We start from the raw sequence: 115343 nt of genomic DNA on the forward strand, positions 1-115343 counted from the left end.
CGTGCAGGCTGACGGCGGTGCCGGCCTGCTGGGCGATACTGCCCAACTGGCTGACCGCACGGCCCGAACCGCGGGCCACCGCCAGCGACAGACGCCGGTCGGCGAACATCGCCCAGCCGGCGGCGTGGTTGACGCTCTCGACCAGCGACACCGCACCCGCCGGCAGGCCGGCATCGGCCAGCGCCGGGTTCAGGGCGTGGGTGACGATGGCTTGCGCGGTGCCCAACGCATCACTGCCAATGCGCAGTACGGCGGTGTTGCCGGTGCGCAGTACGCCAGCGGCATCGGCGAAGACGTTTGGTCGACCTTCAAAGACGAACGCGACGATGCCCAGCGGCGACACCACCTGCTCGACCTTCCAGCCGTCATGCTCGACACTGCTGATCACTTTGCCACGGGTGGCCGGCGCGTCACGCCAGGCGCGCAGGCCGGCGATCATGTCGCGGCGCATGCGCTCATCGGCGAGCAAACGGGTGGTGGACCGACCGCGTGCCTTGGCCCGTTCGATGTCGGCCAGGTTGGCGGTTTCGATCAACGCCCAGGCGTCCGGATTTTCCAGGCGTTGAGCGAACAGGTCGAAGAAACGGCTGATCGCTTCATCCGGCACCGTAGACAACGCAGTAAACGCCGCCGCTGCACGTTCGATCGCCACCGAAGCGGCCTGCTGATCCACCACTGGAATCAGCAACAACTCGCCACTCACCTGCTCCACCAACAGGTGGTCGCCGGGTCGGAAACGCTCGGCCAGTTCGGGGCTGACCACGGTGACGCGGTTACCAGCGAAAGGGATAGGCGTGCCAGCGACGAGACGTTCGAGCGCGAGAGACATGAAGCAGATTCACCATATTGAGGGCGGCCGGAAAATGTATAGCTTGCCCACCCTCAAAGCAACACAGGCTCAGAACACCGACCAGCCAATCCGCGAGCTGAGCATTTCCAACGCTGCCATGCCCGCCAGCGAGTTGCCCGCCGCATTGAGTTCCGGCGACCACACGCACACCGTGAATTGCCCCGGCACTACCGCAACGATGCCGCCACCGACACCGCTCTTGCCCGGCAAACCGACGCGGTAAGCGAAGTTGCCGGCCTCGTCGTACAGGCCGCTGGTGGCCATGATCGAGTTGACTTGCTGGGTCTGGCGGCGGGTGAGGATCTGTTCGCCGCTGTGTTTGCAATAGCCGTCGTTGGCCAGGAAGCAGAACGCCCGGGCCAGGTCGATGCAGCTCATACGCAACGCGCAGTGACTGAAGTAGCTGCGCAGCACCGCTTCAACGTCGTTGTGGAAATTGCCGAAAGATTGCATCAGGTAGGCCATCGCCGCGTTGCGTGCGCGGTGCTGGTATTCGGAATCGGCGACCTTGCCGTCGACCATCACCTGGGGATTGCCCGACAGCCGTCGCACGAAATCACGCATCGACAAGGCCGGCGCCGCGAAGCGCGACTGGTTGATGTCGCAGATCACCAGTGCCCCGGCATTGATGAACGGATTGCGCGGGCGACCGCGTTCGAACTCCAGCTGCACCAGCGAGTTGAACGGCTGGCCGGACGGCTCGTGGCCCAGGCGTTCCCAGATCGCCTCGCCGGAGTGTTCGATGGCCTGCACCAGGCTGAACACCTTGGAAATACTCTGCACCGAGAACAGCGTCTCGGCATCGCCGGCGCAATACATCTCGCCGTCGTTGCCGTACACCGCAATGCCCAGTTGATCGGGCGGCACGGTGCCGAGGGCGGGAATGTAGTCAGCCACTTTGCCCTGCCCGATCAGGGGCCGGACAGCGTCAAGGATCTCGTTCAACAGCGCTTGCATGCCGGGTCTCGAAGTCTCGCCCCATGGGATTGCGGGGACACCGTGGCTAGACGCTGCGCCCGCCGGCCGAATCACACCGCGTTCGTGTATCGCACTGTATACGACGCGGCGACAGACACACCACGAGCACAAATCCCCCCATTCGCGACACATCACCGATACAGCCCGACGTTCAAATGAACCTGTCGATCGGCAACCCCGATCAATCCTTTGAACTCACTTATCGCATCGGAGAATCACCATGACCAAACTCTCGAAAACCTCCCTGACGCTCGGCCTGCTGCTTGCCGGTGGCCTGGCCCTGTCCAACGCGGCGTCGGCTTCCGAGGCGTTCAGCGTCAAGCAACTGGATCACGGCTACAGCCAGGCCCAGGCCGACACCCCGGAAAAAACCTCGGAAGGCAAATGCGGCGAAGGCAAGTGCGGTTCCGGCGAATAACCCTCTCCACGGGGCACGCCGGTGTCCCGTTTTCCCTTGATTGAACGGAGCCATCCCATGACCACTGCTCTCTCGACGGCCGTCAAAGGCCTGCACCTGAATCTCGACCGTGCCGGCCAGTGGCTGGCGCCGTTAACCCTGCGCCTGTTCATCGCCTGGGAGTTTTTTGAATCGGGATTGGAGAAATTCAACGGCCAGAACTGGTTCGAAGACATTCAGGACCGCTTCCCGTTTCCCTTCGATCACTTGCCGGCGACGCTGAACTGGGAGCTGTCGATGTGGGCCGAGCTGATCTGCGCACTGGCGATCCTGATCGGACTCGGCACACGGATCTCGGCGATTTCGTTGATTGTCGTGACCGTGGTCGCGACCGCCGCAGTGCACTGGCCGGCAGACTGGTCGTCGTTGAGCGAACTGGCCCAGGGTTATGCGATCACCAATAAAGGCTTCGGCAACTTCAAGCTGCCGGCGATTTACCTGGCTGCGCTGGTGCCGCTGGTGTTTGCCGGGGCCGGCAAGTTGAGCGTGGATGCGTGGCTGGCGCGTTTTTTCTGGAAACACGCCAGCCGTTGAGGATCAATGCGCCCGGTCAAGGCCCGCGAGCAACGCGCTGTCACGGCTGTAGATGTCCGGCGCATAAAGTACGCGGCCCTGCCCGTCGACTTGTGCCGTCCAGTAAGTCATGAGGATCGGCACCGGGTTGCTCAGGCGAAACTCATGGGTGGTGCCGGTGGCGAGCAAGGTGTCGGTGCGGGCTATTTCCGCCGGACTGAGCAGGAAGTCGCGCAGCTTCATCGGGTGCTCGACCCGCACACAACCGGAACTGAACGCCCGCGGCCCCTTGTCGAACAGCGCCTTACTCGGCGTGTCGTGCAGGTACACCGAGAACGGGTTCGGGAAGCGGATGACCATTTGCCCCAGCGGATTGCGCGGCCCGGCATCCTGACGCAGAAGGATGTTGCCGGGGTTGTCCCAGTCGATGTCGGCGGCGGCCAGTGGCTGGCCGTTGGCGTCGAGTACTTGCAGGTTCTGACGGCTGAGGAAGGTCTGGTCCTTGCGGATTTCCGGCAGCTTGTCTTCTTTCCAGATGGTCGGTGGCACGGTCCAGGTCGGGTTCAGGGTCAGGCGCGTGACCCGGGATTTGAGCAGCGGCGTCTGGCGCTCGGCGCGACCGACCTGAGTACGGGTCTGCCACACCGGCTGACCGCCCTGGTACAGGGTCAGCTCGGCGGCGGCAACGTTGACCAGCAAACCATCGGGCTCCATGTCCTGGGCCAGCCAGCGGAAACGCTCAAGGTTGACCCGCAGTTGCTCGCGACGGGTCAGCGGGCTGATGTTCATCTCGGCGATCGTCCCCGGCCCGACCACACCGTCGGCCTGCAACGAATGGTTGGCCTGGAAGCTTTTCACGGCTTCGACCAAAACACCGTGATAAGCGTTGTCCGGCGTGCCGACCACACTGCTCAGATAACCTTCGCTGTACAGCCGCCGCGCCAGCTCCGGCACGCGTTTGTCTTCCATGTCCGGGCGCAGCAACGGCCCGTTGCCCACCGATTGCCAGTGCGGCAAGGCCTGCAGACGTTGTGCGGCATAGAGATGACGCAGGTTCTGGTATTGCGCCAGGCGCGGGCGCGCCAGATCGAAGGCGGCAGCAACGTCATGCATGCCCGGCACGGCGATGGCGAGCAGCTCCGCCTGACGATCGCGGGGCGTATCGTCGGAATGCCACAACGGTTCGAAATGCGACTGCAGCAGACGACCGTAATGCAGATCTTGCAAGGCTTGCAGGTAATTGCGACTGATGTCGATGTCGGCGCACAGTTCGCCATCCTGCGGGGCCGTGTCGGCGACCGGATAGCGTTTCGGATTGAGGCCATCGTCGGCCAGCAGCTGCAATTGCGCGTGCAAAGCCGGCAATTGCCCCGCCGCTGCCCACACCGGCATCCAGTCCTGCTGCCGGTAGAACGCCTGCAACTGTTCCAGGGCCGGGCCACTGAGACGGGCGGCAATCGCCGGGCAAGCCTGCGGTAGACCGATAAGCACGGCCTGCAACGGACTTTGCGGCTCCACGGGCACCTCCGCCGCCAGTGTCGGGAGCGCCGGCAACGGCTCTTCGGCACAAACGACAAACGGCGCAGCGAGCAGACAAATGCTCAAGTAGCATGCGTACTTTTTGAACAACTGCTTTACTCCAATCCATGGCCGTCTTGATTGACGGTCAACCTTACATCAGGTGCGGTGATACAGTCAGGTCCGATTCGCGGGCCTGCCGGGGACGACTGGACGTCAGGAGCCAAAGTGCCAAACAAGTAGCCAGTGAGGATTCACTTTAAATGTTGACGTTTTTGCGCCGACTTCTGCTGACTGCCACTGCCATCGGGCTGGTGACCAGTCAGGTTTTTGCCGCCGGCACCTCGCAGCCGGTTCTCTACAACAGCCTCGCCCACGCCGCTCCGGAACTCAATCCCCAGGCGCTGAAAGGTGCCTTGAACGCCATGCAATGCGCAATCAACAACGGCGCGAAGCAGTCCCGTCACCTGGCGATCATCGATTATTCGCAACCGTCTACCGAGCGACGCCTGTGGATCTTCGACCTGACGAAGAAAAAACTGATCCTGCGCGACCTGGTCGCCCACGGCTCGAAATCCGGGGACAACTTCGCCACCCGGTTCTCTAACCGCGAAGGCAGTTTTCAGTCCAGCCTTGGACTGTTTCGCACCCAGGAAAGTTACGAAGGCACTCACGGTTATTCGTTGCGCATGGACGGTCTGGAACCGGGCGTCAATGACATGGCCCGTGACCGCGCCATTGTGATCCACGCCGCCGACTACGTGAATCTGTTCTGGAGCAAACGTACGGGCCGGCTGGGCCGCAGCCAGGGTTGCCCGGCGGTGCGGCCGCAAGTCGCCAGACGCGTAATCGACAGCCTGAAGGACGGCCAGTACATGTTTTCCTGGTACCCGGACCAGCACTGGCTGAAGTCCTCGCCGTACCTCAACTGCCAGCCACAACAGATTGCGAGCATTCTCAGTACCCACGGCAGTTGAAAACAGCCGCTGTCAAAACAATCCCCTGCTCTCACAGGGGATTTGTGTTTTCAGGGTTTCATTACAACTTTGTCATTGAGTTGTCGGTTTGCCGAGCGGATCGCTCGGTAGCCTGAAGTTGTTCCGGCACCACTGCCGATCCACTTCACCGACCCGAGTGACTCATCATGAAAACCCTGATCCTTGCCTTCACCGCCCTCCTCTCCACCGGCACCGTGTTCGCCGCCGAAATGCCGGACAACACGGTCATTCACGACACCAACGGCTTCTATGTGCACCTGGATGTCGACAAAGTCCTTTCCAGCACCGATATTTCCCAGGCCTGCGGCGTCATTCCCGCACGACTCAACTACCTCGACCACCAGGGCCGCGAACATGTGCTGGACTATCAAGTGCAAGGCAGCGGCTGCACCAACGACCATTGAGGCACAGTGCCCATGAATATCCTTGTTGTCGAAGACGAACCCAAGGCCGGCAATTACTTGCTCAACGGCTTGCAGGAACTGGGTTACAACGTGAGCCTGGCACGGGACGGCGCGGACGGTCTGCACCTGGCGCTGGAGCACGACTTCGACGTGATCGTGCTGGATGTGATGATGCCGAAAATGGATGGCTGGGAGGTTCTGCGCCGGCTGCGCAAGGAAGCCGACACGCCGGTGCTGTTCCTCACCGCCCGCGACGACATCGCGGATCGGGTCAAAGGCCTGGAGCTGGGCGCCGACGACTACCTGATCAAGCCGTTTTCCTTCGCCGAGTTGGTGGCGCGCCTGCGCACTCTGACCCGGCGCGGGCCGATCCATGAAGAAGAACAGTTGCAGGTGGCCGATCTGCAGATCGATGTGCTCAAGCGCCGGGTCACCCGCGCCGGCAGCCGGGTCACCCTGACCAACAAGGAATTTGCCTTGCTGCAACTGTTCGCCACCCACACCGGGCAGGTGCTATCGCGTTCACTGATCGCCTCGCAGGTGTGGGACATGAATTTCGACAGCGACACCAATGTGGTCGATGTCGCCGTGCGCCGCCTGCGGGCGAAGATCGACGATCCGTTCCCGCTCAAGCTGATCCACAGCGTGCGCGGTATCGGCTACCGCTTCGATACCCAGCCATGAAAGTCACCGGCACTTACTCCCTGACCTTGCGTCTGGCGCTGGTATTCGCGGTGCTCGCCTTTGCTGCACTGGCAGGCCTGGGCGCGGCGCTTTACAACCAGCTGGAGGAGCAACTGACCCGCCGCGATGACATCCAGTTGGTCAGCCGCATCGATCAGTTGCGCACCATCCTCAACGACAGCAACACCCTGGAGCTGATCAAGAACAAACCGGCGCTGTTCCAGAACATGCTGGGCAATCGCGAAGCGCTGTTGACCATCGGTGCGCCGGGGCAACCGCCCTTGTTCGTGGTCAACCCCAGCGAACTGGCACTACCGAGTGTGCCCGCCGTGCCGGTCGACCATGTAATGGCACTGAACGACGTGCAGCATCTGCCGAGCATCAACGGCGTGCCGTTCTCGGCGGTGGCGGCCAGTATCGATTCCGGCGACCAAGGCAATCTGCAGGTGCTGATCGGCAAGGTGATGAGCGAACGCACGGCGATGCTCACCAATTACCGGCTTAGCGTGTATGGCCTGGCGTCACTGGCGGCGATTGTCCTGGCGCTGGTCGGCTGCCTGCTGGTGTATCGCGGCTTGCTGCCGCTGCGGCGGATTGCCCGGCATGCCCACGGGATCGGTATCGCCAACCTCGGCGAACGTCTCGATCGCCACGGCACGCCTCGGGAATTGCAGCCGATGATCGAAGCCTTTAATGCGATGCTGGACCGGCTCGATCGAGGGGTTGCGCAACTCAGTCAGGTTTCCACCGACATGGCCCACGAACTGCGCACGCCGATCAACAACCTGCTCGGAGAAACCCAGGTCGCCCTGCAACAGCACCGCAGCGTCGACGCCTATCAACAGCTGCTCGCCTCCAACGTCGAAGAACTCGAACGGCTGGCGCGGATGCTCGACAACATGCTGTTTCTCGCCCGCACCGACCCGGCCAGTGCCTTGAGCCAGCGTCAGGAACTGGACGCCCGCGACGAGATGCAACGCATCGCCGATTATTTCGAAGGCCTGGCTGCCGATGTCGGCGTCACCATCGAGGCCCGTGGCAGCGGCGTGATCTGGGCTGAGCCGATGCTGCTGCGTCGGGCCCTGGCCAATCTGTGCGCCAACGCGATCAAGTACGGCGCAGCGGATTCGACGATGCAGGTTGAGGCCATTGCCAAACCGGATGGCAGTTACCTGCGGGTGCGTAATCACGGGGAGACCATTCCCCCGGAGCATCTGTCACGGCTGTTCGAACGTTTCTACCGCGCCGACCCGTCCCGCGAACGTTCGGCCCAGTCCAACGGACTGGGCCTGTCGATCGTGGCGACCATCATGCAATTGCATCAGGGCCGCTACAGCGTCAGCAGCGTTGACGGCATCACCTGCTTTGAGCTGTTCTTTCCTGCACGGGAGACGCGAGACGCAAGTGTGTGAAGGCACCGAGCGCAAACGCCGCGAACATTAGCGCCGTAGCAACGCCGAAGGTCATGTGCAATCCGCCGGCGATAACCGCCGCTGACGCCTGAGTCGGGTCGTCCGTGGCCATGGCAAACACTGCACCCATCGCCGCTGCCCCGGTGATCAACCCCAGATTGCGTGACAACCCGAGCATGGCCGAGACCACCCCGCGCTGATCCTGCCCGACACCCGCCATCAGCCCGGTATTGTTGGCGGCCTGGAACAGCGCATAACTCAATGCAACCACTGTTATCGGCAACACATAGGCAAGCAGTCCGAGGCTCACCGGCAACAGCGCCAGCAAAGCGCAACCGCAGGCCAGTCCGAGCAACGCACCCGGCACCATCCGCCGCGCACCGAAACGATCCACCAGACGCCCCGCCGGTACGCCGCTGAATGCTGCCAACAACGGCCCGATCGACAACACCAGTCCGACCTGAGTGCTGGAAAGACCCAAGCCTCGGCTCAGGTAAAACGGCCCGACCACCAGCGTGGTCATCATCACCGTTGTGACCAGCAAGGTCAGCGCCAAACTGCTGCTGATTCGCGTGTCGGCAAACAATGACAAGTGAATCAGCGGCGCCTTGCTCTTCCTCTCGACCAGGATGAACAACCCCACGCCCAACAGACTGATCAGCAACAACGTCTGGGTGAACCCTTCGATCGTCATCGCCAGCGCATAGGCCGCCAGCGTCAGCATCAGCACCGCGGTGCCAGGATAATCAAACGCAACAGGCGAGCGTGCGGTTCGATCCTTCGACAGATAGCGATACACCAGCCATGCATTGAGCAGCCCCAACGGCACGTTGATCACAAAAATCGACTCCCAGCCGACATGCGCCATCAACAGTCCACCGAGCGAAGGCCCGAGGGTCGTGCCGGTGGCCGACATCGTGGCCAGCAACCCCATCGCGCTGCCGGCCCGGGATTTGGGCACCGCATCGGCAACCAGTGCCACGGTCAACGCAAACATGATCGCCGCGCCCAGGCCTTGCACCGCTCGCGCTCCGATCAGCCAGGCAAGGCTCGGCGCCAGTGCACAAGCCAGCGATGCGGTGGTAAAAATACCGATACCGATCAACAGCAAGCGCCGCCGACCGAAGCCGTCACCCAGCCGCCCGACGCTGACAATCAGCGTGGTGATAGCCAGCAGGTAGGCCAGGACGATCCACTGCACTTGTTGAAACGTCGCATCGAATGCTGCCGCCAGGGTCGGCAGTCCGGCGTTGGCGATGCTGGTGTCCAGCGACGGCATCAGCATCGACAGCGCCAGACTGGTCAGCGCCCAGCGGGCTGAAGGGCTCAGGGGTTCTCGGTGCATGGGGGGCTCACAGGGCAGAAGTCATGGGACATAGCCTGAGCCTCGACAACACAAGGCGCAAGACGCATGCTTTGCACTTGATACCTGCATGGAACGCCATGTCATGAATGCGCCGGACCTGAACCTGTTGATCACCCTCGACGTGCTGCTGAGCGAAGGCAGCGTCGCTCGCGCCGCTCAGCGTCTGCGTCTGAGCCCGTCAGCCATGAGCCGGTCGCTGGCCCGTCTGCGCGAAACCACCGGGGATCCGCTGCTGGTGCGCGCCGGTCGCGGACTGGTGCCGACCCCACGGGCGCTGGAACTGCGCGACCGGGTCAGTTATCTGGTGCAGGAAGCCGAGGCGGTTTTGCGCCCGGCAGAAGTGCTCGATCCCGGCCAATTGCGGCGCACGTTCACCCTGCGCAACACCGACGGTTTTGTCGAAACCTTTGCCGCCGCGCTGCTCGCCCGCATCGCCGAAGAGGCGCCCGACGTGCGCCTGCGCTTTGTACAAAAGGCCGACAAGGACAGCACGCTGCTGCGCGAAGGTCGGGTGGATCTGGAAACCGGCGTGGTCGACGACAGCACCGACCCGACGCTGCACAGCCGCATCCTGTTCCGCGATCAGTGGATCGGTGTGGTGCGTGAGGGGCATCCATTGAGCAGCGGCAAGGTCAGCGCCAAACGCTTCGCTTCGGGCCAGCACATTCTGGTGTCACGTCGCGGGCGCAGCAGCGGTCCGGTGGACGAAGCGCTGCTCGCCTTCGGCCTGACACGGGACATCGTCACTTCGTTCGGCGGGTTTTCCGCGGCGCTGACGCTGGTCCGAGAATCCGACCTGATCGCCACCGTCCCGGAACGTCACACCAGCAAACTGCGAACGGGTCTGCACAGTTTCGCCCTGCCATTCCGGATGCCGGACATCAGCGTGTCGATGCTCTGGCATCCGCGCATGGACGCCGACCCGGCGCACCGCTGGCTGCGCAATTGTGTGCGGGAAGTCTGCGCCTAGCGCGCCTCCCCGTCCTTGGGTTTATAAAACAGGAATTTCCCGGTCTCGGCGGTCTTGGTGTACTTCTTCGCCCAGCTCGGGTCGACGTTGTGATCGTGGAAGTACAAAGCGCCGTGGGTGCGATCGGGGAGCTGACGGTTCAGGGCCTTGCCGGCGATTTCCTTGGCCAGCGCATATTCGGCGTCTTCCTTGACCTGATCGGACTTGCCGTCGCACCACCAGGAAAACTGGCAGCTCTTGGTTTCCGAGCCCTGCTTGACCACCTCGCACACAGTGCCCGGAAAACCGTCGTGACCGAGGCGGTTCATCACCACGCTGGCCACGGCCTCCATTTCCGCCGTGTCCTTGCCCTTGGCTTCCCAATAGATACTGCGAGCCAGACAGGTGATGGGATCGTCCAGCGGCGCGGTGCCGGCCGGGTCGACGGCTTGCACCTCTTTCGGGGTGATGGCTTCGGACTTCGGCGCAGGAGGCGCGTCGGGTTTGTCGGCAGCCTTCTCTTCCAGTACCTCGGCTTTCGCTTCGGCCTTTTCCTTGATCGGTGCCTGATCCGTCGCCAGCACCGCGCCGCTCAGCAGGGTCAACACAAGACAACAGATCAGCCCGTGCAATTTCATGATCGATTCTTCCGGCAGCGCCCGTCGCGGGCAAAGTGTTACGTGGCTGAGACGCCCGGTTTCCGGGGATTTCGCAGAGTGTAGACGGCAGAATTCGGCGCAACGTTCCGTGCTGAAAACCACACAATGAAGAAAAAAGACATTGCACGACCCCGGGGCGTTTCGCGCATCATGGACGCACTCAGCCCAAGGGAGATTTCCATGCGCTTCATGCCATCCGTTCTGCGATTCGCCGCGTTGTCCACGGGCCTGGCGCTGGCCGCTTCGGCCATGGCCAGCGACGAGTCGCAATTGATCGAGTCGATCAACAGCTACCGCAGCCAGCCGCAGCGCTGCGGCACGCAGGCGTCCAGTGAATTGCCGCCGCTGTCGGCCGACCCGCGCCTGCATCTGCCGGCCAGTGGTGTCGTCGATCTGCAACAGGCCATGGCCAGCGCCAGTTACCCGATGGTCAATGTACAGGCGATCACCCTCAACGGCCCTCGGGATGCGGCTGCGGCGATGAAGGCGATTCAGGAGAGTTTCTGTCAGGTGGTGCTGGACCCGCAGTTCGTCGATATCGGCGTCAGCCGCGCCGACCGTGACTGGCGCATCACGCTGGCGCGACCGCTGCTGTCGGCACGCCTGGGCGACGGACAAGCCGAAGGCCAGAAATTGCTGACGCAACTCAACGCCGCCCGCAGCCAGCCGCGCCAGTGCGGCGGCCAGTCGTTCTCCGCGGCGGCGCCACTGGCGTGGAACGCAGTGCTCGGCGGTGTCGCCCAGGATCACAGCCGCGAGATGGCCAACAACAACTATTTCGACCACAAGGACCGCAACGGCGGCACCCCCGGCGACCGCGCCGAACTGGCCGGCTACAGCGGCCAGCAGGTCGGCGAGAACATTGCTGCCGGGCAGGACACCGTGCAGAAAGTGGTTGCCGGCTGGCTCGCCAGCCCCGGCCATTGCGCCAACCTGATGAACCCGCAGTACCGCGAACTGGGCGCGGCCTATGCAGTCGATCCGAAGAGCAGCGCCGGCATCTACTGGACCGCGATGTTTGGCGGGGAATAATTCTCAAGGCACCCTCCCATCAGAAGGATGCAAAAAACCGGAGCCAGGCTCCGGTTTTTTATGGGTCAGTGGGTCCTCATCCCCGCCGCATACATCGCCAGTTTCAGCAGACTCGCCACCACCGCCAGCGAAAGCACGCTGCCGGACCAGATCAGTAGTAGCCAGCCGAGTCGTTTGTACCAGCGACTTTTCAATTCACGCATCTCAATGGTAGCCATCGCCGATCCTCACTTTGCCGCGGAACACGTAGTAGTTCCAGAAGGTGTACATCAGGATCACCGGCAGGATGAACAGCGCGCCGATCAGGGCGAACAACTGGCTGGTAGCCGGTGATGCCGCCGCCCACAGGCTGACCGACGGCGGAATGATGTTCGGCCAGATGCTCAGCGCCAGCCCGATATAACCCAGGAACATCAGCACCAGGGTGAACACGAACGGCCAGTGGGTGTGTCGCTGACGCAACGAGCGCAACAACCCGAACAGCGCCACTGCCGCCAGTACCACCAGCCCGGCGAACACGGTCAGGTGCGCATGGTTGAACCAGCGGGTGGCCAGTTCCGGATGCAGTTGCAGCGTCCACACGCCGATCACTACCACCATCACCAGCAACAGCCAGGCCAGCGGACGGCTGTAGTGACGCATCCGCGACTCGAGCATGCCTTCGGTTTTCACCAGCAGCCAAGTGCTGCCCAGCAAGGCGTAAGCGATCACCAGACCGACGCCGCAGACCAGCGGGAACGGTGCCAGCCAGTCGAGACCGCCACCGGCAAACTGCCGATCCACCACCGGAATCCCGGCCACATACGCGCCGATCACCACGCCCTGGGAGAACGTCGCCAGCAGCGAGCCGCCAATGAACGCCCAGTCCCACAGATGACGTTTTTCAGCCGGCGCCTTGAAACGAAACTCGAACGCCACACCACGGAAAATCAGCCCCGCGAGCATGAAGATCAGCGGCAGATACAACGCCTCCAGAATCACTCCGTAAGCCAGCGGAAACGCGCCGTACAGCGCCGCGCCGCCTAGCACCAACCAGGTTTCGTTGCCGTCCCAAACGGGTGCGACGGTGTTCATCATCACGTCGCGTTCCTGCTCGTCGCTGATCATCGGGAACAGGATCCCGAGGCCCAGATCGAAGCCGTCCATGATCACGTACATCATCACCCCGAAGGCAATGATCACGCCCCAGATCAACGAGAGATCGATACCTTGAATACCCATGACTCAACGCTCCTTTATCAGTGGATCCGGGTCGCGGATTCGAGGTTGTCGGTAACCGCCGAGAGTGGCCGGCGCGGGGTCTGTATCTGGGTGCCTCCAGGCGGGTGTTCGTGGTGTGGCTGCGGGCCTTTGCTCACCAGTTTCATCATGTAGCCGATGCCAACGGTGAACACCGAGCAGTAGATGACAACGAACAGCGCCAGCGAAGTGCTCATCTGCGCCACCGAGTGATGGGACGCGGCGTCATGGGTACGCATCAGGCCGTACACCACCCACGGCTGACGCCCGACTTCGGTGGTGATCCAACCCGCCAGCAACGCGACCAGACCGCTCGGCCCCATCAACAGCACCAGACGCTGGAAGCCACGATGACGGTAGACCTTGCCATTGCGCCGCAGCGCCAACCCCAGAATGCCGACCAGAATCATCAACATGCCGAGCCCGGCCATCACGCGGAAGCTCCAGAAAATCACGGTCGAGTTCGGCCGGTCTTCTTTCGGGAAGCTTTTGAGCGCCGGAATCTGCTTGTCGAGGCTGTGGGTGAGGATCAGGCTGCCGAGGTACGGAATCTCGATGGCGTATTTGGTTTTCTCCGCCTGCATGTCCGGGATGCCGAACAGCACCAGCGGGGTCGGTCCGTTGTCGGCGTTTTCCCAGTGGCCTTCGATGGCGGCGATTTTTGCCGGTTGATGCTCCAGGGTGTTCAAGCCATGGGCGTCACCGACCACCGCTTGAATCGGCGCGACGATCAGCGCCATCCACAGCGCCATGGAAAACATCTTGCGCACCGGTTGGGTGTCATTGCCGCGCAGCAAATGCCAAGCCGCCGAAGCGCCGACGAAGAACGCCGTGGCGACGAACGCGGCAATCGCCATGTGCGCCAGACGGAACGGGAATGACGGGTTGAAAACAATGGCCAGCCAATCCAGCGGCATCACCCGGCCGTCGACGATTTCGAAGCCTTGCGGGGTCTGCATCCAGCTGTTGGAGGCGAGAATCCAGAAGGTCGAGATCAGCGTACCGATGGCGACCATCACCGTGGCAAAGAAGTGCAAGCCACGGCCCACGCGATTCCAGCCAAACAGCATCACCCCAAGGAACCCCGCCTCAAGGAAGAACGCGGTCAGCACTTCATAGGTCAGCAACGGCCCGGTGATGCTGCCGGCGAAGTCGGAAAACCCGCTCCAGTTGGTGCCGAACTGGTACGCCATGACCAGACCCGACACCACGCCCATGCCGAAGTTGACGGCGAAGATCTTCGACCAGAAATGGTAGAGATCGCGGTAAGTGTCGTTGTGGGTTTTCAGCCACAGGCCTTCGAGCACCGCGAGAAAACTCGCAAGACCAATGGTGATCGCCGGGAAAATGATGTGGAACGAAACCGTGAACGCGAATTGAATTCGCGCCAGGTCCAGTGCCTCCAGGTTGAACATGATGATGTCCTCATCAAGGCTGAAAAAGCGGCAACACACGGCCGGGCCACCGCCAGGCGCGAACGCCTGCAGCCAGTCAATGCAAAAGGGTTGGATCGCGTGGGTCGGCTACGCGACCGACGACGGGATCAGGTTGCTCGCCTCGGCGGCTTCGAGACGGATCGCCACGAATTTGGAGGTCGGTGTATAGGTGCGATCACCGTAGCTTTCCAGCGGCACCAGCGGGTTGGTTTCCGGGTAGTACGCGGCAGCCTGACCCGCTGGAATGTCATAGGCGATCAATGTGAAACCGCTGACCCGACGCTCACGTTCGTCGCCCCACAGCGCCACCAGATCGACCTTCTGCCCCGGTTCGAAACCGAGCCGGCGGATGTCCTGCTCGTTGGCGAACACCACGTCGCGCATGCCGTAGACCCCGCGATAACGGTCGTCGAGGCCGTACAGCGTGGTGTTGTACTGATCGTGGGACCGCATGGTTTGCAGAATCAGATGCGGTTTGACCGGCAGGTTGCGCACGCCTTCGCTGATCAGATGTTCCGGCAGCACGCACGGGGTGAACTGGGCTTTACCGGATTCGGTGTTCCAGACACGCTCGGAGGCGTCGTTGCCGAGGTGGAACCCCCCGGGGATCAGCAGCTTCTCGTTGAAATTCTCGAAGCCCGGTATCACGTCGGCAATCAGGTTGCGGATGCGCCCGTAGTCGCCCACCGCCCACTCCCAGTCGATCGGGTGTTTGCCCAGGGTCGCAGCGGCGATCCCGGCAATGATCGCCGGCTCGGACTTCAGATGGGCCGACTTCGGTTTCAACTGGCCGAACGACAAATGCACCATGCTGAAGGTATCTTCCACGGTCACGCCTTGCGGGCCTTCGGCCTGTACGTCGATGTCGGTGCGGCCCAGGCACGGCAAGATCAGCGCGTCGCGCCCGGTCACCAGATGGCTGCGATTGAGTTTGGTCGAGATGTGCACGGTCAGGTCGAGTTTGCGCATCGCCGCGTGGGTGCGCGGAGTGTCCGGCGTGGCTTGAGCAAAGTTGCCGCCCAACCCGATAAACACCTTGGCTTCGCCACGTTCCATAGCGCCGATTGCCATTACCGTGTTGTGGCCATGCATGCGCGGGACCTTGAAGTTGAAGCGCTTTTCCAGGGCGTCCATCAGCGCTTTCGGCGCCAGTTCGTTGATGCCCATCGTGCGGTCGCCCTGCACGTTGCTGTGGCCACGCACCGGTGACAGCCCGGCACCCGGACGGCCAACGTTGCCGCGCAGCAGTTGCAGGTTGATGACTTCCTGCAGGGTCGGCACCGAGTGCACGTGCTGGGTCAGGCCCATGGCCCAGCACATGATCACGCTCTTGGCGCGGGCATACATGCGCGCGGCCAGTTCGATGTCATGCAACGGCACGCCGGACTGCTCGACGATGTGCTCCCAACTTGTGGCATCGACTTCGGCCAGATAGCTGTCGAGACCCGACGTGTGTTCGGCAATGAATGCGTGATCGAACACCGGTTCGCCGCCGGTGGCCTGGGCTTCACGCTCCCACTCCAGCAGGAACTTGGCCATGCCGCGAATCATCGCCATGTCACCGCCCAAGGCTGGACGGAAGTACGCAGTATTGGTCGCTTCCCAGCCGTTACTCAGCATCTCGATCGGGTTTTGCGGGTTCTGGAAACGCTCCAGCCCACGCTCCTTGAGCGGGTTGATGCACACCACTTGCGCGCCGCGCTTCACCGCTTCACGCAGCGGTTCGAGCATGCGCGGGTGGTTGGTGCCGGGGTTCTGACCGATGACGAAAATCGCGTCGGCGTGGTGCAAGTCTTCATAGACCACCGTGCCTTTGCCGACACCGAGGCTCTCGCCCATGCTCACCGCACTGGCTTCGTGGCACATGTTCGAGCAGTCAGGGAAGTTGTTGGTGCCGTAGGCGCGGACGAACAACTGATAGAGAAACGCCGCTTCGTTGCTGGCACGACCCGAGGTGTAGAACTCGGCCTCGTGGGGGGATTTCAGGCCTTTGAGATGCTTGGCGATCAGTGCGAACGCCTCATCCCAAGTGGTTTCGACATAGCGATCGACCCGGGCGTCGTAACGCATCGGATGGGTGATCCGGCCCTGATATTCAAGCCAGTAATCGCTTTGCTCGGCCAGCGTCGACACCGTGTACTTGTTGAAGAACGCCGGATCGACCAGGCGGCCGGTGGCTTCCCAGTTCACCGCTTTGGCGCCGTTCTCGCAGAACTTCAGCATGCTCGCGCCGGGTGCTTCACCCCAGGCGCAACCGGGGCAGTCGAAGCCGCCGTTCTGGTTGGTCTTGAGCATGGCGCGGATGTTTTTCAGGGCGTTTTCACTGCCCAGCCAGTTCTTGGTGAGGCTGATCACAGCGCCCCAACCCGCAGCGGCGCCCTTGTAGGGTTTGTAACGGTCGACTTGTGACATGGGACTTCTCCATGACGATGCACACAGGCAAAAACCTGATCGGATTTAAACAGCGACGACTGACTTTCAAGTTCAAAAGCCGTCGTTTCGTTTGACGGGGCCAAGGATATGAACCGCTGCAAAAACTTGTCTAATCGCTATTAATGACTGCGTTATCGAAAGCGTCTATCACGGCTTTAAAACCTTTAAATCCAGGCACTTGCAAAACTAAGAAGCGCAAGAACCCGAATAATTATTTCATCATCGACAGCATCAATCGGCCGGTCATTAATAGTGATTGGACGCTGTCATAAGTTGCTCATAACCTGCGCCGACCCCATCCCTTCAATAGCGGATTTCACCCAAGCGAGGCTGTCATGTCAGAGCGCGTCTTGATCGATGGTTACAACCGCCGCGTCGACTACCTGCGCATGTCGGTCACCGACCGCTGCGACTTTCGCTGCGTGTATTGCATGGCCGAAGACATGCAGTTCCTGCCGCGCCAACGGGTGCTGACGCTGGAGGAGATCTATCAACTGGCGCAGAGCTTCGTTGCGCTGGGCACCCGCAAGATCCGCCTGACCGGGGGCGAGCCGTTGATTCGTCCCGGCGTCGTCGGGTTGTGCAAGCAAATTGCTGCCCTGCCCGGCCTGCGCGAACTGTGCCTGACCACCAACGGCTCGCAGCTCGGCAAACTCGCCGGCCCGCTGTTCGACGCCGGGGTCAAACGCCTCAACGTCAGTCTCGACAGCCTCGATGCCGAACGCTTCAAGCAGATGACCCGCACCGGCGACCTGGCACAAGTGATCAACGGCATCGATGCCGCCCGCGAGGCCGGATTTACCCACACTAAACTCAACTGCGTGGTGATGCAGGGCCGCAACGATCACGAGATCAACGACCTGGTGCAGTTCGCCATCGAGCGGGATCTGGACATTTCCTTTATCGAGGAAATGCCGCTGGGCATCATCAGCGAACACAGCCGCGCCGAGTCGTTTTTCTCAAGCACTCAGGTGCGCGAGCGGATCGCCGAGCGCTACACGCTGATCGACTCTGCCGAGTCGACCCAGGGCCCGTCGCGCTACTGGCGGCTGGCAGAAGCGCCGCACATTCGGCTGGGGTTCATCTCGCCCCACAGCCATAACTTCTGCGGTACCTGCAACCGGGTGCGGCTGACGGTCGAGGGGCGTTTGCTAATGTGTCTGGGTAACGAACATTCTATGGATCTGAAAGCGGTACTGCGTGCCCACCCCGGCCAACCGGAGCGACTGGAGAAAGCGATCATCGACGCGATGAAGCTCAAGCCTTACCGGCACAACTTTGAAGTGAACGACGACGTGCAAGTGGTGCGTTTCATGAACATGACCGGCGGCTGAACCGCCACGTTTTCAAGGCAAAAAAAGCATGATCATCCGGCCCAAGATCAATCAGTTCGCCGTCCTGTTTACCCTCAAGGGTTCGATTGCCAAGCGCATCGCCCTGCGCACCCTGATGGTCACGCTGCTGGCGTCGGCCATCGTGCTGGTGGAAATGCTCCACCCGAGCAACTTCACCAAGGTCAACGCCACGCCGTTCACCTTGCTTGGCCTGTCGCTGTCGATCTTCATGAACTTTCGCAACAACGCCTGTTACGACCGCTGGTACGAAGCGCGCAAGGCCTGGGGCGAAGTGATCGTGCATGTGCGCTCGGTAATTCGCGAAACCCATGTGATCCGCGAATCGGCACAGCGTCGCCTGTTGCTGCTCAACCTGTGCGGTTTTGCTCACGCGCTGAATGCGCGACTGCGCCGGGAAGACGAAGCCGCCGCCAGCGCCGAGTGGACCACCCCGCGACACGACGCACAGGTGCCGGACTACAGCGGGCGCATCCTGCAAACCGTCGGCCAGCAATGTTCCGATCTGCATGAAGCGGGCGATCTCAGCGAATGGCGCTACATGCTGCTGGCCAACCACCTGACCAGCCTGACCCAGGCACAAGCAGTGTGCGAGCGGATCAAGAACACCCCCCTGCCCTTCCCTTACACCCTGCTGCTGCACCGCACGATTTACCTGTTCTGTATCCTGCTGCCGTTCGCCATGGCCGAACCGCTGGGCTGGCTGACGCCGCTGTTCACGGCGATTGTCAGCTACACCTTCTTCGGCCTGGATGCGATTGCCGATGAGCTGGAAGACCCGTTCGGCCGGGATGAAAACGATTTGCCGACCGATGCGCTGGTGCGGGGTATCGAGCGGGATATTCTGGCGGAGCTGGGGACTGAGCCTTTGCCACCGGCGCTGAAACCGGTGGACTACGTCCTCAGTTAATCGACTGCCTTCCCCTTTGGGGAAGGAAAGTCATCAATCCAGATGCGCCCAGGTCATGCGAAACGAAGCGCCGCCCCACGGTGAATCGCCGACCTCGACCTGCCCACCATGGGACTGCGACACCCGCCGCACCAGCGCCAGACCGAGGCCGAAGCCGCCCGTGCGGCGGTCGCGGCTGGCGTCCAGGCGCGAGAACGGTTCGAAGATTTTTTCCCGTCCTTCCAGCGGCACGCCCGGCCCGTCGTCGTTGACCTGCACTTCGTACTGATCGCCGATGCGCACCAGCGACACCTCGACCCGCTGTTCAGCATAACGAATGGCGTTGCGCAGCAGATTGATCACCGCCCGCGCCATGAAGCGAGGCTCGATCCGCACCTCTTCGACCCGGCATTCGCCTATCAACAGTTGCACCCCGGCCGCCTCGGCTTCCAGGGCCACACTGCCCACCACACTGTCGAGCCAGTTGGCGGCCTGAATGTTTTCGCGAGTGATGACCGTCGCGCCGCGCTCAAGGCTGGCGTAAGTCAGCAGTTCGGAGACCATTTCTTCCAGTTCGCCAAGGTCGGCGTACATGTCGGCGATCAGTTCGCGGTTCTGGCTGGCGTCCGGCTGTTGCTTGAGCTGGTCGAGTTCGAACGACAACCGGGCAATCGGCGTGCGCAGTTCATGAGACACGGCGTTGGTCAGTTCACGCTGATTGGCGATCAGGCCTTCGATGCGCGCCGCCATCAGGTTGAAGTGGCCGGCCAGGTCGCGGATGTTCGAACGTTTGGACAGCTGGATCCGTACCGAGAGGTCGTTGTCGCCGAAGCGCTCGGCGGCCAGTCGCAGTTTTTCCAGATCGCGCCAGTGCGGACGGACCCAGAAGTACAGGACGATGCCGAGCAGCACCGCCAGCATCAGATAGGCCGCAGCGATGTAGAACGGCATCAGGCTCGGCTCGGGCGGCAACTTGATGCTGAGCAGTTGCGAACCACCGTCGATGTTGCTGATGAACTGGGTGTAGTCGTGACGGATCACCAGCAGGCCCTGGGCCAGTTCGGCTTTTTCCTCATCGTTGAGGTTCAGTTGATCGGCCTCGACCAGACTCAGCGTCAACCCGTAGTGCGGGCGCAGCGCCTCCAGTTGCGCCTCGCGCGCCGCACCTTGCTGGTCACGCATGTGCTCGATCAGCGACCAGGCCTGGCCCCGCACCGCCTCGCGGTTGTAGGCCTGCATCTGGTTGTCGAGCAACGCGTTGAAGGTGTGTTCGACGGTTTGCAGTGCCGCCACCAGCCCGACTGTCATCACCAGAAACAGCCCCAGAAATAACCGCAGCATCTACAACTCCCACGCGAACGGATTGAACAGATAGCCCTTGCCCCACACGGTCTTGATGCACACCGGTTCGCGGGGATTGTCCTTGAGTTTGTTGCGCAACTTGCTGATGTACACGTCGACGCTGCGATTGAGACCGTCGAAAGCGATGCCGCGCATGCGGTTGAGAATGTCATCGCGCGACAGGATATTGCCGGCGGCGCTGGCCAGCAGCCACAGCAATTCGAATTCCATGGTGGTCAGCTCGATCAGTTCGCCCGCCAGACGCACTTCGCGGCAACTGCGATCGATGATCAGATTGCCGAACTCCAGAGAGCTGACCACGCCACTGTCCGGCACCTGCCGGCGTTGCAGGGCACGCAGTCGCGCCAGCAGCACCGGCGGCTTGATCGGTTTGATCACGTAATCGTCGGCCCCGGACTCCAGGCCCAGAATATGGTCGAGGTCGTCTTCCTTGGCCGTCAGGATGACAATCGGCGTGTCCGACACGCTGCGGACTTCCCGGCATACATGCAGGCCGCTTTGCCCCGGCAACATCAGGTCGAGCACCACGACTTTGGGCTTGAATTCGAGAAACGCGGCCACGGCCAGATCGCCCCGATGCACAGTGCGTACCTCGTAGCCATGTTGTTCGAGAAAGTGTGCGATCAGCGCGGCCAGGCGCTCATCGTCTTCCACCAGCAGGACTCTGCCAAAACCCAGGTTATCCATAACAACCGTCGCCAACCCTCAGTGAAGTGGGCGCCATTATGGCGGCATTCGCGGGCGAGACGTTTGTCGCGGGCAGCAAAAACCGGCCACTTGGGCCGGTTTTCGTTGATGTTTCATACTCTTAAGAGTTTTTAACAATTCATGCCGCGACAGGCACGCCGCTGTGGAAACGGAATTCCTCGTCCGGCGATTCGATCAGGTCCTGCTCGGCGGCGCGGACTCTCTCGATCACCTGGGCAATGTCCTTGGCGTCGCCGTACTGATAGGCGAGTTTCAGGTAACCCTGGAAATGCCGGGCCTCGCTTTTCAGCAGGCCGAAATAGAACTTACCGAGTTCTTCGTCCAGATGCGGCACCAGTGCTTCGAAACGTTCACAACTGCGGGCTTCGATGAAGGCGCCGACCACCAGGGTATCGACCAGTTTTACCGGTTCGTGGCTGCGCACCACTTTGCGCAGGCTCGAGGCATAACGGCCGGCGTGGAGCTGGCGCAGTTCGATCTTGCGCCGTTTCATGATGCGCATGACCTGTTCGTGGTGCACCAGTTCTTCCCGGGCCAGACGCGACATCATGTTGATCAGATCGACATGGGAATGGTACTTGGCGATCAGGCTCAACGCGGTGCTGGCGGCCTTGAACTCGCAGTTCTTGTGGTCGATCAGCAGGGTTTCCTGATCGGCCAGCGCGGCCTGCACCCAGGCGTCTGGCGTGCGGCAGCCAAGGAATTCGTGGATTTCGGGAAGGATCATGGGGCTCACGGTCAAAGGTGTTCGAGCGAAGGGCGCCGATTATACCGGCCTGCCCGCAGACCACCAGCGCCAGCCCTTGATATGCATCAAGTCGCGGACGGATGCGCAGCAACTATAGTTGTGCAACGCCGTGCCTTTTCATTGCTGGAGACTCACTCATGCAAGCCATTCGCAGCATTCTGGTGGTCATCGAACCCGAACACGCGGAAAGTCTGGCGCTCAAGCGCGCCAAGCTGATCGCCGGGGTGACCCAGGCCCATTTGCACCTGCTGGTCTGCGACAAGAAGCACGATCACGCCGGTATGCTCAGCGTGCTCAAGGCCGCGCTTTTGGCGGACGGCTATAGCGTCACCACTGAACAGGCGTGGAACGAGAGCCTGCACGAAACCATCATCGACGTGCAGCAGGCCGAAGGCTGCGGGCTGGTGATCAAGCAGCATTTCCCCGACAGTTCGCTGAAAAAGGCCCTGCTGACCCCGGCGGACTGGAAACTGCTGCGCCACTGCCCGACCCCGGTGCTGCTGGTGAAAACCTCCGCCTCCTGGAAGGACCGAGTGATTCTGGCCGCTGTCGATGTGGGTAATGCCGATGGCGAACACCGCCACCTGCACACCACCATCATCGACCACGGCTATGACATCGCCAGTCTGGCCAAAGGGCATCTGCACGTGATTACCGCCCATCCGTCACCGATGCTCTCGGCGGCGGATCCGACCTTCCAGCTCAAGGAAACCATCGAGGCACGCTATCGCGAGCAATGCCGGGCATTCCAGGCTGAATTCGATGTCGATGACGAGCATTTGCATGTCGAGGAAGGCCCGGCGGACGTGCTGATTCCGTTCATGGCGCACAAGCTGCAGGCCGCCGTGACGGTGATTGGCACCGTGGCGCGAACCGGGCTTTCAGGGGCATTGATCGGCAATACCGCCGAAGTAGTGCTGGATGCGCTGGAAAGTGATGTGCTGGTGCTCAAGCCGCAGGAGGTTGAAGACCATTTGGTGGAATTGGCGGTGAAGCATTAAGCATCGCGGGTCATCCTGTGGCGAGCTCACTCGCCACAGGTAACGCTCACTCGCCGAGCGCATCCTTGAGGAAACCGGGCGCGATGTAGCGCTGATAATGCGCTTCCGACAGCAGGAAAAATTCCCGATCAATGGCATCGCGCAGTTCCGGCAGGTTCCAGTCGCGAAACTCCGGCAGCAGCACCATCCCGTAGGCTTCCAGATTAATGATCACCCGCGCGCCTCGCGCGATCAGCTGATACGCCCAGCAATATTCCGACTGATGCGGCACGAAGCGGATCTTGCGCTGTTCAAGCTGCTGGCGCAGGCGCGCCGGGTCGAAGACCTCGACCTTGCTGGCCATCACTTGTGACAGCAATTGCTCAAGACGCAGCCATACCGCACGTTTTTCCTCTTCGTTGTAACCGTTCCAGTGGATCACTTCGTGGTGGAAACGCTTGCAGCCACGGCACACCAGATCACCGTAAACAGTGGAGCAGAGGCCGACGCAGGGGGTCTTGATGGTCTGATTGGGCATAGAATGGGCAAAACACTTGAAACGCGGAACAGGTCGGCATGTTAGCCCTTTGTCCGGTATTCATCACCCCTCAAACGTCAGGGACAAGGGCTGGATCAAGGTTTGCCCCACCCGTGCACAACGCAACCAAAGTCCAATAGAGCGCGACTTACCTTTAAATTTTTTTTGCCGTAGAATCAGCCAGCCTTTTTAGGCGCCAATGTCCGTTAGAAGCTGTTTTCAAAGCGTCACGAGCACAGTCGTTCCTTCAGAGCGGTGTTGGCGATGGGTTTTTCCAGCGGGGAAAAGCCCAACGCCAACCCTCATCAGCTCCCCGTTCTGCAGGCGTAAAACTTTGAAAGCAGCTTCTGTAAGGAATTGCCGGTAATTCTGGCCGAACGACCCACAACGTCGTGAGGAGCATGAGTACGGCAATTTCGGGATGAGCGTCCCGGACACCCATTTGGGACCACTGATGAGGGTAATAACTGTGCTTGAAGCCTACCGCAAACATATCGAAGAGCGTGCAGCCCTGGGTATCGTTCCCCAGCCGCTTAACGCCGAACAAACTGCAGGCCTGGTCGAGCTGCTGAAGAATCCTCCGGCTGGCGAAGAAGCTTTCCTCGTTGACCTGATCACCAATCGCGTACCACCAGGAGTGGACGAAGCCGCCTACGTCAAGGCCGGTTTCCTCTCAGCACTGGCCAAGGGCGAAGTCTCCTCCCCTCTGCTGGACAAAAAGCGCGCTGTAGAACTGCTCGGCACCATGCAGGGCGGCTACAACATCGTGACCCTGGTCGAACTGCTGGACAACGCCGAGCTGGCGCCAGTGGCCGCCGAAGAACTCAAGCACACCCTGCTGATGTTCGATGCCTTCCACGACGTGGCTGAAAAAGCCAAGAACGGCAACGTTCACGCCAAGGCCGTGCTGCAATCCTGGGCTGACGGCGAGTGGTTCAAGAAGCGCCCTGTGCTGGCCGACAAGATCAGCCTGCGCGTCTTCAAGGTGACCGGCGAAACCAACACCGACGACCTGTCCCCTGCTCCTGACGCCTGGTCGCGTCCAGACATCCCGCTGCACGCCCTGGCCATGCTGAAAATGGCCCGTGACGGCATCGTTCCGGACGAGCAAGGCAAGACCGGCCCGATGAAGCAGATCGAAGAAATGCGCGGCCAGGGCTTCCCTATCGCCTACGTCGGTGACGTGGTCGGTACCGGTTCCTCGCGTAAATCGGCGACCAACTCGGTTCTGTGGTTCTTCGGCGACGACATCCCTTACGTGCCGAACAAGCGCGCTGGCGGTTTCTGCTTCGGCAGCAAAATCGCTCCGATCTTCTACAACACCATGGAAGATGCCGGCGCACTGCCAATCGAGTTCGACGTATCGAACATGAACATGGGCGACGTGATCGACCTGTACCCGCACGCTGGCAAAGTCTGCAAGCACGGTACCGACGAAGTCATCACCACCTTCGAAATGAAGACCCCGGTCCTGCTGGACGAAGTCCGCGCCGGCGGCCGTATCCCGCTGATCATCGGCCGTGGCCTGACCGAGAAGGCTCGCGCCGAGCTGGGTCTGCCTGCGTTCGACCTGTTCAAGAAGCCTGAAGCACCGGCCGAAAGCACCAAGGGTTACACCCTGGCGCAGAAAATGGTCGGCAAGGCCTGCGGTCTGGCAGAAGGCAAAGGCATCCGTCCTGGCACCTACTGCGAACCGAAGATGACCACCGTAGGTTCTCAGGACACCACCGGTCCAATGACCCGTGACGAACTGAAAGACCTGGCGTGCCTGGGCTTCTCCGCTGATCTGGTGATGCAGTCCTTCTGCCATACCGCGGCTTATCCAAAGCCGATCGACGTGACCACTCACCACACCCTGCCTGACTTCATCATGACCCGCGGCGGCGTTTCCCTGCGGCCGGGCGACGGCATCATCCACTCGTGGCTGAACCGCATGCTGCTGCCGGACACCGTAGGTACCGGTGGCGACTCGCACACCCGTTTCCCGATGGGCATCTCGTTCCCGGCCGGTTCCGGTCTGGTCGCGTTCGCCGCAGCCACCGGCGTCATGCCGCTGGACATGCCGGAATCGATCCTGGTGCGCTTCAAAGGCAAAATGAAACCTGGCATCACCCTGCGTGACCTGGTTCATGCCATTCCTTACTTCGCTATCCAGAACGGTCTGCTGACCGTCGAGAAGAAAGGCAAGAAAAACGCCTTCTCCGGCCGCATCCTGGAAATCGAAGGCCTGGAAGGTCTGACCCTGGAACAGGCGTTCGAACTGTCCGACGCCTCGGCCGAACGTTCGGCTGCCGGTTGCACCATCAAGCTGTCGAAAGAGTCGATCACCGAGTACCTGCAGTCCAACATCACCCTGCTGCGCTGGATGATCGGCGAAGGCTACGGCGATGCGCGTACCCTGGAACGTCGTGCTCAAGCGATGGAAGCCTGGATCGCCAACCCGCAACTGATGGAAGCCGATGCCGACGCCGAATACGCCGAAGTCATCGAAATCGATCTGGCCGACATCAATGAGCCTGTACTGTGCGCGCCGAACGACCCGGACGATGCCCGTCTGCTGTCCAGCGTTGCTGGCGAGAAGATCGACGAAGTGTTCATCGGTTCGTGCATGACCAACATCGGTCACTTCCGCGCTGCCGGTAAACTGCTGGATCAGGTCAAGGGTCAGCTGCCAACCCGTCTGTGGCTGTCGCCGCCGACCAAGATGGACGCTCACCAACTGACCGAGGAAGGCTACTACGGCATCTACGGCAAGGCCGGCGCACGCATGGAAATGCCAGGCTGCTCGCTGTGCATGGGTAACCAGGCACGCGTTGAGCCGAACAGCACCGTGGTGTCGACTTCGACCCGTAACTTCCCGAACCGTCTGGGCGACGGCGCGAACGTCTACCTGGCTTCGGCTGAGCTGGCGTCCGTTGCTTCGATCCTGGGTCGCCTGCCGACCGTCGAGGAGTACATGGAATACGCTGGCAAGATCGACAGCATGGCGGCCGATGTTTACCGCTACCTGTCCTTCGACCAGATTGCCGAGTTCCGTGAAGCTGCTGCGAACGCCAAGATTCCGGTCGTTCAAGCCTAACGCTGCAACGCAATGAAAAACGCCGCTCATCTCGCGATGGGCGGCGTTTTTTTATGCCTGTGAAAACTCATGCATTCAGCTTGAGCGCTTGCTGAACCGCCTCATCCACACTCAATCCGCTCAACAGCACCTGCTCGAGCTCCAGCGCTGGCAGTTGTGACAGTACGGTCTGCGCCTCATGCTTGAGACGCGCCAGAATCAACAGCTTGTCTTCGGCCCGCACCTGCAGGAAGAACGCTTCCAGCGCTTCGATGCTGGTGCCGTCCAGATCCGGCGACTCTTCCAGACTCAGGATGATCGTGTGCACCGCCGTCGGCGCATGACGGGCCAGCCGCAGCGCGCCGCCGAGAATCCGTTCCACGTTAGCGAAAAACAGTGCCTCGCTCGGACGCACGATCAGCACACCGGGGATTTCCCGGGCATCCGGATGGCGCTGCACGTCGACATAGTCGTGACCACCGCCCATTTGCCCCAGCACCTGGATATCCGCCGATGACATCTGCTTGAGCATCAGCACCACGCTGATCGCCACCGCCAGCAGCAAACCATCGAGCACGCCCAGCACCAGCACCGCCGCCACCGCGCAAATCACCAGCAAGCGATCACGTCGCCAGATGAAGTAGCGACCCAGCGGTTGCAGGCTCAGCGCCCGTCCCAAGGCGTGAACCACAATCGCGGCCAGTACCGGCTCCGGGGTCAGGGCGATGTAAGGCAGCACAGTCAAAACGATCAGCAACACCACTGCCGCCGCGACAACTCCCGCCAACCGTGATGTAGCGCCCGCCGCCTCATTGGCCGACGTTGCCGAATACCCGGCCCCGGCGGGCATGCCGTGAAACAGGCCCGACACCAGATTGGACGCGCCAAGAGCCAGCAGATCGCGATTCGAGGACACACGGTCGCCATGCTTCAGGGCAAACGAGCTGATCGAGCCATAGGATTCGGCATACAGAATCATCACCATGGCAAACGCCAGTTCACCCAGACGCAGCCAGTCGGCAAACGGCATGTTCGGCAACTGCGGCATCTCCAGCGCCAGATCGATAACCCCGATCAGCTTCACCCCGTAGGCCGGCAGGTTCAGCCATTGGCTGGCGGTAATGCCCAGTGCCACGACGATCAGCCCGCCCGGCACCCGGCGAAAACGGGCACAGGCCATCAGCACCAGCAACGCCACCAGCGCTACACCGGCACCTGCCAGATTCCATTTCGGCCACTGCTCGATCAACTGCGGCAGAAAGCGAACCAGGTTGCTCTCAGTCAGGTGGACATCAACGACGCTCGCCACCTGCTTGAGGATGATTGTCACTGCCAATCCCAGTGCGAAACCACGCAACACCGGTTTGGCGATGAAGGACGTTACACTGCCGAGCTTGAACAGCCCCGCCAGCAGAAACAGCACACCGGTCATCATCACCAGACCGACCGCCAGACTCAGACGCAATGCCGGATCGCCGCCAGCCAGCGAAGCCGTGGCAGCCGCCAGCACTGCCGCCGATGACGACGTGGCCGAGACCACAGCAAAGCGGCTGGTGCCCATCAATGCGTAACACAGCAGCCCGGCGAACAACGCGATCACCCCGGCCTGGGGCGGCAACGCGGCAATGCTGGAATACGCCACGGCCTCGGGCAGCAACAGACCGGCAATCGACAACCCGGCCAGCAGGTCCTGACTGCGACTTTGTACTTCGGGTCGGGAGGAAGCGTTTAGGGATTCAGTTGACAATCGGACCCACCCACCCTGGCAGATACCGAGCGTCCTGACTGCGGGCCAAATTCATGGCTTTCGTCTGCAATTTGGGACTGAGGTCACGGATCTGATCACTGGCAATGCGGCTGCGAAAGAAATCCGCCCAGAGAAACTCGCTGTAGGGCGTGGCGTCCTTGGCGTAGCCACCAGCCCGGCGCAGGCGTCCGGCGAGGCTGCGATAAGGGTCGTCCTGCAGATCGGCAATGGATTTGGGAATGGCTTCAAAGGTGCGCCGGACACCGCGCCCGTCGTAAGGATGTGCCCACTGATTGAAGTTCATCACGTTCCAGAAGGTAACCGTGTCGACAAATGAAAGGTCTTTGAGCACTAGCAAGGAGGCCTTCTTGACCTCTTCTTCGATCAGCGCGAGACCAAAGTGATGGTGATCGACGATGTAATAGACACCTTCAGGCCCGAGCACACTGGGAAACCAGTGATTGTCCAGCGCTGCCGCCCGCTCCTTGCGTTTGAGCTTTTTCCATTCCTGGCGCTTGTCGGCGACTTCGGCGAGGCCGACCGTAAGCTGCGTGGGATGGAGTTTTTCCAGTTTGGCGCTGATCAATTGGGGTCGGGCACGGGGCATAAGGCATCTCCGGGAAAAGTGCCTTTCAAGCGTAGCCGTTTATGCCTGGGGATGTGTGCTCTGGATCAGGCACTGAGAGGGTCTTGCAAAAGCGGGGGCGAATGGCTCGCCCCCGTCTGGAGCTGCTGGCCTGGAATCAAGCGGCCAGCGAGTAGATCAACGCCGAAATTGCCACCAGGCCTACCGCGGTGACAAACACGTTCGACGCCTGGCCGCGATAACGTGCCATCGCTGGCACTTTGCGGATCGCGTACATCGGCATCAGGAACAGGATCGCCGCGATGACCGGGCCTCCGATGGTTTCGATCATGCCGAGGATGCTCGGGTTCAGGGTCGCCACGATCCAGCACACCACCAGCATGAACGCTGCAACAATGCGATCCAGTGCCTTGGCACCCGGGCGCTTGCCGCTTTTCACGATCAAGCCCTTGAGGCCTTCGCTGGCACCGATGTAGTGACCGAGGAACGACTTGGAGATGGCCACGAACGCGATCAACGGCGCCGCGAACGCAATGGTCGGGTTGCTGAAGTGGTTGGCCAGGTACGACAGGATCGACAGGTTCTGCGCCTTGGCTTCAGCCAGTTGCTCCGGCGACAGGGTCAGTACGCAACTGAAGACGAAGAACAGCACCATCACCACCATCAGCAGGTGGGCACGCGACAGGATCTGCGAACTGCGCTCGTCGGCGTGAACACCGTAACGACGCTTCTGGTCCACCGCGAACGCCGAGATGATCGGCGAGTGGTTGAACGAAAACACCATCACCGGAATCGCCAGCCACAGCGTGTGCAGCAGCGCCGACGGCGCCGGCACCTGCGAAGCGGTGCTCAGGATGCCGCCGTTCCAGTGCGGAATCAGGTACACGGCGAGGAACAGCAGCGCAACGATGAACGGATACACCATCAGGCTCATTGCCCTGACGATCACTTGTTCGCCGCAACGCACCACGGCCAGCAGGCCGAGGATCAGCACGAACGACAGCAACGCGCGCGGTGGCGGCGTGATGTGTAGTTGGTGTTCGAGGAAGCTGGCGACGGTGTTGGTCAGGCCAACGCTGTAGATCAGCAGGATCGGGAAGATTGCGAAGAAGTACAGCAAGGTGATCAGCGCGCCGGCCTTGATGCCGAAATGCTGTTCCACCACCTCAGTGATGTCGGCGCCTTCACGACCGGAGAGCACGAAGCGGGTCAGACCGCGGTGTGCGAAGAAAGTCATCGGGAATGCCAGCAGCGCGAGGATCACCAGCGGCCAGAAGCCACCCAGACCTGCGTTGATCGGCAAAAACAGGGTACCGGCGCCGATGGCCGTCCCGAACAGTCCCAACATCCAGGTAGTGTCATGGCGATTCCAGCTCGACAATTGGGCTGGTGCTGCCGTTTCAAAGCGTTGTTCGACGCTATTGGCCTGATCATTCATCCGGTCGGATCTCCGCATTCCGGTCACTTGCCACTCGGTCAGGACGCGTCGGAAAAAACCGACAGACATGCTCCGGCCGAAACAGGGGCGCGATTCTCCGCGATAAATGTGCGGAAGCAAAGACTTAGCTGAGGAATGGTTGTACGGAGCAGATTGGAGGATTGTCGTTTTTTGGAAAAACCCTGTCGATGCCAGATACGTCTGATGTCGTTTTCTGACATGTTCCGGCGCCGAATGCGTCATGGGGAAAACCCGATCAAATCGATCGGGCCAACATGAAGCCAAGGGACATGCAAAAGATGCCCAGACCCAGCAAGCCCCAGATCGGGCGCATTTCTTTCCTGTTTTTGATCCGTATTTTTTCGGCCCACTCATCGTGTTCCCTTTCCAATTGTTCCATTCTGGCTTTGGCGTCATAGCTACTCATGTTGATTTCCTTTTGGGTCATGTGTCTGAAGATTGCGAAAGCCAACGCTCAAAACCTGAAAAAGACGCCCGCCAATGCCGCGCTTGCCGTTAACACGCCGGCCACTACCGCGACTGGATAAAAATACGTCTCCCACTTCAGCTTCTTTTCTTCCGCCAGAAGCTTCTGCCTTTCAGCCACAAGTTTTCGCGTTTCGTTATGCAGCCTGTCGAGTTCCAGGTTTTCACGGTTGTTCTGAAGCATTGGCCTTCCTTGGCTGATGGCAATTTCGGTCCAGGCCGCCGTTCCATCCTGAAGAGCGCGTCCTGTCCTGCTCTCTATGGTTTCGTGCTTCACATCTCGCCGTATAGCGGATAAATCCGGCAGCACTCGTAGGCAACATCCGTAAATCCCGCAGGACGGGGCATCCGTTTCCTAACGTTTTTAAACAAACTCACCGATTGGCATTTTCGGCTATACCCAATGGCGAAGCGACTGACAGCCCTTTCCAACCCCCTGCCCCATGGAGCCTTCCCATGCCCCTCGTCCGCGTCGAACTCAAGAAACGCCCCGACCCGACCTTCGCCAAACGCGTCGGTGAGCAGATCTACGCCGCCATGCGCAGCACGATCAATGTGCCGGAGCACGACAACTTCCAGATCCTGGCCGAGCACGACGGCGAGCATTTCGTCTTCGATACTCAATACCTGGGGATCCAGCGCAGCGACCAGTTGGTGATCATCCAGATCACCCTCAATGAGGGCCGAACGCTGGAGCAGAAAAAGGCGCTGTACCAGACCATCGCCCAGAACCTGAACACGCACCTGTCGATCCGTCTGGAAGATGTGTTCATCAACCTGGTCGAAGTAAAGAAAGAGAACTGGTCTTTCGGCAACGGCATCGCCCAGTACGCGAGTTGATGCACCTGCTCGCGATCCGCCGGCGCGGCGTCCGCGAGTTGTTCGGCACCGCCAACATCGACTTCTGACGAAGCGCCCGCGCGCGCCCCGTATCAGCTCCTACACTGGCTGGTGCGGGGCAATGCCGGCCATTGCCAAACCGCTCTGCAATCAGCACTCTGACACGACTTTCGCGACCGACACGCCGACGATCACAGGAGCCGAGCAATGCCCGCCACCGTTCTGGTACTGGTTGAAACCATCAATGACTATCTGCCCATTCTTGAACGACAGGGCTTTCACCTGATTCTTGCCCCGACTCCCGCCGAACGCGCCCAGGCCATTGCCACTCACGGTGCTCGTATCGATGCGGTGCTGACCCGTGGTCCGCTGGGGTTGTACGCCGAAGAAATCGCCGCATTGCCCACGCTGAAAATCATCTGCGTGATCGGTGCCGGCTACGAACAAGTGGACCTGCAAGCCGCCAGCAACCGGGGCCTGACCGTCACCAACGGCGCCGGCGTCAACGCCTCGTCGGTGGCCGACCATGCCATGGCATTGCTGCTGTCGCTGGTACGCGACATTCCGCGCTGCGATGCCGCCGTGCGCCGTGGCGAATGGCCAAAGATCATGCGCCCCTCCCTGGCGGGCAAGCGGCTGGGGATTCTTGGTCTCGGCGCAGTGGGCATGGCCATCGCCAAACGCGCGAATCTGGGTTTCGACATGGAGATCAGCTACCACAACCGCCAGGTGCGCAACGACGTGCCCTACGCCTTTTGCTCGACCCCCACCGAGCTGGCGCGAGCCTCTGACTTTCTTGTGGTTGCGACACCCGGCGGTATTGGCAGTCAGCATCTGGTGACCCGTCCCGTGCTCGATGCCCTGGGGCCGAAAGGCTTCATCGTCAATATCGCTCGAGCCAGTGTCATAAACACCGCGGACCTGATCACTGCCCTCGAACAACGGCGGATTGCTGGCGCTGCACTGGATGTATTCGATCACGAACCGCAGGTGCCGGATGCGCTGAAAACCTTGAGCAACGTGATTCTCACCCCGCACGTCGCCGGACTGTCACCTGAAGCCACCCAAGGCACCGTGGATCTGGTGGGGAAAAACCTGGTGGCGTTCTTTGCCGGGGAGCCGGTACTGACACCCCTTACGCTGCCGCCGAAGCAGAACAACCAGCGCGTGCACTAAAGTACGCCGAGCAACGTCCATAGCCTTCGCGATTCGGCGTCGGCCGAGATCAGCTCGCCGAGCAGTTCACTCAACGGCTTGTTGCCCCACTCCACCCCGCGCCGGATCAGGTATGGCACTGGGCTGTGGGGTTCGGTGCGGGCCAGGTATTCGGCGATCAGCAGCAATTGCCGATAGGCCTCTTCACGGCTCGCCGGCTCACGAAAGACCTGCGCCACAACGGGGACTTCCTCGACCGGTTGCGCCTCTACCACGGGGGCTTCGACGGGGGCGACCGGCGCCGGTTTTTGTGGGTGCATGGCGATGAACTCCTGAACCAGTTTCAGCAGCGCTTGAATGATGTCCTGCAAGGGCTGCAGACCCGGCCCCTGATCACCGAGGTACGTATCGCTCCAGGCGTTCAAACGTTGCAGGTGTTGCTGGCTCAGAAGCAGATTGCCCTGTTGGCGCAGCCAGAACGCCAGCGGCGTGGCGCGCACCTGTTCGCTGAGCTTCTTCTGTTCATTGCGTGCGGTCTCCGCTGAAGCCTTGGCATTCTTGCTGTCGTTGACCTGCACCTGTTGCACCTGCAAGCGGCGCCAGGTTTCCAGGTTGTACGCCTCGAAATCGCTGTTGTGCGAACCGAACAGCGGCACCCGGGTCAGCAGCACCTCACTGTACCGACGCACCAGCCATTCCAGCGGAATCACCCGCCATGACTGATCACCCTCCTCGGCCTGCGGGTGCAGTTGTTCGGGATAGCGCTCACACAATCCGGCGATCAGCGCCAGGCTACCGGGCAATCCATCCAGCCCCTGAAGATGCAGCCAGGCCTCGCCGAGCCAGGCGCTGAGCATCAGGTCCTTGCTGCGCTCGATCAGCAGCGTGGTGGTGAGTGTTTCCACTGCCGGCCAGTTCGCCTGTTTCAGCGTCGATTGCCAGACCCCGGTCGGCAGGCTCGCATCGTCTTCACGGCGCAGGTCGCGCAATTGATCGAACTCGCGTTCGTAACGCAGATCCGCACCACAAGGCGCATCAGGGCTGATCGGTGCAAGCAACTGATCGATCAGGTCGGGCAAGGTTGCAGATGGCAGGCTCACAGGCCCTCCTCACGGGATTCAATGGCGGCAGTAGTGCCGGTTGCCTGGAACGGTGAACGCGGCGCCCGGGTCGGCAACGGTGGAATCGACAGCGGCAGCTTCGAACCCTGACTCATCAACGACAGTCGCACGAACATCCGGGTGAATTCGCTGGTGACACTGTCATTGAGCGCGGTGACCGGCAGGCGCAGGGTCAGCGGAAAGTCCGTGTAATCCATGCTCGGCTGGCGCTGAACCGAGAAGTGCGCGCGCATCAGCCGCAGCAGCGACCATGGCCCGCCGTACTCCCAGCCCGCCTCCATATCCCGCACCACCAGGTTCGGTTGCAGCGGGTCATTGACGGGGCGTTCGCGACCGTTGCGCGCCCAGCGCAGGGTCAGGCGGATCGGCTGGCCGACCATCCAGCGCAGGTTCGGCTGCTCGGCGGCGGGATAGCTGATCTGCTGATTGCCGGCCAGCAAGCCCCCGGCGATCACCTGATCGGCACCGCGCTCATCGTCGCGGTCGGTGCGCCAGCGCACGTCCATCTCGACACCGAGAAGGCCGCTCTTGTCGCGCACGAACAGCGGGGTCAGCCAGAGGCTCGCCTGCTTCAAACGGTTGAGAAAGTCTTCCGCCGCCAGCCGTTCCGGGGTCTGACTCAGCACCAGTCCGGCCTGGGCCACCGGCAGGCGTTTGTCGATGACTTCCAGAAAATGCTGGACCCGCGCCGGGTCGGCATCCTGCGCCTGCAAACCGTTGGCAAACGGAAAGCGGTCAGCCAGGTACTGATTGAAATAGTTGGCCAGTTCATTCCACGCCGCCGCAGCCTGCTGTTGTTGCAGGTACTGGCAACGCTGCATGGCCGACTGTTGCAACTCCACCGCACGCATCGCCAGAGTGCCGCGCCCGCCCGCCAGATTGGCGGTCTGCAACACCTGCACGCAGGAACCGGTGTCCATCTCGATGAAATCACGGCTGACCAGTTGCTCGATCTGCGCCGGCGAGCTGGCCGGGTTGGACTCCTTGAACTTAAGCAGTTCGTCGTTGAGCGCGCTGAACTGGGTCACCCGTTCGTAATCCAGCGCCGAGAGATTGCCCTGTTGAGTCATCAGCCACTGCAGCGCCGAAGTGCGCCGCTCGGTGATGCCGAGCATGGTGTTGAATTGCTGCTTGAGGCTCAGTTTCAAATCCTGCACATCGCTGGCGCCGTACAGTTGCAGGCCGAGGTTTTTCGAGCCGTCCCACTGACTGATTTCAGTCCGGCCGCCGAACAGCGGTTGCGCGGTGATTTCATCCAGACCGTTGACGATCTGCGCCATGGCCCGGCGATTCAGTGCGCCTTGCAGACGCGCCGCCAGATCACTGCGATGGACTTCGACAAAGGCCTTCTGCAAAGCCATTGCCTGCTCGGCCTGCACGTTGAACACCGCGTAAGGATGCGTCTGGTCGTTGTGATCCTTCAGGCTCAGCCACATGGCCTGTGCCGCCGCACCTTCTGCCGCTTGCAGCAACGCCTCACGATAAACCGGCGGAATGCGCGGCAGTTCTTCGGCGACGTAACTCTTGTAGCTGGCGAAGTAGTTGAGCGAGGTATTGAGGTCGTCACCATCGACGGTCTGACCTTGCAAGTTGACGTTGTCTTCGGTGGCGCGCATCGCGATGGACACGAAGTCTCGTTTGAACAGCGCCTGCACCGCGTTATTGAGCTTCACCACCTGATCCTGCAACGCCAGTTGCCCGCTGCCTTGTTGCACCAGCAAGTTGCCGCGCGAACCGATCTGGGCGATCCACTGGTCACGGAAACTCTGCTGCAACTTGCCCGCCTGGGCATCGAGTTGTTGCTCGACCGCAGGCCCGAGCAGCGTGCTCTTGCGCACCTTGTCGAGAAATTCGCGGTAGCCCGGCACCAGCTCCTGCCCCTTGCCGCGGCCCCAGGTCGAGTTGGTCAGGGCAATCGCGGCTTGCAGGTCGTCGATCAGCGCACGCAGGTCCTCGAGTTCGCTGAGGCTGTTGCCACTCCCGGCCTCGAGCTGCTCCAGATGCAACTTGAGATAGCCGGCACTGCTGACAAAGTTGTCGGCCAGGAAATACTGATCGAGCCAGCGTTCCATCAGTCCGTTGAAATTGCTGACGATCAACGGCCGCTCGACACTCAAGTCCAGCGCCTGCAAATCACCGCTGTCCCCCGCCGCCAGCAGCCGGTTGTAATAAGCGGCGTGAGGTAACGTCGCTGCGTTGAGGTTGAGCGACAGCGCGTTGTTGCTCAGTTGCACCAGATCGTCCAGCGGTGCCCGCTGATTGTTCTGCACCTCAGCGAACAACTGGTTCTGTTGCTCCAGGCGCAACGCCCGGTCCACCAGGTCCGTGGCTTTCTGGTAGTTCTGCCACTGGGCCGGGTCTTCGCTTTCGACGCTGTTGCGCCGATCGGTCGTGCGGATCGCCTTGAGCTTCGCAAGCTCCGCCACCAGCAACGCATGCAGCGGCTGAACCATATGACCCTGGGCAGCCTGGAACACCGCCCGTTCGATCTTCACGTCCACGGAAGAAATCCACGAAGACGGAAACGCCAGCGACACGTAGTGCCAGTGAGGTGCCTTTTCCAGCACCCGCCAGAAGCTCTGCACGTTGCGCCGGGTCGGCTCGACGCGGTGCGCCTCATCGGTGACCGTAACGTAGCTCTTGTGCGCGCGCTGCATCAGCCGCGCCAGTTCATGGGCATCCTTGACCGACTGGTTCCACACCCAGAACATCGCCAGCGCCCAGACGACCCCGACCACCAGCGCCACGCCGGCCGTCAGCCGTTGCCAGCGCTGACGCAGGCGCAACAGTCGCGGCACCCCCTGTGCCAGACCACGCTCGCCCACCAGACGCTGGCGCCACAGCTGACGCATGAACACGCTGCGCTGCAGACCACTGTCATCGGCACTGAAGCCGTCCAGTGCGTCGTCGGCCGGTTGGTTGGCGCTGAAATACACGCCGCGAAAACAGGGTGCCTCGCCCTGAGCGTTGCCCTGGAACACCGGTTCCAGCACGTTCTGCAGACCCCGTCGCAGGGTTTCGAGACGCTCGGGCAAGGCGTACAGGTCCGCAGTCAACTGCCCGGACAACGTACCGAGTTCAATCACCGCTTCGGCGACGGCGCGGTGCAGGCGATCCAGCGCCTGATCGCTCCACTGCCCCTGCCACACCGCATCTCGCGCAAACGGCGATGACCAGCCCAGGGTACGTTCGCGTGCCTCATCCGGCAGCGCGCTGATCAGGTCCTGAAATCCCGGCAGTTCCTCAAGACCGGTGACGATCACGTACACCGGCACGCTCAAACCAAAACGTTGCAACAGGTCGATGAAGCGTCGGCGCGCCGCAAGACCCAACTGCGTCGCCTGCTCCAGATTGCCCAGGCGACTGACCGGCACGGTCCAGATCACCCCGTCGAGCGGACGCTTGCTGCGCAGGCGCAGGATCAGTCCAAGCAACCGCCACCAGCCACCCCGTTGCAAATGCATGCCGTCTTCCGGCAGAAACAGGCCTTGGGGCACCACCAGCACCGCCCCTTCAGGGTCCGACCACCAACGGCCGAACCAGGCCGGTTTGTCGGTGGGTTGCAGGCGCCATTCGGTCACCAGTTGCGTGCCCTGGACCTCATCGCCGAGCATCAGCAGCCATGGCAACTGATAGCGATCGTGAGTGCCCTGCTCTTGCTCCATGTGCCGCACAGCGAGATAGAAACTGCGGATCGCCGCGCCGCTTCGAGTGCGCAGCCACCACACCGCCACCCCGACGATCACCAGCAGCAACAGCACCGCCACCACCCACGCGACGATCGTCAAGGTACTCATGAGTCTTGCTCCGGCACCGCTATCGAGTCGGTGGTTTGCAGCACCGGCTCCAGTTCGGAACGAATGTCACTCCACAAGAACTGGCCAACCCCGGTCAGCAACAGCACCATCGCCAGAATCCCCAGTGCCAGACGAAAACCGTCCGGCAACGCCGTGCGCACCGGCAATTGCAGCGGCGCAACCAGCGAAGGTTGTACCAGGCGCTGGCTGACATCGTCGTAACTGGCCTCGTCCTGCCAGGCGAAGGTGAACAACGCCAGCCGCCACTTTTGCAATTGCGCCTGGCTGTGCTCGCCGCGCAGACGTCCGTGGAAACCGAGAATCAGACATTGCAGATAGACGTTGGCGAGATCGCGGGTGGTGGGTTGCTGCTCATCGAGAAGAGTCTGGATCGCCGCCGGCAACTGCTCACCCGCCTGACGACTGGAATACAGGCGTGACTCCAAAGGTTTTTCCTGCCAGGCACTCTGGCCCGGCCATGGGCTGAACAGCAGCGTTTCATCGACCAGCGCAACGAAGGCGTACACCAGTGCCTTGACCTGTTCGGTCGCCGAGTCGCCAACCCGTGAAAACGCCGTGCGCCACAGCCGTTGTGAAGCCTGGGTGGACAGCTCGACCACGGTTTCGACCAGCGCCGCATCGTCCTCGATGTCCTTGGGCAATTGAGTCCAGTCCAGTTGCCATTGCTGCCACGTCTGCCGGAACGCGCTGCTCAACGGTGCGTCCTGCAACCCAAGGCTTGCGGCACTTCCTTGCGACATACGGCGTTCCTTGTGTGATCAGGCACTTTCACTGTTCTGGGCGACAAACAGCACCACTTGCCACGGACTGCTGGTCAACCGGGTGGCCGGCGCGGCGATCACCAACGGCAATTGCGCGTCGAACCAGTTACCTTCGGCTGTCACCACAAACAGTCGGGTGTCGTCGCCGACGCTGTAGGCCACTTGTTCGTTGCGATTCATGGCCTGGTGCGTCAGGCCGCTCATGCGCTGGCGGCTGAGCAAAGCGATGTGCGGCGCCGAGGCAATGATCGCGCCGCGCAACCACTCGCCGGCCGCCTGCTCGCTGGCGCCGTTGGGCATGCGCAGGCCGATGACCAGCCGCTGGCTCGGCTGCTCGTCCGGCAACTGAATGGAAAAGCTGTGTTCGCTGCGCTCGAAAGCGATGCTGCGATAACCGGCACGAATCAGTTCCAGCGTGGTTTCCAGCCAATCGAGCAGCGGCTCGTAACCGCGCTGCAACTCGAAAAAATCCAGCGGCGCAAATGACGGCACGCCCGCCAACGGATCCAGCGCCGACCACGCGCCGGCCAACCCCAGCAACTGCACGTACAAACCCTGCGGATGAGCAATGCGACTGTTCAGCGAACCTTCGACTTCCGGCAGCCGCGTCCATAACGCGGTCAGTTGGCGACGGATCTCCAGCGCGTCGTCCTGATTGCCGGACTGTTGTGCCTGACGCAGACGCCCGCCCAGGAACAGGCATTTCTCCCGGGCCCGCGCGCAGAGCCCGGCAATTCGCCGACCCAGCGGCGACTCCGGCAAAAGGACCGGCGTCGGCGGCGTATAGGGCAACGGCAGAAAACCGCCGCCCTCCTTGCGGATTTTCAGCAGCGGCAGGCAGATTGAATCAGCCTTGTTCAACTGTGTGCACAGACGCGGGTTGGGTCGCCACACGGTAATCGATTCGGGGAACTCGCCGCTGGTGAGATCCGGCAGAGCCTCGCCGACCACCGACTGCAATCGCCCCTTGAGCGGCAGCAATTGACCGGCGCGCCACAGCGGACTGATCGCCAGGTACACGGTGACGGTCGCATCGTCGGTTTCGTTGATCGAGGGGCCGACATCCAGCTCCAGCACAGGCCCGACACCCGCCTGCAGATTGACCGGCAACCCGTCGGGCATCGTCCCTTGCAATGACACCACGCGTACCACCCCGGCACTCATCGCCGAAGGGTCGAAATCCATGTGGCTGACCCCAAAGAACCACGGATTGCACGCCTGCGCCAGATGCGCGCCGAGCGCTTCGGCCCGCAGACCCTGCAACTGAAAATGCTGTGGCAGCAATTGCATGCCTTCATGCCAGCAGACCGCATCAGGTAGCAGACTCATACGACTCCCTTCGACTGCGCCGCGAACCGGCGGCGGACGGTTTTTTTTCAGTTTTCCTTGCTGACCAGGGTCATTTCGCGGCTGTCGAACTTGAGCCATGCATCGCTCTGATCGTCCAGCCGCAAGCGGTGCGCTCCGGGTGTGTTATAGCTGGCGAAGACCAAAAGTCCAGCCGCCCGCTTGCCCCCCAGCGGGAAGGGTTGGCGGTCGATGAATTGCCCCGGCACCAGCTCCAGTCCCCACACGCTCATCAGCTGACGATAGTCGCGCTGGTACTGCTCGCGCCCGGCGAACCACTGCTGGGCGCTGATGCCTGACAGTTGCTTGAGCAGGTCAGGGTCATTGACCGCGATGAAATCCACGGCGATCGGTGTGTCGTCATTGGCCTTGGGCGCGACGTCGAGGGTCAGGCTGTCGAGGTCGACTTTCGGCCCGAAGAACGAACAGCCCGCGAGCAGCGCAAACCCGATTGTTAGAAAAAGTCGTGAAGACAAAATGAATTTTCCTTTTCGCGAGACAGTCCAAGAATGTTTTTCGCTTGCATTTTTATAGACCTGTTCTAGCGTCTTGGGTAGTTCGGTTCCTACAGCCGAATGTGGAAGGTTTGTCAAAGGAACGACAGGTCATCTGCCTCCCTTTCTAACCTGTGGTCCAGCAAGGGAAAGCGATGAACGGGCCTCCCCGATGCATTGCGCCCGCTCATCGCATCGGAGTCCGCCGACATGGCAGAAAGTACTCAGCACAAGCTCGACCGGGTGCGTCCACCCAGAGTGCAAATCACCTACGACGTCGAAATCGGTAATGCCATCGAGAAAAAGGAATTGCCGCTGGTGGTCGGGATTCTTGCCGACCTCTCGGGCAAGCCGCTCGAACCACTGGCAAAACTGACTGAACGCCGTTTCACCGAAATCGACCGCGACAACTTCAACGACGTCCTCGCCTCCATCGCTCCCCGTGCCACCCTGCAAGTCAACAACACCCTCAGCGGCGACGACAGCAAGCTGAACATCGAACTCAACTTCAAGCACATCGACGATTTCGACCCGGTCAAGGTGGTGGAGCAAGTCACCCCGCTGCGTCGTCTGTTCGAAGCCCGTCAGCGCCTGCGCGATCTGCTGACCAAACTCGACGGCAACGACGATCTCGACAAACTGTTGCGCGATGTCATTGCCAACACCGAAGGCTTGCAAGAGATCAAATCGGCTCGCCCGGACACCGCTACCCCGGCAGTTGATGCCGAGGCCCCGGCCGAACCGCAAGCCTGATCGTCCACCTGACCGAGGAAGAATTCGCCATGCCCGCCGCCGCCCAGAATCAAGCCAGCGAAAATGCTGCCGCCGAAACTTTATCCCTGCTTGACCGGATCATTGCCGAGGGCCGCATGGCCCATGACGACAGCCAGCAGGACTATGCCCGCGACATGCTCGCGGAGTTCGCCACCCAGGTACTCGACGAAGGCATGGCCATCGACAAGGACACCGTGGCGATGATCAACGACCGCATCAGCAAGATCGATGAGCTGATCAGCGCCCAGCTCAATGAAGTGCTGCACCACCCGGACCTGCAAAAACTCGAAGCGTCCTGGCGCGGCCTGCACATGCTGGTGCAGAACACCGAAACCAGCACCCGGTTGAAGCTGCGCCTGCTCAACGTGACCCAGAAAGAGCTGCAGAACGACCTGGAAAAAGCCGTGGAATTCGACCAGAGCGCGCTGTTCAAAAAGATCTACGAAGAGGAATACGGCACCTTCGGTGGCCACCCGTTCAGCCTTTTGGTCGGTGACTACACCTTCGGCCGTCACCCACAGGACATCGGCCTGCTGGAAAAACTCTCGAACGTCGCCGCCGCTGCGCACGCGCCATTCATTGCCGCCGCCAGCCCGCGACTGTTCGACATGAACAGCTTCACTGAACTGGCCGTGCCCCGTGACCTGTCGAAAGTGTTCGAGAGCCAGGAACTGATCAAGTGGCGCTCGTTCCGTGAAAGCGAAGACTCGCGCTACGTCTCGCTGGTGCTGCCACACTTCCTGCTGCGCCTGCCTTACGGCCCGGACACTTCGCCTGTGGAAGGCATCAACTACGTCGAAGACACCAACGGCACCGACCACAGCAAATACCTGTGGGGCAACGCCGCATGGGCGCTGTCGCAACGCATCACCGAAGCCTTTGCCAAGTACGGCTGGTGCGCGGCGATCCGTGGCGCTGAAGGTGGCGGCGCAGTCGAAGGCCTGCCGGCGCACACCTTCCGTACCAGCTCCGGCGACCTGTCGCTCAAATGCCCGACCGAAGTGGCGATCACCGACCGCCGGGAAAAAGAGCTCAACGACCTCGGCTTCATCGCCCTGTGCCACAAGAAGAACAGCGACATCGCGGTGTTCTTCGGCGGCCAGACCACCAACAAGTCCAAGGTCTACAACACCAACGAGGCCAACGCCAACGCACGGATCTCGGCGATGTTGCCGTACGTGCTCGCGGCCTCGCGTTTCGCTCATTACCTGAAGGTGATCATGCGCGACAAGGTCGGCAGTTTCATGACCCGCGACAACGTGCAGACCTACCTCAACAACTGGATCGCCGACTACGTGCTGATCAACGACAACGCGCCGCAGGAAATCAAGGCGCAATACCCGCTGCGTGAAGCGCGGGTGGACGTCACCGAAGTCGCCGGCAAGCCCGGTGCCTACCGCGCGACCGTGTTCCTGCGGCCGCACTTCCAGCTCGAAGAACTGACGGCATCGATCCGACTGGTCGCGACCCTGCCGCCTCCGGTGGCAGCCTGACCTGCCTGCGCCCGCAGGATTTCCCTGCGGGCGCTCCCCCGTTTGTCTAGCGCTACAACCTTCAGGAGTTTCAAGCGATGGATGCAATCATTCTCGACCTCGGCGGCGACATCAAAGGCGACAGCCTGCTCGAGGGCTACAAGGACAAGATCGAAGTCATGTCCTACAGCCACAACGTGGCGATGCAGGTGACCAACGACGTCAGCAACTCGGAACGTACCTCCGGCCGGCCGCACATCGGTGAATTTACCCTGACCAAATTCATCGACAGCTCGACCCCTTCGCTTAACGAGTACTGCTGTGCCGGCAAGCCGATCCCGGAAGCCAAGATAACCATCGGTCGCAACGCCGCCGAAGGCAGCGGGCAGATCATGCCGTTCATCATCTACACCCTGACCAACGTGGTGATCTCCAACGTCAGCGTCAGCGGCGGCACCGGGGGCAAACCGGTGGAAACCCTGTCCCTGAACTTCACCAAGATCAAATGGGAACTCACCGCGCAGAAAGACGACGGCACCAAGGAAGGCACCGCCGGCACGGTCTGGGACCTGGCGGCCAACAAGGCGAGCAAGTAACCGGACGCCCTCGCCATGGCTGGCACCGACATACGCGCACCGCTGTTCGAACGTCTCGCCTGGAGCGAGGCCGACGAGCCGCCGGTGTTCGATCGGCAGGACTTGCTCGACTCGGTGCACACCGAGCTCGGGCGCCTGTTCAACACCCGCCGTGGCCCGCGCGCACTGACGACGCCCCCGAGCGTGATCGACTACGGCATCGCCGACTGGAGCGCCCTGCAACAACAGCGCAGCGATGACCGCCGTCGCCTGGCGCGGGACATTCGCGAGGCCATCAGCCACTTCGAACCGCGCCTGCTGCTGGGCGAGGTTCAGGTCAATCCCCTCCCCGAACAGCCGCAGCGATTGAGCATCCGCCTGCTCGGCGAATTGCGCAGCAGCTCGCTGCACTGGCCGGTGGCCTTTGTCATCGAGCCCGGCAACGCAGGGCTGGAGGTGCGCCATGAGCGACTCGATTGACCCGCAACTGCTCGACTACTACCAACGTGAACTGACTTGGTTGCGCCACGCCGGCAGCCAGTTTGCCGAACGCTATCCGAAAGTCGCGCGGCGATTGGAGCTGTCTCCCGGTGAATGCCCGGATCCGCACGTCGAGCGTTTGCTCGAAGGCTTCGCCCTGCTCGCGGCGCGTCTGCAACGGCGTCTGGATGATGACTACGCCGAGTTCAGCGATGCCTTGCTTGAGCAGCTCTATCCCTTGGCCGTGCGCCCGTTGCCGTCCTGCGCCATCGTGCAATTCGAACCGGACCCGAGCAAAGGCAAACTCGACGGCGGCTATCCCCTGCCCCGGGATACACCGCTGTTCGTCACCACCAACAAGGGCGAAAGCATTCACTTTCGCACCAGCGCCGCCGTGCGGCTGTGGCCCATCGAAGTGGCCGAAGCGCTGTTGCTCGGCAGTGACGAAGCCCAGGCGCTGACCGGCGTGGCGCAGTCCCGTTCGGCCTTGCGCCTGAGCCTGCGCTGCCTGGGCGAAAGCCAATGGTCCGAACTGGAAATCGACAGTTTACGCATTCACCTGGCCGCCTCGCCCGTGATCAACGCCGGCCTCTATGACCTGCTCGGTGCCCACGCGGTGCAAGTACTTGCAGGCTCGCCGGGGAGCATTCCCGCCAAGGTGAAGGGACTGCCGCAGATCGTCGGGTTCGCCGACGGTGAAGTACTGCTGCCGGACGAGGACGGCGTACATCCAGGCATGCGTCTGTTGGCGGAATATTTTGCCTTCCCGGAGAAATTCCATTTCTTCGACCTGCCACTCGGCAGTGTTTCCAGCGACAGCCAGACGCTCTACCTCTACATCGTTTTCGACCGTGCGCCGGCCGGCCGATTGCACTTGCAGGCCAGCGACATCGCCCTCGGCTGTGCACCGGTAATCAATCTGTTCCCACGCACCTCCGAGCCGCTGCGCCCCGACGGTACCCGCAGCGAATACCGCTTGATTGCCGACAGCCACCGGGAAAACAGCGTCGAGATCCACAGCATCCGCGCGATGCGCTCCAGCTCCAGCGCCGGCGTGCAACGCCTGCCCGCCTATTACGGCAGCCAGCACAGCGGCGGCGATCAACAGCGTTACTGGCATGCGCGGCGAGTCAGCGGCCAGGCACCGAACCGGCTCGGCAGTGATCTTCTGGTCAGCGTCGTCGATACCCGTTTTGAACCGCAAACCGACCTGCCCGACTACAGCCTCACGGCCGAACTGCTGTGCACCAACCGACACCTCGCCCAGAGCCTGCCGGCCGGCACGCCACTGGGGTTCGAGCGGCCCGGGCCGGTGGCGTGGGCACGCCTGCGCAATCCGCCGAGCTCGCAGAGCCAGCCGCGACTGGACGGCGACTCACGCTGGCGGCTGGTGTCGCAACTGACCCTCAATCATTTGTCGCTGGTCGAAGGACCGCAGGCGCTGGATGCGCTTAAGGAGATTCTGCATCTGCATAACCTGCGCGATGAAGCCAGCGCCCTGCGTCAGATCGATGGCTTGCTGAGCCTGGCTTGCGAACGGGTGATCGGCCACGTCGGTGCCGATGCCTGGCGCGGCTGGCGCAACGGACTTGAAGTGCAATTGCAGCTCGATCCGCAGCATTTCGTCGGCAGCAGCGCGGTGCTGTTCTCGGCGGTGCTAGCGCAATTCTTTTCGGTGTACGCCACGGCCAATCGCTTTGTGCGCACGGTGCTCATGCAGGCAGACAAGGAGGTCAAGGCATGGCAACCCCAAGCCGGCATGCCCCTGTCGCTCTGACACTGGGCCAGCGACTGCGCCGCGATCCGCAGGCGTTCGAATGGTTGCAGGCGTTGCTGTTGCTGGAGCGCGAACAGCCGCAGGCCGACTCCCTTGGCTCAGGCACGTCGCCGCAGGCCGAAGCGCTCAAATTGCGCGGGCCGTTGACGCCCGTGTTCGCCGCCAGCCAGATCGAAAGCCTTGAGGAAAAATCCGGTGAACCGCTGACCCTCAACTCGCCGATGTTCGGCCTCGGCGGCCCCGACGGTCCGTTGCCCTACGCCTATCAGGAATGGCTGCAACAACGGGCCAGGGCCAAGGATCACGCGCCCGCCGAATTCCTCGATCTGTTCCAGCATCGGCTGCTGAGCCTGCTGTACAAGGTGATGCGCAAACACCGGATCGCCCTCGGCTTTACCACGCCCGGCGCTTCGCCGGTGCAGGCGCAATTGCGGGCGCTGACCGGGTTGATGCCCAAATCGTTGCAGGAGCGCCAGGCGATTCCCGACTGCGCCGTTCTGGCCTGCACCGCGTTGTACGCCGATGGCCGCCGGTCGTTGGCGGGGTTCGCAGCGATTGTCCGCGAGCAATTTTCAGTACCGGTGGAGCTGAGCGCCTATGAAGGTGCGTGGCGTGAGATTCCGGCCGCCAGCCGCAGCGTCATGAAGGCTGGCGGGCGCAATCTGCAACTCGGTCGCACAGCCGTAGCCGGCACGCGGGTCTGGGATGAGCATGCCGGGATTCGCCTGACGCTCGGCCCATTGTCCTCGGCGCAGGCCGCGCGTTTTTTGCCGGACGGTGAGGCGCACCCGGCACTGGCCAGTCTGGCAGCGCTGTATTTCGGCCCCGATCTGGACGTGAAACTGGTGATTCTGGTGCGCGGTGCCGGGCCGCTGAAGCTCAGTCGCCAAGCCCCGGCACTGTTGAGCTGGAACGGCGGTTTGCAACGTCAGGCCAGCGTCACCGTGCAACGGATCGAAACCCGTCTTCGTCAGCTGGAGATCACCTGAAATGGAACTGGCCAGCCTGATCGGACGCCTCAACCCGGACAACCGCCGCGCCCTCGAACGCGCCGCCCAACGCTGTCTGCAGCGCGGGCATCACTTTGTCGAGATCGAGCATCTGTTGCTGGAATTGCTCGACATCGACGGCGGCGACTTTGCTTTCCTGCTGCCGCGTTTCGGGCTGGAACGGGATGCGCTGACGGCTGAAATCAACAAGGCACTGGACCTGTTCAAGGCGGGTAGTACCCGCACCCCGGCACTGTCCTCGCATACGCTGGGATTGTTGGAAGACGCCGTGGTGCAGGCCAGTGTGCTGGGGATCGACAGCATTCGTTCCGGGCTTTTGCTACTCGCATTGATTGATCGTGACGAGCGCCGAAGTCTGTTGCTCAACAGTGCGTCGTCATTGCTGCGGATTCCCAGGGAAGCCTTGCGCGCGAATCTGCTGGAGTGGACGGAGAACTCCCGCGAGCACGCAGGCCCGCGTTCTGTGTCTTCTGGAAATCCGGCGCCACGTCAGGACTCGGTGCTCGATCAATACACCCAGGACCTGACCGCTGACGCTCATGCCGGGCGCATCGATCCCATCGTTGGTCGCGACGGCGAGATTCGTCAGTGCATCGACATTCTTTTGAGACGCCGGCAAAACAACCCGATTCTGGTCGGCGCACCGGGCGTGGGCAAAACCGCCGTGGTCGAAGGCCTGGCGCTGCGCATTGCTGCCGGAGATGTGCCGCCGTCGTTGCAGGAAGTCAGTCTGCGAGTGCTTGACCTTGGTCTGTTGCAGGCTGGTGCCGGGGTCAAAGGTGAATTCGAACAACGACTCAAAGGCGTGATCGACGCCGTTCGCAGCGCCGACAAGCCAATCATCCTGTTCATCGACGAAGCCCACACTCTGATCGGGGCAGGCGGCGCCGAAGGTGGCAGCGATGCGGCCAACTTGCTCAAACCTGCGCTGGCCCGTGGTGAGTTACGTACGTTGGCCGCCACGACCTGGATGGAATACAAAAAATACTTCGAGAAAGACCCGGCCCTCGCCCGCCGCTTCCAGCTGGTGCAGGTCGAAGAACCGGATGAGATCACCGCCGTGGAAATGCTCCGTGGTGTGGCCGCCAAACTCGAACAACACCACGGCGTGCAAGTGCTGGACGCGGCGATCCACGAAGCGGTGAAACTCTCGCACCGCTACATCTCCGGCCGCCAGTTGCCGGACAAGGCCATCAGCGTCCTCGACACCGCGTGCGCCCGGGTCGCCCTCGGCCAGCACGACGTGCCGCCACCGCTGGAAAGCCTGCGCCACCGGCAAAACAGCCTCAAGGATGAAGTCGAGCGCCTGCGCCGGGAGCAGGCCACCGGGCTGGACCATCGTGAACGCATCACCCTGCTGGAGGGTGAATCGAACACCAATGTGCAAGCGATCCGCGAACTGGAAACACGTTGGAGCGAAGAGCGCGTGGCCGTGCGTGAACTGCTCGAGACCCGCCGCGAATTGCTGGCGTTGAGCGAAAGCGCCGACAGCGACAAGCCCGACGAAGCCACCGACAGCCGCATCGATCATCTGGCCGCCGAACTGCTGCGCCTGGAGGCGGGACTGGATGCGATCCGCCAGGACGATCCGCTGGTACCGGAACAGGTCGACAGCAAAACCGTCGCTGCCGTGATCGCCGGCTGGACCGGCATCCCCGTCGGCAAAATGCTTGCCGACGAAGCCCATGCCGTGCGCACCCTCGGCACCCGCATGGGCCAGCGCGTCATGGGCCAGAGCATTGCGCTCAACACCATCGCCCAGCGTTTGCAGGCCTATCGAGCGGGGCTCACCGATCCACAAAAACCGGTCGGCGTGTTCCTGCTGGTCGGCCCCACGGGCGTTGGCAAAACCGAAACCGCCTATGCGTTAGCCGATGCGTTGTACGGCGGCGAACGCAATCTGATCAGCATCAACCTTTCCGAATATCAGGAAGCCCATACCGTCAGCCAGCTCAAGGGCGCCCCTCCGGGTTACGTCGGTTACGGCAGCGGTGGCGTGCTGACGGAAGCTGTTCGACGCAAACCGTATTCGGTGGTGTTGCTGGATGAGATCGAGAAGGCGCATCCGGATGTGCTGGAAGCGTTTTACAACGTGTTCGACAAAGGCTTGATGGAGGACGGCACTGGGCTGGTGGTGGACTTCAAGAACACCGTGATGCTCGCCACCAGCAACGTCGGTGCTGAGTTGCTGCTCGATACGCCCGTGTCACAGATCGGCTCCGAGCCCTTCAACGAGGTGCTGCACAAAGTCCTGCTGCAAGCCTTCCGACCGGCATTTCTGGCGCGCATGACGGTGGTTGCGTATCGGCCGCTGGATGAGCAGACGCTGGAAGGGATTGTGCTGGCGAAGCTGGAGAAATTGCGTGGGCGCTACAAGGCTGCGACCGGCAAGCAGTTCGAATTTGATTCGGGAATTGTGAAAGCGGTACTCGCCAAGTGCAGCGCGGCGGGTGCACGGGATGTCGAGAATGTGTTGATGACGCAGGTGACGGGGAAGTTGGCGGAGTGGGTGTTGGAATAAAGCGTACCCAAGGTTCATACGGAAACAAAACGACGGGACGAAAACATGGGGAATATACATTTCAACTTGAACAACTCTGCGCACCTTGGAGGATTGGCGCCGCCCCCCTTGGCCGCTGGAGGTTTTGGAAACGCGCTTTTGCCAGGTGGAATGTATGGCATGGCGGGGACGTACATCATTGTCAACTCCAACTCCAACAACCGCTACATCGGTATCGCCAACGATATAGGCACACGCTTCAACACCCGCTTGGCGACGATTACAGAGACCGGTTTTTTGCCGGCCGAAATGGCCAGAATCGGCGTCACCTGGGGAACAACCACTTGCCAGAATACCGCTCCGGTCTTTGGCGTCGCTCCCGCTCCCGTGCTTGCAGTACCCGCCCCTCCGGCTGCATTCAATGCATTGATCGATGGTGTCGCGGTAAACCTGGAGCGCTTGCTGATTCGCTTTGTCATCACTCAACTGGGTGCCGGCGGTACCGTTTCCAACAACGCCATGGCCGTAGCCCCGTATGCCAATCCGACTGCAAATCCCATTACCGTCCGCTTGACCTGGGGGGCCATGGGCGGCCTGTACCTGGCCGGGTTTCATCAGGCGATATGGAATGTGGGAATGATCAACGCATGGTGAAAAACGCCAGCGCCCGGGCCTGTAAGGAAAAACAAGGACATTGAAATCAAAGGGGACAGATTTATTTATGAAACAAATAAATTCGTCCCCTTTTTTACACTCGACAAAATATGTTCGGCGGATTTTTCATACATCATCAAGCCATCCGTCACTGACTGACGGGAAACAGCAAAGGAAACAGAAAATTAGATGAAATACGGACATAAGCAGGTTTTTCGCTGCCATTTCAATGAAGACTAACCGCCCTCATGCAACTGAAGAACAGGGCATTTGATAAACACAACAAAGGATTGTAAACATCATGCCAGATCACCTCGTTACGTCCGACCAGATGAATTTATTGAGAGTGGGCGAGCGCGTCATAACCGATGTAAAAAACTTATTAATCAACGGAAGCGGAAATCAAACACACTCAAACGTTACGGGACTAAATCATCTCGCAACAGCGTTAAGCTACAACTACGGAAATGCGTTCGGCCCTTTCAGACCCCGAAGGATCATTGCCATAGCACAGCAAACAGGCGGAGGGAACTGCGATCAGACGGGAGCCATTTCATATGCATATTGCCGTGACCTGCTCGACAACCTTCACGAATCCGCCTGGGCTTATGTACCTGGGCATACATTTGCTTTGATTGGTTTAACCGGCACAAACACCGACGAATGGATTGCTGTTGACCCTTGGGTGGAGCACGCAGTACCGACGCTTTACAAACATCATTTCTCTCACGGCAACAACTTACAGTTTTATTCAAAAAAAACTGGAACCGGCAAAAACGCTTACACTTCGACCAAAGTGCTTAACCAGATACAGACTATTATCCAGGCCACGTTACCTGCCCAAATATTTTTAAACTCCACTGTCATCTACAACCAATACAGCCATGGAACACCCTGGAAGAATGGCATTTCGTACAAATACATTGAACAAATAGTACTTGATTAGATGTGGAGAAACAGACGCTCCTCACGGCTTTAAATATAAGTGAGACTCCTATGCCTCGTTCCACCGACAACAACACCACCCTCTCCCTCACTGCCACCTCGCTCTCGGCGCTTTACCCTGAGTCATTTTCCGGGGAGGAAACGCTCAACGTATTGAGCTTGCAAATCATCAACGGCCTCAACGACGGCACCTCCCTCACCCTGACCAGCGCCATCGCCAGCCACGTCACCACCACCCTGCACAACGACGCGCAACTGCGCCCGTTCGACGCCTTGGTCGCGGAGATCCGTCAACTCCCCGCCGACGCCACCGCCGAGCGCTATCAGCTGGTTCTAAGGCCATGGCTCTGGTGGCTGACCCTGGCCAGCAACAACCGCGTATTCCAGAACCTCGCCACTTCGGACATCGTGACCACGATCTTCAAGGCCCACGGCTTCACCGATTTCAAACTCTCGCTGACCGGCAGCTACACCCCCCGCGAATACTGCGTGCAATACGGCGAAACCGACTTCGCCTTCGTCTCACGGCTACTGGAGGAGGAAGGCATCTTCTGGTTTTTCACCCACGACGAGGGCAAGCACACGCTGGTGCTGGGCGACAGCAATGACGCCTTCGTGCAGATCCCCAACGGCCCGAAGGTCAAGTATCTGGCTCAACAAATGGGCGAGCGCGAGTTGCATGGCATCCGCTCGGGTCAAGTGTGCCTGCAAGCTGTGGCCGGGGTGTACAAGGCAACGGATTACGAGTTCACCACGCCGACCACGTCACTCTTCGGCCAGGCCGAGGCGGTTGCCGGGCCGCGTTCCTTCTATGAGCATCCGGGTGGTTACAACGCCAAGGCTCGGGGCGACGCATTGACCAAACAACGGGTCGACGGGCTGCGCAGTGAAGAGAAACGTTTTGTTGGCGAGAGCGACTGCCGCTGGTTGATCCCCGGCCATTGGTTCACTCTCGACGGCCACGAAGACGCGAGTCTGAACATCGATTGGGTCGTCACGCGAGTCACCCACGACGCCAGCCACGAAAGCTATCGCAACCGCTTCGAAGCCATCCCCAAAGCCACGCCGTTTCGCCCGCCCCGCACCACACCGAAACCGCGCATGCATCCACAGACCGCGATCGTCGTAGGCAAGTCCGGCGAGGAAATCTGGACCGACGAGTACGGCCGGATCAAGTTGCAGTTCCCCTGGGATCGCGACGGCAAGAACGATGAAGCCAGTTCCTGCTGGGTGCGTGTGGTGTTGCCGTGGAGCGGCAAGGGTTTCGGCATGCAGTTCGTGCCGCGTATCGGCCAGGAAGTCATCGTGACCTTCATCGACGGCGATCCGGACCGGCCGCTGGTCACCGGTTGCGTGTACAACGGCGACAACGCCCTGCCCTACACCTTGCCGGCGAACCAGACCCAATCGGGGATCAAGACCCAATCGTCCAAGGGTGGCGGCGGCTTCAACGAGCTGCGTTTCGAGGACAAGAAGGATGCCGAAGAGGTGTTCCTGCAGGCGCAGAAAGACTTGAAGATCAACGTGCTCAACGACACCACCGCAACGGTCGGCCACGACGAAACCCTGACGGTGCAGAACGCCCGCACCCGCACGGTCAAGGACGGCGACGAGACCGTCACGCTGGAAAAAGGCAAACGCAGCGTGACGATTCAGACCGGCAGCGACAGCCTCGATGTGAAAGACAGCCGCACCGTGAAAGTCGGCGCCGATCAGAACCACAGCACCGGCGGCAATTACACCGACAAGGTCACGGGCGATTACAGCCTGACGGTGGACGGCAACCTGACGATCAAGGTCAGCGGCACCCTCACGCTGCAAAGCGGTGGCAGTTTCACGATCAAGAGCGGCGCGGATCTGGCGACTTCGGCCAGCACCTCGATCACTCAGAAGGCCGGGACCGCCATGACCAATCAGGCCGGTACTTCGCTGGACAACAAGGCCGGAACCACGCTGACCAACGACGCCGGCATCAGCCTGACCAACAAGGGCGCGGCCTCACAGACCGTGGACGGCGGCGGCATGCTGACCATCAAGGGCGGGCTGGTACAGGTCAACTGACAAGGAGAAGCCATGGCGATCACACCGCTGGATCTGCAGCAGAACGACAAACACCTCAAGGGGCGATTGCAGGACGGCCAGCTCGACGGCCCGCTGAACATCAAGGAAGACGGTCGCCAACAGGCAGACCTGAATTACAGCCAGGGAGAATTACAGGGCACATCCCTGCTCTACCACCCCAACGGCAGGGTCTCGGCGCAGATGCCGTTCGTGCGCGACAAGCTGCAAGGCGTCGCCAGTTTCTACGCGCCCGAAGGCTGGCTGCAGCGCAAGGCAACCTATCGGCGCGGTTTGTTGCATGGCGAGGCGTTCAACTACTTTCCCGACGGGCAAGTGGCAGAGGCCGAGTTTTATCGCGACGGCGTGCGTGAGGGGCGTTATCAACGCTTTCATCCCAACGGCAAACCGGCGGTGGATGCACGTTATCTGAATGGGCAGTTGATGGAACCCGAACAGGGATTTGCCGAGGATGGGCGACCGCTGGATGCCGATGGCAAGCCGATTTCCCGGGTGCGCTGGTGGTTTCGCAAATGGACGGATCCGCAGCAGGCCTGACTCAGGGAATCAACATCTGCATCTGCCCCGGCATCACGATCTTGATCACCCCCGCCCAGTTGCACATCAACGTGCTGTTGGCATCGATCGCCGGCATCCCGCCCAGCAGCAGGGTCGGCGCACCGCCGGGAATCCACGGAGAGGCGGTGGCGGGAATGCACGGCATCGGCGTTAACACCCCCAGCGCAGCAGCCGTGGCAGCGGCGACCATCGGGTTGGCCATGCTCATGCACATGCCGAACGTGGTGACGTTGACCAGCGGAATGTGATCCATGATGTTCGCCGCCGGCATCCCGCCGGTCAGCGTGCGGTTGACCGGCAGCACGTTGAGCACCGCCGGCGCAGCACCGAAACTGCATTGCAGGGTGGCGCTGGCACAGACTTGCGGGCAGCCCATTTCAAAGCTCCTTCCTGGACACGGCATACCCGCTAAACCTTAGTCGCCAGCGGCCCGCCGCGCACATTCCCAAAGGTGATTATCGTGCAACACGCTAACCTATAAGACCGAACCGCGCTTGTGACCGCCCGAGCGCGCCATTAGATTAGCCAATGATGTCTGGCCTCCAAAATAAGCAGAAGGGATAAGCATGGCGCTTACTGACCAGTCCACCCGTATCCGCTCTGGCGAAGAACTCGATGCCAGCCTGATCGATCCGTACCTCAAGGCGCACATTCCGGGCCTGACCGGCACGCCGCAGATCAGCCAGTTTCCCGGCGGCGCGTCGAACCTGACCTACCTGCTGGAATACCCGGACCAGGAATTCGTCCTGCGCCGTCCGCCGTTCGGCCACAAGGCCAAGTCCGCCCACGACATGGGCCGCGAATTCCGCATCCTCAACCAGTTGCGCGACGGCTTCCCGTATTGCCCGAAAGCCTACGTGCATTGCACCGATGAATCGGTGATCGGCGCCGAGTTCTATGTGATGGAGCGGGTCAAGGGCATCATCCTGCGCTCGGACCTGCCGCCGGAACTGGGCCTGGACGCAGCGAAAACCGAAGCCCTGTGCAAGAGCTTCATCGACCGCTTCGTCGAACTGCACCGGGTCGATTACAACGCCTGCGGCCTCGGCGATCTGGGCAAACCGGAAGGCTACGTCGCCCGCCAGATCAAAGGCTGGAGCGAACGCTACGAAAAAGCCCTGACCCCGGACGCGCCGCACTGGGAACAGGTCAAAGCCTGGCTCAACGACAAGATGCCGGCCGACCACCCGACCTCCAGCATCGTGCACAACGACTACCGCTTCGACAACGTCATCCTCGACCCGAATAACCCGATGCAGATCATCGGCGTGCTCGACTGGGAACTGACCACCCTCGGCGATCCATTGATGGACCTGGGCAACACCCTCGCCTACTGGATCCAGGCCGACGACCCGGCACCGGTGCAACTGATGCGCCGCCAGCCGAGCCACGCCCCGGGCATGCTGACCCGCCGCGAATTCGTCGACTACTACGCCGAGCGCTCGGGCATCCAGATCGACAATTTCGACTTCTACTACACCTATGGCCTGTTCCGCCTGGCCGGGATCGTGCAGCAGATCTACTACCGCTTCTTCCATGGCCAGACCCAGGACAAACGCTTCGCGCAGTTCATTCACATGAACAAACTGCTGGAGCAGATGAGCCTGCAGGTCATTGCCAAATCCAGCCTCTGATGACGGCGTTATAACAAGGCTTACTACAAGGGAATCCCATGTCCAAGACTCAGTTGTTCGACCTCGACGGCAAGATCGCTTTCGTCTCCGGCGCCAGCCGTGGCATCGGTGAAGCCATCGCCAAACTGCTGGCCCAGCAAGGTGCCCATGTGATCGTTTCGAGCCGCAAACTCGAAGGCTGCCAACACGTAGCCGATGCCATCATCGCCGCCGGCGGCAAGGCCACCGCCGTCGCCTGCCACATCGGTGAAATGGAACAGATCAGCCAGGTCTTCGCCGGGATCAAGGAACAGTTCGGCCGCCTGGACATCCTGGTCAACAACGCCGCGACCAACCCGCAATTCTGCAACGTGCTGGACACCGACCTCGGCGCCTTCCAGAAAACCGTCGACGTGAACATCCGCGGCTACTTCTTCATGTCGGTGGAGGCCGGCAAGCTGATGCGTGAGAACGGTGGCGGCAGCATCATCAACGTGGCGTCGATCAACGGCATCTCGCCGGGAATCTTCCAGGGCATCTACTCGGTGACCAAGGCTGCCGTGATCAACATGACCAAAGTCTTCGCCAAGGAATGCGCGCAATTCGGCATCCGCTGCAACGCCCTGCTACCGGGCCTGACCGACACCAAGTTCGCCTCGGCCCTGGTCAAGAACGACGCAATCCTGAAACAGGCCCTGACACAAATCCCGCTCAAGCGCGTGGCCGACCCAAGCGAAATGGCCGGCGCCGTGCTGTACCTGGCGAGCGACGCCTCAAGCTACACCACCGGCGTTTCGCTGAACGTGGACGGCGGCTTCCTGTCCTGATCCGCCGCTGAAGCAAACGAAAAGGCAGCCCAAGGGCTGCCTTTTTCATGCCTCCAGAATCTTCGGCAACTGCCAGCCGAAATGCACCGACAACAAGCGCAATAACAAACACGCCGCCCCTGCCAGCAACGCAGCCGCCACCGGCGAAACGCCCAGTCTGCGCCCGATGATCAACACCGCCGCGCCGACAAATGCCGAACTGGCATACAAATCCGCCTGCAACACCACCGGCACCCGCGCCAGCACAATGTCCCGCAGCACCCCGCCACCGACGCCGGTAATCGTGCCCATCAGCATGGCCACAAACGGCGAAATGCCGAAATTCAACGCCTTCTGCGCCCCGGCCACGGCAAACAGCGCCAGCCCCGCCGCATCCAGCACGATCAAGGTCGAACCGGACCAGCCCAGCACCCGCTCATGAAAAACAAATGCCACCCCGCCCATGGCAAACGCCAGCGCCGGATAACGCCAGTCAGCCACGGCCTTGGGCGGCGTAGCGCCGATCAACAGATCACGCGTCACCCCGCCACCGAGCGCAACGATGAACGCAATCACCATCACGCCCAGCAGATCGAGTTGAGCGTGCATCGCCGCAATGGCGCCTTCAACGGCAAACACCGCGGTGCCGACCAGATCGGCCACCAGCACAATCCACTCGACCCGCGCCTTCGACGGCGCGTGCGTTATTGAGTGACGCAACGCGTCTTGGTGATGTGTCGGGTTACCTGTCCGTCGGCATACATGTCACCGGCGACCTCGGTGTTTTCCATCACCTGACAGGTGCGTTCAGGTGGCGGAGGCGGCGCTGCCGGCGGAGGGGGTGGAGGACTGGCACAACCACTGAGCAGCACCAGACCTAAAGCCGACAACAACGAAAAACACACGCGTTTCCCAGGATTGTTCATAGGATGACCCGCGATAAATGGAAGAAAAACTCCCGTCGCCGAGCGTGCAAATACCCGGTTATGGAAACCGAACCACTCATTCCTTATAGACCAGTGGACTGCAAGTGCCAGTGAAATGGCTCGAACTGGCAGGATTTGCTGTCGATTTTCGGGATGAGTCGACTGATCCATCGCCACCGCCGACAAGCCATCCCCCACAGTTGAACGTCGGATTGAGACGCAGAGCGTCCCGGGCTGCATTCCCACGCCGAGCGTGGGAACGATCAACTCGACTTACGCGTTTGCTTTTGCTTCCCACCACTCAACACGATGAGCGTTAGCTCGAGTACCGCTTTTGATCGCAGGGCCCGTCGGCAGGCTGAGTGAAGGGATTGATCCGGGGGTGGGAGCGCAGCGACCGTTTGGCGAAGCCAAACACATCGAGAGGAGGTGCAGCGAAGCAAACCGTAGGCGATGCCCCCCGGATCAATCCCGGAGCGAAGGAACCCGAGCCACAGCGAGGGCCGTACGTCAGGGTAAAGCCTTTTGGGTTACCTTTTCGGCGTTTGGAAAAGGTGACTCGCCGTAAGGGCGAAACCCTAAGAAGCCGTTACCACAGCAACGGATATTCACATCCCCCCCTGAGCTGGTCGGCCCAAAGGCCGCCAAGTTCACCCGGACGAGCGCAAAGAATTACTCTCAAGCTCATACCGCAATTCATCAATCAAGGCATCCACCGCTTCCGGCGTGCGCAAGGCATCCAGACTCAACCCACTGATCACCAGATCAACCTGCCCGGAAGCCGGGTGATACAACTTCACCGTAAGCGAATGATCCCCATCCACCACACACTCACAAGCCAACGGCGAAAAACTACGCTCAAGCCGAGCCCGCAACTGCGCCAGATAAATCATTGCGCCAGCTCCACACAACCAGACTCAACAACAAACAACACATTCATAAAGGGCTGATCCATTAGCAGGTTCCAAAAAGGCACGATCACGATAAAAACGCATCGCACCCCACCAGACTAAGAACAGCCCGCCCGATCAAACACCCGAATTTGCACCCCATGAACTAGTGCATTTGCACCTTACCGCTGCCCCCGGCCGCCCCCCGAAAACAACCCACGCTCCCGCGCCCAGACAATCGCCTCACTGCGACTGTGCACATCGAGCTTCGAATACACCGTCGCCACATGATTGCGCACCGTGTTCGGCGCCAGTTTCAAGCGCGCAGCAATCTCCTTGTCCGCCAACCCCTCACAGATCAACCCCAGCACATCACGCTCGCGAGCCGTCAGGTCGGTAAACGACACACTTGGAAGTTGCGGCGAATTGACCTTCTTCACATTGGCCAGTTTTTCGATCAGCGTACGGCTGAACCACGACGCATCCTTCATCACCTCTTCAATCGCCGCCACCAGTTCGAGCTCGGTACGCTTGCGCTCGGTGATATCCATCAGCACCAGCAGATAGCACACAGTGTCCTGAATGTTGACGGTGTCAGCGGATACCGCGCACTCCAGCAATTCGGCGTCTTTCCTGCGGATCCGCATATCGACGCGATCGATCCGGCCGCTCTTCTCCAACGCTGCCAGCAACCGGGCGCGTTCCGCCGGTTCATCGATGAAATCCAGTTGCGCGACGGTCTTGCCAAGCACGTCGTCGCTCTCGTAAGCCAGGGTATCGAGAAAGGCCTGATTGACGTCGATCAGCCGCTGCTCGTCGGCGCTGCAAATCAGGATCGGCACCGGGGTCAGGCGAAAGGCCTTGGCGAACCGTTCCTCACTCTGACGCAGGGCGACCTCGGCCTTGTGCCGCAGCTCCATGTCGACGAACGAAAACAGCATGCAGTCTTCGTCGTTGAGCACCAGCGGCTGGCCGGCGACGATCACCTGTTTGCTGCCACCGTCCGGCAAGCGCAACTCAGCCTGCATCTGCGGAATGGTCGCGACATCGCGCAGGCGCTGGATGGCCAGGTCCTTGCGCTCGGCCTGTTCGAGAATATCCAGTTCATAGGTCGAGGCGCCGATCACCTGATCGCGGGTGTAGCCGGTCATCTCCAGAAACCCCGGATTGACCTTGATGTAACGCAGATCGCTGAGGCGGCAGATCACCGCCGGCGCGGGGTTGGCGTTGAAGGTTTTTTCGAAGCGCTGCTCGGCGTTGGCCCAATCGGTGACGTCGCTCATGATCAGCACCAGCGATTCGGTCTCGCCGTCACGATCGGTCAGCACCATGCTGCGCACGCTGTGCACCCAGGTGCGTTCTTCATCACTGTGCGGGGTGACTTCCACCAGCACGTCACTGAAAGTTTCCCCAGCCGCCACGCGACTGATCGGGTACTGCTCCGGCGTCAGCGTGTGGTTGTTGCGATAACGCAGGTTGAAGCGCTCGGCATACTCCCCGGCATTGTTGCCCAACTCGCCGATGCGACTGACGCCATGCATCGCCAGCGCAGCTTCGTTGGCCCAGAGGATGGTCTGGTCGAGTTCCAGCAGAATCACCCCGTCGGACAGACCGGCGATGATCTGTTGCAACTGACGGCGATTGGTTTCGGTGGTCAGGACGTCCCGGCTCATTGGCTCTCCACAAGTACACTCATGTGAAGATTACGACCGCAGGCCGTTGTGATCGTGCCGGTCAATTTTGCCCTTGGTCAGCGCGATGGGTGATCCACCAGTTCCCGCAGCGTATCGAGAAACAGCTTGAGCACCGGCGAGGCATCGTCCGCCCGATAGGTCGCGTACAGCGGCACTTGCGGCAGCGCCGGGGTCAGGCGCCGGAACACCAGTCCGGCCGGCGCCAGTTGTTCGATGGACGCCGGCAACAGCGCCACGCCGAACCCGGCACGGACCAGACTGAGCAAGGTCTGCACCTCGATCACCTGCTGGCGGATCTGCGGGGTGAACCCGGCCTGAATGCAGCACTGATAGAGAAAATTGGCGAACCGCGATTGCTTCAATTCCAGCGCCACAAACGGCTCCTGCGCCAGATCAGCCGGCGCCAGCACCTCGCGTCGGGCCAGCGGGTGATCCTGCGGCATCACCACATGGATTGGCTCATGGATCAGCAGTTCATTGCGTAATTGCGGATCGTCATAACCGACGCGGAACACGCAGGCGTCGATGCGTTTCTCCTTCAACGCCTTGACCTGCGCCGCCGGGGTCATCTCATGCAGACGCCAGGTCACCTGCGGGTAGCGCTCGCGAAACAGGTGCAGCGCTTTGGGCAGTACGCCGACCATCACCGAGCTGATCATGCCGATTTCCAGCTCGCCCAGTTGCCCGCGCCCGGTCTGGCGGGTCAGGTCCAGCGCCCGCTCGAGTTGTTCGAACACCAGCGGCGCCTGCTCCTTGAGCATCTGCCCCGCCGCCGTCAGCTCGACCCGATGATGACTGCGCTCGAACAGCGGCGTGCCAAGTTCTTCCTCCAGCAAGCGGATCTGCTGGCTCAGGGGCGGCTGGCAGATGTGCAGCCGTTCGGCGGCACGGCCGAAGTGCAACTCATCGGCCAGCGCCATGAAGTACCGCAGCAAACGCAGGTCCATGGTGGCTTACCCCAGGTTCAATGGCGTGGAACGCTGACGCACCCCGGTCAGGCTGAACAGCGCATTGGCAATCGCCGGAACCACCGACGGGCTGCCCAGCTCGCCAACGCCGCCCGGTTTGTCCGGCTGACCATCGAGCACGAGGATGTCCACGGGCGGCATGTCGGACATCCGCGTAACGCGATAGTCGTGGAAGTTGCTCTGCACCACCCTGCCCTGCTGGATGTCGAGACGATCGAACAGCGCATGACCGAGGCCCCACATCAATCCGCCGTAAATCTGCTCCTCGACCCCGCCGGGCGACACCGCCAGACCGCAATCGACCACACAGGTCAACTTCTCGACCCGGGCCTTGCCGTCCACCTTCGTGACCCGCGCCACCACGGCGATGAAACTGGTGTAGCCCTGATTGGTGGCGATCCCCAACGCCGTATCCGGCGGCAGTTTCTGGCCCCAACCGGCGCGTTCGGCCGCCTGCTTCAGCACCGCGACATGCCGTGGCCGTTCCTGCATGTTGGCCAGCCTGAACGCCAGCGGATCTTCAGCGGCGGCATGGGCCAGTTCATCCATGAAACTTTCCACGGCGAACACGTTGGGAATGAAGCTCACCGAGCGATACCAGCCGCTGGGCACGTTGCTTTCGTGCTTGACCCAGGTCAGGTCCAGGTGCGGCGGACGGTAGGCGAAGTCCCACGCGGTGATGGCCTCGGTGGTGCTGTAATCCATGTGATCCGCGCGCTCGAAATAGCCCGGTTCCCACTGTTCCGGCGAGGCTGGCGACACCGCATGCAGTTGCAGCGCCGTGAGTTTACCTTGGGCATCCAGTGCGCCCTTCGCCCGATGAAGCGTGGCCGGGTGATTGAACAGCGCGCGCATTTCGTCTTCGCGGCTGTTGAGCAGTTTCACCGGCACGCCGGTCTGCTGCGCCAGATACGCGACTTCGAACAGCCAGTATTTGGCTTCCCGCGCACCGAAGCTGCCGCCGGACACCAGTTCATGAATCGTGACCTTGTCCTTGCCGATGCCGCACACGGTCTGCGCCGCTTCCAGTGCCGACGACGGAACCTGCACGCCGCCCCAATAGGTGATCGCCTTGTCCTTGACCTGCGCGGTGATGCAGATCGGCTCCAGCGGGTTTTGCACCTTGTAAGGCATCGTGTAATCGGCTTCGAGCAACTTCGCCGCGCCCGACCATTGCCCGGCGACATCGCCCTGGGCCATGGCTTTGACGGTTTGCGTTGCCGGATCGCTGATCGCTGCGATCTGTGCTTTGCTCAGCTCGGCGCTGTCGAAACCGGCCAGCGGGGAGTCGCTCCATTTGATCTCCAGCAACTGGCGCCCCTGCTGCGCGGCCCAGAAGGTGTCGGCCAGCACTGCGACGCCTTCGAGGTTGCCGCCGAGCACATCCGGCCGCCCCGGAATCGCGATCACCTTGCGCACGCCCGGCACTTGCAACGTGGCCGCCGAATCCACCGCGACAACCTTCGCGCCCACCACCGGCGCACGCTGAATCACCGCCACCAGCATCCCCGGCAACTGCACGTCGATGCTGTACTTGAAGCGCCCGCAGACCTTGGCCGCCGCGTCGCGTTTGTGGCGCAACTTGCCGATGTATTTGAACTGTGCCGGATCCTTCAGCGTGACGTTGGTCGGTGCCGGCAGATGCGCTGCCGCGCCGGCCAGTTCGCCGTATCCGAGGCTGCGTTTGCTCGAGGCATGCACGACCCGGCCTTCTTCGGTGGAGCAGCTCTCGGGGCTGACTTTCCACTGCTGCGCCGCCGCACTGATCAGCAGCGCCCGCGCCGTGGCGCCGGCCGTGCGCAGGCGATCGTATTCCAGCGACACGCTGGTGCTGCCGCCGGTGGAGAAGACTTTCCAGACCGGATGAATATAGGTTTCAAAGAACGGATCTTCCGGGGTGATGACCTGCACGGTCATCGGGTTCACATCCAGTTCCTCGGCCACGCACGCGGCCAAAGCCGTCTGGGTCCCGGTGCCGGAATCGTGCTTGTGCACCACCAGTTTCACCGTGCCGTCGGGCAGCACGCGCACCCAGGCGTTGGGTTCGAATTCGGTGGCCGAGGTTTTCACTTCAGTCGCCGCCGTTCCGGAAGGCAAATACAACGCAATCGCCAGACCGGACGCCACCGTCACCGCCTGCTTGAGAAACACCCGGCGCGAGGGTTCATCAACGTTGCCGTGGATGAGGCTCATCACGCCTCCTTCGGCGCATTCGCCGCACGTTTGATCGCCTTGTTGATGCGCCCGTAAGTGCCGCAGCGACAGATATTCCCGGACATGGCGTTGCGGATCGAGTCGTCGTTGACCGGCGCGCCGGTGTTAAGCAGCGCGGCGGCGGACATGATCTGCCCGGATTGACAGTAGCCGCATTGCGGCACATCTTCGGCGACCCAGGCCAGTTGCAGCGGATGATTTTCGTTGGGCGACAAACCCTCGATGGTGGTGATGCTGTGGCCCGCGACGGCGGCCAGCGGCAACTGGCAGGAACGCACCGCGACGCCATTCAGGTGCACGGTGCAGGCACCGCACAGGCCCATGCCGCAGCCGAATTTGGTGCCGGTGAGTTTCAACTGATCACGCAACACCCATAACAAGGGCATGGAGGGGGACGCTTCATCCAGCTCGCGTCGTTCGCCGTTAACCGTGAATGCAATCATTGTCAGGCTCCAAAAGAGCGGCCCGTCTTTGTGCGGGCCTGGTCACCGATTATTGGAAGCCCGGGCAACACGCGGCCAGCGACGATTTCTGCCAACCGGTGTAAGCAGGACTAACAACATGTACAAGCGATACCCGTCGGTGCAGTCCATGAGCGCGTTCATCCACGCGGCGCGCAGCGGCAGCTTTTCCAGCGCAGCGCGCAAGCTCGATCTGACTCACAGCGCAATCAGCCAGCAGATCCGCGCCTTGGAAGAATTCATCGGCCAGCCGTTGTTCGTGCGCGAAGGCGGCGGCAGTAACCTGACCGACGCCGGGCAGTTGTTTGCCAGCGTGCTGTCGGATGGTCTGGCGCAGATTGATCGGGCGTTGTCTTCGGTGAAGAACCGCAGCATGGCCCAGCGCCTGACCCTCGACGTCGACAGCGAACTGGCCCAGAGCTGGCTCAATCCGCGCCTGCCGCAGTTGCTCGATGGCTTGCCGGATTACGAAGTGACAATCCTGTCGATGCCGCGCAGTGATCGCAGCACGTTCGAACGGGTGGACCTGTCGCTGCGCTACGGCTACGGCGATTGGGACGATTGCGAGATGACCCAGATCTGCGGGGATCGGGTGTTGGCGGTGGCAGCTCCGGTGCTGCTTGAGCGCCATGGTTTACAGGTGCCGTTGAACCCGGCGCAGATTCTTGAATTACCGCTGCTGGGGTATACGCGGCGGTCGTGGATTCCGTGGCTGGATGCGGCGGGTATGCCCGCGGTGGAGCCTGCTGCTCGCGTCGTATTTGATAACGCGGCGAATCTCATCGCGGCTGCCGAGGCGGGTGTCGGCGCGGGACTGGTACGTGGATTACTGGCCGCCGATGCGTTGCGCAGCGGGCGGCTGGTGGCGTTGAACGAGGCGCAGATTGCGGCGCATTACAACCTTTACGCGGTGTGGCCCCATGGGCAGGCTGAGCGCGTGGCGCCTGTTGTTGAAGTGATCAAGCAGTTGGCCCGGCAAACACAGTCCTGACGCCATCGCTGACAAGCCCATATCGAACAAGTATCACCACCCCACCCAATTAATATTGTACGAACCCTCCCCCGCCTTCCAATACTCGCCTCAAGCAACCACCCACCCGGGCCGGATGCGAACAGGCGAGGGAATGCGCAAGTGCTGCGCATAGAAACGGCCGATTGCCCGGGACGTGGATGCTGTGGGCCGCAAGGCTCCCTTCCCCGCTATCAGGAGATCGACTTCAATGATCATCGATATCAGCTGCTATCCCACGGATCTCGTGGACCTCGCCTGGAGGCATGACGGTGACCCGTTCACCGGCGAGCGTCTGCTGGAGATGATGGATGGCCCGTACATGGTCAACGGCAAGCCTCGCCGCATCGACAAAGCCTTCATCCAGCCACCGCAGGGCAACACCATTTACACCTGGACCGACGGCGAACTGTCGGGCCGCGAATCCATCGACGCCTACATGGCCTACACCCTGAAAATGGTCCAGACCTACCCGGACCGTTTCATCGGCTGCTTCGTCTACAACCCGCGCTGCGGCGTGGAAAACGGCGTCGAGGCGATCGAGCGCTACGTCAAGGAACACGGTTTCAAGATGGTGCAGATGCAGGCCAACATGCATGCCTACCGGCCTGACCGTGCACTCGACTGGGTGCGTCCGGCCTTCGAGAAATGCGCCGAACTGGGCATTCCGGTCAAGTTGCACACCGGCGACGGGCCCTACAGCATCCCCTCGGAATGGGTGCCGATGATCAAGGAATTCCCCAACGTCGATTTCATCATGGCCCACTTCGGCGTGCAGACCGGCGGCGTCTATGTGTTCGAACCGATGCAGTGGGCAATGGAGCTGCCCAACGTCTATTGCGAGTCCGGCTGGTGCCTGCAATCGCGGATTGTCGAGTTCGCCAAAGTCCTTCCGACCCACAAGATCCTGTTCGGCACCGACACCCCGCCGAACGAACCGGGCATGTGGCTGCGCCTGCTCGAAGTGCTCTGCCACGAGCCGCCGCAGGGCCTGAATCTCGACGAGGACACCCTCGAAGACTACCTGGGCAACAACACCGCACGGATGATCGGCCTTCAGCCGTCCCCGCCGCCGCGTTCCGTTTCCGAAGCAGAGGCGCAACTCAAGCGCCCCGTCACCACTCAACTGGCCAGGAGCTGAACCGATGATCATCGACACCCATCTGCACCCCACCAACCTGGTCGACGAGGCCTGGCGTCACACCGGCGAACCGTTCACCGGCGAGCGCATGCTCAAGCTGATGGACGGCCCGTACATGATCAACGGCAAGCCGCGCCGGATCGACATGGGCTTCATCCAGCCGCCACCGGGCAACACCGGGTATCGCGACGGCAACCGCCGTGGCCGTGAGGGCGTGCGTGACTACATGTCCTACGTCGCCGAACTGTGCGTGAAGTACCCGGACCGCTTCATCGGCAATTTCAACTTCAACCCGCGCTGGGGACCGGAAAACGGTGCGGCAGAGCTGGAATTCCACATCAAGGAATACGGCTTCAAGATGCTCAAGCTGCACGCCAACATGCACGGCTATCGCCCGGATCGCGCACTCGACTGGCTGCGTCCGGCGATGAAGGTCTGCGCCAAGTACAACATCGTGGTGCTGATCCACACCGGCGATGGCCCGTACACCATTCCGACGATGTTCTACCCGATCATCCGCGAATTCCCGATGGTCAATTTCATCATCGGTCACTTCGGCATCCAGACCGGTGGCAACTACTCGTTCGAGGCGTTCTGGATGGCGATGGACACGCCGAACGTGTACTGCGAATCCGGCTGGTGCTTCCAGTCGCGGATCGTCGAGTTCGCCAAGGAGCTGCCGCGCAACAAGATCGTGTTCGGCACCGACTCGCCGCCGAACGAACCGGGCATGTGGCTGCGCGAGCTGGAAGTGTTGTGCTCGCCGGCGCCGCAGGGCCTGGGGATCGACGAGGATCACCTTGAGGACTACCTGGGCAACAACATCGCCCGGTTGTGCGGGATCGAACCGACCCCGCCGCCCAAGGACCTGGCCGAGGCGGACATTCGTCTGACCACGACCTACCTCTAAACCCGTACACAGCGACTTTACAGGCGCGAAGATGACCCGGCGTTCGCTCGACCGGCAGGCCAACGGCTTGTCGATCGAACGCCAGCCTCACCCCTGCGCGCCTGCTTTTTACGAGGTGAAACCATGACCCGTTCGACGCTCGGCGACTCTCAGGATTTTCACGTATTCATCGACGCCTATCGCCGCCAGTACCCGGACGATGTGCTGACCATCACCCAACCCCTTTCTGCCGATCAGGACGTCACCGCCCTGGTCGATGCCCTCGCCGCCCAAGGCCGCGACCCGCTGCTGATTTGCGAACACGTCGGCAACCTCGGTGTGCCGGTGGCGACCAATCTGTTCGCATCCCGCCGGCGTATCGCCCGGCTGTTCGGCGTCGGCGCCGCGCAGTTACACGAAACCTTTCAGACCCGCGCCAACCAGCCGATCGCGCCGCGCTACGTCGAAACCGGCCCGGTACTCGACGAGGTGTTCGAAGGTGAAGCGCTGGACCTCGCACTGCTGCCGATGCTCAAGCATTTCGACAGTGATCGCGGCCCGTACATCACCAACGCAATCATCATCGCCGAGGACCCGCTCACCGGCATCGCCAACATGAGCTATCACCGCTCGATGCGCCACGCCCGTCAGGCGTTGGCCACCAGCCTGCACTCACGCGGGCATCTATGGCGGATGTTGCAGACCGCTCGCGAACGCGGCGAAGAACTGCGCGTGGCCATGGTGGTCGGCGCGCACCCGTTGTTCATGCTCGCCGCTGCGGCTCGCTTGCCTTATGGCAGTGACGAACGTGCGGTGGCCGGCGGGCTGTTCGGTGCGCCGCTGGAACTGGTCAAGACCCCGCGCTACGGCATCGGCGTGCCGGCTTACGCCGAGTTCGTACTCGAAGGCGCGATAGACCCGGCGGCCTATGCCGAAGAAGGTCCGTTCGGCGAGTTCAGCGGTTACTCCTCGGATCGCTCGACCAACAACGTGCTGCGCGTCGACACCCTGTTGCGACGCAAGGACGCCTGGCTGGTGGACGTGATGGGCGGGCGCTATGCCGAACACCTGACCCTGGCGCGGCTGCCCCGCGAAGCGGAAATGAGCGAGAAGCTCAAGGCACGCTTTCCCGCCGTCACCGCCGTGCATTACCCGAACTCCGGCACGCATTTTCATTGCTACGTAGCGCTGGACCAGAGCCGCGACGGTGAGGCCCGACAGATCATGCTGGCACTGCTCGGCTGGGATCCGTACCTGAAAACCGTGATCGCGGTGGACAGCGACATCGACCTCACCGACGACAGCCAGGTGCTGTGGGCACTGGCCACGCATTTCCAGCCGCATCTCGACATCTTCACCATCGACGGTTTGCCCGGCAGCCCGCTGGACCCGTCATCCTCGGTCAATGGCACCACCTCGCGGATGGGCCTGGATGCCACGCGCGGCTCTGGGTTTGACGGGATCAAGGCGCAGCTCGATCAGGACGTGCTCGAACGCGCGCGGCAACTGCTCGACGGTCTGCCATCGTGAACCGTCAGCGGATGGTGGTCGGTATCAGCGGCGCGTCCGGCTTCATCTACGGTGTACGCCTGCTGGAGCTGCTGGCCGATCTGAACATCGAAAGCCACCTGATCATCAGCCGCGCCGCGCTGCTGACCATGGCCCACGAAACCGACTACAAACTGGCCGACGTCACCGCCCTCGCCAGCCACTATCACCGTGCCGATGACGTGGCCGCCGGGATCGCCAGCGGTTCGTTCCGTTGCCTGGGCATGGTGGTTGCGCCGTGTTCAATGAGGACGCTGGCAGAGATCGCCACCGGCACCTCATCGGGGCTGATCGGCCGCGCCGCCGATGTCACCCTCAAGGAGCGCCGCACGCTGGTGCTGATGGCCCGCGAAACGCCGCTGACCCTCGCCCACCTGCGCAACATGACCGCCGTCACCGAGATGGGCGGGATCATCGCCCCGCCGGTGCCGGCCTTCTATGCCCGCCCCGCCAGCCTGGCGCAAATGGTCGACCACAGCCTCGGCCGCGTCCTCGACCTGTTCGGCCTCGATGCCGGCGTTGCGCTGCGGTGGGGTGAAACCCCGGCCCCCGACCAAATCCAGCCTTACTCCCCTTCATCGTGCACCGGTCTATCACTACCAAGGAGCCTCACATGAACACCCCTTTCAACGCCCCGACCCCGAACACGAAAATCCCGGTCACCATCCTCACCGGGTTCCTCGGTGCCGGCAAAACCACCCTGCTCAATTACATCCTCAAGGAAAACCACGGCCGCAAGATCGCGGTGATCGAAAACGAGTTCGGCGAAGTCGGCATCGACGGCGATCTGGTGCTCAGTTCCGAGACCGAAGAAATCTACGAAATGGTCAATGGCTGCGTGTGCTGCACCGCCGAAGTCCGCGAGGATCTGGTGCGGATCGTCCGCGAACTGGTGGCGCGCCCGGTGCGGCTCGACCACATCCTGATCGAGACCAGCGGCCTGGCCGACCCGTACCCGGTGGCCCAGAGCTTTTTCATCAACGACCCGATTGCCGAGGAAGTCGAACTCGACGCCATCGTGACCATGGTCGATGCCAAGCACATCGCCCAACACCTGGAAGACCTGCAACTGGACGGCGTCGACAATCAGGCGGTGGATCAGATCGTCTGCGCCGACCGTATCGTCATCAACAAGGTCGATCTGGTCAGTCCTGAAGAGGTGGAAACTCTGCGCGGCAAGATCCGTGGTTTGAACGCCACGGCGGATCTGGTGACCTCGACCCACGCACAGATCGACCTGTCGAAAATCCTCGGCATCGGCGCCTTCGAATGCACGCAGAAGCTGATGGAAATCGGCGCGGATCAGCACGACCACGATCACCACGACCATGACCATCACGCTGAAGAGCACGAACACGATCCGAGCGTGTCCTCGGTAGGCATCGCCGTGGACGGCGCCGTCAACCTGATGGCGTTCCACCGCTGGATCAGTGAGTTGCGCAACGCTCAGGCCGACAACCTGTACCGCATGAAAGGCGTGCTGGCGGTGGCCAACGAAGACCAGCGCTATGTGCTGCAAGGCGTGCACAGCCTGGTGGAGTTCCGCGCCTCGACCGCGTGGGGCAGCGAGCCGCGCTCAAGCAAGATCGTGTTCATCGGCCGCGACCTGGATCGGGCGGCGCTGAACCAGGGCTTTGCCGCCTGCCTGGCCGGCTGAAGCCCGGCATCGGAGCCGGTGGATGGCGGTTCCGGGCACACAGAACGAATACCCCTCTGTACCGAATAACAACAGCTAGAGGTGATTCCCCATGTCGTCAGCCAGTTCTTCCTCCACCGTCCACCCCGTCGACCGCGTCTTGCCGGTGCGACAGATGCTCACCCTCGGCCTGCAACACATGGCCGTCTCGTACATCGGCGCCATCGCCGTGCCGTTGATTGTCGCCAGTGCCTTGAAGATGTCTCACGCCGACACGGTGGTGCTGATCAGCACCACGCTGTTCTGTTCCGGCATCGCCACGCTGTTGCAGACCGTCGGTTTCTGGAAGTTCGGCGTGCGTCTGCCGATCCTGCAAGGCGTGGCGTTCAGCAGCGTCGGCCCGGTGATCGCCATCGGCAGCAACCCGGAGGTGGGCTTCGCCGGGGTCTGCGGGGCGGTGATCGGCGCCGGAATATTCACCCTGCTGATGGCGCCGTTTGTGGGCCGTTTGCGACGATTTTTTCCACCAGTGGTGACCGGCTGCATCGTCACGGTGATCGGCTTGCAGCTGTTCCCGATTGCCTATGAATGGGTCGGCGGCGGGCGCAACGCGAGCAATTTCGGCGCGCCGGCGTTTCTCGCGGTGGCCGTGGTGGTGTTGCTGACCATCCTGCTGGTCAACCGTTATGGCAGCCCGTTGCTGCGCAACATGGCGGTGCTGGTCGGGATGCTGGTGGGCGCCGGTCTGGCTTACGGTCTGGGCATGGGCAACTTTCATAGCGTGCAGGACGCGCCGTGGCTGACCGTGCCCTACCCATTCTATTTCGGTTTGCCGACCTTCAGTCTGATCCCCATCGCCACCATGGTCGTCGTGATGATCGTGCAGATGGTCGAGTCCATGGGGCTGTTCGTGGCCATCGGCGACATCGTCGACAAACCGGTAGACGACAAGCAGGTAATCAACGGCCTGCGCGCCAATGGCCTGGCCAGCACCATCGCCGGGATGTTCGCCGCGTTCCCGTTCATTGCCTTCATGGAAAACGTCGGGCTGGTGATCCTGACCGGCGTGCGCAGCCGTTGGGTGGTGGCGATCAGCGGTCTGCTGATGTGCTCGATTGCGCTGGTGCCGAAGGCCGGCGCGATCATCGCCTCGATGCCGACCGCCGCGCTGGGCGGTGCCGGCATCGCGATGTTCGGCGTGGTCGCGGCGGCGGGCATCCAGACCCTGGCCAAGGTCGACTACGAGCGCAATCGCTACAACGTGCTGATTGTCGGTTTCACCATCGCCGCCGCCCTGGTGCCGGTGCTCGCCCCGGCCCTGTTCAAACAACTGCCCGAGTGGTCACAGCCGTTCCTGCACAGCAGCGTGGTCATCGCCTGCCTGGTGTCGGTGCTGCTCAACGCGGCGCTCAACGGCGTCAGCGTGCCAGAAACCACACCCGGCAAATCCGCCTCGCACATCCTCTGACTGGAGCTGCCCATGACTCAACTTCAAAACATCCTGATCAAGAATCCGGTCGCGGTGATGACCGGCCTGCGCGGCCCCCGTGCCCGGGCCGATGCCGTGGACATCCGCGTGGTCAACGGCCGGATCGCGGAAATGGCCGCGAACCTTGAGCCGCAACCCGGGGAGCGGGTGATAGACGCGCGTAATTCCGTGGTCTATCCGGGCTGGATCAACACCCACCATCACCTGTTCCAGAACCTGCTCAAAGCCGTGCCCGAAGGCTTGAATCAGGACCTGCAAGGCTGGCTGGCGAGCGTGCCCTACCCGCGTCTGAACCGTTTTACCCCGCAACTGGCGCGGATCGCCGCGCGGCTGGGGATGGTCGAACTGCTGCTGTCCGGCGTCACCACTTGCGCCGATCACCACTACCTCTACCACGCCCACGGCAGCACCGAGACCGGCGACTTGCTGTTCGACCTTGCCGAGGAGTTCGGCCTGCGTTTCGTGCTCTGCCGTGGCGGCGCACTGGAGTCCGCCAGCGCGCATCCGGGCTTCTCGAAAACCGCGCTGCAACCGGAATCCCTGGAGCAAATGGTCGGCGATCTCGAACGGCTGAAATCGCGATACCACCAGGACACTCCGGATGCTCTGCGGCGGGTGGTAGTGGCACCAACCACGCCAACCTTCTCGCTGCCGCCAACGCTGCTGCGTGAACTGGCGCATACCGCACGCGGCATGGGGTTGCGTCTGCACACGCACTTGTCGGAAACGCAGAACTACGTGAATTTCTGCCGCGACAAGTACAACTGCCTGCCGGTGGAATTCGTCGCCGAACACGAGTGGCTCGGCCCGGACGTCTGGTTCGCCCACGCCGTGCACCTGCAACCGGGAGAAATCCGCATGCTCGCCCAGACCGGCACCGGCGTCTCCCACTGCCCGGTGAGCAACGCGCGGCTGGGCAGCGGCATTGCACCGATTCCGCAAATGTATGAGGCCGGCGTGCCGATCTCCCTCGGCGTCGACGGCGTCGCCTCCAACGAATCCGGGAGCATGGTCGGCGAAGCCAACACCGCGTGGCTGATCCACCGCGCCGAACAAGGCGCCTCGGCCACCACCGCCGAAGACGTCATCCACTGGGGCACGGCCGGCGGCGCACAAGTGCTCGGCCTCGGCGCGGTCGGCACATTGGAAGTGGGTCAGGCAGCGGACCTGGTGATCTACAGCCTCGACCATCCAAGGTTCTACGGCTTCCACGACAATGCCGTCGCACCGGTCGTTGCGGGTGAGCCGATTGCGGTGAAGTACAGCCTGGTGGGTGGGCGGATCGTGGTCGATGACGGGGTGATTCCGGGGCTGGATATCGAGCGGATGCGGGCCGAGGCTTGGGAGGGTGTGCAGGCGATGATGAAGGTCGACGATTGATACATCTCCGGTGGGAGCGACGGTGCGACGATTCGTCTCGTCGGCTCCCGCCCGCGGCATTAGCGACTTCCCGTTTTGTCGACTAACGTTAGTACCTCATCGGATTGAGCCCCTGCCAGCTACACCGGGCTCTTGATCAAGGAGAGACTGATGACATCCAACCGCCTCATCGAACAGACCTATCGCACCTGGTCCAGCCCCATCCTGCTGGAGCTGAAAAAGCGCGAACACCAGATGGCGCCGGCCGAACGCCAGGCGCTTGAGAATGTGCTGGTGGAAAGACGATTGCTGGACGTTGGCAACCCGAACGGCAGTGACCGTCGCAAAGGTTCGGCGAACAACAACGAAAGACTTGGGTAGTCGCAAGCCCAATGTGCAAAAACTGTGGGAGCAAGCTCGCTCCCACAGGTAAAGCTTTGCTTGGCAATAGAATGTTTTGCCGACCTATCCAGCTCTGTCCGTGTTCACGCCGCTCGTTGCCCACCCGCCACCGCCGCCGAAGCCGCCAGCATCGCCCGCAACAACACCGCACAGCCCGCCGCCAGATCGTCCGGCGCGGCGTTTTCGATTTCGTTGTGGCTGATGCCGCCCTCGCACGGCACGAAGATCATCCCGGCCGGGCCGAGTTCGGCGAGGAAAATCGCGTCATGGCCGGCGCCGCTGACTATGTCCATGTGCGACAGGCCTAGACCTTTGGCGGCGCCGCGGACGGCTTCGACGCAGCCTTTTTCGAAGTACAGCGGCGGGAAATCGGCGGTCGGGGTCAGCTCGTAGGTCAGGCCGTGTTCTTCGCAGGTCGCTTCGATGACTTGCTTGACCTCGGCGATCATCGAGTCGAGGCGTGCCGGTTCCAGATGCCGGAAGTCGAGAGTCATGCGCACTTCCCCCGGAATGACGTTGCGCGAGCCCGGATAGGCTTGCAGGCAACCGACCGTGCCGCAGGCGTGAGGTTGATGGCCGAGGGCAGCGCGATTGACTGCGCCGACGATCACCGAAGCACCGACCAGAGCATCCTTGCGCAGGTGCATCGGGGTCGGACCGGCGTGGGCTTCGACGCCACGCAGTTTCAAGTCGAACCACTTCTGCCCCAAGGCGCCGAGTACCACACCGATGGTTTTCTGTTCGTCCTCAAGAATCGGGCCTTGCTCGATGTGTGCTTCGAAATAGGCGCCGACCTTGTGCCCGCTGACCTTGCGCGGCCCGGCGTAGCCGATGGCGTTCAGCGCTTCGCCGACCGTTATGCCGTCGGAATCAACCTTGGCCAATGTTTCTTCGAGAGTGAATTTTTCCGCGAACACGCCGGAGCCCATCATGCACGGGGCGAAGCGCGAGCCTTCTTCGTTGGTCCAGACCACCACTTCCAGCGGCGCCTCGGTTTCCACGCCAAGGTCATTGAGGGTGCGCAACACTTCGACCCCCGCCAGCACGCCGAAGCAACCGTCGAACTTGCCGCCGGTGGGCTGGGTGTCGATATGACTGCCGGTCATCACCGGCGGCAGGTTCGGATTGCGACCGGGCCGACGGGCGAAGATGTTGCCGACTTCATCGACCGTGACGCTGCAACCGGCGCCCTTGCACCACTGCACGAACAGGTCGCGGGCCTGGCGGTCGAGGTCGGTCAGGGCCAGGCGACAGACCCCGCCCTTGACCGTGGCGCCGAGCTTCGCCAGCTCCATGAGCGACGCCCACAAGCGGTCGCGGTTGATGTGCTGATGGGTCGATTGCAGAACGTCTACGGCTGCGTTCATGGGGATCTCCTCAGGCAGTTCTTATGGAAATTACAACGGCGATTTGACGATGACCGGGCTCGTCCGCATCGCGCACAACCCGTAATAGATCAACCCGCCCAGCGCCGAGCCGGTGAACCAGCCGTAGCTGTAAAACCAGCTGAACGCGCTGCTTCCCAGCGACAGCAGGGTCAGTACCACCGGCACGCCGAACGCGATGAACCCGGCCCAGTTCCACGCCGGGTACACGTCGTCGCGGTACAGGCCGGCCAGGTCCAGTTGCTGTTTCTTGATCAGGAAATAGTCCACCACCATGATCCCGGCAATCGGCCCGAGCAGGCTGGAATAGCCCAGCAGCCAATTCGAATACACGGTTTCCAGGCTGACATCGGAGACGATCAATCCAAGTTTCTTCAACAGTTCATGGCCCATCAACGCCAGGCCGACGAACCCGGTGAGGATCACCGCCTTGGTGCGGTTGATGACCTTGGGCGCGATGTTCTGGAAGTCGTTGGTCGGCGAGACGATGTTGGCGGCGGTGTTGGTCGACAGCGTGGCGATGATGATCAGCGCCATGGCTACCGCAACCCACACCGGGCTCTGGATATGGCCGATCAGAGTCACCGGATCGGAAACGCTGACGCCCACCAGTTTCACCGATGCCGCGGTCATCACCACGCCCAGCGCGGCGAACAGGAACATGGTCAGCGGCAGGCCGAAAATCTGCCCGAGAATCTGATCCTTCTGGCTACGGGCATAACGGCTGAAATCAGGAATGTTCAACGACAATGTGGCCCAGAAACCGACCATCGCGGTCAGCCCGGCGGCAAAGTAGCTGACCACGCTCGCGCCCTCGGGACGTTTCGGCGCAATCGCCAGCAACTCGGTCATCGACACATTCGGCATGGCCCACACCAGCAACCCGATACCGACCGCCACCAGCAGCGGCGCCGAAAGGGTTTCCAGCCATTTGATCGACTCGGCGCCACGGATCACCACCCACAGGTTCAGCGTCCAGAAGATCATGAAACCGATCACCTCCCCCGTACCGCCGAGGGATTTCCAGCCCTCGAACACCGACCCGAGAAACAGATGAATCGCCAGCCCGCCGAACATGGTCTGGATGCCGAACCAGCCACACGCCACCAGCGCGCGGATCAGGCACGGCACGTTGGAGCCGAGAATCCCGAAGGACGAGCGCAGCAGCACCGGAAACGGAATGCCGTATTTGGTGCCGGGAAACGCATTCAGCGTCAGCGGGATGAGGACGATGATGTTGGCGAACAGAATCGCCAGCAGCGCCTCGCCGACGGTCAAACCGAAATACGCGGTGAGTACGCCGCCCAGAGTGTAGGTCGGCACGCAGATCGACATGCCGACCCACAGGGCGGTGATGTGCCATTTGTTCCAGGTTCGTTCGCGCACCTTGGTCGGTGCCATGTCTTGGTTGTAACGGGGACTGTCGAGGACGTCGCTGCCGGCTTCGAGTTCGAACAAGCCGTCGCGCTCGGTCACTTGCGATCTGTTCTGTTGCATGGCCGCTCCACTGTTCTTCTGATTATTTTTCGCTCATCAGGCGGCTGCACATGGGGGTGCGAGCCGGACGATGGCCGGAGGAACTGACAACTTTCATGCACCGGCCATGCTGTCAGCGGCGGCATCAATAAACGTGCCGGGTGCCCCGCTTGCGCATCGGGCCGTGCTTTTAAAGCTTTGTAACTGACTGATGTTGATCAGTTTTAATTATTCACCTGGTGAGTCCGCGAACACTTGACTGAACACTCAGGCTAAATGCCAGGCAAGTTGTCCGAACTGTCAGGACTCAATCTGGTGCACTGCACTTTTTTTCATCGTGGCCGCTCAGTTGCAGCTCAACTTCAAGCGGCTGATTTCACATAGGAAATCTTGCTCATATTTCCAACCTGTCAAGTGCGTCAAAATGGTGAAGCGCCTCACCATTTTGGTGATTTACGATTTTTATCGTTATTTTTCAGCACGTTAAAACAGCAATAAGCTTATAAAAAATAATCTTGATCAATTTCAGAACTGCGACTAGCGTCTATTCCTGACAGCGCTGACAAGATTACGCTTTTGGCGCTGCAAACAATAAAACATCTAGAACCGGCACAAGTCGGTCATGCCTGCGAGGAACTCGGAATGTCTCTGTTGATCCGTGGCGCCACCGTTGTTACCCATGATGAAAGTTACCGCGCCGATGTCTATTGCGCTGACGGCGTGATCAAAGCCATTGGTGAAAACCTGGATGTTCCCACCGGCGCCGAAGTGCTCGACGGCGGCGGCCAATACCTGATGCCCGGCGGCATCGATCCGCACACCCACATGCAGCTCCCGTTCATGGGCACCGTGGCCAGCGAAGACTTCTACAGCGGCACCGCTGCTGGCCTGGCCGGCGGCACCACCTCGATCATCGATTTCGTGATTCCCAATCCGCAGCAGTCGCTGCTCGAAGCCTTTCACCAGTGGCGTGGCTGGGCGGAGAAATCGGCGTCCGACTACGGCTTCCATGTCGCGATTACCTGGTGGAGCGAGCAAGTCCGCGAGGAAATGGCCGAGCTGGTCAGCCATCACGGGATCAACAGCTTCAAGCATTTCATGGCCTACAAGAACGCGATCATGGCCGCCGACGACACGCTGGTCGCAAGCTTCGAACGCTGCCTGGAACTCGGTGCGGTGCCGACCGTGCACGCGGAAAACGGCGAGCTTGTCTATCACCTGCAACGCAAGTTGATGGCCCAGGGCATCACCGGGCCAGAAGCGCATCCGCTGTCACGACCCTCGCAGGTCGAAGGCGAAGCGGCAAGTCGGGCGATCCGCATCGCTGAAACCATCGGCACGCCGCTGTACCTGGTGCACGTCTCGACCAAGGAAGCCCTCGACGAAATCACCTATGCCCGCAGCAAGGGCCAACCGGTCTACGGTGAAGTGCTGGCCGGGCATCTGCTGCTGGACGACAGCGTCTACCAGCACCCGGACTGGCAGACCGCTGCCGGCTACGTGATGAGCCCGCCGTTCCGTCCGCGCGGGCATCAAGAGGCACTGTGGCATGGTCTGCAGAGCGGCAATCTGCACACCACCGCCACCGACCATTGCTGCTTCTGCGCCGAGCAGAAAGCCGCTGGCCGCGACGACTTCAGCAAGATCCCCAACGGCACCGCCGGCATCGAAGACCGCATGGCGGTGTTGTGGGATGAAGGAGTGAATTCGGGGCGGTTGTCGATGCAGGACTTCGTCGCCCTCACCTCCACCCACACCGCCAAGATCTTCAACCTCTACCCGCGCAAGGGCGCGATCCGCGTCGGCGCCGATGCCGACCTGGTGCTGTGGGACCCGCAAGGCACCCGCACCATCTCCGCCAAGACCCACCATCAGCAAGTGGACTTCAACATCTTCGAAGGCAAGACCGTGCGTGGTGTGCCGAGCCATACCGTCAGCCAGGGGAAAGTGGTCTGGGCCGATGGCGACCTGCGCGCCGAGCGCGGTGCGGGCCGATATATCGAACGGCCGGCGTATCCGGCGGTATTTGATTTGCTGAGCAAGCGGGCTGAGTTGCACAAACCTGTGGCCGTCAAACGCTGACCTCCGATCGTTCCCAAGCTGAACGATCAAACCACTGCCCGACAGAGGCAGAAAACCTCAAATAACCGTGAGGCAAAAAACCGTGATCGAGACCCTGAACCATCTCCCGCACCCGCACGAAAGTGCGGCCGCCCTCGCCGGCCATTTCACCGATCTGGCGCCGCCGCTCAACGACCGTCAGGCACATCTGGAAGCCTCGCGCTGCCTGTATTGCTACGACGCGCCGTGCGTGAATGCGTGCCCGAGCGAGATCGATATCCCGTCGTTCATCCGCAATATCCATCAGGACAACGTGCAGGGTGCGGCGCAGAAAATCCTCTCGGCAAACATCCTCGGCGGCAGTTGCGCCCGGGTCTGTCCGACCGAAATCCTTTGCCAGCAAGCCTGCGTGCGCAACAACGCCCATGAATGCGCGCCAGTGCTGATTGGCTTGCTGCAACGCTACGCCGTGGACAACGCGCACTTTACCGAGCATCCGTTTCAGCGCTCCGCCGCTACTGGCAAACGCATCGCCGTGGTCGGTGCCGGCCCGGCGGGGCTGTCCTGTGCCCATCGCAGCGCCATGCACGGTCACGACGTGGTGATTTTCGAAGCGCGGGAAAAGGCTGGCGGGCTCAACGAATACGGAATCGCCAAGTACAAACTGGTCGACGACTACGCGCAGAAAGAGCTGGATTTCCTCCTGCAAATCGGCGGCATCGAAATCCGCCACGGCCAGAAACTCGGTGAAAACCTGACCTTGAGCGAACTGCATCAGCAATTCGACGCGGTGTTCCTCGGTCTCGGCCTCAATGCGAGCAAACAACTCGGCTTGGCCCACGAAGACGCGCCCGGCCTGCTCGCCGCCACCGACTACATCCGCGAACTGCGCCAGACCGACGACCTGTCGCAACTGCCGCTGGCCGAACACTGCATCGTCCTCGGCGCCGGCAACACCGCTATCGACATGGCCGTGCAAATGGCCCGCCTCGGTGCCCGCGACGTCAACCTGGTTTATCGCCGTGGTGCGGCGGACATGGGCGCCACCGGCCATGAGCAGGACATCGCCAAGGCCAATCAGGTGCGGCTGCTGACCTGGGCGCAACCAGACGAAGTGCTGCTCGATGCTCAAGGCAAGGTGCGCGGGATGCGTTTCGCCCGTACCCATCTAGTGGAAGGTCGCCTGCAAACCACTGGCGAGACCTTCGAGCTGGCCGCCGACGCGATCTTCAAAGCCATCGGCCAGGCCTTCGACGGCAGCGCCCTCGCCGACCCGCTGGCCCGTGAGCTGAAACGTCAGGGAGAACGGATTCAGGTCGATGAAAACCTGCGCACCAGCATTCCAGGTGTGTACGCCGGCGGCGACTGCACCAGCCTCGATCAGGACCTGACCGTGCAAGCGGTGCAACACGGCAAGCGCGCCGCCGAGGCGATCAACGCTCAACTGATGCTCAACGTGGAGGCTGCGTAAATGGCCGATCTTTCGATTGTCTTCGCCGGAATCAAAGCCCCCAACCCGTTCTGGCTGGCCTCCGCGCCGCCGACCGACAAGGCCTACAACGTGGTGCGCGCCTTCGAGGCGGGCTGGGGCGGCGTGGTCTGGAAAACCCTGGGTGAAGACCCGGCGGCGGTCAACGTGTCCTCGCGCTACTCGGCACATTACGGCAACAACCGCGAAGTGCTGGGCATCAACAACATCGAACTGATCACCGACCGCTCGCTGGAGATCAACCTGCGGGAAATCACTCAGGTGAAAAAGGACTGGCCGGATCGCGCGCTGATCGTGTCGCTGATGGTGCCCTGCGTCGAAGAGTCGTGGAAACACATCCTGCCACTGGTGGAAGCCACCGGCGCCGACGGCATCGAGCTGAACTTCGGTTGCCCCCACGGCATGCCCGAACGCGGGATGGGCGCGGCGGTCGGTCAGGTGCCGGAGTACGTCGAGCAAGTCACGCGCTGGTGCAAGACCTATTGCTCGCTGCCGGTGATCGTCAAACTCACACCGAACATCACCGACATCCGCGTCGCCGCCCGCGCCGCACACCGGGGTGGTGCCGATGCGGTGTCGCTGATCAACACCATCAACTCGATTACCAGCGTCGATCTGGAACACATGGTCGCCCTGCCCACCGTCGGCAGCAAAAGCACCCACGGCGGTTATTGCGGCTCGGCGGTCAAACCGATCGCGCTGAATATGGTCGCGGAAATCGCCCGTGATCCGCAGACCCAGGGCCTGCCGATCTGCGGCATCGGCGGCATCGGCAGTTGGCGCGATGCGGCGGAGTTCATCGCACTGGGCAGCGGCGCGGTGCAGGTGTGCACGGCGGCGATGCTGCATGGTTTCCGGATTGTCGATGAGATGAAAGACGGCTTGTCGCGCTGGATGGACAGTCAGGGTTACGCCAGCATCGCCGAGTTTTCCGGGCGCGCGGTAGGCAATACCACGGACTGGAAGTACCTGGACATCAATTATCAGGTGATTGCGAAGATCGACCAGCAAGCGTGCATCGGTTGCGGGCGTTGCCACATTGCCTGCGAGGACACTTCACACCAGGCGATCAGCAGCCTGAAACAGGCCGATGGCACGCACAAATATGAAGTGATCGATGATGAGTGTGTGGGGTGCAATCTGTGCCAGATCACCTGCCCGGTGGCGGACTGTATCGAGATGGTGCCGATGGAAACGGGCAAGCCGTTTCTGGACTGGAATCATGATCCGAGAAATCCCTACCATGTAAGTGCCTGAGTCACAGATCGTTCCCACGTCGATGCGTGGGAACGATCGATCAAGGCTCCAACCCGATCCCCCGCAAAATCACACTCGTCACCGTCTGTACCGCCCGCTCGAACTGCATGTCCGACAACGGCTGATGCTCATTCAGGATATTCACCTGATGATCAAAGTCGGCATAGTGCTGGGTCGACGCCCAGATCATGTACAGCAGGCTCGACGGTTCCACCGGTAGAATCCGCTTGTCCTCCACCCACTGCCGGATCTTCGCCTCTTTCATCTTCGCCCAGTCGTACAGGCTGACATCCAGCGCCTCGCCCAGGGTCGGCGCGCCGTGGATGATTTCGTTGGCCCAGACTTTCGAGCCGTAGGGCCGGCTGCGCGAGTGATTCATCTTGGCGCGGATGTAGCTGCTGAGCACCACGCGCGGATCGTCGAACATCTCGAAGCACAGCGCGTCCTGCTTCCACACCTCCAGCAGGTCGAACAGCACGGCGCTGTACAACTCGCTCTTGGTTGAAAAGTAGTAATGCAGGTTGGATCGCGGCAGCTGCACTTCAGCAGCGATGTCCGCCATGGCGGTGCCACCGAAACCTTTTTCGGCGAAGACTTTTTCCGCCGCCAGCAGAATCTTGTCGACGTTGGTGCGGCGGATTTCGATCTTGTGATTGCCCATGAGGGCTCCCTGAAGACAACGTTGTTGAAGACTAGCATCCGCTCTGGGCAAGGGGCGACAGCCGAGAACGATTCTTCACACACTTGGGCTTTTTTCTGGTTTAGGATCGCCCTCCTTCTTCCCGTCAGACACTGAAGGATCCTGCCCATGACCATTCGAAAGCGCATCGCTGCGGATGATCCGCAACTCGCCGCGCTGTGGGAGCGCTCGGTCCGCGCCACCCACGATTTCCTCCCGGAAGACGACATCCACCGGCTGTTCCCGCTGGTGCGTGACACCTACCTGCCCGCCCTGGATGTGCAGGTTTTCGAGAACCCCGACCACTCCCCGGCAGGTTTCATCGCCACCGACGACGACACCGTGCAGATGCTGTTCATCGACCCGACCCGGCGTGGCCAGGGGATCGGCCGGCGCTTGCTCGACCACGTCCGCCGCCCGCTGCTGAAGGTCGACGTCAACGAACAGAACCCGCAGGCCCACGGCTTCTACCGGCACTACGGATTCGAAGACATCGGTCGCTCGGCACTCGACGGCGAAGGCCGGCCGTTTCCGGTCATTCACATGCGCCTGAAAGCCTTGTGACCCAGGTTCTATACTCAGCCCGCCATTTCACTGAAGGGAATCTTTCCATGTCGATGAAAAACCTGTTCACCGCTGGCGCGCTGCTGGCTTCGCTGGTTGTCACTTCCCAGGCCTTCGCCCACGCCCATCTGAAAAGCCAGACCCCGGGCGCCGACAGCACCGTCGCGGCACCGACGGATCTGCGTCTGGTGTTTTCCGAAGGCGTCGAAGCCAGCTTCACCAAAGTCACCGTGACCCACGACGGCAAGCCGGTGGCGGTCAAACCGCTGACCACCGAAGGTGACAAGAAGACCCTGATCGTCACCCCCGAAGCACCGCTGACCGCAGGCGAATACAAGGTCGAATGGCACGCCGTATCCGTCGACACGCACAAGAGCGAAGGCGCCTATCAGTTCAAGGTTGGCCAGTAATTCATGAGTGACGCGCTGGTGTTGTGCCGGTTCCTGCATTTCATCGTGGTGTTGATGCTGTTCGGGGCCTGGCTGTTCCGGCCGCTGCTGCTCAAGGGTGAAACGCCGGCACTGGATCGACACCTGGCGCGGCTGGCTCGCTGGTTGGCGGCGGTCGCGCTGGTCAGCGGCGTCGCCTGGGCGTTGCTGATCACCGCGAGCATGGCCGGTTCGGCAGCTGCGGCATTCAATCCGGCCACCATCGAGCTGGTGCTGGGCCATACGTTTTTCGGTCAGGTGTGGCGCTGGCATCTGCTGATCAATGCATTGTTGCTGGCGTTGCTGTTTACCCCGTGGCGTTCGAACCAACCATTGCGGCTGGGCCTGAGTGCGTTGCTGCTGATGACGCTGGCACCGGTCGGACACGGGGCGATGCTCGACGGTTTCAGCGGCCAGATGTTGATCCTCAATCAAGTGATTCATCTGACCTGTGTCGGTGCCTGGCTCGGCGGGCTGTTGATGCTGGTGATGATCCTGCGCCAGTCCGGCGAAACGGTGCGCTACGTCTTGCAGCACTTCAGCGGGGTTGGCTACGGGTTGGTTGCCGGTCTGCTGATCACCGGATTGATCAACGTGCGCGTCCTCACCGGTCAGTGGTGGCCGACGCCGTTGTTCTCGGGATTCGCCCTGATCCTGCTGATCAAGGCCTTGCTGGTGCTCGGAATGCTTGGGCTGGCGCTGCTCAATCGCTTGCGCATCCGTGATTGCGAACAGCGCGTCGACACCCTCAAGCGCAGCGTGATGCTCGAATGGTTGCTGGGGATCGGCGCCGTGGCGGCGGTTTCCGTGCTCGGCACCCTGCCCCCGATGATCGCTGCCTGACGTCAGTGTTTCTGAGTATCACCCTTCGCCGTATCGATGCTGACCACCACCGACATTCCCGGCCGCAAACGCTCGATTTCCTGTTGGTCCGGATCGATGGTCACTCGTACCGGTACCCGCTGGGCGATCTTCACGAAGTTGCCGGTAGCGTTGTCGGCCTGCAATAACGCGAACTCCGAACCGGTGCCGGGCGAGATGTGCTGAACGTGGCCGGTGAATTTGCGGTGGTTCAGCGCATCGACGGTGAAGCTCACCGGTTGCCCGACCCGCACGTTGTCCATCTGGGTCTCTTTCATGTTGGCGATCACCCACTTCTGGTCCGGCACCAGCGCCATCAGTTGCGCCCCGGAATTGACGTAGGCACCGAGGCGCACGCCGATCTGCCCGAGCTGGCCGTCACGCGGGGCAATGATGCGGGTGTTGGACAGGTCGATCCGCGCCAGTTGCACGGTGGCCTCGGCACTGGCCACCGCGGCCTCCAGCGAGCCGCGATTGACGATCACCGTTTGCAGATCCTGCCGGGCGATTTCCAGATTGGCCTTGGCCTGCGCTACAGACGCAATGCTTTGCGCGTTGGCGGCCAGCGCCACGTCCATCTCGCGTTTGGACACCGAGCCATCGTTGACCAGCGCGCTGTTGCGGCGCAGGTCAGCCTCGCTTTTGCGCAACTGCGCCTCGCTGTCGGCCACCACCGCCTGCCGCAGTTTGATGGTCGCCTCGGCGCTGTTGCGTTGTTGCACCACATTGGCCAACGCGGCTTTCTGCACCGCCAGTTGCGCCAGCGACTGGTCGAGACGCTGCTGATAAATCCGGTCATCGAGACGTACCAGCAGATCGCCGGCCTTCACGAACTGGAAATCCTGCACCGGCACTTCATAGACATAACCACTGAGCTGCGGGCCGATGATCGTCACCTGCCCCCGCACCAAGGCGTTTTCAGTGGTTTCGACTGCACTGCTGAACGGCGGCAACTGCCACGCATACAGCACGATCAGCACGCCGACGATGGCAATCGCGGCAAAGCCCAACGACGAGATGATCCGCACACGCAACGAGCGCGGCTCGGTGTTCGGCGATGACGGCGGTGCCACACCTTCAGGCGTGGCGGCAATGGCATTTGTGGTCGTGGTGGTCGGTTCGGTCATGAAGAAGTGGCACCGCTGGAAGATACGGAAGGTGTCGGGGCGACGGCTTTGGTGGTGCTGATCAGCCATAGCGCACGGATGGAAATCCAGATCATGGTGAGGATCGCGATCACCGCGATCAGCATGAACACATCGTTATAGGCCAGTACGTTGGCCTCGCGGGTGGCGGCGTTGGCCAGGCTGCGAATGCCTTGCAGGTTGCGCAGGCTCGGGTCCGCTATCAGGGAGCCGACCGCCGAACCGCCGCTCTGCACCCGGGCGGCCACCAACGGGTCGGACAGCACCAGTTGCTCGACGATATGGCTGGAATGAAACTTCTCGCGAACGATCTGGAACGTACCCAGCAACGCCGCGCCGATCAGGCCGCCAAGGTTGTTGCAGATCCCGAACAACACCGAAAAGCTCACCAGATTGCGCGGGTTGGTCAGCACGTTGCGCGTGCCGAGGACCATGGTCGGGCCGAGGAAAAAGGTACTGCCGAAGGCCAGCAGGAACTGGCTGAAATACAGGTTTTCCGGGCGAGTCAGGTTGTTCGAGGAACTGTCGATGATCGAACCGGTGGCCATCAACGCCAGCGAGACGATCAGCGGCATCAGCAGGTGTTTCGGGTCGATGGTCAGCGCACTGGTCAACAGCCCGGCGACGCTGCCGATCAGCATCACGACATACAGGCTATGAAGTTGCTGGCTGCTCATGTTCAGGTTTTGCATGAAACCCACGGCGCCGGTGGACTGCTCCGAGGTCACCATGCGAATCAGGATCACCGCGAGTGCCAGGCGGATCATCACACCGCTGCCGAGCCAGCGGGTCATCAGCATTGGGTTGCTGCGGTTGTGCTCGATGGCCAGTCCCGCGAGGATCAGGGCAATCGACGCAGCGAGGGCAATGCCGATCCATTGTGCTTCGAACCACCAGTCGATCCGGCCGAGGGACAGCACCGCGCACAGCAAGGCCACGCCGCTGGCGAGGATCGCGAAGGTCAGGAAATCGAGGGGTTCAAAGGTCTTGAAGCGGTCACCCGGCGGCAGCTTGAGCATCAACACGCAGCCCAGCGACAACAGCGCCATGCCCAGTTCAAACAAGTACAGGCCGCGCCATTCGGCAATCTGCAGCAGGTCTTCGGAAAACAGCCGCGCCAGCGGCAACGCCAGTTGCGACGTGCCCAGACCCAGCACCAACGCCTTCATCCGCCACTTGGCCGGAAACGCCTGCACCATGTAATACAGGCCCAGCGAACTCAACGCCGCGCCGACCATGCCGTGAGCCGCACGCACGGCCACCGCCGAATTCAGGTCATTGACGAACAGATGCCCGAAGGTCACCAGCGCGTACAGCACCAAAAACACCTCGGTGAACGCCCGCAAGCCGAACTGCTGGCGAAACTTTACCAGCAGCAGGTTCATCGACACGTTGGTCATCACATACGCCGCCGGCAGCCAGGCCATCTCCGCCGTGGTCGCCCCGAGTGCACCTTGCAGATAAGGCAGGTTGGCGACCACCAGCGAATTGCCCAATCCGCCCGTCAACGCCACCAGCAACCCGACCAGCGCATAGGCCAGACGCTTGGGGTTGGAGTGCAGCGGCGTCGAGGGGGATCCGGGCAGACTGGGCTTCTCGTGAGGCTGCCAGTTGCGCGGGGCGTATCGATCCATGGAAAGGCCTTGTACGGTGATGGCTTGAGTGTGCCGCAAATCTGCAGTCAAACACATATCCCTGTGGGAGCTTGCTCCCACAGGTCAGTGGTGGATTCGTAAATTTTGTTTAAAGGTCATCTCGCCCGCAGCGGATTTTTCCCAAGCGTAGCGGATGCCAACCTTGCCGCACTTCTCAACCTGCAAGGTGCCCGTTATGACCACTTCCCGCTGGCAACGCTCCCCGCGTCTGCTGAAAAATCTGCTGGCAGCCACCCTGTTGCTGCCCGCCCTCGCCTTCGCCCAGGAACGCCCGTGGCCGGATGGCTCGCAACTGGTGATTTCGGTGTCGATGCAATTCGAAACCGGCGGCCAGCCCGAGGGGGCTGAAAGTCCGTTCTCCGGCACGCCGCTGCCTAAAGGTTATCCGGACTTGCCGGCGCAGACCTGGTTCGATTACGGCTACAAGGAAGGCCTGTGGCGCATGCTCGATCTGTGGGATCGCACCGGCATCAAGGTCACCTCCCACGTGGTCGGTGAAGCGGCGCTCAAGCACCCGGAACTGGCCAAGGCGATTGCCGAGCGCGGCCATGAACTGGCAGCCCATGGCATGCGCTGGGCCGATTCGTACAACATGAACTACGCCCAGGAAAAACAGTTCATCGGCGACGGCGTCGCGGCGGTGGAAAAAATCACCGGCCAGCGTTCGGTCGGCTACAACGCCAACTGGCTGCGGCGCAGCCCCAACACGCTGAAGGTGTTGCAGGATCTGAATTTCACCTACCACATCGATGATGTCAGCCGCGATGAGCCCTTCGTGACCATGGTCCGTGGACGAAAATTCGCCGTGGTGCCCTACACCCTGCGCAACAACGACATTGTGCTGATCGAAGGCCGGCACTTCTCCGCCGAGCAGTTTTATCAGCAATTGGTGCTGGAATTCGATCGCCTCTACGCCGAAGGCGCGAGCAAGCGGCGGATGATGTCGGTGAGTCTGCACGATCGCATCGGCGGCACACCGGCGATGGTCGAGGCGATGGAGCGCTTTATCCGCTATGCGCAGTCACATCCGAAGGTGAAATTCATGCGCAAGGATCAGATTGCCCAGGTGGTGCTGACCGAGAAAAACCCGCTGATCGACAACACCGAGGCGGCGTACAACCAGTGACAAAAAAATCGCAGCCAAGGCTGCGATTTTTTCTGCTTGACGACTCACGCCCGCAGCAGCATATAAGCCGCAACCACCAGGCACACACTGGCGAAACCCACCTGCAATGTCCTCGCCGGTACTCGCGCGCAAAGTTTGCGCCCGATGATCATGCCGACAATGCTGGCCACGATAAACGCCGCGCCCAAATGATCGATCCGCACCCCGGCATGAAACGCACCGATCACACCGATAGCGGAAATCAGGCTGATCACCATCAGCGACGTGGCGACGATGCCGCGCATCTGCACATCGGTCAGTTGCTTGAAGGCCGGCACGATCAGGAACCCGCCGCCGACGCCGAGAAGTCCGGACACCACACCGGTGACCGCCCCCAGTGCCGCAAGGGTTGCGGTGCATTTGGCAGTCCAGTCGAACCGGCCGGTCTGTTCATTGAGCATGCAGTTCTTCTGGCCCCAACTGGCGTGACCATGATCGCTCGGCCCCTCTTGCTGGCGTTCGCGGCGCAGCATGCGCCAGGCCACCATCACCATCAGCAGGCTGAAGAGGATCATCAGGACCTTCTCCGGCAACTGGTGCGCGAAGTAGATGCCCAGCGGCGAAAATACCGCCCCGAGTGCGGCGATCAACAGCGCCGCGCGGTAGCGCACCAGTCCATGACGCAAACCATCGATGGCCCCGACCGCCGCCGCACTGCCCACGGCGAACAGCGCGACCGGCGCCGCTTGCGTCATCGTCCAGCCCAGACCAAGCACCAGCGCCGGCACCGCGAGAATCCCGCCACCGGCCCCGGTCAGCCCGAGGATCAATCCCATAACCACGCCAAACAGACTTGCCAGCAACATAGGGAGTTCTCAGTCGACTTTGGACAGACTCGTCAACCACTCACGGCCCTTGAGCATGCCGTTCCAGTAGAACCACGGCAGCAGGGACGCCTTCAGCCACCACGCGGAACGGCGCGGCACGGTCGGGTCGAGGGGAAAGGTCGGCAGCAACTTACCGCCATAGCCGAACTCGGCGAGGATCACCTTGCCCTTCTCCACCGTCAGCGGGCAGGAACCGTAGCCGTCGTACTTCAGCGGCGGTGCCAGAGACTTGCGCTGGGCCAGCAGGTTCTCGGCGACCACCACGACCTGCTTGCGCACGGCAGCAGCGGTTTTCGCGTTGGTGGTGTTGCAGATATCGCCGAGCGCGAACACCTCCGGATAACGCGGATGTTGAAGGCTGTGCGGGTTGACCTCGCACCAGCCGGCGGCGTCGGCCAGCGGACTTTGTGCGATGAAGTCCGGGGAAACCTGTGGCGGGACGACGTGCAGCAGATCGAAGGTCTTGGCCACCTGAGTGACATTGCCATCGGCGTCCTTGACCTCGAACCAGGCGGTTTTCGCCGGGCCGTCAACCTTCACCAGGTTGGCGTTGAACGACAGGCGGGCGTTGTACTTCTCGATGTACTTCATCAGTGGCGGCACGAACGTCGCCACGCCGAACAATGCCGCGCCGGCCAGATTGAATTCAACCTCGACCTTGTTCAGAACGCCTTTCTTGATCCAGTGATCGCAGGACAGGTACAGCGCCTTTTGCGGGGCGCCCGCGCATTTGATCGGCATCGCCGGCTGAGTGAACAGCGCCTTGCCGCCGCGCAGTTTCTGTACCTGATCCCAGGTGTATTGCGCGTGGTGATAGCTGTAGTTGGACGTCACGCCGTGCTGGCCGAGATTTTCCTGCAAGCCTTCGATTTTCTCCCAGGCCAGGCGCAAGCCGGGGCAGACGATCAGGTTCTGATAGGTGACGGTGCGTTGATCGTTGAGGTTGAGACGACGCTGGTCGGGATCGATAGCGGTCACAGCCGCCTGAATCCAGGTGGCCTGACGCGGCATGACCTTGTTCATCGGTCGGGCGGTGTCTTTGGCGTCGTACGCGCCACCGCCGACCAGGGTCCACGCCGGCTGGTAGTAATGCAGGGTGCTCGGCTCGATCACCGTGATTTTCAGGCCGGGATCGCGCTTTAGCAGGCTCGCGACAAAGCCGATGCCGGCAGTGCCGCCGCCGATGACCACGATGTCTGCACTGATGGATGGGCCCCAGTGTTGATCGTTCATTGCTTGTTCCTTATTGCTGCACGCAAGGATAGCCGGGTCTATTGCGCCCAGCTTTTGAGCACGGCTCCGCAGTAGAGTCCGGACAGGGTTTTCATCACCTGGATGACCTCATGACTGGCGAGGCCGTAAAAAATGTACTTGCCTTCACGACGGGTCGCGACCAGCCCTTCATCACGCAGAATGCCCAATTGCTGGGACAGGGTCGGCTGGCGCACGCCGGTCATTTTCTCCAGCTCGCCGACATTGCGTTCGCCCTGGGTCAACTGGCACAGGATCAGCAGCCGGTCCTCGTTGGCCAGGGCCTTGAGCAGCGAACAGGCCTTGGAGGCCGAGGCCCGAAGTTGGGCGACTTCACATTCGGTCAGACTGGATTGCATTTGCAGGATGCCTTCAACGTCACTTAAGCTGCGGACATTATGTGTTTACATAAAGTGTTGCAACCCTGACTTTCCATCCTTCTGCACAGGACCCTGTCCATGCCCGCGCTGATTGAAGCTTTCCTCGACCCCGCCTCCTCGACCTACAGCTACGTGGTCTACGAGGCCGATGGCGGACAGTGTGCAATCGTCGATCCGGTGCTCGACTACGACGCTGCCGCCGGCCGCACCTGCACGGCCCAGGCAGACAAAATCATTGCCTTCGTTCGCGCCCACCATCTGCAAGTGCAGTGGTTGCTGGAAACCCACGCCCACGCCGATCACCTGTCCGCCGCGCCCTACCTGCGCCGCGAGCTGGGCGGCAAGATCGCCATCGGCGAATCGATCAGCAAAGTGCAGAATGTGTTCAAGGCTCTGTTCAACCTCGAGCCGGAATTTCGTGTCGACGGCTCACAGTTCGATCACCTGTTCGCACCGAACGAGTCGTTCAGGATCGGCAATCTCAAGGCGACCGCTTTGCACGTTCCCGGCCACACACCGGCGGACATGGCCTACCTGATCGATGGCGAGCAAATCCTGGTCGGCGACACACTGTTCATGCCCGACGTGGGCACCGCCCGTTGCGACTTTCCCGGTGGCAACGCCCATCAACTGTTCCATTCGATCCATAAACTGCTGGCCTTCCCCGCCAGCGTGAAGCTCTATGTCTGTCACGACTACCCGCCGCAAGGTCGGGAATCGCAATGCCAGACCACCGTCGGCGAACAACGCAAAAGCAATATCCATGTGCATGACGGCATCGACGAAAACGCTTTTGTCGAAATGCGCACCAAACGTGATGCGGGGTTGGGCATGCCGACCCTGCTGCTGCCGGCGATTCAGGTGAATGTACGGGCGGGGAATCTGCCGCCGGCGGAAGGCAATGGCGTTGTCTACCTGAAGATTCCCATCAACTCTGTGTAGGAAAAATTCAGTCAAGGAACCGGGAATAACGGATTTCGCACCTGTCGCGTCGGATGCCATGAACTGGGCGTAATCTCGGCCAGCAGGCAGACTTCATTGGGCAATCAACCAATGGAGATTTGGCAATATGGATATTCGCCGTAACCACCGAGATATGTCGCCGCAAGAGAAGTCCGCCTTCATCGAAGCGGTGCTGAGGTTGAAAAACAACGTTAACAGTGTGCTGCGCCCCGGTCTGCAGAGCCGCTACGATGACTTTGTCCAGATACACAAGAATTCGATGGGGCGCGGTAATCCGCTCGTCCCCAACCCGCACCAGAGTCCCCTGTTTTATCCATGGCACCGTGTACTGATCCGCCAGTTCGAGCTGGCTCTGCAGTCCGCCGTCGATGATCCTCGGATCACCTTGCCGTACTGGAACTGGCAAATCAGCGGAACCGACAACCCGTTCACCTCGAACTTCATGGGCGGCAATGGCGACAACACCCAGAACCAACAGGTAACGACCGGCCCTTTTTCCAATAACCAGTCGGCATTCATCGTGTCTGTATGGGACGAGGGAACCGGTAGCGCTGCCTTGCGTCGCGATCTGGGGGCTGCTGGTGCTTTGCCGACTCAGGAAGCCATCATCTCGGCCCTGAATAGAACACCCTACTGGATGGAATCGGGTGGCTGGGAAAACATTTCAGAGAACGAATTGCACAATCCAGTGCACGCGTGGATTGGCGGCAACATGATGGAAGCCTCTTCTCCCAACGACCCGCTGTTCTTTCTGCACCATTGCCATCTGGACCTGCTGTGGGAGCGCTGGAAACGGCAACACCCCAATATCCAGTCCTTCCCGTTTGTCGACCTGAGTGAATCGACACTGGTCTTTCACCCGGATAACGAACTCGCGCCCTGGCCCCAGAGCTTTACCGTTCAGCAGGCACTTTTTACGGAAGAACTCGGTTATCGGTATGAATACCTGTGAACTGCACCGGGTTCAGTTACCCAATGTCAAACCGTTCGCCGGCAACGGCAGCGCCGTTTTGTAGCGCACTTGCTTGAGCGCAAAGCTTGAGCGGATGTTGGCCACCCCCGGCACTTTGGTCAGAAAATCCATCATGAAACGCTCGAGCGACTGAATGGTCGGCACCAACACCCGGATCAGATAATCCGGGTCGCCGGCCATCAGGTAGCACTCCATGACTTCCGGGCGATCTGAAATCGCTTCTTCGAAATGCTGCAGCGCTTCCTCCACCTGCTTCTCCAGGCTCACGTGAATGAACACGTTCACGTGCAGCCCCAGCAGATCGGCATCCAGCAGGGTCACCTGCTCACGGATCAGCCCCAGTTCTTCCATCGCCTTGACCCGGTTGAAGCACGGTGTCGGCGACAAATTGACCGAACGGGCCAGGTCGGCGTTGGTGATGCGCGCATTCTCCTGAAGGCTGTTGAGAATGCCGATGTCGGTACGGTCCAGTTTGCGCATGAGACAAAACCACCTGTTTTTTATGTTTATGCAGATTTTCTATCTGCAAATGATCTCCAGCGCAACGAAACAGAGAGAAATATTCTTCTTGCCCGGGCCTATGATTGTTGTAGGACAAGATTTCTTTTATCGAAGAATGACTGCCAGCTCACTACAAGAAATTCACAAGATCGAGCGTAGAAGCCATGACCCAAGCGTATGAACCGCTGCGTCTGCACGTCCCTGAACCTTCGGGCCGCCCAGGCTGCAAAACCGACTTCTCCTACCTGCATCTGACCGATGCCGGCACGGTGCGCAAACCTTCCATTGACGTTGAACCCGCCGACACCGCCGACCTGGCCCGTGGCCTGATCCGCGTGCTCGACGATCAGGGCAACGCCCTTGGCCCATGGGCCGAGAACGTACCGGTCGAGATCCTGCGCAAAGGCATGCGCGCGATGCTCAAGACCCGGATCTACGACAACCGCATGGTGGTCGCCCAGCGTCAGAAAAAAATGTCGTTCTACATGCAGAGCCTTGGCGAAGAAGCCATCGGCAGTGCCCAGGCCCTGGCTTTGAACACCGACGACATGTGCTTCCCGACGTACCGCCAGCAAAGCATCCTGATGGCCCGCGACGTACCGCTGGTCGACCTGATCTGCCAGTTGCTGTCCAACGAGCGCGACCCGCTCAAGGGGCGTCAGCTGCCGATCATGTACTCGGTCAAGGACGCCGGTTTCTTCACTATCTCCGGCAACCTCGCCACCCAGTTCATCCAGGGCGTGGGCTGGGGCATGGCCTCGGCGATCAAGGGCGACACCAAAATCGCCTCGGCCTGGATCGGCGACGGCGCTACCGCCGAATCGGACTTCCACACCGCCCTCACCTTCGCTCACGTTTACCGTGCGCCAGTGATCCTCAACGTGGTCAACAACCAATGGGCGATCTCGACCTTCCAGGCCATCGCCGGTGGTGAAGCCACCACCTTCGCCGGACGCGGCGTCGGTTGCGGCATCGCCTCGCTGCGGGTGGATGGCAACGATTTCTACGCGGTTTATGCAGCTTCCGCCTGGGCTGCCGAACGCGCCCGCCGCGGCCTCGGCCCGACAATGATCGAGTGGGTCACCTACCGTGCCGGCCCGCACTCGACCTCCGACGATCCGTCCAAATACCGTCCTGCCGACGACTGGAGCCACTTCCCGCTGGGCGACCCGATTGCTCGCCTGAAACAGCACCTGATAAAGGTTGGCCACTGGTCGGAAGAAGAGCACGCCGCCGTCAGTGCAGAGCTCGAAGCCGAGGTGATTGCCGCACAGAAACAGGCCGAACAGTACGGCACCCTCGCCGGCGGCCAGATTCCGAGCGCCGCGACCATGTTCGAAGACGTCTACAAAGAGATGCCGGAGCACTTGAAGCGCCAGCGTCAGCAGTTGGGGATCTGACATGAACGACCACAACAACAATATTCAGTTGGAAACCGCCATGACCACGACCACCATGACCATGATCCAGGCCCTGCGCTCGGCCATGGATGTGATGCTTGAGCGTGACGACAATGTGGTGGTGTTCGGCCAGGACGTCGGCTACTTCGGCGGCGTGTTCCGTTGCACCGAAGGCCTGCAAGCCAAGTACGGCACCTCGCGGGTGTTCGACGCACCGATCTCCGAGAGCGGCATCGTCGGGACCGCCGTGGGCATGGGCGCCTACGGCCTGCGCCCGGTAGTGGAAATCCAGTTCGCCGACTACGTCTACCCGGCCTACGACCAGATCATTTCCGAGGCGGCTCGCCTGCGTTATCGCTCGGCCGGCGAATTCACCGCGCCGATGACCCTGCGCATGCCTTGCGGTGGCGGCATCTACGGTGGCCAGACCCACAGCCAGAGTATCGAAGCCCTGTTCACCCAGGTCTGCGGCCTGCGCACCGTCATGCCGTCCAACCCGTATGACGCCAAGGGCCTGCTGATCGCCTCCATCGAAAACGATGACCCGGTGATATTCCTGGAGCCAAAACGCCTGTACAACGGCCCATTCGACGGCCACCACGAACGTCCGGTAACCCCGTGGTCGAAACACCCGGCTGCACAAGTCCCGGATGGCTACTACACCGTGCCGCTGGACGTCGCCGCCATCGCCCGTCCGGGCAAGGACGTCACCGTGCTGACCTACGGCACCACCGTGTACGTGTCGCAAGTCGCCGCCGAAGAAACCGGCGTCGATGCTGAAGTCATCGATCTGCGCAGCCTTTGGCCTCTGGACCTGGACACCATCGTCAAATCCGTGAAGAAAACCGGCCGTTGCGTGGTGGTTCACGAAGCCACCCGCACCTGCGGCTTCGGCGCCGAACTGGTGGCGCTGGTGCAAGAGCATTGCTTCCACCACCTGGAAGCGCCGATCGAACGCGTCACCGGTTGGGACACCCCCTACCCGCATGCGCAGGAGTGGGCGTATTTCCCAGGGCCGTCCCGTGTGGGCGCGGCGCTGAAACGGGTCATGGAGGTCTGAATGGGCACGCACGTTATCAAGATGCCGGACATCGGCGAAGGCATCGCAGAAGTTGAACTGTCGCAGTGGCACGTCAAGGTCGGCGATCTGGTCGTTGAAGATCAGGTGCTGGCGGATGTGATGACCGACAAGGCAATGGTCGACATTCCGTCGCCGGTCCACGGCAAGGTGATTGCACTCGGCGGTCAGCCGGGTGAAGTGATGGCGGTCGGCAGTGTGCTGATCAGCATCGAGGTTGAAGGTGCGGGCAATCTGAAAGAGTCCGACAAACCGGCGCCTGTTGCAGCGAAGGAAGCACCTGTCGCACCGAAAGTTGAAGCGGTCGTTGAAAGCAAACCCGCCGCGCCACGTACGGCTCCGGTTTGCCAGGGCCCGATGGTTGCCCGTGAAGCCGATGAGCGTCCGCTGGCCTCGCCCGCCGTGCGCAAACATGCGCTGGATCTGGGCATCCAACTGCGTCTGGTGCGCGGTTCCGGTCCGGCCGGTCGCGTGTTGCACGAAGACCTCGAGGCTTATCTGACGCAAGGTCAGTCGAACGCTTCGGCGCCGGTCGCCGCCGCTTACGCCCAGCGTAACGATGAAGAACAGATTCAAGTGATCGGCATGCGCCGCAAGATTGCCCAGCGCATGCAGGACGCCACCCAGCGTGCTGCACATTTCAGTTATGTCGAAGAAATCGACGTCACCGCGATTGAAGAACTGCGTGCCCACCTGAATGAAAAACATGGCGCCAGCCGTGGCAAGCTGACCCTGCTGCCATTCCTGGTCCGCGCACTGGTCGTCGCCCTGCGCGACTTCCCGCAGATGAACGCCCGTTACGACGACGAAGCCCAGGTCATCACCCGCCTCGGCGCGGTGCATGTCGGTGTCGCCACTCAAAGCGATGTTGGCCTGATGGTCCCGGTGGTGAGTCACGCCGAGGCTCGCAGCCTGTGGGACAGTGCGGCGGAAATCTCCCGTCTGGCCACCGCCGCGCGCAATGGTAAGGCCAGCCGCGATGAGCTCTCTGGCTCGACCATCACCCTGACCAGCCTCGGCGCCCTTGGCGGCATCGTCAGCACCCCGGTGCTGAACCTGCCGGAAGTGGCCATCGTCGGCGTGAACAAAATCGTCGAACGCCCAATGGTCGTCAAAGGCCAGGTGGTTATCCGCAAGATGATGAACCTCTCCAGCTCCTTCGATCACCGCGTGGTCGACGGCATGGACGCCGCGCTCTTCATCCAGGCCATTCGTGGTCTGCTCGAACAACCCGCGACCCTGTTTGTGGAGTGATGGCATGCAAACTCTGAACACCACGCTGCTGATTATTGGTGGCGGTCCTGGCGGTTACGTCACAGCCATTCGTGCCGGGCAACTGGGCATTTCGACCATTCTGGTCGAGGGCGAATCGCTGGGCGGTACCTGCCTGAACATCGGCTGCATTCCGTCGAAAGCACTGATTCATGTGGCCGAGCAGTTTCACCAGACTCAACACCACAATCAGCATTCGGCACTGGGCATCAGTGTTTCCGCACCGACCCTCGACATCAGCAAAAGCGTCGAGTGGAAGGACGGCATCGTTGATCGCCTGACTACCGGCGTCGCCGCATTGCTGAAGAAAAACAAGGTTCAGGTCATCAACGGCTGGGCCAAGGTCATCGACGGCAAGACCGTGGAAGTCGGCGACACCCGCATCCACTGCGAACACCTGGTGCTGGCCACCGGCTCGAAAAGCGTCAATCTGCCGATCCTGCCGATTGGCGGGCCGATCATTTCGTCCACCGAGGCGCTCGCGCCGAAGTCGATTCCGAAACGTCTGATCGTGGTTGGCGGCGGTTACATCGGTCTGGAATTGGGCATTGCCTATCGCAAGCTCGGCGCCGAGGTCAGTGTGGTCGAGGCGCAGGATCGCATCCTGCCGGCCTACGACGCCGAACTGACCCAACCGGTGCACGAAGCACTGAAACAACTGGGCGTGAAGCTGTACCTGAAGCACAGCGTGTTGGGTTTCGACAGCAAGTTGCAGGTGCGCGATCCGAACGGCGACACCTTGAACCTGGAAACCGATCAGGTGCTGGTGGCCATCGGTCGCAAACCCAATACCCAGGGCTGGAACCTTGAAGCGCTGAACCTGGACATGAACGGCTCGGCGATCAAGATCGACAGCCGCTGCCAGACCAGCATGCGCAACGTCTACGCCATCGGCGACCTGAGCGGCGAGCCGATGCTGGCCCACCGCGCCATGGCTCAAGGGGAGATGATTGCCGAGCTGATCAGCGGCAAGACTCGCGAGTTCAATCCGACCGCCATCGCCGCCGTGTGCTTCACCGACCCGGAACTGGTGGTCGTCGGCAAGACGCCGGACGAAGCCAAGGCGGCGGGGCTGGATTGCATCGTGTCGAACTTCCCGTTCGCAGCCAATGGCCGGGCGATGACCCTGGAATCGAAAACCGGCTTCGTGCGGGTAGTCGCCCGTCGTGACAATCATGTGATTGTCGGCTGGCAGGCGGTGGGTGTCGGGGTATCTGAGCTGTCGACCGCGTTCGCGCAAAGCCTGGAAATGGGCGCACGACTGGAAGACATCGGCGGCACCATTCACGCGCACCCGACCCTGGGTGAAGCGGTGCAGGAAGCAGCGTTGCGTGCCCTCGGGCATGCGTTGCACCTGTAAAAACCCGATGCGGGGGAGTTTTTTCATAAGCAGGCTAATAAATCTGCTGCTCCCCCCATCGCCCGGGCTGCGAAACCGCTCAAGAATGAAGTATTGTTGTGCCCATCCAAAAAAACGTCAGAAGCCTTGAACCGCTTCGGCGGTTGTTCAGTGATAGAGGGTGTCATGGGTAACGAAAGCATCAACTGGGACAAGCTGGGTTTTGACTACATCAAGACCGACAAACGCTATCTGTCGTACTTTCGCAACGGCGAGTGGGACAAAGGCACCCTGACCGAAGACAACGTGCTGCACATCAGCGAAGGCTCCACTGCCCTTCACTATGGCCAGCAATGCTTCGAAGGCCTGAAGGCCTATCGTTGCAAGGACGGCTCGATCAACCTGTTCCGTCCGGACCAGAACGCCGCGCGCATGCAACGCAGCTGCGCCCGCCTGCTGATGCCGCATGTGTCCACCGAGCAGTTCATCGAAGCGTGCAAGCAAGTGGTTCGCGCCAACGAGCGCTTCATCCCGCCTTACGGCACCGGCGGCGCGCTGTATCTGCGTCCGTTCGTGATCGGCGTGGGAGACAACATCGGCGTGCGTACCGCACCTGAGTTCATCTTCTCGGTGTTCGCGATTCCGGTTGGCGCCTACTTCAAGGGCGGCCTGACCCCGCACAACTTCCAGATCTCCACCTTCGACCGCGCCGCGCCACAAGGCACCGGTGCCGCCAAGGTCGGTGGCAACTACGCCGCCAGCCTGATGCCAGGCTCCCAGGCCAAGAAAGCGCACTTTGCTGACGCCATCTACCTGGATCCGCTGACCCACAAGAAGATCGAGGAAGTCGGTTCGGCCAACTTCTTCGGGATCACCCACGACAACAAGTTCGTGACCCCGAACTCGCCGTCGGTACTGCCGGGCATTACCCGTCTGTCGCTGATCGAATTGGCCAAGTCCCGTCTGGGCTTGGAAGTGGTCGAAGGCGACGTGTTCATCGACAAGCTGTCGGACTTCAAGGAAGCCGGCGCCTGCGGTACCGCTGCGGTGATCACCCCGATCGGCGGCATCAGCTACAACGACCACCTGCACGTGTTCCACAGCGAAACCGAAGTCGGCCCTGTGACCCAGAAGCTCTACAAGGAGCTGACCGGTGTACAGACCGGCGACGTCGAAGCGCCAGCTGGCTGGATCGTCAAGGTTTGATCTGACGGCCAGATGCACAAAAGCCCCCATCGAGAAATCGATGGGGGCTTTTTCATTCGCCTCGCTCGCTGGCCTTCATGGCAATCCGCTTGCCTGCACGACCGGCAATCCCGCTCGCCTGCCCGTTTTGCTGCTTGCCTGTGCGCGCCTGGGTAATCAACCCCGGGATCAATTCCCCCTCCGGCAGGTTCTTCCAGAAACGCATGGGCAAGTGCCCTTGCATGACCTTCTCGTTCAACCGCGCCGGGTTGAAGATGTGGCTGTAGTACGCCAGCCACAACTCGCCCTGTGGATCATCAACGTTCTGCGCCAGTTGCTGCCATTCCACCGGGCACTGGCGCTGATGAATCATTTGTTCGCCATCGTAATAAACCCCATCACGCGGCGTAGCGATCAGCCAGCGATGGCGCCCCATGCGCCCGATGAAGTGTTCACTGGCGCTGTGCAGGATGTCGTGGGCCGGTTCGTGCCACGCCACGTATTGCGGGCCCGGCAGCTCTGACGGGCGCTCGATGAAACGCACGAACGCATGCAGATGATGGGCTTCGCGCTGCACCTGCTTGATCCGCCGCTGCAACTCGCTACCCAGTTTGTCGCCGGCCATCATTGCCGTGCGATCGCCATGGCTGACGCGCCAGAGCACTTCGTAAAGCAGACTCCAGCGCTGATCGCCACGGTAGCGTGACGCTTGTTCCAGGGTGTCGAGCAATGCGCGCGGAATACGCGCCTGAAATGGTCCCTGTCCGTCCGGCACCGACACATCACTGGCAAACAGATCACTCACCCCTTCCGAAGCCCAGCTCACCAGACTCGGATCGATTTCATGGCTGAGTAGCCAGCGCGCCTGTTGGCGCCAGGTGTCGAACAAGTCATCGCAATCAAGATTGATCATCCCCACAAACCCATCTGCTGCGGCATCGGTCGATCGCGCAACTGCTGATAGAGCATCTGGCTGGTGACCTCCGCTTGCTGCGGGTGGTAGTCGCTGGTGATGATGAATGGCTTGGCCTTGGCCAGCACACAGCGCATGCGAGCCACATCTTCGTAACGAATGCGCCGTTGTTGACGCAGTTCCACCAATCGCTCGGTGGTACGCAGGCCGATGCCGGGAATGCGTGAAATCAACGCCGGCTCGGCGCGATTGAGGTCCAGCGGAAACACCTCGCGATTTTGCAGCGCCCAGGCCAATTTCGGGTCGATGTCCAGCGCCAGATTGCCCGGCCCCTGAAGCAATTCACCAGCGGTATAGCCATAACCGCGCAATAGAAAATCAGCCTGATACAAGCGGTGCTCACGCATCAGCGGCGGCGCGGCCAGCGGCACGCTTTTCGGGCTGTCGGGAATCGGGCTGAACGCCGAGTAATAGACCCGACGCAGGCGGAAGTTGCCGTAGAGCGCCTGAGCGCTGTGCAGGATGGTGCTGTCGTCGGTGTCATCGGCACCGACGATCATTTGCGTGCTCTGCCCGGCCGGGGCGAACTTTGGTGCGCGGGGTTCGTTAAGCACCGTCTGCACACCGGTGTAGATGGTGTTCATCGCCTGCTTGATCGAACCGATCTGCTTTTCCGGCGCGAGGGTTTGCAGGCTGGCATCGGTGGGCAATTCGATGTTGACGCTCAAGCGATCAGCATAACGCCCGGCCTCTTCGATCAGCGCCGGATCGGCTTCGGGAATGGTCTTGAGATGGATGTAGCCACGGAATTCATGCTCTTCGCGCAACAGCTTCGCGACACGTACCAGTTGCTCCATGGTGTAGTCCGCCGAACGGATGATCCCGGAGCTGAGGAACAGCCCGCTGACGCAATTGCGCCGGTAGAAATCCAGGGTCAGCGTCACCACCTCCTCGGGCGTGAAACGCGCCCGGGGCACGTCGCTGGAGCGGCGGTTGACGCAGTACTGGCAGTCGTAGAGACAGAAATTGGTCAGCAGCACCTTGAGCAGCGAAACGCAACGCCCGTCCGGCGTGTAGCTGTGGCAGATGCCCATGCCATCGGTGGAACCCAGCCCGCTCTTGCCCTCGGAGCTGCGCTTGGGCGCGCCACTGCTGGCGCAGGAGGCATCGTACTTGGCGGCGTCGGCGAGGATGCTGAGCTTGTCGATGAGTTGCATGGCATGGACCTTATACTGTTCGCATATACAGTATAGAGTCCGCCCACGGGTCACAAGTCGTAAAACGACCCTTCGTCAGTCAGACTTATTACAGTCGGCTGTCAGCTGCGATGGTCGAGGATTTACGCACCGGGACAGGCTGCATCGCTTCGGGCCATTTCACCCCGAATCGCGCTGTCATCTCCTTACGCCCCACCGCCGTCAACGTCAGCGCCCGACTGTCCAGATCCTGCGTCACCCATTTGCGCTTCAACGCGGTCTGCAACAGCGCCGCTCCAAGTGATCCACCCAAATGTGGCCGGCGCATGCTCCAGTCCAGACACGGGCAGGCAAAGCGTCGGCGCAAGGTCGACAGATCCCTGACCTCGATTCCCAACCCTTCGAACAGCGCCTCTCCGCTCTCGCTCAAGCGATAAACCTGCTCATCGGTTTCCACCAGCCAACCCCGCTCCAGCAACCGGTCATGCAGCATTACCGCCAGCGTGCCGGCCATATGGTCGTAACAGGTGCGAGCGAATTGCAGGCGATCCGGCGTGTGCGGTTTGAAGGTCGGTGCGGGGTTCTGGCCGATCACCATCAGCGCTTCGAGCGCCTGGGCCACGCGTTTGTCGGCGAGGCTGTAATAACGGTGGCGGCCCTGCACGTGCAGGCGCACCAGCGCCAGGTCCTTGAGTTTGGCCAGGTGTGCACTGGCGGTCGAGGCGCTGACGTCGGCGAGGGTCGCCAGCTCCGTGGCAGTGCGAGCGTGGCCGTCCATCAGCGAGCACAGCATTTTGGTTCGCGCCGGTTCAGCGATGGCGGCGGCCACTTGCGAGACGCCGATGTCTTGATGTTCTGCGTGCATATTTCGCTCCCGGACGAATCATCGCCCTCAAGGACTGGAGATAGTAGCAACACTATTCCCACCGACAAGGTTGCGATCCATGGACCCGATCATTGCTGCAACTCACTCCGATCCTTATCCCTACTACGCCGAACTGCGCGCGTCGGGTGGGCTGACTTTTCATCATGGACTGAAACTGTGGGTCGCCAGCAGCGCCCGGGCGGTTTGCGCGGTGTCGGCGCATCCGGATTGCCGGGTGCGCCCGGTGCAGGAACCAGTGCCCAAGGCCATCGTCGATGGCATGGCGGGCAAGGTGTTTGGCCTTTTGATGCGGATGAATGACGGCGAAGCTCAGCGCTGCCCGCGTTCGGCCATCGAGCCGCCCTTAGGCCTGTTTGATCGGGAAGAAGTCAGCGCTTTGGTGTCCGCGCGGCTGATAACGAACGACGCCGACGGCCTCTATAAAGCCATGTTTCGCGGCCCGGTGTGCGTGGTTGCATCACTACTCGGATTCACCCCGGCGCAAGCGCGGGTCATCAGTGAACTGACGGCGGATTTCGCGGCGTGTCTGTCGCCGTTGAGCAATGACCTGCAACTGGCGGCAGCCCATCGGGCGGCGGAGCAATTGCGCGGATACTTCATTGAATTGTTGGCGGATCCGAACCCGTTTCTCGCGGACATCCAACAGCGTTTTGTCGGCGATGAAGACATGTTGCTCGCCAACCTGATCGGCCTCTGTTCGCAGACATTCGAGGCCACCGCCGGGCTGATCGGCAATGCGCTGGTGGCTTTGCAGCGCCAGCCTGAATTACACGCGGCGTCAGTGGATTCGCTGCTGGCTGAAGTCCAGCGGTTTGATCCCTCGGTGCAAAACACCCGACGATTTGTCGCGACCACTTGCGAAATCGACGGCATGCGACTGGAAGCGGGCGATGTGATTCTGGTGTTGCTCGCCTCGGCCAACCGCGACCCGGCGCTGAATGAAAACCCGGATCAATTTCTGCCGGATCGCCCGAACCGCCGCAGCTTCACGTTCGGCAGCGGTCGTCATCAATGCCCGGGGCAAAGATTGGCGATGACGATTGCCAGCGCCACCGTAGGTAAAATCCTTGCTCATGACATCGACCTGAAGCGGTTCGCCTGGCATTACCGCCCTTCGCTCAACGGGCGAATTCCTCTGTTCAGCGAGAGACAGCCTTAGGCGTTGCGCAATTCGATCGTCAGGTGCGACAACTCATGCACCGGTGCCAGACGCTCGCGAATCGCTTCAGCAGTCACGCCAGCCGCCGCGACTACGCTGACAATCGCCGCCCGCGCCTGCGGGCCGACCTGCCAGACGTGCAGGTCGCTGATGCGCACGTCGTCGGAGGTTTCCAGCAGTTCGCGAATCTCTTCTGCCACCGGTTCATCGGTGGTGTCGAGTAGCACGGCGGCGCTGTCGCGCATCAGGTTCCAGGCCCATTTGGCAATGACGATGGAACCGACGATGCCCATCACCGGGTCCATCCACACCCAGCCCAGGTAGCGACCGGCAAGCAGCGCAGCAATTGCCAGCACCGACGTCAACGCATCGGCGAGTACGTGCACGTAAGCTGAACGCAGGTTGTTGTCGTGATGGTGGTGATGACCATGATCGTGGCTATGGCCGTGGTCATGATGACCGTGATGGCCGGCCAGCAAAAACGCACTGAGCAGGTTGACGCCCAGGCCGACCACGGCAATCAAGGTTGCTTCGCCGAACGCCACGCTGGTCGGTTGGAACAAGCGAAAAACCGATTCCCCGGCAATGCCCAGCGACACCAGCCCCAGCACCATGGCCGAGGCAAAACCCGCCAGATCACCGACCTTGCCGGTGCCGAAACTGTAACGGCGGTTATTGGCGTTGCGCCGGGCAAAACCATAAGCCGCCGCAGCGATGCCGAGGGCGCCGGCGTGGGTCGCCATGTGGAAACCGTCAGCCAGAAGCGCCATGGAACCGGTGAGGTAACCGGCAGCAATCTCGCCGATCATCATCACGAATGTCAGTGCCACGACCCATAAGGTGCGACGAGCATTGTCATCGTGGGATGCACCGAGGAACTGGTGATCGTGGGAAAACGTTTCAGCCTTGAGTGTCATGGCGTGGGTGCTCACTTGGAATAACGGCGAATGGCTTGCAGCAACTCTTCCACGCCTTGGGCGCGGGCTTCGTCGCTGAGGTCTGGATGGGCGACATGCTCGCGGGCGTGGGCCTCGATGAACTGCTCCATCAGGCCGTTGATTGCCCCACGAACCGCCGCCATCAGGTGCAGCGTCTTGGCGCAATCTGCCTCGGACTCCAGCGCCCGTTCAACCGCCTGAACCTGCCCGGCAATGCGCCGAACCCGGTTAAGCAACTCGCCTTTGTGTTCGTGTGTGTGCGACATACCTATACCCCCTACCCCTATATGGCGAGCATAGTCGCTGTTCGGATTGAAAGGGGCAAGGTCAAATTTGGGTTGGGAGATAAACGGATGACTTCAGCCTACGCACACCTCCTGTGGGAGCGAGCTTGCTCGCGATGGCGGACTGAAAAATGAAGCATCATTTTGCCCCCATCCGGGAGGCTACATTGCCTTGCGCCTTTGCCTACAACTACGCCAGAATCCGCCGGCTTGTGCGGCTTGGGAGCTGCCAGTAACTTGATTCGCATCACTGAATGGTCAGTGAACGGGTTTAGTCGCTCGGTGCTTTTTCTCAAGTTCGCAAGCTGTCATTCAGTCAGGTATCTCTACGCCTGTGCTCAATGGTAGCTGTGCGCAGGGCGCCTTCGGGTGCGCCGGTAATGCTTGGGTACTGGTCGACTAACCTGCGTACAGCTGCCACCTATTGTTTAGTCGCAAGAACGTGTCAGCCTCATTTTGAGGTTACCCAGCAAATGTTCAAATACGTTCCCGATCCACCCGAAACAGACGCACCCAACGAGTCCGACCCGACTTCGCCCTACTCCTCCACCGATTCAAAAAAACTCCACGAAGCCGCCGAGCGCGCCCTCGACCATTACCTGAAACCCACCGCCCCGAAACAACACTGCCCCGGCCGCATGTTCCTCGTCGCTCCCGACCTGGATCAACATGCCCTGCTGGCCCACGCCTGCGAATCGATGACTTCGGCCAGCGTGATGCTCAGCGACTTCGCCGCGCTGCTGGACCCGCCCTACCGCAGCACCGTGCTGGGCATCGCCCAAGTGGTGATGTGTGGCGAACTGGCTGTGAACCGGGCGCTGGACACTCTCGATGCCACGACCTGAGGGATCCCAATGGAAAGCAAATCCGATGCACACGTCGTCGCCGCCCTGATCTCCATCGGCCTCAACGAAAAAGACAGCCAATGGGCCGAAAAGGCCTGTCTGCTGCTGCTCGAAAGCGAAAGAAAATCCATCGTCACCGCCGCTCTCGAGGCCCTCGCCCAGCTCGCCCGCGATCACGGCAAACTGGACCGCAACCGATTAATGCCGGTACTTAACAGCGTAAAACGCAGATTTCCGAGCCTGACCAGCATGGTTGCCGCAACGCTGGATGAGATTGCAATAGCTGCGTAACGTCTCAGGTAAAAGGGAAAGAAAAAACCCGCTGTCTCCGTGAGGGGAGGCAGCGGGTTTTGTGTGCAAACGCGATCACCGCCGAAAGTCAGACAGAATGAAAGGCGTATGCCCCCTCAAATAAACCTCAACCTCTTCCAGCGAAAGCAACCCGTCACGGGACAAAACGGTGGCTTCTTTGTCATCGTCGCGGGTCACTGTCACGGTGTAAGCGCCCTCCTTCTCCAGCAAAACACCGGTGAACCTGACCTTCTGCCCATCTTCCTCGGCGAAGGAAATTGCGGACAGTGGCTTTGACACCAGGGTCTGAGCCTTGCTGGCCAGAAAGGCTTTTCGCCGTGCGAGGACATCCTTTCCGACGAACCACAAAAAAATCATCATGGCCGCGAAGAATACCAACTGGATGTTGTAAATCGGACTCCGTCGTCCCGGGTGTTCGATAGTCAACCACGCAACGGTTTCGTAAATGATCTGTTCAACATCCATCGACCTGATCCTTGAGCAGTTCGAACGAGATGACCTCCGGTCATCAATCCTCCCGCGTCAAAACCTCCAGCAACTCAATCTCAAACACCAGATTCGAATTCGGTGGAATCTTGCCCATCGTCCGCTCGCCATAACCCAGATGCGCCGGCACCAGCAGTTTGCGTTTGCCGCCAACCTGCATGCCCATGATTCCGTGATCGCAAGGATTTCATGTATCGGTTTATATACGACCATTACCAGGAAGTGGTGCCTGAGGTAGCGGGACTAGTGGATATTCAAATTCTGGGCGTAGAACGTATTCACGGCCTGCCGCAGTTAGGGTGACGTATTTTCCAGATGTAGCGTATTGAAAAGAGATAAATTTCCTCTTCTCAAGTACGTCCATGGCTCCATCGGCCTGCAAAAGCGTTAGACCAATTTGAACAGGAAAATCTTTAGTACGGCAATCTTTGCCAACGCTGTCATAAGCCGCTATTGCAGCAATGACCTTACTCTGCTCGTCTGTGAGAGGAAGTATTTTTGGCACCTGTAAATCCTTGATCTTCGCGTGAGCAGCATCTAACTCCATATCAGCGTCTTTTAGCTTTCCATTGGCATCAACGATCACCCAGACCACTACCCCCATCATCAGCAAAGGCAAGACCGTGACTACAACAAGCATCCACAACGGCAGGGGAACCGTAAGGATCATCCAACTGCGCACGCTCTGTAACCCGCGCCACATTACAGAGATTGCCGGGCTAAAAAAGGACACGTCGTAGTAGCTCTCAACGAACTTGGTAGCTGGAACTCCTAGGCCTGGAACTAGCGCCCATGCACCGAGCGTTCTCATCAAATGGAATTTCGTCTTCTGCTTCGCACCTTCTTGCTGCATATCGTCACCCTAGTTGCCTTAGATGCCGGATGTTACCAGAGTAGCCCTGTGCCATAACGCCGGTTATTTGCCCCCCCCGCACTATTATCAAGTGATGCCGAAGCCAACATTCAACTCCTTGCCGAAAACGCCTTTTTTGTAACAACCGCTTGAACCTCAGAAGCGTCCTACATCTTTCAAACTCTTATTCAGATAGCGTCCTTCACGCTTTGAAAAGATGAAACAAGGACGCTCATGCCTCGAAAAACACTCCTCCCCCGGATTCAAAATCCGCCGTCAGGTGACGGGCACCACATCACTACCCGCTTCATGACTGCTACCGAACTTGCAGAGCAGGATGCCAGACAAAAGAAATACGACGATATGCTGGCCAGACAACAAGCCTATGAAGATCGTTTTGTTCGGCAGACGCCACAACAGAGTCAACTCAGCGCCGTAGGTTGTGTATTCGCCAAAAGCTGCAACCTCCCCAATGGCGTCATCAACCATGAAAGCCCGGCAGGGTTTATTCCTGTCGAAAGGCTTGCCAACTTTGGAGCGTTCTCACTGCTTGGGGGGCGCGAAAAAGATGCGTCGGGAAACATTCCCCTCAAAAAAATCAGCGGTGTCAATTTGCCGTCCGCACTAGGAACTCTTGTGTTGGGCAGTCCTGCTTTTAGCGCCGGCGCAAGCGCCGCTTCCAGTGTTGGCGCAGTCACGGGCGGCGTTGCAGGAGGTGCATTGGCGGGAATGGTTGCACTTCTGTGGCCATCGAATCTGGGGGACAGTTCGCTCTATACCGAAGAACAGCTCAGATCACTGAAGGAGGGCCGAACACGTATCCGGCTTCACGTAGAGCAACAGGCCGATGGCAGTCTCAAAGGGTACGGGTACAACACTCAGAAGCGCCCTCACTGGGAAATGATTCCGGTCGTGCAATTCGTTGCTCAAGGCTCTCGACAGGTGGCTGACTTTGGCAATGGCATCACATTGACCTGGACGCCAGCCGTCGATCCATCCAGCACTTCAGTCATCCCGCCGCTGGAAAGTGCTCCGCAAACGCCGACTATCTGGATTTATCCGCCGACAGAGCAAGCAGACAAAATCATCGTCAGCCCGCTTTATCCGCCAGAGTACGAGGATTTCATCCTTGTGTTTCCGGCCGACTCCGGTATCAAGCCTCTCTATATTGTCTTGGCGTTGGAGTTTGATGCTGCCAGTTATCATGGAAAGGCAGACACTCCTGTAAAGAGCAAAGGCCCTGCCAATGGTCAGGAAGCTTTGGAGAATTCAATTCAGGTAAAACCTACATCACCTCGCAGAATTGGTATCGATCCAGAGACCAGCGAATTTGTCGTCTTTGATCGCACAGGGGGCGATGTTTACCATGGACATGTCAGACCTTGGGACAAACTCCATCAGGATATGAAAAACGCGCTAATCAAAGCCAAGAAAACGGATAACAAAGGCAACATTCTGGGAGCCAAGAAGTGAGTTTGACCTATAAAGACCCCTCTATTAGCCATGATGAAGCAGTGAGACTTCTTCAAAGCCACACAGACACAGACGTTATCCAGGCTTTGATTTCTATAGGCCTCAATGAAGAAGACAGGATTTGGGCCCAACAAACTTGCTTGAAGTATTTCGACAGCAGCAATGAAGCCGTAGTCTCCTCCGCCATTACCGCTCTCGGCCACATCGCTCGCAGGCACGGCGAGCTGGACAAAGATGCCGCCTTCTCAGCGCTGGAAGAAGTAAAGACAAGATTCCCCTCGCTGGAAGGCGTGATCGCAGACACGCTTGACGATATTGAGGCATTCACCTGACTCATCGAGTCCTTGCATGCCGGACGTTGTGATCAGGGGCTTCCCTCATCACAACGCCCTCGTCCCGCGAAATTCAATCCTCCCGCGTCAAAACCTCCAGCAACTCGATCTCGAACACCAGATTCGAATTCGGCGGAATCTTGCCCATCGTCCGCTCGCCATACCCCAGATGCGCCGGTACCAGCAGTTTGCGCTTGCCGCCGACCTGCATGCCCATGATCCCTTGATCCCAGCCCTTGATCACCCGGCCCGTGCCGATCACGCACTGAAACGGTTTGCCCCGGCTCCAGGACGAATCGAATTCGGTGCCGTCTTCCAGCCAACCGGTGTATTGGGTGGTGATCAACGCGCCTTTGACGGCGGCTTTTCCGTCGCCGGGCTGAAGATCGATTATCTGCAGTTCATCATTCATAACATTCACTCTATTGTTCCGCTGGCCGCCGTTTTCCCAGAAATGCCGGCCATTGGCAACCGTTTGACCCCACGTTGGCCGTGACGGATGATGGCCACCCGCTACCAATCCTGATCGATACGCCATGTCAGCACCGCTCGAATGACTCAACTCTGGATCAGTCTCGCCATTGTCGTTGTGTTGATGGTCGTGATCGTCGTGCTGATTCGTCGCGAGCGTGCCCTGCGCCGGCAGCTCGCCGAGTATCGCGAATTGCTCACCCGCGCCGCCGAAGGCCAGAACATCCGTCAGGATGGCGATGCCGAGCGCTTCAAGCGCAGCCAGTATTTTGCGCGGATCGGCACCTGGGACTGGGAGGTCGACACCGACCGGCTCTACTGGTCGGACGCGATCTTCGGCATGTTCGGGTTCAAGATCGGCGAGGTGACACCCTCCTACGCCCTGTTTTGCTCGTGCGTGCACCCCGACGACCGTGCCAAGGTGCGCGCCGGAGAATTGCGCTGTCTGGAAACCGGTGAAAACCACGATGAGGAATACCGCGTGGTCTGGCCCGACGGCACGATTCGCTGGCTGCGGGAAACCGGCAACGTGGTACGCAACGATCACGACGCGGTGATCAAGATGATGGGCGTGGTGCGCGACATCACCGAAGAAAAGGCCTCGGCCAGCTACCTCCAGCACCTCGCTCATTTCGACCCGTTGACCGGCCTGCCCAACCGCCTGGTGCTGGAAGAACGGCTATCGGAAGCACTGGAACATGCGCGCATGACCGAGACGCGGGTGGCGTTGGTGTTTATCGATCTCAACGGCTTCAAAGCGATCAACGACCGCTACGGTCACGCCGCCGGCGACCGCGTTCTGATCACCACCGCTACGCGCCTGAAACGCATCCTGCGGGTCAGCGACACCGTCGCCCGGATCGGTGGCGACGAGTTCGTGGTCATCCTGCAAGGCCTCGTCCCCGGCCTGAACCTTCAGGACGAAGCCCGCAGCATTTGCCAGAAAATCTTCATCGAACTCTCCCCGCCCATCACCATCGGCAACGACCAACGCCACATCGGCACCAGCCTCGGCGTGGCGGTATTCCCCGACCATGCACCGACCATGGACCGGCTGCTGCATATTGCGGATCTGGCGATGTATGAGGCCAAGCGCAGCGGGAACAATCAGTATCGGTTGGGTGGCGAAAGCCCGGTGCGGGCAAGTGCACCGGGGTTTGGAATGTGACCGTTAACGCTCCACCGGTTTAATGTCCACAATCGTCCCGTTGGTGATCATCACCATCACGTACTTGTCATTCATCTGCACCCACTGCGCCTGAGGATCAGGTTGCTTGAGGCCTTTCTGTTTCCAGTTCTTTATGGCTTTTTCGCTGCGCTGATAAATGTCCGGGGCGCGGTCGTTGACCTTCAGTTCGCGGCCGTCGGTGGGCGAGCGTTCGACGGTGTCGGTCGAGGGTTGCGCCGCTTGAACGATTGGGGTGATCCCGGCGATGCCGGCGACGAGGACCAGGCTGGCGATCAGGGTCTTGTTGTTCATCGGTGAACCTCCTTCAGATGTGTGATACCAGAACTCCGACTGCGGGGTTCTGGAATCATTCCTTGTTTATTGATGGAAGTTGAGATTGTAGCCACGCTCCGGAACGCGATCCGGGCTAACCCGCCACCGGGCCAATACAGTCAACGGCATCCATTTGCGATAAGATCGCGCCCCCCCCCCCCGCCGAGTGAATAAGGACATCACCGTGAAGATCTACCTCATCGTCAATCTGGTATTGCTTGCGCTTCTGGGGCTCTACGCTGTCAGTCTTTTCAACAAACTTGTTGCCCGGCGCAACGAGATAAAGAACGCATTTGCCCAGGTCGAAGTGCAGCTCAAACGCCGCTATGACCTGATCCCCAATCTGGTCAGCATCGCCAAGGGTTATCTGGCCCATGAGCGCGAAACTCTCGAAGCGGTGATCGCCGCGCGCAATGCCGCCGTGGCCGGGCTTGAGGCGGCACAGTCGAAACCGGGCAATGCCCAGAACATCGCGCAATTGGGGCTGGCGGACAGTGCACTCAGCAGCGCCGTGGGTCGACTGAACCTGACGCTGGAAGCCTATCCGGAGCTCAAGGCGTCGCAGAACATGCAACAACTGAGCGAAGAACTGAGCAGCACCGAAAACAAGGTTAGCTTCGCGCGTCAGGCGTTCAACGACGCGGTGATGGCCTACAACACGCTCAAGCAGAGTTTTCCGGCGGTGCTGCTGGCGACCAGTTTTGGCCATCGCGAGGACGCGGTTCCGTTGAAGTTTGCCGATACGCTGGCCATCAAGACCGCGCCCAACGTTTCTTTCTGATTGCTGCTCTCCATGGATGGCCCGATGAATTTTTTTGAACGACAGACCCAAGCTCGAAACCAGACATCACGGCTGATTTACCTGATGATTCTGGCGATTGTCATGCTGATCGGGATGACCAGCCTGCCCTTCGTCTTCAATGGTTTTGAAGATTATCTGAGCGGGACTGGCACGCTGGCGGATGCGTTTCTGGCAATGGCCGTTATTGCATTGTTCATCAGCAGCATCGTGGTGATTGGCGGTCTGCTGAAATATCGGCAACTGCGCGCGGGCGGCAAAGTCGTCGCCGAGAAACTGGGTGGCCGCCTGCTCAATGGCAATGTGCGTACCCTGGACGAGCAGCGGTTGATGAACGTCGTCGAAGAAATGGCGATTGCCTCCGGCACCTGCCTGCCGGCGGTGTATCTGCTACCGGACGAAAGCATCAACGCCTTCGCGGCCGGATTTACACCGGAAGACGCGGCCATTGGTGTGACCCGTGGCGCAGTGAAACTACTGACCCGAGAAGAACTGCAAGGGGTGATCGCCCACGAATTCAGCCACATCTTCAACGGGGACATGCGCCTAAATACGCAACTGGTGGCGGTAGTGCACGGCCTGTTGGTGCTGGGGCTGGCTGGCACTTACATACTGGCCAGCCTGCTCAAGCGCGACAAACGCGACGTGCGGTTGATGCTGGTGGTTTTTGCGCTCGGGGCCGCACTGTGCGTGGCCGGGTTTATCGGGAATCTATACGGCAATCTGATCAAGGCCGCTGTCAGTCGTCAACGTGAGTTCCTCGCCGATGCCAGCGCGGTGCAATACACGCGCAATCCGCAAAGCATTGTCGGCGCCCTGAAAAAAATCGGCGCCCATGCACAAGGCTCGGTGATCAGTTCGCCCCGTGCCGCCGAGTTCAGTCATTTGTTTTTCAGCACCGGCGGCTCAGGTTTGCTGAGCCGGATGTTTGCGACCCACCCTGATCTGAGCGTGCGGATTCGTCGAATCGATCCGCAGTGGGATGGGAGTTTTACGACGGCTGCCGCAACCGACAAACCGATGCCAGATCAGGTGGCGGCAACGGCGGATTGATTCAAAATCCACGCCCACGGATGGCTAGATGAATTTCTTCGAACAACAGTGCCGGGCCAAACGTCGCTCGGTGCAGCTCGTGATTTTGATGTTTTTTGCCGTACTCAGCCTGATTCTTGTGTTTTGCATGCTCCTGATTCTGCCGCTCTCATACGGCAAAACGCTTGAAAACATGGCGTCGGACTGGCAGTTTTTCGCGACCGTCGCGGCGCTGGTAACGGCTGTTGTGTTGCTCGGCGGGCTGGTCAAATACGTCGAACTGACAGGGGGCGGCAAAGTAGTCGCGCACCGCTTGGGTGGTCGTCTGATCAACCATAACGCGCAGACTCTGCAAGAGCGCCGCTTGGTCAATGTGGTGGAGGAAATGGCCTTGGCGTCCGGCACCGCCGTTCCTTGCGTGTATCTGTTGCCAGACCTGGGCATCAATGCATTTGCTGCCGGCCTCACGCCTCAGGATGCAGTGATCGGCGTCACTCAAGGTGCGATAAGCCTGTTGTCACGCGATGAACTGCAAGGCGTTATCGCCCACGAATTCAGCCACATCTACAACGGCGACATGCGCCTGAACACCCAACTGGTCGCGATCGTCCACGGGATTATGGTGATCGGGTTGGCAGGAAACTATCTCTTGCGCGGTCTTGAGGACACACCACACTCATCTGCCAATCGCAAACAGCCGACCATCCTGGTCAGCATGTTTGGCACTGCGCTGTGCATTGTCGGTTTCTCCGGGACGTTCTTTGGCAACCTGATCAAGGCAGCAGTCAGCCGGCAACGCGAATTTCTGGCCGACGCGACCGCCGTGCAATACACCCGCAACCCCGACAGTATCGGCGGGGCACTGAAGAAAATCGGCGGGTACAAAATGGGCTCGACCCTGAGGGCCGCCCGCGCTGCCGAATTCAGTCACCTGTTTTTCGGCCCTGTCACTTCCAGCGCTCATCTGCTCTCGGGCCATCCGGATCTGCGTGAACGCATTCGCAGGATAGACCCTGACTGGAATGGGACCTTCGTGAACGTCACCGAACCACAGCAGGACTCGATGGTCGCCAGAACCGTGCGGGCAGTGCCGACCAAAGAACTGCCATAGCACGCCATTGATCCGCTTGGCACATCAATCCATGCCAACTATGCAATTAACAAATCGATCCCTGCGCGCCACTATCCGCCCCAATAAGAACCGTGCGCCGCCTCCCCGTCGCGCACGTCATAAAAGCGGTGGAGTACTTTTCTATGACAGCCTCAATCCCACACGGCGGCTCGCGGGCCGGCGCCATTTTCCGGGTCACCTCGGGTAACTTCCTCGAACAGTTCGACTTCTTTCTGTTCGGTTTCTACGCCACGCAGATTGCGGCGGTGTTCTTCCCGGCGAGCAGTGAGTTCGCCTCTCTGATGATGACTTTTGCAGTGTTCGGCGCAGGCTTTTTGATGCGTCCGCTGGGGGCTATTGTGCTCGGCGCGTACATCGATGACGTCGGTCGTCGCAAGGGCTTGATCGTCACCCTGTCGATCATGGCCAGCGGCACGATACTGATTGTGCTGGTGCCCGGATATGAAACCATCGGTCTGTTCGCCCCGGCGCTGGTGTTGATCGGGCGGCTGCTGCAAGGGTTCTCTGCCGGTGCGGAACTGGGTGGGGTTTCGGTGTATCTCTCGGAGATCGCTACGCCCGGCCGCAAAGGCTTTTTCACCGCCTGGCAGTCGGCCAGCCAGCAGGTAGCCATCGTCGTCGCCGCTGCGCTGGGTTATGGCTTGAACCAGTGGATGGCACCGCAAGCAGTCGCCGATTGGGGCTGGCGGATTCCGTTTTTCGTGGGCTGCATGATCGTGCCGTTCATCTTCTTTCTGCGGCGCAATCTGGCGGAAACCGAAGAGTTCGCCGCCCGCAAACATCGCCCGAGCATGAAGGAAGTGTTCCGCACCCTCGGCCAGAACTGGGGCGTGGTGCTGGGCGGGATGCTGATGGTTGCCCTGACCACCACCGCGTTTTACTTGATCACCGTGTACGCACCGACCTTCGGCAAAACCGTACTGCACCTGAGCACATCGGATGCGTTGCTGGTGACCTTGCTGGTGGGCGTTTCCAACTTCTTCTGGCTGCCGATTGGCGGGGCGTTGTCCGATCGTGTCGGCCGCCGTCCGGTGCTGATCGCCATGGCGTTGCTGGCCCTGGCCACTACTTATCCGGCGCTGTCGTATCTGGTACAGGCGCCAAGCTTCAGCCACATGCTGCTGTCGCTGTTGTGGCTGTCGTTCATCTACGGCCTGTACAACGGCGCGATGATTCCAGCGCTGACCGAGATCATGCCGGTGGAAGTGCGGGTGGCCGGTTTCTCCCTGGCTTATAGCCTCGCCACTGCCGTATTCGGTGGATTCACTCCAGCCATGTCGACCTTCCTGATCCAGTACACCGGCGATAAAGCCGCACCGGGTTACTGGATGAGCATCGGCGCACTGTGTGCATTGTGCGCGACGCTGTATCTGTATCGCCGCGCCGGCGGTCGTCTGCAACCTGCTACTGCCTGAGAACATCACCATGAAAAAACTGTTTACCGTTACAGCCCTGCTCGCCGGTCTTGCGTTCAACGTTGCGGCCCAGGCCGAAGAGCTGCGGGTCATGACCTCCGGCGGTTTCACCGCTGCCTACAAGATCCTCGGGCCGAAATTCGCCGCTGCCACCGGCAACACCCTGGACACCCAACTCGGCCCGTCGATGGGCAAGGCACCGGAGGCAATCCCCAATCGCCTTGCCCGTGGCGAAAAGGCCGACGTGGTGATCATGGTCGGCTACGCCCTCGATGATCTGATCAAACAAGGCAAGGTCGACCCCGCGTCGCGGGTAGAACTGGCGGATTCGCGAATCGGCCTGGTGGTGCGCGAGGGTGCCCCGAAACCGGACATCAGCAACGTCGATGCCCTGAAGAAAACCCTGCTTGATGCAAAATCGGTGGCCTACTCCGACAGCGCCAGCGGCGTGTACATCGAGCAGCAACTGTTCAAGAAACTCGGTATCGAAGATCAGCTGAAACCGAAGGCCAAGATGATCCCGAAAATCCCGGTGGGTTCGGTGGTCGCGACCGGCGACTATCAACTGGGCTTCCAGCAGGTCAGCGAGTTGCTGCCGGTGCCTGGTGTGAGTTTTGTGGCGAAGATTCCTGAATCGGTGCAGTCGGTGACACGATTTGCTGCGGGTATTCCGGTGGGTGCGCAGCATCCGCAGGAAGCAAAAGCGTTGCTCGCCTACCTCGCGGCACCTGCCGCCCAGGCTGACGTGCAGGCCACCGGGCTGGATTCGGTCAAGCGCTGACCGTCGGCGGCTGGACTTTCATTTCCACGACCAGCCGCTCCAGTTCCAGTGCCGCCGGGGTCAGCGTACGACCCCGGCGCTTGATGATGCCGACGCTGCGCATCACTTGCGGATCGGTCAGCGGCACCCGCGTCAGGATCGGATGATCCGCCGCCGGCATCGCCATCAACGGCACCGCCGCCACACCCAGCCCCGCCTCCACCAGACCGATCATGGTCGTCACATGCCGCGTCTCGCAGATACTCGGACGCTGCGGCACCACTTTGGCCAGCGCCTGATCGAGCAGAAACCGGTTGCCCGAGGTCTTGTCGAGCGAGATGTAATCCTGCCGGTAGAACTCGTCCCAGGTCACGCTGCTGCGCCCGGCCAGCGGATGATCGCGGCGACAGGCAACCACGTAGCTCTCCTGCACCAGCGGCTCGAAATCCACGCCCGCCTCCTGGGTGCCCATGAAACTCAGACCGAAATCCGCCTCGCCATTGACCACCGCGCTCAGCACGTCGTGGGCGCTGGAATCGAGGACTTTGACTTTGATGCGCGGGAACTGCCGGTGATAGCGGGCGACCACGCTCGGCATGAAGTAATACGCCGCCGACGGCACGCAGGCGACAGTCACGTGGCCCTGCCGATTCGAGGCGACTTCACTGATGCCGAGCAACGCGACGTCCAGATCGTCCAGCAAACGCTCGACGCTGGGCATGAAACCGCGCCCGGCCTGAGTCAGGCTGACCTTGCGTGTGGTGCGTTCGAACAGCTTCACGCCGAGGGCGTCTTCGAGCTTTTCGATGCGTCGGCTCAGGGCCGGTTGCGACAGGCGCACGGTGTCGGCAGCCTTGCGGAAACTGCCCTGCTCGACCACAGCGCGAAAGGCTTGCAGGTCGTTGAGGTCGAAGTTGATGGCCATGGGAGACTCGAGAGGAATTGATTCGCTGAGGCTATAAATGTAACCAATTGATGCAATTTATTACAGAAGCAC

General features: G+C 61.0%; 110 protein-coding genes and 1 pseudogene (1 of these 111 only partly in view). 61 read left to right on the forward strand and 50 right to left on the reverse strand.

Annotation, left to right across the window (positions count from 1 at the left end; translation table 11 throughout):
• Nucleotides 1-829: the 5' portion of an aldehyde dehydrogenase family protein gene (locus tag NH234_RS18185; protein WP_085731997.1), read on the reverse strand. It extends 674 nt beyond the left edge of the window; the window shows 829 of its 1503 coding nt (coding positions 1-829); the start codon lies at nt 827-829; the stop codon falls past the left edge of the window.
• 69 nt (nt 830-898) lie between these two features.
• On the reverse strand, nt 899-1807 hold the full coding sequence (gene glsB / locus NH234_RS18190; protein WP_085711458.1) for a glutaminase B: 909 nt from the start codon (nt 1805-1807) through the stop codon (nt 899-901).
• A 241-nt stretch (nt 1808-2048) separates the two neighbouring features.
• Between glsB and NH234_RS18195 the strand changes: the two genes are divergently transcribed.
• Nucleotides 2049-2246, forward strand: a complete 198-nt coding sequence (locus tag NH234_RS18195) for a hypothetical protein (RefSeq protein WP_367253709.1) — start codon at nt 2049-2051, stop codon at nt 2244-2246.
• Nucleotides 2247-2303: 57 nt separating this feature from the next.
• A complete protein-coding gene (locus tag NH234_RS18200) occupies nt 2304-2819 on the forward strand; it encodes a DoxX family protein (protein WP_085731999.1) in 516 nt (171 codons plus the stop codon).
• A 3-nt stretch (nt 2820-2822) separates the two neighbouring features.
• Here NH234_RS18200 and NH234_RS18205 read toward each other — a convergent pair whose 3' ends face one another.
• Nucleotides 2823-4427 carry a murein L,D-transpeptidase gene (locus NH234_RS18205; RefSeq protein WP_367253711.1) on the reverse strand — a complete coding sequence of 535 codons (1605 nt, stop codon included), beginning with the start codon at nt 4425-4427 and terminating at the stop codon, nt 2823-2825.
• Nucleotides 4428-4579: 152 nt separating this feature from the next.
• Here NH234_RS18205 and NH234_RS18210 point away from each other — a divergent pair, with 152 nt between their 5' ends.
• The 4 genes from NH234_RS18210 (at nt 4580) to NH234_RS18225 (ending at nt 7814) form a co-directional block, all read left to right on the forward strand.
• Nucleotides 4580-5293, forward strand: coding sequence for a murein L,D-transpeptidase catalytic domain family protein (locus tag NH234_RS18210; protein ID WP_085732001.1), 714 nt, complete (start codon nt 4580-4582; stop codon nt 5291-5293).
• A 167-nt stretch (nt 5294-5460) separates the two neighbouring features.
• Nucleotides 5461-5718 (forward strand): DUF2790 domain-containing protein, encoded by a 258-nt coding sequence (locus NH234_RS18215; protein WP_367253713.1) that lies wholly within the window; start codon nt 5461-5463, stop codon nt 5716-5718.
• Nucleotides 5719-5730: 12 nt separating this feature from the next.
• Entirely contained in the window at nt 5731-6402 is a 672-nt protein-coding gene (locus NH234_RS18220; protein WP_367253714.1) for a heavy metal response regulator transcription factor, read from the forward strand.
• Nucleotides 6399-7814, forward strand: a complete 1416-nt coding sequence (locus tag NH234_RS18225; protein ID WP_367253716.1) for a heavy metal sensor histidine kinase — start codon at nt 6399-6401, stop codon at nt 7812-7814. The genes NH234_RS18220 and NH234_RS18225 overlap by 4 nt, the downstream gene beginning before the upstream one ends.
• Here NH234_RS18225 and NH234_RS18230 read toward each other — a convergent pair.
• Nucleotides 7759-9159, reverse strand: a complete 1401-nt coding sequence (locus NH234_RS18230; RefSeq protein WP_367253718.1) for an MFS transporter — start codon at nt 9157-9159, stop codon at nt 7759-7761. The two genes, NH234_RS18225 and NH234_RS18230, sit on opposite strands and share 56 nt — an antisense overlap.
• A gap of 103 nt (nt 9160-9262) precedes the next feature.
• On the opposite strand from NH234_RS18230, the gene NH234_RS18235 reads away from it, so the two are divergent.
• On the forward strand, nt 9263-10150 hold the full coding sequence (locus tag NH234_RS18235; RefSeq protein ID WP_085732006.1) for a LysR family transcriptional regulator: 888 nt from the start codon (nt 9263-9265) through the stop codon (nt 10148-10150).
• On the opposite strand, the gene NH234_RS18240 is transcribed toward NH234_RS18235, so the two are convergent.
• Nucleotides 10147-10767 (reverse strand): cell wall hydrolase, encoded by a 621-nt coding sequence (locus NH234_RS18240; RefSeq protein ID WP_085732007.1) that lies wholly within the window; start codon nt 10765-10767, stop codon nt 10147-10149. The genes NH234_RS18235 and NH234_RS18240 overlap by 4 nt on opposite strands.
• Nucleotides 10768-10968: 201 nt before the next feature.
• On the opposite strand from NH234_RS18240, the gene NH234_RS18245 reads away from it, so the two are divergent.
• The gene (locus NH234_RS18245) at nt 10969-11820 is read left to right on the forward strand and encodes a CAP domain-containing protein (RefSeq protein ID WP_119427316.1); all 852 of its coding nucleotides are present in this window, start codon (nt 10969-10971) and stop codon (nt 11818-11820) included.
• Nucleotides 11821-11885: 65 nt separating this feature from the next.
• Here NH234_RS18245 and NH234_RS18250 read toward each other — a convergent pair whose 3' ends face one another.
• The 4 genes from NH234_RS18250 to NH234_RS18265 form a co-directional block, all read right to left on the reverse strand.
• Complete coding sequence (locus tag NH234_RS18250; protein WP_085732009.1) at nt 11886-12038, reverse strand: DUF2474 domain-containing protein; 153 nt, start codon at nt 12036-12038, stop codon at nt 11886-11888.
• Nucleotides 12025-13041, reverse strand: coding sequence for a cytochrome d ubiquinol oxidase subunit II (gene cydB, locus NH234_RS18255; RefSeq protein ID WP_367253720.1), 1017 nt, complete (start codon nt 13039-13041; stop codon nt 12025-12027). Before cydB ends, NH234_RS18250 begins: the two co-directional genes overlap by 14 nt.
• Nucleotides 13042-13058: 17 nt before the next feature.
• Nucleotides 13059-14474, reverse strand: coding sequence for a cytochrome ubiquinol oxidase subunit I (locus NH234_RS18260; RefSeq protein WP_367253722.1), 1416 nt, complete (start codon nt 14472-14474; stop codon nt 13059-13061).
• A 108-nt stretch (nt 14475-14582) separates the two neighbouring features.
• Entirely contained in the window at nt 14583-16907 is a 2325-nt protein-coding gene (locus NH234_RS18265; RefSeq protein WP_085732011.1) for an FdhF/YdeP family oxidoreductase, read from the reverse strand.
• A 356-nt stretch (nt 16908-17263) separates the two neighbouring features.
• Between NH234_RS18265 and moaA the strand changes: the two genes are divergently transcribed.
• Complete coding sequence (gene moaA / locus NH234_RS18270; RefSeq protein WP_085732012.1) at nt 17264-18262, forward strand: GTP 3',8-cyclase MoaA; 999 nt, start codon at nt 17264-17266, stop codon at nt 18260-18262.
• A 28-nt stretch (nt 18263-18290) separates the two neighbouring features.
• On the forward strand, nt 18291-19190 hold the full coding sequence (locus NH234_RS18275) for a bestrophin family protein (protein ID WP_085732013.1): 900 nt from the start codon (nt 18291-18293) through the stop codon (nt 19188-19190).
• A gap of 33 nt (nt 19191-19223) precedes the next feature.
• On the opposite strand, the gene NH234_RS18280 is transcribed toward NH234_RS18275, so the two are convergent.
• From NH234_RS18280 to NH234_RS18290, 3 genes are all read right to left on the reverse strand, one after another.
• Nucleotides 19224-20510, reverse strand: a complete 1287-nt coding sequence (locus NH234_RS18280; RefSeq protein ID WP_085732014.1) for an ATP-binding protein — start codon at nt 20508-20510, stop codon at nt 19224-19226.
• The gene (locus tag NH234_RS18285) at nt 20511-21218 is read right to left on the reverse strand and encodes a winged helix-turn-helix domain-containing protein (protein WP_085732015.1); all 708 of its coding nucleotides are present in this window, start codon (nt 21216-21218) and stop codon (nt 20511-20513) included.
• 139 nt (nt 21219-21357) lie between these two features.
• Nucleotides 21358-21966: a tRNA isopentenyl-2-thiomethyl-A-37 hydroxylase MiaE gene (locus tag NH234_RS18290; RefSeq protein WP_011334764.1), complete on the reverse strand. Its 609-nt coding sequence runs from the start codon at nt 21964-21966 to the stop codon at nt 21358-21360.
• 158 nt (nt 21967-22124) lie between these two features.
• Between NH234_RS18290 and NH234_RS18295 the strand changes: the two genes are divergently transcribed.
• On the forward strand, nt 22125-22988 hold the full coding sequence (locus tag NH234_RS18295; RefSeq protein WP_085711476.1) for a universal stress protein: 864 nt from the start codon (nt 22125-22127) through the stop codon (nt 22986-22988).
• Nucleotides 22989-23034: 46 nt separating this feature from the next.
• Here NH234_RS18295 and NH234_RS18300 read toward each other — a convergent pair whose 3' ends face one another.
• Entirely contained in the window at nt 23035-23505 is a 471-nt protein-coding gene (locus NH234_RS18300) for a DUF1289 domain-containing protein (protein WP_085711613.1), read from the reverse strand.
• Between the two features lie 469 nt (nt 23506-23974).
• On the opposite strand from NH234_RS18300, the gene acnB reads away from it, so the two are divergent.
• Nucleotides 23975-26584: a bifunctional aconitate hydratase 2/2-methylisocitrate dehydratase gene (gene acnB, locus NH234_RS18305; protein ID WP_085732016.1), complete on the forward strand. Its 2610-nt coding sequence runs from the start codon at nt 23975-23977 to the stop codon at nt 26582-26584.
• Between the two features lie 67 nt (nt 26585-26651).
• Here acnB and NH234_RS18310 read toward each other — a convergent pair whose 3' ends face one another.
• The 5 genes from NH234_RS18310 to NH234_RS18330 all read right to left on the reverse strand — a co-directional run bounded on the left by NH234_RS18310 (nt 26652) and on the right by NH234_RS18330 (nt 31004).
• Entirely contained in the window at nt 26652-28310 is a 1659-nt protein-coding gene (locus tag NH234_RS18310) for a SulP family inorganic anion transporter (RefSeq protein ID WP_367253724.1), read from the reverse strand.
• Nucleotides 28300-28917: a ParB-like protein gene (locus NH234_RS18315; RefSeq protein WP_085732018.1), complete on the reverse strand. Its 618-nt coding sequence runs from the start codon at nt 28915-28917 to the stop codon at nt 28300-28302. The genes NH234_RS18310 and NH234_RS18315 overlap by 11 nt, the downstream gene beginning before the upstream one ends.
• 136 nt (nt 28918-29053) lie before the next feature.
• Entirely contained in the window at nt 29054-30334 is a 1281-nt protein-coding gene (locus NH234_RS18320) for an HAAAP family serine/threonine permease (protein ID WP_367253725.1), read from the reverse strand.
• Nucleotides 30335-30590: 256 nt separating this feature from the next.
• The gene (locus NH234_RS18325) at nt 30591-30761 is read right to left on the reverse strand and encodes a hypothetical protein (protein WP_367253726.1); all 171 of its coding nucleotides are present in this window, start codon (nt 30759-30761) and stop codon (nt 30591-30593) included.
• Nucleotides 30762-30809: 48 nt separating this feature from the next.
• Nucleotides 30810-31004 carry a hypothetical protein gene (locus NH234_RS18330; protein WP_085732020.1) on the reverse strand — a complete coding sequence of 65 codons (195 nt, stop codon included), beginning with the start codon at nt 31002-31004 and terminating at the stop codon, nt 30810-30812.
• 272 nt (nt 31005-31276) lie between these two features.
• Between NH234_RS18330 and NH234_RS18335 the strand changes: the two genes are divergently transcribed.
• The gene (locus NH234_RS18335; protein WP_248742034.1) at nt 31277-31660 is read left to right on the forward strand and encodes a tautomerase family protein; all 384 of its coding nucleotides are present in this window, start codon (nt 31277-31279) and stop codon (nt 31658-31660) included.
• Nucleotides 31661-31867: 207 nt separating this feature from the next.
• Nucleotides 31868-32836, forward strand: coding sequence for a 2-hydroxyacid dehydrogenase (locus tag NH234_RS18340; RefSeq protein ID WP_367253728.1), 969 nt, complete (start codon nt 31868-31870; stop codon nt 32834-32836).
• On the opposite strand, the gene tssA is transcribed toward NH234_RS18340, so the two are convergent.
• From tssA to NH234_RS18365, 5 genes are read right to left on the reverse strand one after another with little or no spacing between them, the layout of a single operon-like run.
• Nucleotides 32833-33915 carry a type VI secretion system protein TssA gene (tssA, locus tag NH234_RS18345; protein WP_367253730.1) on the reverse strand — a complete coding sequence of 361 codons (1083 nt, stop codon included), beginning with the start codon at nt 33913-33915 and terminating at the stop codon, nt 32833-32835. The two genes, NH234_RS18340 and tssA, sit on opposite strands and share 4 nt — an antisense overlap.
• Entirely contained in the window at nt 33912-37733 is a 3822-nt protein-coding gene (locus NH234_RS18350) for a type VI secretion system protein (RefSeq protein ID WP_367253732.1), read from the reverse strand. The genes tssA and NH234_RS18350 overlap by 4 nt, the downstream gene beginning before the upstream one ends.
• Nucleotides 37730-38494: a DotU/TssL family secretion system protein gene (locus tag NH234_RS18355; RefSeq protein WP_367253733.1), complete on the reverse strand. Its 765-nt coding sequence runs from the start codon at nt 38492-38494 to the stop codon at nt 37730-37732. Before NH234_RS18355 ends, NH234_RS18350 begins: the two co-directional genes overlap by 4 nt.
• Nucleotides 38495-38512: 18 nt before the next feature.
• Nucleotides 38513-39844, reverse strand: a complete 1332-nt coding sequence (gene tssK, locus NH234_RS18360) for a type VI secretion system baseplate subunit TssK (protein ID WP_085732026.1) — start codon at nt 39842-39844, stop codon at nt 38513-38515.
• Nucleotides 39845-39891: 47 nt separating this feature from the next.
• Nucleotides 39892-40338, reverse strand: coding sequence for a type VI secretion protein (locus tag NH234_RS18365; protein WP_085732262.1), 447 nt, complete (start codon nt 40336-40338; stop codon nt 39892-39894).
• 228 nt (nt 40339-40566) lie between these two features.
• Here NH234_RS18365 and tssB point away from each other — a divergent pair, with 228 nt between their 5' ends.
• From tssB to NH234_RS18420, 11 genes are all read left to right on the forward strand, one after another.
• Nucleotides 40567-41109 (forward strand): type VI secretion system contractile sheath small subunit, encoded by a 543-nt coding sequence (gene tssB / locus NH234_RS18370; protein ID WP_085732027.1) that lies wholly within the window; start codon nt 40567-40569, stop codon nt 41107-41109.
• A gap of 29 nt (nt 41110-41138) precedes the next feature.
• Nucleotides 41139-42623 (forward strand): type VI secretion system contractile sheath large subunit, encoded by a 1485-nt coding sequence (tssC, locus tag NH234_RS18375; protein ID WP_085711487.1) that lies wholly within the window; start codon nt 41139-41141, stop codon nt 42621-42623.
• A 77-nt stretch (nt 42624-42700) separates the two neighbouring features.
• Complete coding sequence (locus NH234_RS18380; protein ID WP_025111453.1) at nt 42701-43198, forward strand: Hcp family type VI secretion system effector; 498 nt, start codon at nt 42701-42703, stop codon at nt 43196-43198.
• A 15-nt stretch (nt 43199-43213) separates the two neighbouring features.
• Nucleotides 43214-43657: a type VI secretion system baseplate subunit TssE gene (tssE, locus tag NH234_RS18385; RefSeq protein ID WP_367253735.1), complete on the forward strand. Its 444-nt coding sequence runs from the start codon at nt 43214-43216 to the stop codon at nt 43655-43657.
• On the forward strand, nt 43641-45434 hold the full coding sequence (gene tssF, locus NH234_RS18390; protein WP_367253737.1) for a type VI secretion system baseplate subunit TssF: 1794 nt from the start codon (nt 43641-43643) through the stop codon (nt 45432-45434). Before tssE ends, tssF begins: the two co-directional genes overlap by 17 nt.
• On the forward strand, nt 45398-46423 hold the full coding sequence (tssG, locus tag NH234_RS18395; protein WP_085732030.1) for a type VI secretion system baseplate subunit TssG: 1026 nt from the start codon (nt 45398-45400) through the stop codon (nt 46421-46423). Before tssF ends, tssG begins: the two co-directional genes overlap by 37 nt.
• 1 nt (nt 46424) lies before the next feature.
• Nucleotides 46425-48965: a type VI secretion system ATPase TssH gene (gene tssH / locus NH234_RS18400; protein WP_085732031.1), complete on the forward strand. Its 2541-nt coding sequence runs from the start codon at nt 46425-46427 to the stop codon at nt 48963-48965.
• 159 nt (nt 48966-49124) lie between these two features.
• The gene (locus NH234_RS18405; protein WP_218189723.1) at nt 49125-49598 is read left to right on the forward strand and encodes a GIY-YIG nuclease family protein; all 474 of its coding nucleotides are present in this window, start codon (nt 49125-49127) and stop codon (nt 49596-49598) included.
• A 301-nt stretch (nt 49599-49899) separates the two neighbouring features.
• Nucleotides 49900-50544, forward strand: coding sequence for a hypothetical protein (locus tag NH234_RS18410; protein ID WP_367253739.1), 645 nt, complete (start codon nt 49900-49902; stop codon nt 50542-50544).
• Between the two features lie 50 nt (nt 50545-50594).
• Complete coding sequence (tssI, locus tag NH234_RS18415) at nt 50595-52604, forward strand: type VI secretion system tip protein TssI/VgrG (protein WP_367253741.1); 2010 nt, start codon at nt 50595-50597, stop codon at nt 52602-52604.
• A 12-nt stretch (nt 52605-52616) separates the two neighbouring features.
• A complete protein-coding gene (locus NH234_RS18420; protein WP_085732035.1) occupies nt 52617-53159 on the forward strand; it encodes a toxin-antitoxin system YwqK family antitoxin in 543 nt (180 codons plus the stop codon).
• A gap of 1 nt (nt 53160) precedes the next feature.
• Here the strand turns inward: NH234_RS18420 and NH234_RS18425 are convergent, their stop codons facing one another.
• Complete coding sequence (locus NH234_RS18425) at nt 53161-53556, reverse strand: DUF4280 domain-containing protein (protein WP_085732036.1); 396 nt, start codon at nt 53554-53556, stop codon at nt 53161-53163.
• 190 nt (nt 53557-53746) lie between these two features.
• On the opposite strand from NH234_RS18425, the gene NH234_RS18430 reads away from it, so the two are divergent.
• Together NH234_RS18430 and NH234_RS18435 are read left to right on the forward strand one after the other, a co-directional pair.
• Entirely contained in the window at nt 53747-54814 is a 1068-nt protein-coding gene (locus NH234_RS18430) for a phosphotransferase family protein (protein WP_085732037.1), read from the forward strand.
• Nucleotides 54815-54852: 38 nt separating this feature from the next.
• Entirely contained in the window at nt 54853-55620 is a 768-nt protein-coding gene (locus NH234_RS18435; protein WP_085687598.1) for an SDR family oxidoreductase, read from the forward strand.
• 45 nt (nt 55621-55665) lie between these two features.
• On the opposite strand, the gene NH234_RS18440 is transcribed toward NH234_RS18435, so the two are convergent.
• The 6 genes from NH234_RS18440 to NH234_RS18465 form a co-directional block, all read right to left on the reverse strand.
• The gene (locus NH234_RS18440) at nt 55666-56262 is read right to left on the reverse strand and encodes a trimeric intracellular cation channel family protein (RefSeq protein WP_367253744.1); all 597 of its coding nucleotides are present in this window, start codon (nt 56260-56262) and stop codon (nt 55666-55668) included.
• A gap of 913 nt (nt 56263-57175) precedes the next feature.
• Nucleotides 57176-57418 carry a DUF1652 domain-containing protein gene (locus NH234_RS18445; RefSeq protein WP_085687595.1) on the reverse strand — a complete coding sequence of 81 codons (243 nt, stop codon included), beginning with the start codon at nt 57416-57418 and terminating at the stop codon, nt 57176-57178.
• A 179-nt stretch (nt 57419-57597) separates the two neighbouring features.
• Nucleotides 57598-59088 (reverse strand): helix-turn-helix transcriptional regulator, encoded by a 1491-nt coding sequence (locus tag NH234_RS18450; protein WP_367253746.1) that lies wholly within the window; start codon nt 59086-59088, stop codon nt 57598-57600.
• Between the two features lie 77 nt (nt 59089-59165).
• Nucleotides 59166-60056 carry a LysR family transcriptional regulator gene (locus tag NH234_RS18455; protein WP_367253749.1) on the reverse strand — a complete coding sequence of 297 codons (891 nt, stop codon included), beginning with the start codon at nt 60054-60056 and terminating at the stop codon, nt 59166-59168.
• A 6-nt stretch (nt 60057-60062) separates the two neighbouring features.
• On the reverse strand, nt 60063-62270 hold the full coding sequence (locus tag NH234_RS18460) for a molybdopterin cofactor-binding domain-containing protein (protein ID WP_367253751.1): 2208 nt from the start codon (nt 62268-62270) through the stop codon (nt 60063-60065).
• Nucleotides 62270-62734, reverse strand: a complete 465-nt coding sequence (locus NH234_RS18465) for a (2Fe-2S)-binding protein (RefSeq protein WP_085732042.1) — start codon at nt 62732-62734, stop codon at nt 62270-62272. The genes NH234_RS18460 and NH234_RS18465 overlap by 1 nt, the downstream gene beginning before the upstream one ends.
• Nucleotides 62735-62852: 118 nt before the next feature.
• On the opposite strand from NH234_RS18465, the gene NH234_RS18470 reads away from it, so the two are divergent.
• The 9 genes from NH234_RS18470 to NH234_RS18510 all read left to right on the forward strand — a co-directional run bounded on the left by NH234_RS18470 (nt 62853) and on the right by NH234_RS18510 (nt 72204).
• Nucleotides 62853-63743 carry a LysR substrate-binding domain-containing protein gene (locus NH234_RS18470; RefSeq protein WP_367253753.1) on the forward strand — a complete coding sequence of 297 codons (891 nt, stop codon included), beginning with the start codon at nt 62853-62855 and terminating at the stop codon, nt 63741-63743.
• Nucleotides 63744-63972: 229 nt separating this feature from the next.
• Nucleotides 63973-64902 carry an amidohydrolase family protein gene (locus NH234_RS18475; RefSeq protein WP_011334798.1) on the forward strand — a complete coding sequence of 310 codons (930 nt, stop codon included), beginning with the start codon at nt 63973-63975 and terminating at the stop codon, nt 64900-64902.
• Nucleotides 64903-64906: 4 nt separating this feature from the next.
• Nucleotides 64907-65812 (forward strand): amidohydrolase family protein, encoded by a 906-nt coding sequence (locus NH234_RS18480; RefSeq protein ID WP_007952854.1) that lies wholly within the window; start codon nt 64907-64909, stop codon nt 65810-65812.
• Nucleotides 65813-65935: 123 nt separating this feature from the next.
• Nucleotides 65936-67321: a UbiD family decarboxylase gene (locus NH234_RS18485; protein WP_085732044.1), complete on the forward strand. Its 1386-nt coding sequence runs from the start codon at nt 65936-65938 to the stop codon at nt 67319-67321.
• 11 nt (nt 67322-67332) lie between these two features.
• Nucleotides 67333-67956 carry a UbiX family flavin prenyltransferase gene (locus NH234_RS18490; protein ID WP_085732045.1) on the forward strand — a complete coding sequence of 208 codons (624 nt, stop codon included), beginning with the start codon at nt 67333-67335 and terminating at the stop codon, nt 67954-67956.
• Nucleotides 67953-68996 carry a GTP-binding protein gene (locus NH234_RS18495; protein WP_085732046.1) on the forward strand — a complete coding sequence of 348 codons (1044 nt, stop codon included), beginning with the start codon at nt 67953-67955 and terminating at the stop codon, nt 68994-68996. The genes NH234_RS18490 and NH234_RS18495 overlap by 4 nt, the downstream gene beginning before the upstream one ends.
• 91 nt (nt 68997-69087) lie before the next feature.
• Nucleotides 69088-70443, forward strand: coding sequence for a nucleobase:cation symporter-2 family protein (locus NH234_RS18500; protein ID WP_085732047.1), 1356 nt, complete (start codon nt 69088-69090; stop codon nt 70441-70443).
• A gap of 12 nt (nt 70444-70455) precedes the next feature.
• Entirely contained in the window at nt 70456-71844 is a 1389-nt protein-coding gene (locus NH234_RS18505; RefSeq protein ID WP_367253756.1) for an amidohydrolase family protein, read from the forward strand.
• A 150-nt stretch (nt 71845-71994) separates the two neighbouring features.
• The gene (locus tag NH234_RS18510) at nt 71995-72204 is read left to right on the forward strand and encodes a hypothetical protein (RefSeq protein WP_085732049.1); all 210 of its coding nucleotides are present in this window, start codon (nt 71995-71997) and stop codon (nt 72202-72204) included.
• A 104-nt stretch (nt 72205-72308) separates the two neighbouring features.
• Here NH234_RS18510 and NH234_RS18515 read toward each other — a convergent pair whose 3' ends face one another.
• Nucleotides 72309-73592 (reverse strand): Zn-dependent hydrolase, encoded by a 1284-nt coding sequence (locus NH234_RS18515; RefSeq protein WP_085732050.1) that lies wholly within the window; start codon nt 73590-73592, stop codon nt 72309-72311.
• Between the two features lie 30 nt (nt 73593-73622).
• Complete coding sequence (locus NH234_RS18520) at nt 73623-75107, reverse strand: NCS1 family nucleobase:cation symporter-1 (RefSeq protein WP_085732051.1); 1485 nt, start codon at nt 75105-75107, stop codon at nt 73623-73625.
• Between the two features lie 621 nt (nt 75108-75728).
• On the opposite strand from NH234_RS18520, the gene hydA reads away from it, so the two are divergent.
• From hydA to preA, 3 genes are all read left to right on the forward strand, one after another.
• Entirely contained in the window at nt 75729-77168 is a 1440-nt protein-coding gene (gene hydA / locus NH234_RS18525) for a dihydropyrimidinase (RefSeq protein WP_367253759.1), read from the forward strand.
• An 82-nt stretch (nt 77169-77250) separates the two neighbouring features.
• Complete coding sequence (locus NH234_RS18530) at nt 77251-78618, forward strand: NAD(P)-dependent oxidoreductase (protein WP_367253761.1); 1368 nt, start codon at nt 77251-77253, stop codon at nt 78616-78618.
• Entirely contained in the window at nt 78619-79893 is a 1275-nt protein-coding gene (gene preA / locus NH234_RS18535; protein WP_085732054.1) for an NAD-dependent dihydropyrimidine dehydrogenase subunit PreA, read from the forward strand.
• 40 nt (nt 79894-79933) lie between these two features.
• On the opposite strand, the gene NH234_RS18540 is transcribed toward preA, so the two are convergent.
• A complete protein-coding gene (locus tag NH234_RS18540) occupies nt 79934-80554 on the reverse strand; it encodes a TetR/AcrR family transcriptional regulator (RefSeq protein WP_007952885.1) in 621 nt (206 codons plus the stop codon).
• Between the two features lie 147 nt (nt 80555-80701).
• On the opposite strand from NH234_RS18540, the gene NH234_RS18545 reads away from it, so the two are divergent.
• Genes NH234_RS18545 through copD form a run of 3 tightly spaced genes read left to right on the forward strand, consistent with a single transcriptional unit; the run spans nt 80702 to nt 82407 of the window.
• Nucleotides 80702-81136: a GNAT family N-acetyltransferase gene (locus tag NH234_RS18545; RefSeq protein ID WP_367253762.1), complete on the forward strand. Its 435-nt coding sequence runs from the start codon at nt 80702-80704 to the stop codon at nt 81134-81136.
• Between the two features lie 47 nt (nt 81137-81183).
• Nucleotides 81184-81546 (forward strand): copper homeostasis periplasmic binding protein CopC, encoded by a 363-nt coding sequence (gene copC / locus NH234_RS18550; protein WP_085732056.1) that lies wholly within the window; start codon nt 81184-81186, stop codon nt 81544-81546.
• A 3-nt stretch (nt 81547-81549) separates the two neighbouring features.
• Entirely contained in the window at nt 81550-82407 is an 858-nt protein-coding gene (gene copD / locus NH234_RS18555; protein WP_367253763.1) for a copper homeostasis membrane protein CopD, read from the forward strand.
• A 2-nt stretch (nt 82408-82409) separates the two neighbouring features.
• Here copD and NH234_RS18560 read toward each other — a convergent pair whose 3' ends face one another.
• Nucleotides 82410-83552, reverse strand: a complete 1143-nt coding sequence (locus NH234_RS18560; protein ID WP_367253765.1) for an HlyD family secretion protein — start codon at nt 83550-83552, stop codon at nt 82410-82412.
• A complete protein-coding gene (locus NH234_RS18565) occupies nt 83549-85204 on the reverse strand; it encodes an MFS transporter (RefSeq protein ID WP_085732059.1) in 1656 nt (551 codons plus the stop codon). Before NH234_RS18565 ends, NH234_RS18560 begins: the two co-directional genes overlap by 4 nt.
• A gap of 196 nt (nt 85205-85400) precedes the next feature.
• Here NH234_RS18565 and NH234_RS18570 point away from each other — a divergent pair, with 196 nt between their 5' ends.
• The gene (locus tag NH234_RS18570) at nt 85401-86351 is read left to right on the forward strand and encodes a polysaccharide deacetylase family protein (protein WP_367253767.1); all 951 of its coding nucleotides are present in this window, start codon (nt 85401-85403) and stop codon (nt 86349-86351) included.
• A gap of 44 nt (nt 86352-86395) precedes the next feature.
• Here NH234_RS18570 and NH234_RS18575 read toward each other — a convergent pair whose 3' ends face one another.
• From NH234_RS18575 to NH234_RS18585, 3 genes are read right to left on the reverse strand one after another with little or no spacing between them, the layout of a single operon-like run.
• The gene (locus NH234_RS18575; protein ID WP_065258956.1) at nt 86396-87196 is read right to left on the reverse strand and encodes a sulfite exporter TauE/SafE family protein; all 801 of its coding nucleotides are present in this window, start codon (nt 87194-87196) and stop codon (nt 86396-86398) included.
• 9 nt (nt 87197-87205) lie between these two features.
• Nucleotides 87206-88450, reverse strand: coding sequence for an FAD/NAD(P)-binding oxidoreductase (locus tag NH234_RS18580; RefSeq protein ID WP_085732061.1), 1245 nt, complete (start codon nt 88448-88450; stop codon nt 87206-87208).
• Between the two features lie 38 nt (nt 88451-88488).
• Entirely contained in the window at nt 88489-88827 is a 339-nt protein-coding gene (locus tag NH234_RS18585) for a helix-turn-helix transcriptional regulator (RefSeq protein WP_007952897.1), read from the reverse strand.
• 99 nt (nt 88828-88926) lie between these two features.
• Here NH234_RS18585 and NH234_RS18590 point away from each other — a divergent pair, with 99 nt between their 5' ends.
• Both NH234_RS18590 and NH234_RS18595 read left to right on the forward strand, forming a co-directional pair.
• On the forward strand, nt 88927-89790 hold the full coding sequence (locus NH234_RS18590) for an MBL fold metallo-hydrolase (protein ID WP_367253769.1): 864 nt from the start codon (nt 88927-88929) through the stop codon (nt 89788-89790).
• A 127-nt stretch (nt 89791-89917) separates the two neighbouring features.
• A complete protein-coding gene (locus NH234_RS18595) occupies nt 89918-90763 on the forward strand; it encodes a tyrosinase family protein (RefSeq protein ID WP_085732063.1) in 846 nt (281 codons plus the stop codon).
• Between the two features lie 12 nt (nt 90764-90775).
• Here the strand turns inward: NH234_RS18595 and bkdR are convergent, their stop codons facing one another.
• Complete coding sequence (gene bkdR, locus NH234_RS18600) at nt 90776-91264, reverse strand: Bkd operon transcriptional regulator BkdR (protein WP_007915088.1); 489 nt, start codon at nt 91262-91264, stop codon at nt 90776-90778.
• A 185-nt stretch (nt 91265-91449) separates the two neighbouring features.
• Here bkdR and NH234_RS18605 point away from each other — a divergent pair, with 185 nt between their 5' ends.
• The 5 genes from NH234_RS18605 (at nt 91450) to NH234_RS18625 (ending at nt 97580) form a co-directional block, all read left to right on the forward strand.
• Nucleotides 91450-92685 (forward strand): 3-methyl-2-oxobutanoate dehydrogenase (2-methylpropanoyl-transferring) subunit alpha, encoded by a 1236-nt coding sequence (locus NH234_RS18605; RefSeq protein ID WP_114883893.1) that lies wholly within the window; start codon nt 91450-91452, stop codon nt 92683-92685.
• A 1-nt stretch (nt 92686) separates the two neighbouring features.
• Nucleotides 92687-93745, forward strand: a complete 1059-nt coding sequence (locus NH234_RS18610; protein WP_085732065.1) for an alpha-ketoacid dehydrogenase subunit beta — start codon at nt 92687-92689, stop codon at nt 93743-93745.
• Nucleotides 93746-95017, forward strand: coding sequence for a dihydrolipoamide acetyltransferase family protein (locus tag NH234_RS18615; protein ID WP_367253770.1), 1272 nt, complete (start codon nt 93746-93748; stop codon nt 95015-95017).
• 4 nt (nt 95018-95021) lie between these two features.
• On the forward strand, nt 95022-96395 hold the full coding sequence (gene lpdA, locus NH234_RS18620; RefSeq protein ID WP_367253771.1) for a dihydrolipoyl dehydrogenase: 1374 nt from the start codon (nt 95022-95024) through the stop codon (nt 96393-96395).
• Nucleotides 96396-96560: 165 nt separating this feature from the next.
• The gene (locus NH234_RS18625) at nt 96561-97580 is read left to right on the forward strand and encodes a branched-chain amino acid aminotransferase (protein ID WP_064597568.1); all 1020 of its coding nucleotides are present in this window, start codon (nt 96561-96563) and stop codon (nt 97578-97580) included.
• Nucleotides 97581-97632: 52 nt separating this feature from the next.
• Here NH234_RS18625 and NH234_RS18630 read toward each other — a convergent pair whose 3' ends face one another.
• From NH234_RS18630 to NH234_RS18640, 3 genes are all read right to left on the reverse strand, one after another.
• Entirely contained in the window at nt 97633-98472 is an 840-nt protein-coding gene (locus NH234_RS18630) for a TIGR03915 family putative DNA repair protein (protein ID WP_367253772.1), read from the reverse strand.
• Nucleotides 98469-99689 carry a putative DNA modification/repair radical SAM protein gene (locus NH234_RS18635; protein ID WP_367253773.1) on the reverse strand — a complete coding sequence of 407 codons (1221 nt, stop codon included), beginning with the start codon at nt 99687-99689 and terminating at the stop codon, nt 98469-98471. The genes NH234_RS18630 and NH234_RS18635 overlap by 4 nt, the downstream gene beginning before the upstream one ends.
• A gap of 88 nt (nt 99690-99777) precedes the next feature.
• On the reverse strand, nt 99778-100533 hold the full coding sequence (locus NH234_RS18640; protein WP_085732071.1) for a helix-turn-helix transcriptional regulator: 756 nt from the start codon (nt 100531-100533) through the stop codon (nt 99778-99780).
• 79 nt (nt 100534-100612) lie between these two features.
• Here NH234_RS18640 and NH234_RS18645 point away from each other — a divergent pair, with 79 nt between their 5' ends.
• The gene (locus NH234_RS18645; protein ID WP_085732072.1) at nt 100613-101713 is read left to right on the forward strand and encodes a cytochrome P450; all 1101 of its coding nucleotides are present in this window, start codon (nt 100613-100615) and stop codon (nt 101711-101713) included.
• On the opposite strand, the gene dmeF is transcribed toward NH234_RS18645, so the two are convergent.
• Together dmeF and NH234_RS18655 are read right to left on the reverse strand one after the other, a co-directional pair.
• Nucleotides 101710-102630, reverse strand: coding sequence for a CDF family Co(II)/Ni(II) efflux transporter DmeF (gene dmeF / locus NH234_RS18650; RefSeq protein WP_367253775.1), 921 nt, complete (start codon nt 102628-102630; stop codon nt 101710-101712). The genes NH234_RS18645 and dmeF overlap by 4 nt on opposite strands.
• 11 nt (nt 102631-102641) lie before the next feature.
• Entirely contained in the window at nt 102642-102917 is a 276-nt protein-coding gene (locus NH234_RS18655; protein ID WP_085687529.1) for a metal/formaldehyde-sensitive transcriptional repressor, read from the reverse strand.
• 491 nt (nt 102918-103408) lie between these two features.
• Here NH234_RS18655 and NH234_RS18660 point away from each other — a divergent pair, with 491 nt between their 5' ends.
• On the forward strand, nt 103409-103780 hold the full coding sequence (locus tag NH234_RS18660; protein ID WP_085732075.1) for a DUF6124 family protein: 372 nt from the start codon (nt 103409-103411) through the stop codon (nt 103778-103780).
• 9 nt (nt 103781-103789) lie between these two features.
• Complete coding sequence (locus NH234_RS18665; RefSeq protein WP_367253777.1) at nt 103790-104071, forward strand: hypothetical protein; 282 nt, start codon at nt 103790-103792, stop codon at nt 104069-104071.
• A 75-nt stretch (nt 104072-104146) separates the two neighbouring features.
• On the opposite strand, the gene NH234_RS18670 is transcribed toward NH234_RS18665, so the two are convergent.
• The 3 genes and pseudogenes from NH234_RS18670 to NH234_RS18680 all read right to left on the reverse strand — a co-directional run bounded on the left by NH234_RS18670 (nt 104147) and on the right by NH234_RS18680 (nt 105431).
• On the reverse strand, nt 104147-104557 hold the full coding sequence (locus tag NH234_RS18670; RefSeq protein ID WP_367253779.1) for a hypothetical protein: 411 nt from the start codon (nt 104555-104557) through the stop codon (nt 104147-104149).
• 43 nt (nt 104558-104600) lie between these two features.
• Nucleotides 104601-104756, reverse strand: a pseudogene (locus NH234_RS18675) (FKBP-type peptidyl-prolyl cis-trans isomerase); the annotation flags it as partial.
• A 21-nt stretch (nt 104757-104777) separates the two neighbouring features.
• A complete protein-coding gene (locus tag NH234_RS18680; protein WP_367253781.1) occupies nt 104778-105431 on the reverse strand; it encodes a hypothetical protein in 654 nt (217 codons plus the stop codon).
• 234 nt (nt 105432-105665) lie between these two features.
• On the opposite strand from NH234_RS18680, the gene NH234_RS18685 reads away from it, so the two are divergent.
• Both NH234_RS18685 and NH234_RS18690 read left to right on the forward strand, forming a co-directional pair.
• Nucleotides 105666-106904, forward strand: coding sequence for an S-type pyocin domain-containing protein (locus tag NH234_RS18685; protein WP_367253783.1), 1239 nt, complete (start codon nt 105666-105668; stop codon nt 106902-106904).
• Nucleotides 106901-107236 (forward strand): hypothetical protein, encoded by a 336-nt coding sequence (locus tag NH234_RS18690; RefSeq protein ID WP_367253785.1) that lies wholly within the window; start codon nt 106901-106903, stop codon nt 107234-107236. The genes NH234_RS18685 and NH234_RS18690 overlap by 4 nt, the downstream gene beginning before the upstream one ends.
• Nucleotides 107237-107309: 73 nt before the next feature.
• Here NH234_RS18690 and NH234_RS18695 read toward each other — a convergent pair whose 3' ends face one another.
• A complete protein-coding gene (locus NH234_RS18695) occupies nt 107310-107648 on the reverse strand; it encodes an FKBP-type peptidyl-prolyl cis-trans isomerase (RefSeq protein WP_007952931.1) in 339 nt (112 codons plus the stop codon).
• Nucleotides 107649-107789: 141 nt separating this feature from the next.
• On the opposite strand from NH234_RS18695, the gene NH234_RS18700 reads away from it, so the two are divergent.
• Nucleotides 107790-108875 (forward strand): diguanylate cyclase, encoded by a 1086-nt coding sequence (locus NH234_RS18700; protein WP_367253788.1) that lies wholly within the window; start codon nt 107790-107792, stop codon nt 108873-108875.
• 3 nt (nt 108876-108878) lie between these two features.
• Here NH234_RS18700 and NH234_RS18705 read toward each other — a convergent pair whose 3' ends face one another.
• Nucleotides 108879-109187: an RcnB family protein gene (locus NH234_RS18705; RefSeq protein WP_085732080.1), complete on the reverse strand. Its 309-nt coding sequence runs from the start codon at nt 109185-109187 to the stop codon at nt 108879-108881.
• Nucleotides 109188-109392: 205 nt separating this feature from the next.
• On the opposite strand from NH234_RS18705, the gene NH234_RS18710 reads away from it, so the two are divergent.
• From NH234_RS18710 to NH234_RS18730, 5 genes are all read left to right on the forward strand, one after another.
• On the forward strand, nt 109393-109989 hold the full coding sequence (locus NH234_RS18710; protein WP_085732081.1) for a LemA family protein: 597 nt from the start codon (nt 109393-109395) through the stop codon (nt 109987-109989).
• A 24-nt stretch (nt 109990-110013) separates the two neighbouring features.
• Entirely contained in the window at nt 110014-111060 is a 1047-nt protein-coding gene (locus tag NH234_RS18715; protein ID WP_367253790.1) for a M48 family metallopeptidase, read from the forward strand.
• A gap of 28 nt (nt 111061-111088) precedes the next feature.
• A complete protein-coding gene (locus tag NH234_RS18720; RefSeq protein ID WP_367253792.1) occupies nt 111089-112150 on the forward strand; it encodes a M48 family metallopeptidase in 1062 nt (353 codons plus the stop codon).
• 143 nt (nt 112151-112293) lie between these two features.
• On the forward strand, nt 112294-113586 hold the full coding sequence (locus NH234_RS18725; protein ID WP_085732084.1) for an MFS transporter: 1293 nt from the start codon (nt 112294-112296) through the stop codon (nt 113584-113586).
• A 10-nt stretch (nt 113587-113596) separates the two neighbouring features.
• The gene (locus tag NH234_RS18730; protein ID WP_074688852.1) at nt 113597-114367 is read left to right on the forward strand and encodes a substrate-binding domain-containing protein; all 771 of its coding nucleotides are present in this window, start codon (nt 113597-113599) and stop codon (nt 114365-114367) included.
• Here the strand turns inward: NH234_RS18730 and NH234_RS18735 are convergent.
• Nucleotides 114357-115271 carry a LysR family transcriptional regulator gene (locus tag NH234_RS18735; RefSeq protein WP_011334875.1) on the reverse strand — a complete coding sequence of 305 codons (915 nt, stop codon included), beginning with the start codon at nt 115269-115271 and terminating at the stop codon, nt 114357-114359. The two genes, NH234_RS18730 and NH234_RS18735, sit on opposite strands and share 11 nt — an antisense overlap.
• Nucleotides 115272-115343: the final 72 nt, after the last annotated feature.

The sequence above is a fragment of the Pseudomonas sp. stari2 genome, from assembly GCF_040760005.1.
In the GTDB taxonomy this organism is placed as follows: Bacteria; Pseudomonadota; Gammaproteobacteria; order Pseudomonadales; family Pseudomonadaceae; genus Aquipseudomonas.

Coding starts and splice junctions, on each gene's coding strand:
- NH234_RS18250 (WP_085732009.1), bottom strand. CDS start 12,038: ATGGCTACCATTGAGATGCGTGAATTGAAAAGTCGCTGGTACAAACGA.
- NH234_RS18245 (WP_119427316.1), top strand. CDS start 10,969: ATGCGCTTCATGCCATCCGTTCTGCGATTCGCCGCGTTGTCCACGGGC.
- NH234_RS18405 (WP_218189723.1), top strand. CDS start 49,125: ATGGCGGGGACGTACATCATTGTCAACTCCAACTCCAACAACCGCTAC.
- NH234_RS18220 (WP_367253714.1), top strand. CDS start 5,731: ATGAATATCCTTGTTGTCGAAGACGAACCCAAGGCCGGCAATTACTTG.
- NH234_RS18625 (WP_064597568.1), top strand. CDS start 96,561: ATGGGTAACGAAAGCATCAACTGGGACAAGCTGGGTTTTGACTACATC.
- tssE (WP_367253735.1), top strand. CDS start 43,214: ATGGCTGGCACCGACATACGCGCACCGCTGTTCGAACGTCTCGCCTGG.
- NH234_RS18420 (WP_085732035.1), top strand. CDS start 52,617: ATGGCGATCACACCGCTGGATCTGCAGCAGAACGACAAACACCTCAAG.
- NH234_RS18645 (WP_085732072.1), top strand. CDS start 100,613: ATGGACCCGATCATTGCTGCAACTCACTCCGATCCTTATCCCTACTAC.
- NH234_RS18410 (WP_367253739.1), top strand. CDS start 49,900: ATGCCAGATCACCTCGTTACGTCCGACCAGATGAATTTATTGAGAGTG.
- NH234_RS18565 (WP_085732059.1), bottom strand. CDS start 85,204: ATGGATCGATACGCCCCGCGCAACTGGCAGCCTCACGAGAAGCCCAGT.
- NH234_RS18680 (WP_367253781.1), bottom strand. CDS start 105,431: ATGCAGCAAGAAGGTGCGAAGCAGAAGACGAAATTCCATTTGATGAGA.
- NH234_RS18295 (WP_085711476.1), top strand. CDS start 22,125: ATGCAAGCCATTCGCAGCATTCTGGTGGTCATCGAACCCGAACACGCG.
- NH234_RS18430 (WP_085732037.1), top strand. CDS start 53,747: ATGGCGCTTACTGACCAGTCCACCCGTATCCGCTCTGGCGAAGAACTC.
- preA (WP_085732054.1), top strand. CDS start 78,619: ATGGCCGATCTTTCGATTGTCTTCGCCGGAATCAAAGCCCCCAACCCG.
- NH234_RS18490 (WP_085732045.1), top strand. CDS start 67,333: ATGGTGGTCGGTATCAGCGGCGCGTCCGGCTTCATCTACGGTGTACGC.
- NH234_RS18730 (WP_074688852.1), top strand. CDS start 113,597: ATGAAAAAACTGTTTACCGTTACAGCCCTGCTCGCCGGTCTTGCGTTC.
- copC (WP_085732056.1), top strand. CDS start 81,184: ATGTCGATGAAAAACCTGTTCACCGCTGGCGCGCTGCTGGCTTCGCTG.
- NH234_RS18315 (WP_085732018.1), bottom strand. CDS start 28,917: ATGCCCCGTGCCCGACCCCAATTGATCAGCGCCAAACTGGAAAAACTC.
- NH234_RS18260 (WP_367253722.1), bottom strand. CDS start 14,474: ATGTTCAACCTGGAGGCACTGGACCTGGCGCGAATTCAATTCGCGTTC.
- NH234_RS18240 (WP_085732007.1), bottom strand. CDS start 10,767: ATGAAATTGCACGGGCTGATCTGTTGTCTTGTGTTGACCCTGCTGAGC.
- tssI (WP_367253741.1), top strand. CDS start 50,595: ATGCCTCGTTCCACCGACAACAACACCACCCTCTCCCTCACTGCCACC.
- NH234_RS18705 (WP_085732080.1), bottom strand. CDS start 109,187: ATGAACAACAAGACCCTGATCGCCAGCCTGGTCCTCGTCGCCGGCATC.
- tssB (WP_085732027.1), top strand. CDS start 40,567: ATGGCAGAAAGTACTCAGCACAAGCTCGACCGGGTGCGTCCACCCAGA.
- bkdR (WP_007915088.1), bottom strand. CDS start 91,264: ATGCGCAAACTGGACCGTACCGACATCGGCATTCTCAACAGCCTTCAG.
- tssK (WP_085732026.1), bottom strand. CDS start 39,844: ATGAGTCTGCTACCTGATGCGGTCTGCTGGCATGAAGGCATGCAATTG.
- copD (WP_367253763.1), top strand. CDS start 81,550: ATGAGTGACGCGCTGGTGTTGTGCCGGTTCCTGCATTTCATCGTGGTG.
- NH234_RS18725 (WP_085732084.1), top strand. CDS start 112,294: ATGACAGCCTCAATCCCACACGGCGGCTCGCGGGCCGGCGCCATTTTC.
- hydA (WP_367253759.1), top strand. CDS start 75,729: ATGTCTCTGTTGATCCGTGGCGCCACCGTTGTTACCCATGATGAAAGT.
- NH234_RS18290 (WP_011334764.1), bottom strand. CDS start 21,966: ATGATCCTTCCCGAAATCCACGAATTCCTTGGCTGCCGCACGCCAGAC.
- NH234_RS18685 (WP_367253783.1), top strand. CDS start 105,666: ATGCCTCGAAAAACACTCCTCCCCCGGATTCAAAATCCGCCGTCAGGT.
- NH234_RS18285 (WP_085732015.1), bottom strand. CDS start 21,218: ATGGATAACCTGGGTTTTGGCAGAGTCCTGCTGGTGGAAGACGATGAG.
- tssG (WP_085732030.1), top strand. CDS start 45,398: ATGGCAACCCCAAGCCGGCATGCCCCTGTCGCTCTGACACTGGGCCAG.
- NH234_RS18380 (WP_025111453.1), top strand. CDS start 42,701: ATGGATGCAATCATTCTCGACCTCGGCGGCGACATCAAAGGCGACAGC.
- NH234_RS18280 (WP_085732014.1), bottom strand. CDS start 20,510: ATGCTGCGGTTATTTCTGGGGCTGTTTCTGGTGATGACAGTCGGGCTG.
- NH234_RS18320 (WP_367253725.1), bottom strand. CDS start 30,334: ATGAATGATCAGGCCAATAGCGTCGAACAACGCTTTGAAACGGCAGCA.
- NH234_RS18655 (WP_085687529.1), bottom strand. CDS start 102,917: ATGTCGCACACACACGAACACAAAGGCGAGTTGCTTAACCGGGTTCGG.
- NH234_RS18435 (WP_085687598.1), top strand. CDS start 54,853: ATGTCCAAGACTCAGTTGTTCGACCTCGACGGCAAGATCGCTTTCGTC.
- NH234_RS18210 (WP_085732001.1), top strand. CDS start 4,580: ATGTTGACGTTTTTGCGCCGACTTCTGCTGACTGCCACTGCCATCGGG.
- NH234_RS18515 (WP_085732050.1), bottom strand. CDS start 73,592: ATGAACGCAGCCGTAGACGTTCTGCAATCGACCCATCAGCACATCAAC.
- NH234_RS18585 (WP_007952897.1), bottom strand. CDS start 88,827: ATGCAATCCAGTCTGACCGAATGTGAAGTCGCCCAACTTCGGGCCTCG.
- moaA (WP_085732012.1), top strand. CDS start 17,264: ATGTCAGAGCGCGTCTTGATCGATGGTTACAACCGCCGCGTCGACTAC.
- tssH (WP_085732031.1), top strand. CDS start 46,425: ATGGAACTGGCCAGCCTGATCGGACGCCTCAACCCGGACAACCGCCGC.
- NH234_RS18610 (WP_085732065.1), top strand. CDS start 92,687: ATGAACGACCACAACAACAATATTCAGTTGGAAACCGCCATGACCACG.
- NH234_RS18485 (WP_085732044.1), top strand. CDS start 65,936: ATGACCCGTTCGACGCTCGGCGACTCTCAGGATTTTCACGTATTCATC.
- lpdA (WP_367253771.1), top strand. CDS start 95,022: ATGCAAACTCTGAACACCACGCTGCTGATTATTGGTGGCGGTCCTGGC.
- NH234_RS18615 (WP_367253770.1), top strand. CDS start 93,746: ATGGGCACGCACGTTATCAAGATGCCGGACATCGGCGAAGGCATCGCA.
- NH234_RS18495 (WP_085732046.1), top strand. CDS start 67,953: ATGAACACCCCTTTCAACGCCCCGACCCCGAACACGAAAATCCCGGTC.
- NH234_RS18580 (WP_085732061.1), bottom strand. CDS start 88,450: ATGAACGATCAACACTGGGGCCCATCCATCAGTGCAGACATCGTGGTC.
- NH234_RS18575 (WP_065258956.1), bottom strand. CDS start 87,196: ATGTTGCTGGCAAGTCTGTTTGGCGTGGTTATGGGATTGATCCTCGGG.
- NH234_RS18195 (WP_367253709.1), top strand. CDS start 2,049: ATGACCAAACTCTCGAAAACCTCCCTGACGCTCGGCCTGCTGCTTGCC.
- NH234_RS18450 (WP_367253746.1), bottom strand. CDS start 59,088: ATGAGCCGGGACGTCCTGACCACCGAAACCAATCGCCGTCAGTTGCAA.
- NH234_RS18590 (WP_367253769.1), top strand. CDS start 88,927: ATGCCCGCGCTGATTGAAGCTTTCCTCGACCCCGCCTCCTCGACCTAC.
- NH234_RS18520 (WP_085732051.1), bottom strand. CDS start 75,107: ATGCAACAGAACAGATCGCAAGTGACCGAGCGCGACGGCTTGTTCGAA.
- NH234_RS18505 (WP_367253756.1), top strand. CDS start 70,456: ATGACTCAACTTCAAAACATCCTGATCAAGAATCCGGTCGCGGTGATG.
- NH234_RS18455 (WP_367253749.1), bottom strand. CDS start 60,056: ATGGACCTGCGTTTGCTGCGGTACTTCATGGCGCTGGCCGATGAGTTG.
- NH234_RS18595 (WP_085732063.1), top strand. CDS start 89,918: ATGGATATTCGCCGTAACCACCGAGATATGTCGCCGCAAGAGAAGTCC.
- NH234_RS18465 (WP_085732042.1), bottom strand. CDS start 62,734: ATGATTGCATTCACGGTTAACGGCGAACGACGCGAGCTGGATGAAGCG.
- NH234_RS18300 (WP_085711613.1), bottom strand. CDS start 23,505: ATGCCCAATCAGACCATCAAGACCCCCTGCGTCGGCCTCTGCTCCACT.
- NH234_RS18355 (WP_367253733.1), bottom strand. CDS start 38,494: ATGTCGCAAGGAAGTGCCGCAAGCCTTGGGTTGCAGGACGCACCGTTG.
- NH234_RS18510 (WP_085732049.1), top strand. CDS start 71,995: ATGACATCCAACCGCCTCATCGAACAGACCTATCGCACCTGGTCCAGC.
- cydB (WP_367253720.1), bottom strand. CDS start 13,041: ATGGGTATTCAAGGTATCGATCTCTCGTTGATCTGGGGCGTGATCATT.
- NH234_RS18230 (WP_367253718.1), bottom strand. CDS start 9,159: ATGCACCGAGAACCCCTGAGCCCTTCAGCCCGCTGGGCGCTGACCAGT.
- NH234_RS18445 (WP_085687595.1), bottom strand. CDS start 57,418: ATGATTTATCTGGCGCAGTTGCGGGCTCGGCTTGAGCGTAGTTTTTCG.
- NH234_RS18235 (WP_085732006.1), top strand. CDS start 9,263: ATGAATGCGCCGGACCTGAACCTGTTGATCACCCTCGACGTGCTGCTG.
- NH234_RS18660 (WP_085732075.1), top strand. CDS start 103,409: ATGTTCAAATACGTTCCCGATCCACCCGAAACAGACGCACCCAACGAG.
- dmeF (WP_367253775.1), bottom strand. CDS start 102,630: ATGACACTCAAGGCTGAAACGTTTTCCCACGATCACCAGTTCCTCGGT.
- NH234_RS18695 (WP_007952931.1), bottom strand. CDS start 107,648: ATGAATGATGAACTGCAGATAATCGATCTTCAGCCCGGCGACGGAAAA.
- NH234_RS18215 (WP_367253713.1), top strand. CDS start 5,461: ATGAAAACCCTGATCCTTGCCTTCACCGCCCTCCTCTCCACCGGCACC.
- NH234_RS18425 (WP_085732036.1), bottom strand. CDS start 53,556: ATGGGCTGCCCGCAAGTCTGTGCCAGCGCCACCCTGCAATGCAGTTTC.
- NH234_RS18545 (WP_367253762.1), top strand. CDS start 80,702: ATGACCATTCGAAAGCGCATCGCTGCGGATGATCCGCAACTCGCCGCG.
- NH234_RS18265 (WP_085732011.1), bottom strand. CDS start 16,907: ATGTCACAAGTCGACCGTTACAAACCCTACAAGGGCGCCGCTGCGGGT.
- tssF (WP_367253737.1), top strand. CDS start 43,641: ATGAGCGACTCGATTGACCCGCAACTGCTCGACTACTACCAACGTGAA.
- NH234_RS18670 (WP_367253779.1), bottom strand. CDS start 104,557: ATGGATGTTGAACAGATCATTTACGAAACCGTTGCGTGGTTGACTATC.
- NH234_RS18275 (WP_085732013.1), top strand. CDS start 18,291: ATGATCATCCGGCCCAAGATCAATCAGTTCGCCGTCCTGTTTACCCTC.
- glsB (WP_085711458.1), bottom strand. CDS start 1,807: ATGCAAGCGCTGTTGAACGAGATCCTTGACGCTGTCCGGCCCCTGATC.
- NH234_RS18635 (WP_367253773.1), bottom strand. CDS start 99,689: ATGCAACTCATCGACAAGCTCAGCATCCTCGCCGACGCCGCCAAGTAC.
- NH234_RS18330 (WP_085732020.1), bottom strand. CDS start 31,004: ATGCTTCAGAACAACCGTGAAAACCTGGAACTCGACAGGCTGCATAAC.
- NH234_RS18200 (WP_085731999.1), top strand. CDS start 2,304: ATGACCACTGCTCTCTCGACGGCCGTCAAAGGCCTGCACCTGAATCTC.
- NH234_RS18480 (WP_007952854.1), top strand. CDS start 64,907: ATGATCATCGACACCCATCTGCACCCCACCAACCTGGTCGACGAGGCC.
- NH234_RS18605 (WP_114883893.1), top strand. CDS start 91,450: ATGACCCAAGCGTATGAACCGCTGCGTCTGCACGTCCCTGAACCTTCG.
- NH234_RS18735 (WP_011334875.1), bottom strand. CDS start 115,271: ATGGCCATCAACTTCGACCTCAACGACCTGCAAGCCTTTCGCGCTGTG.
- tssC (WP_085711487.1), top strand. CDS start 41,139: ATGCCCGCCGCCGCCCAGAATCAAGCCAGCGAAAATGCTGCCGCCGAA.
- NH234_RS18470 (WP_367253753.1), top strand. CDS start 62,853: ATGTACAAGCGATACCCGTCGGTGCAGTCCATGAGCGCGTTCATCCAC.
- NH234_RS18460 (WP_367253751.1), bottom strand. CDS start 62,270: ATGAGCCTCATCCACGGCAACGTTGATGAACCCTCGCGCCGGGTGTTT.
- NH234_RS18335 (WP_248742034.1), top strand. CDS start 31,277: ATGCCCCTCGTCCGCGTCGAACTCAAGAAACGCCCCGACCCGACCTTC.
- NH234_RS18475 (WP_011334798.1), top strand. CDS start 63,973: ATGATCATCGATATCAGCTGCTATCCCACGGATCTCGTGGACCTCGCC.
- NH234_RS18640 (WP_085732071.1), bottom strand. CDS start 100,533: ATGCACGCAGAACATCAAGACATCGGCGTCTCGCAAGTGGCCGCCGCC.
- NH234_RS18700 (WP_367253788.1), top strand. CDS start 107,790: ATGACTCAACTCTGGATCAGTCTCGCCATTGTCGTTGTGTTGATGGTC.
- NH234_RS18560 (WP_367253765.1), bottom strand. CDS start 83,552: ATGACCGAACCGACCACCACGACCACAAATGCCATTGCCGCCACGCCT.
- NH234_RS18350 (WP_367253732.1), bottom strand. CDS start 37,733: ATGAGTACCTTGACGATCGTCGCGTGGGTGGTGGCGGTGCTGTTGCTG.
- NH234_RS18225 (WP_367253716.1), top strand. CDS start 6,399: ATGAAAGTCACCGGCACTTACTCCCTGACCTTGCGTCTGGCGCTGGTA.
- NH234_RS18540 (WP_007952885.1), bottom strand. CDS start 80,554: ATGGGCAATCACAAGATCGAAATCCGCCGCACCAACGTCGACAAGATT.
- NH234_RS18630 (WP_367253772.1), bottom strand. CDS start 98,472: ATGATCAATCTTGATTGCGATGACTTGTTCGACACCTGGCGCCAACAG.
- NH234_RS18500 (WP_085732047.1), top strand. CDS start 69,088: ATGTCGTCAGCCAGTTCTTCCTCCACCGTCCACCCCGTCGACCGCGTC.
- NH234_RS18665 (WP_367253777.1), top strand. CDS start 103,790: ATGGAAAGCAAATCCGATGCACACGTCGTCGCCGCCCTGATCTCCATC.
- NH234_RS18340 (WP_367253728.1), top strand. CDS start 31,868: ATGCCCGCCACCGTTCTGGTACTGGTTGAAACCATCAATGACTATCTG.
- NH234_RS18325 (WP_367253726.1), bottom strand. CDS start 30,761: ATGAGTAGCTATGACGCCAAAGCCAGAATGGAACAATTGGAAAGGGAA.
- NH234_RS18570 (WP_367253767.1), top strand. CDS start 85,401: ATGACCACTTCCCGCTGGCAACGCTCCCCGCGTCTGCTGAAAAATCTG.
- NH234_RS18715 (WP_367253790.1), top strand. CDS start 110,014: ATGAATTTTTTTGAACGACAGACCCAAGCTCGAAACCAGACATCACGG.
- NH234_RS18720 (WP_367253792.1), top strand. CDS start 111,089: ATGAATTTCTTCGAACAACAGTGCCGGGCCAAACGTCGCTCGGTGCAG.